Origin of the sequence: Nocardioides sp. URHA0032 (assembly GCF_000620645.1) — a bacterium.
Classification (GTDB): Bacteria; Actinomycetota; Actinomycetes; order Propionibacteriales; family Nocardioidaceae; genus Nocardioides.
In genome coordinates, this window is sequence record NZ_JIAV01000001.1 from 1 (window position 1) to 114564 (window position 114564).

At 71.9% G+C, this 114564-nt stretch carries 107 protein-coding genes (1 of these 107 only partly in view); 65 read left to right on the top strand and 42 right to left on the bottom strand.

From position 1 onward, the window contains the following. The first annotated feature begins 403 nt into the window (after positions 1-403). The 3 genes from hrpA (at position 404) to N538_RS0100020 (ending at position 5330) form a co-directional block, all read left to right on the top strand. On the top strand, positions 404-4156 hold the full coding sequence (gene hrpA / locus N538_RS0100010; RefSeq protein WP_036568956.1) for an ATP-dependent RNA helicase HrpA: 3753 nt from the start codon (positions 404-406) through the stop codon (positions 4154-4156). A 10-nt stretch (positions 4157-4166) separates the two neighbouring features. Then, on the top strand, positions 4167-4763 hold the full coding sequence (locus N538_RS0100015) for a hypothetical protein (protein ID WP_231496092.1): 597 nt from the start codon (positions 4167-4169) through the stop codon (positions 4761-4763). A 150-nt stretch (positions 4764-4913) separates the two neighbouring features. After that, positions 4914-5330 (top strand): type II toxin-antitoxin system PemK/MazF family toxin, encoded by a 417-nt coding sequence (locus N538_RS0100020; RefSeq protein WP_051548498.1) that lies wholly within the window; start codon positions 4914-4916, stop codon positions 5328-5330. 10 nt (positions 5331-5340) lie between these two features. Here N538_RS0100020 and N538_RS0100025 read toward each other — a convergent pair whose 3' ends face one another. Continuing rightward, positions 5341-6060 (bottom strand): hypothetical protein, encoded by a 720-nt coding sequence (locus N538_RS0100025; protein WP_155991882.1) that lies wholly within the window; start codon positions 6058-6060, stop codon positions 5341-5343. 86 nt (positions 6061-6146) lie between these two features. Here N538_RS0100025 and N538_RS0100030 point away from each other — a divergent pair, with 86 nt between their 5' ends. Next, positions 6147-7520: an ABC transporter substrate-binding protein gene (locus tag N538_RS0100030; RefSeq protein ID WP_028635577.1), complete on the top strand. Its 1374-nt coding sequence runs from the start codon at positions 6147-6149 to the stop codon at positions 7518-7520. A 22-nt stretch (positions 7521-7542) separates the two neighbouring features. Here N538_RS0100030 and N538_RS23120 read toward each other — a convergent pair whose 3' ends face one another. Both N538_RS23120 and N538_RS0100040 read right to left on the bottom strand, forming a co-directional pair. Beyond that, positions 7543-8862 carry an HRDC domain-containing protein gene (locus N538_RS23120; protein WP_081790183.1) on the bottom strand — a complete coding sequence of 440 codons (1320 nt, stop codon included), beginning with the start codon at positions 8860-8862 and terminating at the stop codon, positions 7543-7545. Between the two features lies 1 nt (position 8863). Then, positions 8864-9502, bottom strand: a complete 639-nt coding sequence (locus tag N538_RS0100040) for a DUF3000 domain-containing protein (protein WP_051548501.1) — start codon at positions 9500-9502, stop codon at positions 8864-8866. 70 nt (positions 9503-9572) lie between these two features. Here N538_RS0100040 and hemE point away from each other — a divergent pair, with 70 nt between their 5' ends. Beyond that, a complete protein-coding gene (gene hemE, locus N538_RS0100045; protein ID WP_231496093.1) occupies positions 9573-10589 on the top strand; it encodes a uroporphyrinogen decarboxylase in 1017 nt (338 codons plus the stop codon). Here hemE and N538_RS0100050 read toward each other — a convergent pair. Together N538_RS0100050 and N538_RS0100055 are read right to left on the bottom strand one after the other, a co-directional pair. Next, positions 10549-11520: a DUF4349 domain-containing protein gene (locus N538_RS0100050; RefSeq protein ID WP_028635580.1), complete on the bottom strand. Its 972-nt coding sequence runs from the start codon at positions 11518-11520 to the stop codon at positions 10549-10551. The genes hemE and N538_RS0100050 overlap by 41 nt on opposite strands. Continuing rightward, positions 11517-12455: a LysR family transcriptional regulator gene (locus tag N538_RS0100055; protein WP_028635581.1), complete on the bottom strand. Its 939-nt coding sequence runs from the start codon at positions 12453-12455 to the stop codon at positions 11517-11519. Before N538_RS0100055 ends, N538_RS0100050 begins: the two co-directional genes overlap by 4 nt. A gap of 148 nt (positions 12456-12603) precedes the next feature. Between N538_RS0100055 and N538_RS0100060 the strand changes: the two genes are divergently transcribed. From N538_RS0100060 to N538_RS0100070, 3 genes are all read left to right on the top strand, one after another. After that, a complete protein-coding gene (locus tag N538_RS0100060) occupies positions 12604-13143 on the top strand; it encodes an NADPH-dependent FMN reductase (protein WP_051548503.1) in 540 nt (179 codons plus the stop codon). Then, complete coding sequence (locus tag N538_RS0100065; protein ID WP_028635583.1) at positions 13140-13643, top strand: flavin reductase family protein; 504 nt, start codon at positions 13140-13142, stop codon at positions 13641-13643. The genes N538_RS0100060 and N538_RS0100065 overlap by 4 nt, the downstream gene beginning before the upstream one ends. Positions 13644-13708: 65 nt before the next feature. Beyond that, positions 13709-15022, top strand: coding sequence for a protoporphyrinogen/coproporphyrinogen oxidase (locus tag N538_RS0100070; RefSeq protein ID WP_028635584.1), 1314 nt, complete (start codon positions 13709-13711; stop codon positions 15020-15022). Here N538_RS0100070 and N538_RS0100075 read toward each other — a convergent pair. Together N538_RS0100075 and N538_RS0100080 are read right to left on the bottom strand one after the other, a co-directional pair. Continuing rightward, the gene (locus N538_RS0100075) at positions 15019-15918 is read right to left on the bottom strand and encodes an aminotransferase class IV (protein WP_028635585.1); all 900 of its coding nucleotides are present in this window, start codon (positions 15916-15918) and stop codon (positions 15019-15021) included. The genes N538_RS0100070 and N538_RS0100075 overlap by 4 nt on opposite strands. Next, the gene (locus N538_RS0100080; RefSeq protein WP_036568960.1) at positions 15918-16670 is read right to left on the bottom strand and encodes a hypothetical protein; all 753 of its coding nucleotides are present in this window, start codon (positions 16668-16670) and stop codon (positions 15918-15920) included. Before N538_RS0100080 ends, N538_RS0100075 begins: the two co-directional genes overlap by 1 nt. A gap of 97 nt (positions 16671-16767) precedes the next feature. Here N538_RS0100080 and N538_RS0100085 point away from each other — a divergent pair, with 97 nt between their 5' ends. Genes N538_RS0100085 through N538_RS0100105 form a run of 5 tightly spaced genes read left to right on the top strand, consistent with a single transcriptional unit; the run spans position 16768 to position 21587 of the window. Then, entirely contained in the window at positions 16768-17484 is a 717-nt protein-coding gene (locus tag N538_RS0100085; protein ID WP_051548505.1) for a hypothetical protein, read from the top strand. 7 nt (positions 17485-17491) lie between these two features. After that, entirely contained in the window at positions 17492-19543 is a 2052-nt protein-coding gene (locus N538_RS0100090) for a sensor histidine kinase (RefSeq protein WP_051548507.1), read from the top strand. Next, positions 19540-20196 carry a response regulator transcription factor gene (locus N538_RS0100095; protein WP_028635589.1) on the top strand — a complete coding sequence of 219 codons (657 nt, stop codon included), beginning with the start codon at positions 19540-19542 and terminating at the stop codon, positions 20194-20196. The genes N538_RS0100090 and N538_RS0100095 overlap by 4 nt, the downstream gene beginning before the upstream one ends. A 21-nt stretch (positions 20197-20217) precedes the next feature. Beyond that, positions 20218-20928: a hydrogen peroxide-dependent heme synthase gene (hemQ, locus tag N538_RS0100100; protein ID WP_028635590.1), complete on the top strand. Its 711-nt coding sequence runs from the start codon at positions 20218-20220 to the stop codon at positions 20926-20928. 50 nt (positions 20929-20978) lie between these two features. After that, positions 20979-21587 (top strand): hypothetical protein, encoded by a 609-nt coding sequence (locus tag N538_RS0100105; RefSeq protein WP_028635591.1) that lies wholly within the window; start codon positions 20979-20981, stop codon positions 21585-21587. Between the two features lie 6 nt (positions 21588-21593). On the opposite strand, the gene N538_RS0100110 is transcribed toward N538_RS0100105, so the two are convergent. Together N538_RS0100110 and msrB are read right to left on the bottom strand one after the other, a co-directional pair. Continuing rightward, complete coding sequence (locus N538_RS0100110; RefSeq protein ID WP_028635592.1) at positions 21594-22967, bottom strand: FAD-binding oxidoreductase; 1374 nt, start codon at positions 22965-22967, stop codon at positions 21594-21596. 79 nt (positions 22968-23046) lie between these two features. Continuing rightward, positions 23047-23451: a peptide-methionine (R)-S-oxide reductase MsrB gene (msrB, locus tag N538_RS0100115; RefSeq protein ID WP_028635593.1), complete on the bottom strand. Its 405-nt coding sequence runs from the start codon at positions 23449-23451 to the stop codon at positions 23047-23049. 79 nt (positions 23452-23530) lie between these two features. Between msrB and N538_RS0100120 the strand changes: the two genes are divergently transcribed. The 4 genes from N538_RS0100120 (at position 23531) to N538_RS29420 (ending at position 26534) form a co-directional block, all read left to right on the top strand. Then, positions 23531-24619, top strand: coding sequence for a ferredoxin reductase (locus N538_RS0100120; protein WP_028635594.1), 1089 nt, complete (start codon positions 23531-23533; stop codon positions 24617-24619). 52 nt (positions 24620-24671) lie between these two features. Further along, complete coding sequence (locus tag N538_RS0100125) at positions 24672-25883, top strand: fatty acid desaturase family protein (protein ID WP_028635595.1); 1212 nt, start codon at positions 24672-24674, stop codon at positions 25881-25883. Between the two features lie 11 nt (positions 25884-25894). Next, positions 25895-26164, top strand: a complete 270-nt coding sequence (locus tag N538_RS0100130; RefSeq protein WP_155991884.1) for a hypothetical protein — start codon at positions 25895-25897, stop codon at positions 26162-26164. Positions 26165-26405: 241 nt separating this feature from the next. Next, entirely contained in the window at positions 26406-26534 is a 129-nt protein-coding gene (locus N538_RS29420) for a hypothetical protein (RefSeq protein WP_269320310.1), read from the top strand. On the opposite strand, the gene N538_RS28210 is transcribed toward N538_RS29420, so the two are convergent. Together N538_RS28210 and N538_RS0100145 are read right to left on the bottom strand one after the other, a co-directional pair. After that, positions 26531-27118, bottom strand: a complete 588-nt coding sequence (locus tag N538_RS28210; protein ID WP_155991886.1) for a hypothetical protein — start codon at positions 27116-27118, stop codon at positions 26531-26533. The two genes, N538_RS29420 and N538_RS28210, sit on opposite strands and share 4 nt — an antisense overlap. 32 nt (positions 27119-27150) lie before the next feature. Further along, on the bottom strand, positions 27151-28539 hold the full coding sequence (locus tag N538_RS0100145; protein ID WP_081790184.1) for a DUF222 domain-containing protein: 1389 nt from the start codon (positions 28537-28539) through the stop codon (positions 27151-27153). 448 nt (positions 28540-28987) lie between these two features. Between N538_RS0100145 and N538_RS28215 the strand changes: the two genes are divergently transcribed. The 8 genes from N538_RS28215 (at position 28988) to rimI (ending at position 35042) form a co-directional block, all read left to right on the top strand. Next, positions 28988-29131, top strand: a complete 144-nt coding sequence (locus N538_RS28215) for a DUF1660 family phage protein (protein ID WP_155991888.1) — start codon at positions 28988-28990, stop codon at positions 29129-29131. Between the two features lie 92 nt (positions 29132-29223). Beyond that, positions 29224-29559 (top strand): ArsR/SmtB family transcription factor, encoded by a 336-nt coding sequence (locus N538_RS0100155; protein ID WP_028635600.1) that lies wholly within the window; start codon positions 29224-29226, stop codon positions 29557-29559. Beyond that, on the top strand, positions 29556-31232 hold the full coding sequence (locus N538_RS23125; RefSeq protein WP_036568963.1) for a SulP family inorganic anion transporter: 1677 nt from the start codon (positions 29556-29558) through the stop codon (positions 31230-31232). Before N538_RS0100155 ends, N538_RS23125 begins: the two co-directional genes overlap by 4 nt. Positions 31233-31339: 107 nt before the next feature. Further along, positions 31340-32419, top strand: coding sequence for a DNA polymerase domain-containing protein (locus N538_RS0100165; protein WP_028635601.1), 1080 nt, complete (start codon positions 31340-31342; stop codon positions 32417-32419). A 105-nt stretch (positions 32420-32524) separates the two neighbouring features. Continuing rightward, complete coding sequence (locus tag N538_RS23130) at positions 32525-33139, top strand: helix-turn-helix transcriptional regulator (RefSeq protein ID WP_231496094.1); 615 nt, start codon at positions 32525-32527, stop codon at positions 33137-33139. Then, on the top strand, positions 33136-33675 hold the full coding sequence (locus tag N538_RS0100175) for a mycothiol transferase (RefSeq protein WP_028635602.1): 540 nt from the start codon (positions 33136-33138) through the stop codon (positions 33673-33675). Before N538_RS23130 ends, N538_RS0100175 begins: the two co-directional genes overlap by 4 nt. A gap of 279 nt (positions 33676-33954) precedes the next feature. Continuing rightward, on the top strand, positions 33955-34590 hold the full coding sequence (gene tsaB, locus N538_RS0100180; protein WP_028635603.1) for a tRNA (adenosine(37)-N6)-threonylcarbamoyltransferase complex dimerization subunit type 1 TsaB: 636 nt from the start codon (positions 33955-33957) through the stop codon (positions 34588-34590). Further along, the gene (gene rimI / locus N538_RS0100185; protein ID WP_028635604.1) at positions 34587-35042 is read left to right on the top strand and encodes a ribosomal protein S18-alanine N-acetyltransferase; all 456 of its coding nucleotides are present in this window, start codon (positions 34587-34589) and stop codon (positions 35040-35042) included. The genes tsaB and rimI overlap by 4 nt, the downstream gene beginning before the upstream one ends. Here the strand turns inward: rimI and N538_RS0100190 are convergent. Then, on the bottom strand, positions 35039-36703 hold the full coding sequence (locus N538_RS0100190) for an HAD family acid phosphatase (RefSeq protein ID WP_036568966.1): 1665 nt from the start codon (positions 36701-36703) through the stop codon (positions 35039-35041). The genes rimI and N538_RS0100190 overlap by 4 nt on opposite strands. Before the next feature lie 109 nt (positions 36704-36812). Here N538_RS0100190 and tsaD point away from each other — a divergent pair, with 109 nt between their 5' ends. After that, positions 36813-37865 (top strand): tRNA (adenosine(37)-N6)-threonylcarbamoyltransferase complex transferase subunit TsaD, encoded by a 1053-nt coding sequence (tsaD, locus tag N538_RS0100195; protein WP_028635757.1) that lies wholly within the window; start codon positions 36813-36815, stop codon positions 37863-37865. On the opposite strand, the gene N538_RS0100200 is transcribed toward tsaD, so the two are convergent. From N538_RS0100200 to N538_RS0100210, 3 genes are read right to left on the bottom strand one after another with little or no spacing between them, the layout of a single operon-like run. Then, positions 37839-39983, bottom strand: coding sequence for an MMPL family transporter (locus tag N538_RS0100200; protein WP_028635606.1), 2145 nt, complete (start codon positions 39981-39983; stop codon positions 37839-37841). The two genes, tsaD and N538_RS0100200, sit on opposite strands and share 27 nt — an antisense overlap. 49 nt (positions 39984-40032) lie before the next feature. After that, entirely contained in the window at positions 40033-41160 is a 1128-nt protein-coding gene (locus N538_RS0100205; RefSeq protein ID WP_028635607.1) for a hypothetical protein, read from the bottom strand. Then, positions 41157-41648 (bottom strand): SigE family RNA polymerase sigma factor, encoded by a 492-nt coding sequence (locus tag N538_RS0100210; RefSeq protein WP_028635608.1) that lies wholly within the window; start codon positions 41646-41648, stop codon positions 41157-41159. Before N538_RS0100210 ends, N538_RS0100205 begins: the two co-directional genes overlap by 4 nt. Before the next feature lie 94 nt (positions 41649-41742). On the opposite strand from N538_RS0100210, the gene N538_RS0100215 reads away from it, so the two are divergent. The 3 genes from N538_RS0100215 to N538_RS0100225 all read left to right on the top strand — a co-directional run bounded on the left by N538_RS0100215 (position 41743) and on the right by N538_RS0100225 (position 44196). Continuing rightward, positions 41743-42852, top strand: coding sequence for an S-(hydroxymethyl)mycothiol dehydrogenase (locus tag N538_RS0100215; protein ID WP_028635609.1), 1110 nt, complete (start codon positions 41743-41745; stop codon positions 42850-42852). After that, complete coding sequence (locus N538_RS0100220; protein WP_028635610.1) at positions 42849-43469, top strand: MBL fold metallo-hydrolase; 621 nt, start codon at positions 42849-42851, stop codon at positions 43467-43469. The genes N538_RS0100215 and N538_RS0100220 overlap by 4 nt, the downstream gene beginning before the upstream one ends. A gap of 127 nt (positions 43470-43596) precedes the next feature. Continuing rightward, entirely contained in the window at positions 43597-44196 is a 600-nt protein-coding gene (locus N538_RS0100225) for a hypothetical protein (protein ID WP_051548509.1), read from the top strand. Between the two features lie 63 nt (positions 44197-44259). Here N538_RS0100225 and N538_RS0100230 read toward each other — a convergent pair whose 3' ends face one another. Then, the gene (locus N538_RS0100230; RefSeq protein WP_028635612.1) at positions 44260-45429 is read right to left on the bottom strand and encodes a class I SAM-dependent methyltransferase; all 1170 of its coding nucleotides are present in this window, start codon (positions 45427-45429) and stop codon (positions 44260-44262) included. Between the two features lie 195 nt (positions 45430-45624). On the opposite strand from N538_RS0100230, the gene groES reads away from it, so the two are divergent. The 5 genes from groES to N538_RS0100255 all read left to right on the top strand — a co-directional run bounded on the left by groES (position 45625) and on the right by N538_RS0100255 (position 51269). After that, a complete protein-coding gene (gene groES / locus N538_RS0100235) occupies positions 45625-45918 on the top strand; it encodes a co-chaperone GroES (protein WP_028635613.1) in 294 nt (97 codons plus the stop codon). A gap of 77 nt (positions 45919-45995) precedes the next feature. Then, positions 45996-47621, top strand: coding sequence for a chaperonin GroEL (groL, locus tag N538_RS0100240; protein WP_028635614.1), 1626 nt, complete (start codon positions 45996-45998; stop codon positions 47619-47621). 142 nt (positions 47622-47763) lie between these two features. Next, on the top strand, positions 47764-48621 hold the full coding sequence (locus N538_RS0100245) for a GNAT family N-acetyltransferase (RefSeq protein ID WP_036568968.1): 858 nt from the start codon (positions 47764-47766) through the stop codon (positions 48619-48621). Positions 48622-48641: 20 nt separating this feature from the next. Then, positions 48642-50144 carry an IMP dehydrogenase gene (gene guaB / locus N538_RS0100250; protein WP_028635616.1) on the top strand — a complete coding sequence of 501 codons (1503 nt, stop codon included), beginning with the start codon at positions 48642-48644 and terminating at the stop codon, positions 50142-50144. 18 nt (positions 50145-50162) lie between these two features. Then, on the top strand, positions 50163-51269 hold the full coding sequence (locus N538_RS0100255; RefSeq protein WP_028635617.1) for a GuaB3 family IMP dehydrogenase-related protein: 1107 nt from the start codon (positions 50163-50165) through the stop codon (positions 51267-51269). Between the two features lie 22 nt (positions 51270-51291). On the opposite strand, the gene N538_RS23135 is transcribed toward N538_RS0100255, so the two are convergent. Continuing rightward, the gene (locus N538_RS23135; protein ID WP_051548510.1) at positions 51292-52431 is read right to left on the bottom strand and encodes a CapA family protein; all 1140 of its coding nucleotides are present in this window, start codon (positions 52429-52431) and stop codon (positions 51292-51294) included. A 72-nt stretch (positions 52432-52503) separates the two neighbouring features. On the opposite strand from N538_RS23135, the gene N538_RS0100265 reads away from it, so the two are divergent. From N538_RS0100265 to N538_RS0100280, 4 genes are all read left to right on the top strand, one after another. After that, positions 52504-54243, top strand: a complete 1740-nt coding sequence (locus N538_RS0100265; RefSeq protein ID WP_028635618.1) for a glycerol-3-phosphate dehydrogenase/oxidase — start codon at positions 52504-52506, stop codon at positions 54241-54243. Between the two features lie 97 nt (positions 54244-54340). Continuing rightward, the gene (locus N538_RS0100270) at positions 54341-55468 is read left to right on the top strand and encodes a phosphotransferase family protein (protein WP_028635619.1); all 1128 of its coding nucleotides are present in this window, start codon (positions 54341-54343) and stop codon (positions 55466-55468) included. Then, positions 55465-56571, top strand: a complete 1107-nt coding sequence (locus N538_RS0100275; RefSeq protein WP_028635620.1) for a hypothetical protein — start codon at positions 55465-55467, stop codon at positions 56569-56571. The genes N538_RS0100270 and N538_RS0100275 overlap by 4 nt, the downstream gene beginning before the upstream one ends. Positions 56572-56596: 25 nt before the next feature. Beyond that, positions 56597-58036, top strand: a complete 1440-nt coding sequence (locus tag N538_RS0100280; RefSeq protein WP_028635621.1) for an aldehyde dehydrogenase — start codon at positions 56597-56599, stop codon at positions 58034-58036. Here the strand turns inward: N538_RS0100280 and N538_RS23140 are convergent. Further along, positions 58024-58800: a class I SAM-dependent methyltransferase gene (locus tag N538_RS23140; protein ID WP_036568971.1), complete on the bottom strand. Its 777-nt coding sequence runs from the start codon at positions 58798-58800 to the stop codon at positions 58024-58026. The two genes, N538_RS0100280 and N538_RS23140, sit on opposite strands and share 13 nt — an antisense overlap. 43 nt (positions 58801-58843) lie before the next feature. Between N538_RS23140 and N538_RS0100290 the strand changes: the two genes are divergently transcribed. The 4 genes from N538_RS0100290 to N538_RS0100305 all read left to right on the top strand — a co-directional run bounded on the left by N538_RS0100290 (position 58844) and on the right by N538_RS0100305 (position 64696). Next, positions 58844-60466, top strand: a complete 1623-nt coding sequence (locus N538_RS0100290) for a succinic semialdehyde dehydrogenase (RefSeq protein WP_028635622.1) — start codon at positions 58844-58846, stop codon at positions 60464-60466. Continuing rightward, positions 60463-62184, top strand: a complete 1722-nt coding sequence (locus N538_RS0100295) for a GMC oxidoreductase (RefSeq protein WP_028635623.1) — start codon at positions 60463-60465, stop codon at positions 62182-62184. The genes N538_RS0100290 and N538_RS0100295 overlap by 4 nt, the downstream gene beginning before the upstream one ends. A 348-nt stretch (positions 62185-62532) precedes the next feature. After that, positions 62533-64110: a glutamine-hydrolyzing GMP synthase gene (guaA, locus tag N538_RS0100300; protein WP_028635624.1), complete on the top strand. Its 1578-nt coding sequence runs from the start codon at positions 62533-62535 to the stop codon at positions 64108-64110. Between the two features lie 130 nt (positions 64111-64240). Then, positions 64241-64696, top strand: coding sequence for an SRPBCC family protein (locus tag N538_RS0100305; protein WP_028635625.1), 456 nt, complete (start codon positions 64241-64243; stop codon positions 64694-64696). Here the strand turns inward: N538_RS0100305 and N538_RS0100310 are convergent. Together N538_RS0100310 and N538_RS0100315 are read right to left on the bottom strand one after the other, a co-directional pair. After that, positions 64651-65610, bottom strand: a complete 960-nt coding sequence (locus tag N538_RS0100310; protein WP_028635626.1) for a TIGR03557 family F420-dependent LLM class oxidoreductase — start codon at positions 65608-65610, stop codon at positions 64651-64653. The genes N538_RS0100305 and N538_RS0100310 overlap by 46 nt on opposite strands. Positions 65611-65613: 3 nt before the next feature. Continuing rightward, on the bottom strand, positions 65614-65841 hold the full coding sequence (locus N538_RS0100315; protein WP_028635627.1) for a DUF7218 family protein: 228 nt from the start codon (positions 65839-65841) through the stop codon (positions 65614-65616). A 29-nt stretch (positions 65842-65870) separates the two neighbouring features. On the opposite strand from N538_RS0100315, the gene N538_RS0100320 reads away from it, so the two are divergent. Together N538_RS0100320 and N538_RS0100325 are read left to right on the top strand one after the other, a co-directional pair. Continuing rightward, complete coding sequence (locus N538_RS0100320; protein WP_036568972.1) at positions 65871-66377, top strand: hypothetical protein; 507 nt, start codon at positions 65871-65873, stop codon at positions 66375-66377. A gap of 10 nt (positions 66378-66387) precedes the next feature. Next, the gene (locus N538_RS0100325) at positions 66388-66867 is read left to right on the top strand and encodes a DUF421 domain-containing protein (RefSeq protein ID WP_028635629.1); all 480 of its coding nucleotides are present in this window, start codon (positions 66388-66390) and stop codon (positions 66865-66867) included. An 18-nt stretch (positions 66868-66885) separates the two neighbouring features. Here the strand turns inward: N538_RS0100325 and N538_RS0100330 are convergent, their stop codons facing one another. Then, positions 66886-67752, bottom strand: coding sequence for a TIGR03619 family F420-dependent LLM class oxidoreductase (locus N538_RS0100330; RefSeq protein ID WP_028635630.1), 867 nt, complete (start codon positions 67750-67752; stop codon positions 66886-66888). Positions 67753-67813: 61 nt separating this feature from the next. On the opposite strand from N538_RS0100330, the gene N538_RS0100335 reads away from it, so the two are divergent. Next, positions 67814-68608, top strand: a complete 795-nt coding sequence (locus N538_RS0100335) for a UdgX family uracil-DNA binding protein (protein ID WP_081790187.1) — start codon at positions 67814-67816, stop codon at positions 68606-68608. On the opposite strand, the gene N538_RS28820 is transcribed toward N538_RS0100335, so the two are convergent. Together N538_RS28820 and N538_RS0100345 are read right to left on the bottom strand one after the other, a co-directional pair. Beyond that, complete coding sequence (locus tag N538_RS28820) at positions 68609-68755, bottom strand: GPGG-motif small membrane protein (RefSeq protein WP_197025192.1); 147 nt, start codon at positions 68753-68755, stop codon at positions 68609-68611. 54 nt (positions 68756-68809) lie between these two features. Then, entirely contained in the window at positions 68810-69244 is a 435-nt protein-coding gene (locus N538_RS0100345; protein WP_028635632.1) for a DUF5709 domain-containing protein, read from the bottom strand. Positions 69245-69334: 90 nt separating this feature from the next. Here N538_RS0100345 and N538_RS0100350 point away from each other — a divergent pair, with 90 nt between their 5' ends. Genes N538_RS0100350 through N538_RS23145 form a run of 3 tightly spaced genes read left to right on the top strand, consistent with a single transcriptional unit; the run spans position 69335 to position 73767 of the window. Continuing rightward, positions 69335-71677 (top strand): phosphoketolase family protein, encoded by a 2343-nt coding sequence (locus N538_RS0100350; protein WP_028635633.1) that lies wholly within the window; start codon positions 69335-69337, stop codon positions 71675-71677. A gap of 1 nt (position 71678) precedes the next feature. Then, the gene (locus N538_RS0100355) at positions 71679-72695 is read left to right on the top strand and encodes an acetate/propionate family kinase (RefSeq protein WP_028635634.1); all 1017 of its coding nucleotides are present in this window, start codon (positions 71679-71681) and stop codon (positions 72693-72695) included. Positions 72696-72705: 10 nt separating this feature from the next. Continuing rightward, complete coding sequence (locus N538_RS23145) at positions 72706-73767, top strand: substrate-binding domain-containing protein (protein WP_051548514.1); 1062 nt, start codon at positions 72706-72708, stop codon at positions 73765-73767. Here N538_RS23145 and N538_RS0100365 read toward each other — a convergent pair. Continuing rightward, positions 73764-76301 (bottom strand): bifunctional FO biosynthesis protein CofGH, encoded by a 2538-nt coding sequence (locus N538_RS0100365; RefSeq protein WP_028635635.1) that lies wholly within the window; start codon positions 76299-76301, stop codon positions 73764-73766. The genes N538_RS23145 and N538_RS0100365 overlap by 4 nt on opposite strands. Before the next feature lie 2 nt (positions 76302-76303). Beyond that, positions 76304-78436 carry an MMPL family transporter gene (locus tag N538_RS0100370; protein ID WP_028635636.1) on the bottom strand — a complete coding sequence of 711 codons (2133 nt, stop codon included), beginning with the start codon at positions 78434-78436 and terminating at the stop codon, positions 76304-76306. Between the two features lie 186 nt (positions 78437-78622). On the opposite strand from N538_RS0100370, the gene N538_RS0100375 reads away from it, so the two are divergent. The 3 genes from N538_RS0100375 to N538_RS0100385 all read left to right on the top strand — a co-directional run bounded on the left by N538_RS0100375 (position 78623) and on the right by N538_RS0100385 (position 82493). Next, positions 78623-79186 (top strand): dihydrofolate reductase family protein, encoded by a 564-nt coding sequence (locus N538_RS0100375; protein WP_028635637.1) that lies wholly within the window; start codon positions 78623-78625, stop codon positions 79184-79186. 509 nt (positions 79187-79695) lie between these two features. After that, complete coding sequence (locus tag N538_RS0100380) at positions 79696-80859, top strand: HNH endonuclease signature motif containing protein (protein ID WP_028635638.1); 1164 nt, start codon at positions 79696-79698, stop codon at positions 80857-80859. A 125-nt stretch (positions 80860-80984) separates the two neighbouring features. Next, positions 80985-82493 (top strand): acyl-CoA synthetase, encoded by a 1509-nt coding sequence (locus N538_RS0100385; protein ID WP_028635639.1) that lies wholly within the window; start codon positions 80985-80987, stop codon positions 82491-82493. On the opposite strand, the gene N538_RS0100390 is transcribed toward N538_RS0100385, so the two are convergent. From N538_RS0100390 to N538_RS0100435, 10 genes are all read right to left on the bottom strand, one after another. Further along, the gene (locus tag N538_RS0100390) at positions 82484-84319 is read right to left on the bottom strand and encodes an AMP-dependent synthetase/ligase (RefSeq protein WP_036568974.1); all 1836 of its coding nucleotides are present in this window, start codon (positions 84317-84319) and stop codon (positions 82484-82486) included. The two genes, N538_RS0100385 and N538_RS0100390, sit on opposite strands and share 10 nt — an antisense overlap. 23 nt (positions 84320-84342) lie before the next feature. Then, complete coding sequence (locus tag N538_RS0100395; RefSeq protein ID WP_269320311.1) at positions 84343-85506, bottom strand: acyl-CoA dehydrogenase family protein; 1164 nt, start codon at positions 85504-85506, stop codon at positions 84343-84345. Continuing rightward, complete coding sequence (locus N538_RS0100400; protein ID WP_028635642.1) at positions 85506-86543, bottom strand: LLM class F420-dependent oxidoreductase; 1038 nt, start codon at positions 86541-86543, stop codon at positions 85506-85508. The genes N538_RS0100395 and N538_RS0100400 overlap by 1 nt, the downstream gene beginning before the upstream one ends. Before the next feature lie 27 nt (positions 86544-86570). Further along, a complete protein-coding gene (locus N538_RS0100405; RefSeq protein ID WP_028635643.1) occupies positions 86571-88328 on the bottom strand; it encodes an ABC transporter ATP-binding protein in 1758 nt (585 codons plus the stop codon). Further along, positions 88325-90061, bottom strand: coding sequence for an ABC transporter ATP-binding protein (locus N538_RS0100410; RefSeq protein WP_028635644.1), 1737 nt, complete (start codon positions 90059-90061; stop codon positions 88325-88327). The genes N538_RS0100405 and N538_RS0100410 overlap by 4 nt, the downstream gene beginning before the upstream one ends. Positions 90062-90132: 71 nt before the next feature. Next, the gene (locus N538_RS0100415) at positions 90133-90597 is read right to left on the bottom strand and encodes a DUF6328 family protein (RefSeq protein ID WP_028635645.1); all 465 of its coding nucleotides are present in this window, start codon (positions 90595-90597) and stop codon (positions 90133-90135) included. Next, positions 90594-91148, bottom strand: a complete 555-nt coding sequence (locus tag N538_RS0100420; RefSeq protein ID WP_028635646.1) for a YbaK/EbsC family protein — start codon at positions 91146-91148, stop codon at positions 90594-90596. Before N538_RS0100420 ends, N538_RS0100415 begins: the two co-directional genes overlap by 4 nt. Before the next feature lie 65 nt (positions 91149-91213). Then, positions 91214-91411: a PspC domain-containing protein gene (locus N538_RS0100425; RefSeq protein WP_028635647.1), complete on the bottom strand. Its 198-nt coding sequence runs from the start codon at positions 91409-91411 to the stop codon at positions 91214-91216. After that, positions 91408-91692, bottom strand: coding sequence for a hypothetical protein (locus N538_RS0100430; RefSeq protein WP_028635648.1), 285 nt, complete (start codon positions 91690-91692; stop codon positions 91408-91410). The genes N538_RS0100425 and N538_RS0100430 overlap by 4 nt, the downstream gene beginning before the upstream one ends. Next, positions 91689-92855 (bottom strand): PspC domain-containing protein, encoded by a 1167-nt coding sequence (locus tag N538_RS0100435; protein ID WP_028635649.1) that lies wholly within the window; start codon positions 92853-92855, stop codon positions 91689-91691. Before N538_RS0100435 ends, N538_RS0100430 begins: the two co-directional genes overlap by 4 nt. Positions 92856-92999: 144 nt before the next feature. Here N538_RS0100435 and N538_RS0100440 point away from each other — a divergent pair, with 144 nt between their 5' ends. The 4 genes from N538_RS0100440 to pcrA are packed head-to-tail and all read left to right on the top strand — an operon-like array spanning position 93000 to position 97798. Continuing rightward, a complete protein-coding gene (locus N538_RS0100440) occupies positions 93000-94295 on the top strand; it encodes an ATP-binding protein (RefSeq protein ID WP_028635650.1) in 1296 nt (431 codons plus the stop codon). Next, a complete protein-coding gene (locus tag N538_RS0100445) occupies positions 94288-94950 on the top strand; it encodes a LuxR C-terminal-related transcriptional regulator (protein ID WP_028635651.1) in 663 nt (220 codons plus the stop codon). Before N538_RS0100440 ends, N538_RS0100445 begins: the two co-directional genes overlap by 8 nt. Before the next feature lie 25 nt (positions 94951-94975). Beyond that, positions 94976-95320 (top strand): hypothetical protein, encoded by a 345-nt coding sequence (locus tag N538_RS0100450; protein WP_028635652.1) that lies wholly within the window; start codon positions 94976-94978, stop codon positions 95318-95320. Between the two features lie 48 nt (positions 95321-95368). After that, positions 95369-97798 carry a DNA helicase PcrA gene (gene pcrA, locus N538_RS0100455; RefSeq protein WP_036568976.1) on the top strand — a complete coding sequence of 810 codons (2430 nt, stop codon included), beginning with the start codon at positions 95369-95371 and terminating at the stop codon, positions 97796-97798. Between the two features lie 218 nt (positions 97799-98016). On the opposite strand, the gene N538_RS27020 is transcribed toward pcrA, so the two are convergent. Continuing rightward, the gene (locus tag N538_RS27020; RefSeq protein ID WP_051548516.1) at positions 98017-99006 is read right to left on the bottom strand and encodes a M23 family metallopeptidase; all 990 of its coding nucleotides are present in this window, start codon (positions 99004-99006) and stop codon (positions 98017-98019) included. A gap of 185 nt (positions 99007-99191) precedes the next feature. Here N538_RS27020 and N538_RS0100465 point away from each other — a divergent pair, with 185 nt between their 5' ends. The 3 genes from N538_RS0100465 to sucD all read left to right on the top strand — a co-directional run bounded on the left by N538_RS0100465 (position 99192) and on the right by sucD (position 101833). After that, positions 99192-99602 carry a cobalamin B12-binding domain-containing protein gene (locus tag N538_RS0100465; RefSeq protein ID WP_028635654.1) on the top strand — a complete coding sequence of 137 codons (411 nt, stop codon included), beginning with the start codon at positions 99192-99194 and terminating at the stop codon, positions 99600-99602. Between the two features lie 169 nt (positions 99603-99771). Further along, the gene (gene sucC / locus N538_RS0100470) at positions 99772-100938 is read left to right on the top strand and encodes an ADP-forming succinate--CoA ligase subunit beta (RefSeq protein ID WP_028635655.1); all 1167 of its coding nucleotides are present in this window, start codon (positions 99772-99774) and stop codon (positions 100936-100938) included. A 13-nt stretch (positions 100939-100951) separates the two neighbouring features. Continuing rightward, positions 100952-101833, top strand: a complete 882-nt coding sequence (sucD, locus tag N538_RS0100475; RefSeq protein ID WP_028635656.1) for a succinate--CoA ligase subunit alpha — start codon at positions 100952-100954, stop codon at positions 101831-101833. Positions 101834-101886: 53 nt separating this feature from the next. Here the strand turns inward: sucD and N538_RS0100480 are convergent, their stop codons facing one another. The 4 genes from N538_RS0100480 to N538_RS27025 all read right to left on the bottom strand — a co-directional run bounded on the left by N538_RS0100480 (position 101887) and on the right by N538_RS27025 (position 105634). Beyond that, complete coding sequence (locus N538_RS0100480; protein WP_036569016.1) at positions 101887-102261, bottom strand: YciI family protein; 375 nt, start codon at positions 102259-102261, stop codon at positions 101887-101889. Between the two features lie 181 nt (positions 102262-102442). Beyond that, the gene (locus N538_RS0100485) at positions 102443-103204 is read right to left on the bottom strand and encodes a hypothetical protein (RefSeq protein ID WP_028635658.1); all 762 of its coding nucleotides are present in this window, start codon (positions 103202-103204) and stop codon (positions 102443-102445) included. Next, positions 103197-103688 (bottom strand): RNA polymerase sigma factor, encoded by a 492-nt coding sequence (locus tag N538_RS0100490; protein WP_028635659.1) that lies wholly within the window; start codon positions 103686-103688, stop codon positions 103197-103199. The genes N538_RS0100485 and N538_RS0100490 overlap by 8 nt, the downstream gene beginning before the upstream one ends. Before the next feature lie 101 nt (positions 103689-103789). After that, a complete protein-coding gene (locus N538_RS27025; protein WP_155991890.1) occupies positions 103790-105634 on the bottom strand; it encodes a sigma-70 family RNA polymerase sigma factor in 1845 nt (614 codons plus the stop codon). Between the two features lie 111 nt (positions 105635-105745). Here N538_RS27025 and N538_RS0100500 point away from each other — a divergent pair, with 111 nt between their 5' ends. Genes N538_RS0100500 through N538_RS23160 form a run of 5 tightly spaced genes read left to right on the top strand, consistent with a single transcriptional unit; the run spans position 105746 to position 110366 of the window. Then, positions 105746-107008, top strand: coding sequence for a cell division protein PerM (locus N538_RS0100500; RefSeq protein ID WP_028635661.1), 1263 nt, complete (start codon positions 105746-105748; stop codon positions 107006-107008). Continuing rightward, complete coding sequence (gene purN / locus N538_RS0100505) at positions 107005-107622, top strand: phosphoribosylglycinamide formyltransferase (protein ID WP_028635662.1); 618 nt, start codon at positions 107005-107007, stop codon at positions 107620-107622. Before N538_RS0100500 ends, purN begins: the two co-directional genes overlap by 4 nt. Next, a complete protein-coding gene (purH, locus tag N538_RS0100510) occupies positions 107619-109181 on the top strand; it encodes a bifunctional phosphoribosylaminoimidazolecarboxamide formyltransferase/IMP cyclohydrolase (RefSeq protein WP_028635663.1) in 1563 nt (520 codons plus the stop codon). The genes purN and purH overlap by 4 nt, the downstream gene beginning before the upstream one ends. A 13-nt stretch (positions 109182-109194) precedes the next feature. Next, on the top strand, positions 109195-110040 hold the full coding sequence (locus N538_RS0100515; protein WP_028635664.1) for a bifunctional methylenetetrahydrofolate dehydrogenase/methenyltetrahydrofolate cyclohydrolase: 846 nt from the start codon (positions 109195-109197) through the stop codon (positions 110038-110040). Beyond that, the gene (locus N538_RS23160; RefSeq protein ID WP_051548518.1) at positions 110037-110366 is read left to right on the top strand and encodes a DUF3017 domain-containing protein; all 330 of its coding nucleotides are present in this window, start codon (positions 110037-110039) and stop codon (positions 110364-110366) included. Before N538_RS0100515 ends, N538_RS23160 begins: the two co-directional genes overlap by 4 nt. A gap of 181 nt (positions 110367-110547) precedes the next feature. Here N538_RS23160 and N538_RS0100525 read toward each other — a convergent pair whose 3' ends face one another. Next, positions 110548-111534, bottom strand: coding sequence for a malate dehydrogenase (locus N538_RS0100525; RefSeq protein WP_028635665.1), 987 nt, complete (start codon positions 111532-111534; stop codon positions 110548-110550). A gap of 78 nt (positions 111535-111612) precedes the next feature. On the opposite strand from N538_RS0100525, the gene N538_RS0100535 reads away from it, so the two are divergent. Beyond that, positions 111613-112245 carry a hypothetical protein gene (locus tag N538_RS0100535; protein WP_155991892.1) on the top strand — a complete coding sequence of 211 codons (633 nt, stop codon included), beginning with the start codon at positions 111613-111615 and terminating at the stop codon, positions 112243-112245. 12 nt (positions 112246-112257) lie between these two features. Here the strand turns inward: N538_RS0100535 and N538_RS0100540 are convergent, their stop codons facing one another. After that, entirely contained in the window at positions 112258-113256 is a 999-nt protein-coding gene (locus N538_RS0100540) for an MIP/aquaporin family protein (protein ID WP_028635667.1), read from the bottom strand. A 127-nt stretch (positions 113257-113383) separates the two neighbouring features. Between N538_RS0100540 and N538_RS0100545 the strand changes: the two genes are divergently transcribed. Next, positions 113384-114564, top strand: partial view of an NADP-dependent isocitrate dehydrogenase gene (locus N538_RS0100545; RefSeq protein ID WP_028635668.1) — the 5' portion only. It continues 1012 nt past the right edge of the window; 1181 of the gene's 2193 nt are visible here — the first part of the coding sequence; its start codon is at positions 113384-113386; its stop codon lies off the right edge, out of view.

Genomic DNA, 114564 nt, shown 5'->3' on the forward strand with positions numbered 1-114564 from the left:
GTTCGCACGCGAGAAGCAGATCCAGAACTGGGGCCGCTCCAAGCGGCTGGCCCTGATCGACCAGGACTACGCCGCGTTGCCCGCTCTCTCGAAGAAGGACTTCGGAGGGTAGGTCTCGATACGCCCGCCGCTCGTCCCTCGCGGCGGGCTACTCGACCAATGACGTGTTCGGTGGTCGAGTAGCGAGCGCCAGCGAGCGTATCGAGACCTCGGGGCGGCCGGTGGGTCTCGATACGCCCGCCGCTCGTCCCTCGCGGCGGGCTACTCGACCAACGAGGCGAGCGCCAGCGAGCGTATCGAGACCTCGGGGCGGCCGGTGGGTCTCGATACGTCCGCCGCTCGTTCCTCGCGGCGGCCTACTCGACCAACGAAGTGTGCGGTGGCCCGGCACAATGGTGGGGTCATGACCGAGCTCCAGATCGCCTACCCTCCGGAGCTGCCGGTCACCCAGCGCCGCGAGGACATCGCCGCCGCCATCCGCGACCACCAGGTCGTGATCGTGGCGGGGGAGACCGGCTCGGGCAAGACGACCCAGCTGCCGAAGATCTGCCTCGAGCTCGGCCGCGGCACGAAGGGTCTGATCGGGCACACCCAGCCGCGCCGGATCGCGGCGCGCTCGGTCGCGGAGCGGATCGCCAGCGAGCTGAGGACCGACCTCGGCGACCTGGTCGGCTACCAGGTCCGCTTCACCGACCGGACGTCGAAGCAGAGCCGCGTGAAGCTGATGACCGACGGCATCCTGCTCGCGGAGCTCCAGCGGGACCGGCAGCTGCGGAAGTACGACACGATCATCATCGACGAGGCGCACGAGCGGAGCCTCAACATCGACTTCCTGCTCGGCTACCTCAAGCGGCTGCTGCCGAAGCGCCCCGACCTGAAGCTGGTCATCACCTCCGCCACCATCGACGTCGACCGGTTCGCGCAGCACTTCGACGCGCCCGTCGTCGAGGTGTCCGGCCGCACCTACCCGGTCGAGATCCGCTACCGGCCGCTGATGGCGCTGTCCGAGGAGGACGACGAGGGAGAGGTCGTCGTGCGTGACCAGACCGAGGCGATCGTCGACGCGGTCAAGGAGCTGTCGGCGGAGGGACCGGGCGACGTGCTCGTCTTCCTGCCGGGCGAGCGCGAGATCCGCGACACCGCCGACGCGATGAAGGACCTGCCGCACACCGAGATCGTGCCGCTGTACTCGCGGCTGTCCGCCGCCGAGCAGCACAAGGTGTTCTCCTCCCACACCGGACGCCGGGTCGTGCTGGCCACCAACGTCGCGGAGACGTCCCTGACCGTGCCGGGGATCCGGTACGTCGTCGACACCGGTGTCGCGCGCGTCAGCCGCTACTCGGTGCGGACCAAGGTGCAGCGGCTGCCCATCGAGCCGATCAGCCAGGCGTCGGCCAACCAGCGGTCCGGACGTTGCGGCCGCGTCGAGGCCGGTATCGCGATCCGGCTCTACTCCGAGGAGGACTTCGAGGGCCGGTCCGAGTTCACCGACCCGGAGATCCTGCGCACCAACCTGGCCAGCGTCATCCTCCAGATGGCCTCGCTGGGGCTGGGTGACATCGCCCGGTTCCCGTTCCTGGAGCCTCCGGACCGCCGCAACGTCACCGCCGGGGTCCAGCTGCTGGAGGAGCTCGGCGCCCTCCGGGACGGGAAGCTCTCGCGGATCGGCCGCCGGCTGGCGCGGCTGCCGATCGACCCGCGGCTGGCCCGGATGATCCTCGAGGCCGAGCGGCTCGGCTGCGTGCGCGAGGTGATCGTCATCGCCGCGGCGCTGTCGCTCCAGGACCCGCGCGAGCGGCCGGCCGAGATGCAGGCGCAGGCCGACCAGCAGCACGCCCGGTTCAAGGCCGACGGCAGCGACTTCCTCACCTGGCTCAACCTGTGGCGGTACGTCAAGGACCAGCAGCGCGAGCTGTCCTCGTCGGCGTTCCGCCGGATGTGCAAGCGCGAGTTCCTCAACTACCTGCGGGTGCGCGAGTGGCAGGACTTCGAGTCCCAGCTGCGCCAGGTCTGCAAGGAGATGGGTCTCGATACGAGCCGCTCGTCCCTCGCGGCTCACTCGACCACCGACCACGGGGCGGTCGACAGCGACGGCATCCACCAGGCGCTGCTGTCCGGGCTCCTCTCCCACATCGGCCTGCTCGAGGTGCGGGAGAGGGGCGAGCGAGGCATGCGTGAGTACCTCGGCGCTCGCGGCGCGAAGTTCGCGATCTTCCCGGGCAGCGGGCTGCACCGGAAGAACCCGCAGTTCCTCATGGCCGGCGAGCTCGTCGAGACGAGCCGGCTCTGGGCGCGGCAGAATGCCGCCATCAAGCCCGAGTGGGCCGAGCGGCTCGCCGGCGAGCTGGCGAAGCGGACCTACTCCGAGCCGCACTGGAGCAAGAAGCGCGCGGCCGTGATGGCCCACGAGCGCGTCACGCTGTACGGCGTGCCGCTGGTCGCGGACCGCCTGATCTCCTACGGCAAGGTCGACCCGCCGCTGGCGCGGGAGCTCTTCATCCGGCATGCGCTCGTGTACGGCGAGTGGAACAGCCGGCACCGCTTCCTGGAGACGAACCGCCGGCTGCTGGAGGAGGCCGAGGAGCTCGAGCACCGCGCCCGGCGGCGCGACATCGTGGTCGACGAGCACACGCTCTTCGAGTTCTACGACCAGCGGATCCCGGCGGACGTCGTGAGCGGCGCGCACTTCGACAGCTGGTGGAAGCAGGAGCGGCAGCGCCACGGCGGACTGCTCACGTTCGACCCGTCGATGCTCACCCACGACACGGCCGGGGAGATCAGCGAGGGCGACTACCCGGAGCTCTGGGAGGCCGAGGGCCTGACGTTCCCGATCAGCTACCACTTCGAGCCCGGCGCCGCCGACGACGGCCTGACCATCGACGTGCCCGTCGCGACGCTGAACAGGGTCGAGGCCGACGACTTCTCGTGGAACGTCCCCGGGCTGCGGGAGGAGCTGGTCACCAGCCTGATCCGCAGCCTGCCCAAGAACCTGCGCGTGAACTTCGTGCCCGCGCCCAACAAGGCGCGCGATTTCCTGGCCGCCGTGCCTCCGGGGGAGGAGGGGCTGCTCGACGCCTTGGAGCGGTGGTGCCGCTCGACCACCGGAGTGGTCGTGCCCCGCGACGCCTGGGACTGGTCGAAGGTGCCCGAGCACCTGCGACCGACGTACCGCGTCGTCGACGACGCCGGCCGCGAGCAGGCCCGCGGCAAGGACCTGGAGGCGCTCAAGGAGCCGCTGCGGCCGAAGTTCGCCGAGGCGATCCGCGAGGTCGCCAGCGAGAGCGGGCTGGCGCGCACCGGGGAGACCACGTGGGCGTTCGGCACCGTCGACGCCTCGTTCACCCAGCACCGCGCGGGCCACGAGGTGCAGGTCTTCCCGGCACTGGTCGACGAGGGCGAGACGGTCGGGCTGCAGGTGTTCGGCTCGGCCGACGAGCAGGAGGCCCGGCACCGTCTCGGCGTCCGGCGGCTGCTGCTGATCGAGCTACCCTCGCCGGTCAAGCGGGTGCTGGACGGACTCACCAACACCGAGAAGCTCGGTCTCGCCGGCTCGCCGTACCCGACCGTCGCGGAGCTGCTCGAGGACTGCCGTGCGGCCGTCGTCGGGGCCGCGGTCGACGCCCGGCCGCCGGTGCGGGACGAGGAGGCGTACGCCGCGCTGAGAGCCGAGGCGTCCCGCGACCTCGAGGCGCACCTGCGCGCGGTGATGGCAGACGTGATGCGCGTCCTCGACGCGTGGCGAGGAGTCGAGAAGAGCCTCAGCGGGCGGGCGGACCTGGCCCTACTGCCCGCCCTGACCGACCTGCGCGCACAGCTGGCGCGGCTGGTGCACCGCGGGTTCGTGGGCGAGGCGGGGACGACCCAGCTGCGCCGCTACCCGACGTACCTCGCCGCGATGGAGCACCGCCGGGAACGGCTCGGGGTGCATGTCAGCCGGGACCGGCAGCTGATGGACCAGGTCGCCGACCTCCAGGACGCCTACCTGCACCAGGTGGACGCGCTGCCGGAGGGCCGGCCGCCCGGCGAGCCGCTGCGCCAGGTGCGGTGGATGCTGGAGGAGTACCGCGTCTCGCTGTGGGCCCAGCAGCTCGGCACGCCAGCCCCGGTCAGCGACCAGCGCATCCGACGCAGCCTCGCCCCGGAGCGCGCCCCGTAGTGTGCAGGGCGTGAGTGATCGTCAGCACCACCGGCCGATGACGCCCGGCGGACCGTTCTTCGAGTCGCTCGTCGGCGGCACCGACCCGGCGCTCGTGAGCGAGGCTGCGGACCGGGCCGCGACCCTCCTGGTGCGCGGCGCCAGGGACTCCGACGATTCGGAGGTCGCCGACCGGCTGCTGCACCTGGCCGACACCGAGGGCATCGAGACGATCGCCGAGGTGTGGTCGGGGTCGCCCGCGGACTCGCTGGCCGGCTGCCTGTGGCGGCTCTACCTGCTGCGCTCGTGGGTGTACGCCGACCCGGTCGGCGTCGCGCGCGAGTTCGAGGCCGGCCGGCGCCCGGCCCAGGTCGCGCGCGTGGTCGCGGGCGTCGCCGACCCGCCGGGGCCGGACCAGCTCAGGGCGATGGTCGACGAGGTGCTGCGCGGGATCGCGGGCAGCGACTTCGCCGACGTACTGCTGCGCGCGGCGGCGTTCGCCCGGGTGGTGGCGACCGGTCGCGCGGCGCTCGGGTCGAGCTCCACGGCCGAGGTGCAGCGGGTGCTGGTGCTCTCCGAGCAGCTCGAGTCCGCCGGACATGTGGAGATGGAACAAGGCCTGGCCTGATCCCGTTACACTCATCGCGAGTACGTCGGGCTGTGGCAGCCCCGGGTCCCACAATAAGCCGCTACGAGCGGCCACGCGCCGTGAGGCGCTCCCGGTCCGGCGTACTCCCTCATCTGCGGGCCTCCTCCGCAACCGTGCGAGTCTGGGCCCATGCGAGCCCTCCGCCGGCTGTTCCGCCGCAAGCCCGTCCAGGCCGTCTACGCGCCCAAGGCCGACGGGCGCCCCGACCCGGGCGAGGTCGTCTGGGGCTGGGTGCCCTACGAGGACGACCCGGCGCAGGGCAAGGACCGGCCGGTGCTGCTGCTGGCCCGGGACGGCAAGCGGCTGCTCGGCCTGATGCTGACCAGCAAGGACCACGACCGCGACGCCGCCCAGGAGGACCGTTGGGGCCGGCACTGGATGGACGTCGGCACCGGCGGCTGGGACCGTGAGCGGCGACCGAGCGAGGTCCGGCTGGACCGGCTGATCGTGCTGACCGCGTCCGGCGTACGCCGGGAGGGTGCCGCGCTCGACCGCTCGGTGTTCGACCGGGTCGTCACCGAGGCCCGGAAGTTCCACACGATCTAGGCCGCACTACCTAGAAGGTGCGCGCGATCCGGCGTACGGCGACCCGGGCCGGGTCCCAGTCGCGCGGGTAGCGGTCACCGTTAGCGGCGACCTCGACCATCGTCAGGTAGCTGCCGGTGCGGAGGATGCCGAGGCCGGCGGACCGGGCGCGGAAGGAGCCGCGATAGCTGTCGCCGGTGCCGGTCCGCACGGTCACGGGCTGGAGGGGGCCGACCGTCGAGCGCTGCACCCGGGACTCGCAGTCGTCGCGCCAGGCGACCAGGACCTGGTGGGCGCGCCAGGCCGACCTCGCGTCCGGGAACCGCGCGACCAGCTGGGTCGCGGTGAGCCCGTCGTCCGCGGTGAACGACCGGCTGGCGGTCGACATCGCGCCGATCGTCTCGAGCGCGGTCTTCTGGCAGGCGCCGACGGGGCCGACGGGCTGGTCGGTACCGATGGTCCAGGCGCGGCCGCCGATCGTCGGCAGCCGGTCGGCGGCGAGGAGGTGCACGTCCCCGGCCGTGCTCGTGCGAGTGCGTGGAGCGAGCGTGCCGACCTTGTGCCCGGGACGGCGGGTCGGGCCGGGTGCCGCGGTCGTCGAGGGGGTGGGCTCGGGTGTCGCGGTCGCGGTGTGGGTGGGGAGCTGCCTCGGCTCCGGCGCGGACGCGCGCTCCGGCGCACCACCGTCGCCGCAGCCGGCGAGGGCGAGGGCCGTGAGCATGGTCACGGCGGCGAGGGGAACCCGAGACACAGCTCTCATCGTAGGGAGGAACGAGGTCGGAGCCGGGTTCCGACACTCGGTAGGGTGGCCCCGGCCGACGGAACGAGGAGGGCGCAGTGCGGGGGACCCGGGTACGCCGCACGCTGGCGGGAGCACTCGCTGCCGGCGTCGTGCTGGCGGCCGTCGGTTGCACCGACGAGTCCGACCCGCCGGCATCGCGCCTCCCGACGTCCACGTCGCCGGCACCGGTCACGCACCTGACGTTCGGCGTCTACGGGCCGAGCACGCAGATCGCGGCGTACCGCTCCACGGTGGACCAGTGGAACGGCCTCACCGACGGCCCGGACGTGCGGCTCCGGGTGTGGAAGACCCGCGAGGCGTTCCGCGACGCCGTCGAGTCCGGCGCCGACCTGCCCGACGTGTTCCTGACCTCGCGCACCGACCTGCGCTGGCTGCTCGACGACAAGCTGACCCAGCCGGTCGACGAGCTGCTCGACGAGCGCGGGGTGGACTTCGGCGACGGCTACTCCCGCGACGCCCTGCAGGCGTTCAGCGTCGACGACCGCCTGCAGTGCATGCCGTACGGCGTCTCGCCGATGGTCATCTACTACAACAAGCGCCTCGTGGACTTCGCCAGGATGACCAGGCGCGGCCTGGACGCACCGGACCCGGACTCGACCAGCTGGTCGTTCGACCAGTTCAGCGCCGCGGCGTCCTTCGCGAGCCGTCCCGGCCGCGGCACCAAGGGTGTGCACATCAGCGCCACGCTGCCCGGCCTCTCGCCGTTCATCGTGTCCGGCGGCGGCTCGGTCTTCGACGACGGCTCCGACCCGAAGTCGCTGACGCTGTCCAGCAGCGACTCCAGGGTCGCCCTGGACACCACGCTGCAGCTCCTGCGCAACCCGCAGGTCACGCTCGACGAGCAGCAGCTCGACCGGGCGACGGCGCTGAAGTGGTTCGAGCGCGGCAAGCTCGGGATGATCGCGGGGTACCGCTCCCTGGTGCCCGAGCTGCGCCTGGTCCCGGACCTCGACTTCGACGTGATGGCGATGCCGTCCCTCGGCAGCGCGGCCACGGTCGGCGACGTCAGCGGCCTCTGCCTCTCCCGGAAGGCGGCCAGCCCGCCGGACGCCGCGGACTTCATGGTCCACGAGCTGTCCGTCGACTCGGTGACCCGGGTGACCCGCACCGGCTACCTCGCGCCGGCCAACCTCCAGGTCGCGCTCTCCGACACGTTCCTCCAGCCGGCCCGCGAGCCGCAGCACAGCACGGTCTTCAACACCGCCGTGCGGAGCATGGTCCAGGCCCCGCTCGTCGACACGCTCCCCGCCCTCCAGGAAGCCGTCGAGCCGGACCTCGAGCAGCTCGTCTTCGGCGTGGGCGTGCTCGACCTCGACGGCATCACGCAGCGGATCGACGACACCTCCAAGCCGATCCTCGACCCGGAGTACTCGTCCTCGCCGGGGCCGTCGGAGTCGCCCTCCGACTGACGTCGGCGACCCGGGTCGAGGTTCAGTCCTCCGCGGAGCTCTCCTCGACCGGATCGTCCTCGACAGGAGGGACCTCGGCCGGCTCCTCCACCGGCTCCTCCACCGGCTCCTCCACCGGCTCCTCGGCCTTCAGGATCGCCTCGACCAGGATCGGTCCGGCGATCTCGACCTGCCACGGACGGGCGCCGTAGCCTGCGAGCTGGTCGGCGACGGCCGCGCCCAGGCGCTCGGCGTCGCGGGTGGACGGGGGAGTCCAGAGGGTGCGGCGCAGGTAGTCCGGGGTGAGCACGTTCTCGACGGGGAGGTTGAGCTCCTCGGCGCGGGCGGTCATCGCGTCGCGGGCGAGGGCCAGGCGGCGGGCCGCGACCGGGTCCTTCTCGGCCCAGGCACGGGGCAGCGGCGGGCCGTCGCCCCGCGGCGAGCGCGTGGGCAGCTCGGACTCGGGCATCTCCGCGACCTCGCGAAGGGCGGCGACCCAGCGGCTGGCGTAGCGCTCGGCGCCCCGGCCGTGGAAGCCCTTGGTGGACAGCAGCGTGTCGCGGTCGGTCGGCAGCGCCTGCGCGGCCGCGACGATGGCGGCGTCGGGGATGATCCGGCCCGGCGTCACGTCGCGCTGCTCGGCGAGGCTGTCCCGCACCTCCCACAGGGCGCGGACGGCGCCGAGGCCGCGGCGACCGCGCACCCGGTGCACCCCGGAGGTACGCCGCCACGCCTCGAAGCGCGGCGTCGGCTCGAAGCCGCGGAGGTACTCGAACTCCTGCCGCGCCCACTCGTCCTTGCCCGCAGCGATGAGCTCGGCCTCGAGGAGCGTCCGGAGCTCGACGAGCACCTCGACGTCGAGGGCGGCGTACTCCAGCCACGGCTGGGGCAGCGGGCGCGTCGACCAGTCGACCGCCGAGTGCTCCTTGGCGAGGCGCGCACCGAGCAGGCTCTCGACGAGGGTGGCGAGCCCGACCCGGGGGTAGCCGAGCAGCCGCCCGGCGAGCTCGGTGTCGAACAACGCCGACGGGTGGAGCCCGACCTCGGCGAGGCAGGGGAGGTCCTGGGTCGCCGCGTGCAGGATCCACTCGGTGCCGTCGAGCACCTCCTGCAGGGTCGGCAGCGAGCCGAACGGGATCGGGTCGAGCAGGAAGGTGCCGGAGCCCTCGCGGCGCAGCTGGATCAGGTAGGCGCGCGAGGAGTACCGGTAGCCGGACGCCCGCTCGGCGTCGATCGCGACGGGGCCGCTGCCGGCGCCGAGCTTCTCGACCAGGTCGGCGAGGCCGGCCTCGGTGTCGACGACGGCCGTCAGGCCGTCGCGCAGGGTGAGGAGGGGCGGTTCCGGGGCTTCCTCAGAGGTCATGTCAGCGCCCCGGGCCTCGCTGCCCGCGACGGCTCGGCATCACGGCGACGCCTTCCGGCACCGGCGGCAGCCCGACGGCGGTGCACAGCAGCTCGCCCCACGCCTCGACGTGCGGGGCCAGGTCGAGCGGCGCCAGCGCGGGCGCCTCGTCGGGGATCATCGGCGTCCACGAGGCGCGGATCTCGATCTGGGCGGTGCCGCCCTCGTCGGACATCCCGCCGAAGCTCTCGGTCGAGACCCGGGTGACGGTGCCGGAGATCGCGCCGTACGACGCGCCGTGCGCGTCGAGCGCCTCGGTCAGCCAGGACCAGCCGACGGCGCCGAGCATCGGGTCGACCGCCAGCTCGAGGTCCACCTCGGCGCGGGCGTACGCGACGCAGCGGAAGGTGCCGTCCCAGGCGTCGTTGCCCGCGGGGTCGTGCAGCAGGATGATCCGGCCGGTGCCGAGATCGGTGTCGTCGACCGTCACGTCCGCGGACAGGGCCGAGGCGTACGGCGCGATCCGCTGGGGCGCGGGCATCTCCTCGCAGAGGATCTCGGGGCGCAGCCGCGCCGCGCGCATGGTCGCCACCGCGTCCCGGAACTCCGGGGGCACGGCGCCCGCACCCGTTCCCGGGTGCGTCTCCTGACCGACGACCATGAAGTCACAGTAGGTCGATCCGGCCGGTCCCGATGTGCGAACACGCCGGGTGACCTGCGAGGCTTCACCCGTGACGAGCGCCTTCCTCCTCGCCGCACGGGGCGAGCCGGTGCCGCACACGCCCGTGTGGTTCATGCGCCAGGCGGGGCGCTCGCTGCCCGAGTACCTCGAGGTCCGCAAGGGCGTCGGCATGCTCGAGTCCTGCATGGACCCCGACCTCGTGACCGAGATCACGCTCCAGCCGGTCCGCCGCTACGGCGTCGACGCGGCCATCTTCTTCTCCGACATCGTGCTGCCGCTCAAGGCGGTCGGTGTCGACCTCGACATCAAGCCCGGCATCGGCCCGGTCGTCGCGAAGCCGGTCGAGACGCTCGCCGACGTCGAGGCGATCCCGGACCTCACCGCCGAGCACGTGCCCTACATCGACCGGGCCGTCCGCAACCTGGTCTCCGAGCTGGGCGAGACGCCGCTCATCGGGTTCGCGGGCGCGCCGTTCACGGTCGCGTCGTACCTCGTCGAGGGCGGGCCGTCCAAGGAGCACGCCCGCACCAAGGCGATGATGTTCGGCGCCCCCGACGTCTGGGACGCGCTGATGCGCAAGATCGCCGGCATCGCCGCGACGTACCTCGAGGTCCAGGTCGGCGCGGGCGCCTCCGCGGTGCAGCTGTTCGACTCCTGGGCCGGCGCCCTGACCCCGGCCGACTACGAGGCCTTCGTGATGCCGCACTCCGCGCGGGTGCTGGAGCGGGCGGGCGCGCTGGGCGTGCCGCGCATCCACTTCGGCGTCGGTACGTCGAACCTGCTCGGCCTGATGGGTGCGGCCGGCGCGGACGTGGTCGGTGTCGACTGGCGGACGCCGCTCGGCGACGCGATCGACCGGGTCGGCGACCGGTGCGTCCAGGGCAACCTGGATCCCACGCTGGTGTTCGCGCCGACCGAGGTGATGACCGCCCGCGCAGCGGAGATCGTCGAGGCCGGCCGGAGGGCGAAGGGCCACATCTTCAACCTCGGCCACGGCGTGATCCCGTCGACCGACCCGGACCAGCTCAAGCGGCTGACGGAGTTCGTGCAGACCTACCCGCGCTGATCCGGCGCCGGATCGCCCGGACCAGCAGGTACGCAGGCGGCCCGAGGATCCCGAGCACCACCAGCCACGGCAGCAGCGCGCCCAGCAGGGTCGCCAGCCCGACGGCGAACGCCGCCAGCGCGTCCCAGCCGGCCGACAGCCCGGCGAAGAACCCGGACCTGTCCTCCTCGGCCTTCGGGACCACCCTGGCGGGGGTCTCGTCGATGCTCACGGTGATCGTCGACATCGAGGTCTGGCCGCGCAGGTACGCCGCCTGCCGCTCCAGCGAGTCGAGGTCGGCCTGCCGCTGCGAGAGCTCCGACTCGATCGCCATGATGTCCCGGATGCTCTGCGCCCGGTCGAACAGCACGGTGATCCGGGCGATGCTGCGCTTCTGGGCCGCGAGCCGGCTCTGGGTGTCGATCAGCTTGGTCGTGACGTCGTCCTCGCTGGAGTTCGCCGACACCAGCTCGGTGCCCTCGGTGCCCTGGAGGTCGGCCATCGCGTCGCCGAAGCTCTCGGTCGGGATCCGCAGCACCATGTTCGTGTACGCCGGCTTGCCGTCGTCGTCGGTGGTGGTCTTCTCCTCGGTGACCTCGCCGGCGTAGCGGCCGACGACGCGGCGTACGTCGAACTGCGCCTTGCCGACGTCGTCGGCGCGCAGCTCCACGTCGCCCTTGCGGATCACCGCCCGCGACATCACCTCGGGACCGGGCTCGACCCGGTTCCTGGCGCCCGCGCCGTACGACTGCGCCAGGTCGGCGTTCGCGCGCACGCCGTCGGCGGGGGCCGGTGCCTCCGCGGCCACCGGGGCCGAGCCCGCGGCGCCCGAGTCGCCGCCACCGCCGGCACCGTCGCTGCCACTGCACCCGGCCAGGGCGCCCGCGAGCAGCACGGAGAGCAGGGCGAGGCCGGGGAGGAGGGTGCGCTTCGGCGCACGGGACGGGGTCATGCGCTCTGGGACGTGACCTCCGCGAGATCGGTTCCCGACCGGTGCGCACGGGCCCGGGCGACCAGGGCGGCCTCGAGGTCCCGGACCGGCCGCGGCACGTGCTGCAGGCGGCGCTGCTGCAGCACCAGGCTGACCGAGGTGCTGTCGTTCGCGAGCGGACGGGCGGTGATCAGCCCGGCCCGCTCCAGCGGGTCGCCCGCCACGCTGTAGTCGGGGAGCACGGCGAGCCCGAGGCCCTCGGCGACCATCACCTTGCCCAGCTCCGCGCCGTGGGTCGTGTACGACGTCGAGGGCATGTCCGGGCCGAAGAGCCGGTTCGCGAACCGGTGCATCAGGTAGCCCTCGCGCATCGCCACGAACGGCTCGGCGCGCAGCTGGTCGGTCGTCACCTCGGCGTACGCCGTGAGCGGGTGGTGTGCCGGCAGCACGGCGACCGGTCGCCCGTGCACCAGGCTGGTGCCGACCACGTCGGTCGGCGGGTCGTCGCCCTCGAGCACGTTGACGAGGCCCAGGTCCAGGGCGCCGTCCAGCAGGCCCTGGTGGATGTCGGCGGGCTGGTTGCTGACCACCTCGACGGTGCAGCCGGGATCGGTGCCGCGGAGGTCGCGGACGGCCGGGACCAGCAGGGTGGCCGTCGCCGCGCTCACCGTGCCCACCCGCACGACGTGGTGCGCGGCCGCCTGGTCCCCGGCCGCGGTCCGGAGGCGGTCCACGGCCTCGAGCACCTCGGCCATGTTCTGCAGCAGCTCGCGACCGCGGCGGCTGATCCGCGCCCCGGAGCGGCGCCGGTCGAGCAGCGTCACGCCGAGCTCGCGCTCGAGCTTGGTGACCGCCTCGCTGAGTGCGGGCTGGGAGATGTGCAGCCGCTGGCTGGCCCGGCGCAGCGACCCGTGCTGGGTCACCGCGGTGACGTACTCGAGCTGTTCGATGCGCACCTGGTGGTCTCCTCTCGCGGTGGGTGAGAGGCGGTCCCTGTCACCCGATCACCGACTCCGCCCGCCGTGAGGGGCCGATCGGCTTGAACCGCCACCAAAAGTACAGCAATCTGATCGACATAAGTTAGAAAGAGCGGAGGTGGTCGGAATGTCGCAGCACGACCCAGCGGGCCGGCCCACGGCCCGGGTGTCCGTGGTCGTCGGGAACCCGAAGCCGCGCAGCCGCACGTTGGCGGCCGCGACGTACCTAGCCCGCGAGCTCGCGGGGCACCAGCCGGACCAGGTCGTCGACCTGGCCGACCTCGGGCCGCGGCTGCTCGACTGGCAGGACGCGCTGGTGGGCGAGCTGGTCACCGAGGTCGGCGCCGCCGACCTGGTGGTCGTCGCGTCGCCGACGTACAAGGGCGCCTACACCGGGCTGCTCAAGCTGTTCCTGGACCGCTTCGCCACCGACGGGCTGGGCGGCGTGGCCGTGCCCCTGATGCTCGGCGCCGGGCCCGGTCACGCGCTGGCACCGGAGCTGACGCTGCGACCGGTGCTCACCGAGATCGGCGGCATCGTGCCGGCCAGGGGCCTGTACGTCGTCGACTCGGCGTACGACGACCCCGCGGCGTACCAGCCCTGGCTCGACCTCGCCCGGCCCGTCATCGGCGCCGTCCTCGACAGCAGAACGGGAGCCACGGCATGACCGTCAGCCACCTGCCCACCAACCAGGACCTCGACCCCGGGCGGCTGCGCGAGGCGTTCGGGGTCTTCCCCAGCGGCGTGGTCGCGGTCGCCGCCGAGGTGGACGGCGAGCTGGTCGGCCTCGCGGCGAGCTCGTTCACCTCCGTGAGCCTCGAGCCGGCCCTGGTGTCGTTCTCCGTGGCGAACTCCTCCAAGACCTGGCCGACGCTGCGCCGGTCCGGCCACCTCGGCGTCACCATCCTCGCCGACCACCACGACGACGTGTGCCGGCAGCTGGCCGGCCCGGTCGCGAGCCGCTTCGACGGGCTCGCCGTCACCACGACCGACGACGGCGCGACGCTGCTGGACGAGGGCCTGGCGCGCTTCGACTGCACGATCTACCGCGAGGTGGAGGCCGGCGACCACACGATCGTGCTGCTGGAGCTGCACGCCGTGGAGCACGAGACCACGTCCTCGCCGCTGGTGTTCCACCGCAGCGGATTCGGCCGACTGGCCGGTTGATCTCCCGCGCCGCGGCCGCACGCACCCGCTGCCGCGGCGCGGGACCCCTCTGGGAGACTCGAGGGGTGAGCAGGGTGGTCGTGGTCGGCGCCGGAGTCGGCGGCCTGACCGCGGCGCATGACCTGGTCTCCGCGGGCCACGACGTCCTGGTGCTGGAGGCGGCGCCTCGCGTGGGCGGCAAGCTGCTCCGCGCCTCGGTCGGCGGCGTGACCGTCGACGTGGGCGCGGAGGCGATGCTGAACCGGCGCCCCGAGGGCGTCGAGCTGGCCCGCTCCCTCGGGCTGCCCCTCGAGCACCCGACGCTGGCGTCCTCGCGGATCTGGACGCGGGGCGCACTGCGGCCGCTGCCGCGGTCGCTGATGGGAGTGCCGCTCGAGGACCCCGGCCCGTCCGGCGTGCTGTCGCCGGAGGGCCTGGCCCGGTTCCGCGCGGCGGTCCCCGCACCCGTGGAGGGCGACGTGTCGGTCGGCGACCTGGTCGACGCGGTCTACGGGGCGGAGGTGACCGACCGGCTGGTCGAACCGCTGCTCGGTGGTGTGTACGCCGGGCACGCGCGCCGGCTGTCCACCCGGTCGACCGTGCCGCAGCTGGTCCCGCTCGTCGAGGGCGGGGCGCTCCCGGCGCCGACCTCCGACGCACCGGTGTTCGCAGGCATCCCGGGCGGCATGGGCCGGCTGCCGGAGCTGCTGGCGGCGACGCTCTCGGTGCGGACCGGTGCGACCGTGCGCGAGCTGCGGCGCACCGACTCCGGCTGGGCGCTGACCGTGGGGCCGACGACCGCCGCCGAGGAGCTCCTCGCCGACGCGGTCGTCCTCGCCGTGCCCGCCGCCCCGGCGGCGCGCCTGCTCGCCGGCGTGGCGCCGGTCGCCGCCGCCGAGCTCGGCTCGATCGACTACGCCTCGATGGTGGTGGTGACGTTCGCGTTCCAGGCGTCCGACGTCCCCGAGCTCGCGGGGACCGACTCGTCGGGCTTCCTGGTGCCGCCGGTCGACGGCCGGCGGATCAAGGCCTCGACGTTCTCGTTCGCGAAGTGGGGCTGGGTCCGCGCCGCCGGCGACGGGCTGCTGCTCCTGCGCACCTCGCTCGGCCGGCACCGCGAGGAGTCCGCCCTGCACGCCGACGACGAGGACCTGGTCGCCTGGTCGCTCGCAGACCTCCGCGAGGCGGTCGGTGGGTCCGCGGCCCCCGTGGACACCCACGTCCAGCGCTGGGGCGGCGGCCTGCCGCAGTACGCCGTCGGCCACCTCGACCGGGTCGAGCGGATCCGGGCCGCGGTGTCCGCCGTGCCCGGGCTCGCGCTGTGCGGAGCCGCCTACGACGGCGTGGGCATCCCCGCCGTCATCGCGTCGGCGCACCGGGCGGCGGCGCAGATCGACTAGGCGACCGGCGTCCCCTCGGACGCGGTCCGCTCGAGGTACGCCGCGGACAGGCGGGTGACGAACGGACCGGGCCGGCCGGCGCCGATGGTGCGGCCGTCGACGGTGAGGACCGGGGTGACACCGCCCATGGTGCCGGTCACGAACACCTCGTCGGCGGTGTGGACCTCGGTCAGCGAGAAGTCCCCGACGACCGTCGCGATCCCAGCGGTCGCACAGAGCTCGAGGATCGTCTCCCGGGTGATGCCCTCGGGGCACGCGCGGGTCGTCGAGGTGCGCACCACGCCGTCCTTCACGTGGAAGACGTGCGTGGCGTTCGTCTCGGCCACGAACCCGGCGTCGTCGAGCATCAGCGCGTCGTCCGCCCCGGCGACGTTCGCCTCGATCTTCGCGAGGATCGAGGTGAGCAGGTTGTTGTGGTGGATCTTCGGGTCGAGCGAGTCGGGACGGGTCCGCCGCACCGAGGAGGTGACCAGCGAGATCCCGCTGTCGTCGTAGACCGGCGACTTGAACTCCGCAAGCACGATCAGCGTCGGACCGGACTGGTTGAGCCGCGGGTCCATGCCGCTGGTGATCTTCACGCCGCGGGTGAGCGTGAGCCGGATGTGCACGTCGTCGGTCATCGCGTTGGCGGCGAGCACGTCGCGGATCCGCGCGGTGATCTCCGCCTCGGAAGGCACGGAGGTGAACGCCAGCGCCTGCGCCGATCGTCGCAGCCGGGCCAGGTGCTCGGTGAGCTTGAAGATCCGGCCGCCGTACAGCCGCAGCCCCTCCCACACCGCGTCGCCGCCCTGCACGACCGAGTCGAACGGGCTGATCCCGGCCTGGTCGCGGTGCACCAGCCGGTCGTCGATCCCGACGACGAGGTCGCGGTTGCGCTCGTCCCAGTGCTGTTGCATCAGCCCTCCACTCGCTCTCCAGGTTGGTCCGCGGGGCGGAGGCGGTACGGCGCGAGCGCCTCGTAGTAGGGCAGGCACCGCTCCAGCAGCGGCGCGAGCCGGTCCGCCAGCGGGTCGCCCGCCCCGGGGGAGTACGCCGCGAAGCCGGTCGACGCCTCGACGCCGGCGTACCAGTGCGGCGCCCAGACGCCGTCGGTCTCCCGCGGCCCCGCGGGCCAGGACAGCATCGCCTCGTCGAAGGCGATGCCGAGCGCCGAGCAGAGCAGGCCCAGCGTCCCGCGCGGGTCCCGCAGCACGTCGCCCGCGTCGACCACCGGCCCGCCGTACGTCTCGAAGAGCTCCAGCTGCTGCGGCAGCCCGAGGTCCTCGAGCGTGGGCTCGTCGCGGACCTTGGCGTACGACGTCAGCACCCGCTCGGGGTCTCGGACCAGGAACGCGTGCGTGAGCGATCCCAGCCCGGCGCGGTCGAAGTCCGGCAGCAGGTGGTGGGTCATGTGCTTCTGGTACTGCACGGGCGTCGGCACCGGGCCCGAGGTCAGCTCGCGCACCACGGTGGCCGGGTCGGTCGGCTGCGAGGCGATCACCTCGTCGCGGCCCGGGTGGTCGAGCCCGGTCGCGGCCAGGTACGCCGCGTACAACGGCTCGTCGACGACCGAGCAGTCGGCGCGGTTCTCGAAGCTGCGCATCAGGGCGGTCGAGAGGTTGCGCGGCCCGGACCACATCGCGATCCGCAGCGCGGGGGTGGCGTCCATCGGCAGCAGTCTGCCCGGTTGTCCCTGTCCCGTGGGACATCGGGCCCGACAACCTCGGGTCATCGGAAATACCCACCCTCACAGAAAGCGCTCCGCGATGACCACCCACGTCACCACCCACGTCACCACCCACAACCCCGTCCGCACGGACCTGGCCGGCACCCCGGTCGCCCCCCGGACCTCCCGCGCCTGGACCCTCGCCGGACTGGGCGCCGGCCTTGCCGGGATCGCGACCATCGCGACCTCCTCGATGATCGACGTCGTCTACCGGGACGAGTACGCCGGCACGACCGCCGGGGTCGCCGACGCCCTGCAGGACAAGGCCGGCGTGATGTTCGCCTTCCACTCGATCACCACGCTCGGCGCCCTGCTCATGGTCGTCTTCGCCGCCGGCCTGCACCGCCGGCTGCGGGCCGTCGCCCCCCACGGACTGGCCCCGGTCGTCGCGCTCGCCGGCCTCGCCGGCACCGCCGTCGTGAGCGTGCTCGGCGCCGGGCTCGACACCGAGTTCATGATGCCGCTGGCCCAGGGCGACGGCATCGTCGACGACAGCACGGGCGCGATGTACAACCACTGGATCGGGACCATCCCGTGGGTCTGGGTCCTCGCGGGCCTGGCCGGCCTGGCCCTCCACGTCGTGGCGCGCAGCGGTGGCGTCCCGCGGTGGATCGGCCTGGTCGGCCTGGTGCTCGGCGGCCTCACGGTCGTGCTCGGCGTCTCGCCGCTGGAGTACATGGCCGGCGTCACCGGCTCGCTCTGGCTCGTCGTGACCGCTCTCGGGTTCTCCTTCGGTGACCGCGCGTTCCGGTCATGATGTGCGCGTGAGCAACGAGCAGCGACCGGCCTCCTGGCCGGTCGCTGCTCTCCCTCCGGCCGCGACCGCGCTCTGCCTGGTCGCGATCGTCCTGCTCGACCTCGCGACGCGGGACCGCTCCGTGCTCTACGCGCTGGGCCCGGACAGCGACGTCGGCACCGGGCTCGGCACCGGGCTGGTCGGGCTGGTCCTCGGCGTGCTGTCGGCCGTCGTGCTGCGCAGCCCAGGCCACCGGGTGATCGGCTGGACGATGGCCGGCGTCGCGCTGTTCTGGAGCCTGGACGGGCTCTCGGAGGCCTACGTGCGGCTCGGGCTCGTCACCGAGGACGCGCTGCCGGGGATGACCTTCACGGTCTGGTTCCTGTTCCGCTTCACCTCGCTGCTCATCGCGACCGTCGTGGTGCTGCCGCTGCTGTTCCCCGAGGGCCGGTTCCTCCCGGGCCGGTGGGGCGTCGCGAGCTGGGCCTGCATGGGCGCGATGGTGCTCAGCGCCCTGGCCCTCGACGTCGTGCCGTACCGGTCGAAGACGACTCCCGGTCTCCTCCCTCCCGGCCTCGACCTGGACCCCACCACGATCGCGGCCACCGGGCCGATCGCGGACGCCCTGATCGGCACCCTCCAGGCCGTGACGTTCCTGGGGCTCGTCGTGCCGGTGGGCGTCGTCGTCAGCCGCTACCGGTCGTCGCGCGGCGCGGCCCGCGACCAGATGCGCTGGCTGCTCTGGGGCGCGCTCGTGACGGTGGCCGTCGTGGTCGTCTCGATCGCGCTCGACCTCGGGCCGCTGAGCGACGCCGCGTTCTTCCTGGCGATCACGCTGGTGCCGATCTCGATGACGGTCGCGATCGTCGACCCGTCGCTGGTCTCGATCGAGGACCTCCTCGGCCGGACCATCGTGGTGGCCGCGCTCGCGGTCGTGCTGGTCGGTGTCGACCTGGCCGTCGTCGCCCTCCTGACCGCAGTCCTCGGGGACTCCCTCGAGCAGCCCCAGGTGATCCTCGTGGTGCTGCTGCTGACGATCCTGCTCTACGGCCCGTTGCGGCAGCGGCTCTCGCGCTGGGTGCGCCGGCTGTTCCTCGGCGACCGTGCCAACCCCTACGACGCCGTCGCCGGCCTGGCCTCCACCCTCGAGTCCACCGACGAGGGCACCGAGCAGCTCGCGGCGGTCGCGCGCGCCGTCGCGAGCGCCTTCGGCGTCGGCTTCGTGAGCGTCGAGGTCGACCGGAGCGGCGGCGAGCGGCTCGTGGCGACGTACGGCGAGCGGCCGGCCGCGACGCGCACCCTGCCGATCGCCTACCGCGACAGCGAGGTCGGCCGGCTGGTGCTGCCCGCTCGCGGGCTGCGCAGCCGGCTCTCCCGCCGCGACGAGGAGCTGCTCGGCGACCTGGTCCGCCAGGCCGCCACCGCCGCCCGTACCAGCAGGCTGGCCGAGGAGCTCCAGGAGAGCCGGGAGCGGCTGGTCAGCGCCCGCGAGGAGGAGCGCCGGCGGATCCGCCGCGACCTGCACGACGGGCTCGGCCCCGCGCTCAGTGGCGTGGTGTTCCAGCTCGAGTCGGCGCGACTGCTGGTCGACAGGGACCCGGGCGCGGCCAAGGCCCGGATCCACGGCACCAGCCAGCACGTCCAGGAGGTCGTCGCCGACGTACGCCGCCTCGTGCACGACCTGCGGCCCCCGGCCCTGGACGACCTGGGCCTGGTCGGGGCGCTGCGCCAGCAGGCGGAGCAGCTGGACCCGCCCGCGACCGTCGAGGCCGGCGAGCTCGGCACCCTGCCGGCCGCGGTGGAGGTCGCGGCGTACCGGATCGCGGGCGAGGCGATGACCAACGTCGCCCGGCACGCCGGCGCCACCCGCGCCGCGGTCCGCCTCGACGTCGTCGACAGCGCGCTGCTCGTCGAGGTCGCCGACGACGGCGCCGGCATCCCCGCGGACGCGCAGGCCGGGATCGGCCTGGTCGGGCTGCGGGAGCGCGCCGCCGAGCTGGGTGGCCGCAGCGAGGTCACCTGCCCACCCACCGGCGGCACGGTCGTGCGCGCCTGGCTGCCCCTGAGGAGCGACCGATGACCGAGCCGTCCGACATCCGCGTGGTGGTCGTGGACGACCACCAGATCGTCCGCGAGGGGCTGGCCAGCCTGCTCGGGGCGCTGGAGGGGATCGAGGTCGTCGGGACCGCAGCCGACGGCCGGGACGCGATCCACGTCGTCGCCGAGACCGGGCCGGACGTGGTCGTCATGGACATCCAGATGCCGCAGCTGGACGGGATCGAGGCGACCCGGATGATCACCGGGCGCCAGCCCGGCGTCCGGGTCGTGATGCTGACCATGAACGAGGACGACGAGACCGTGCTCAGCGCCATGCGCGCGGGCGCGAGCGGCTACCTGCTCAAGGGGTCCGGTGCCGACGAGGTGCAGAACGCGATCCGCGCCGCGGCGTCCGGCGGCATGGTGTTCGGCGCCCGCATGGCGGCCCGCGTCGCGGCGTACCTCACCGGCGCGGTGACCCGCCAGGAGGAGCCGTTCCCGGAGCTGACCGCGCGCGAGCGCGACGTGCTCCGGCTGCTCGCCGCCGGGCGCTCGAACGACGCGATCGCCGCCGAGCTCTACGTCTCCGGCAAGACCGTCCGCAACGCGGTCTCCGGCATCTACGCCAAGCTGCACGCCGCCGGCCGGGCCGAGGCGATCATCAGGGCGAGGGAGGCCGGCTACGGCCGCGATTGAGCCCGGGGAGACAATGGAGGCATGAGCAGCAAGGCGCAGAAGGCCCGGGAGATCAACGACAGCATCCGCTACACGATGTGGTCGGTCTTCGCGCTCGCGGACCCGCTCGGCACGCCCGACATGGGGGCCGACCGCGCCGCCGAGGGCGCCGAGGTCGAGAAGCTCTTCGCCGAGCTCGCCGAGTCCGACGTCGTCGTGCGCGGTGTGTACGACGTCTCCGGCCTGCGCGCCGACGCCGACCTGATGGTCTGGTGGCACGCCGCCACCTCCGAGCAGCTGCAGGCGGCGTACAACCGGTTCCGCCGGACGGCGTTCGGCAGCCGCCTGGACCCGGTCTGGTCGCAGATGGCGCTGCACCGGCCGGCGGAGTTCAACAAGAGCCACGTGCCGGCGTTCCTCAGCGACGAGGAGCCGAAGAAGCACGTCTCGGTCTACCCCTTCGTGCGGTCCTACGACTGGTACCTGCTCGAGGACGCCGACCGCCGCCGGATGCTCGCCGACCACGGCAAGATGGCGCGCGACTACCCGGACGTGCGGGCGAACACGGTCGCGAGCTTCTCGCTCGGCGACTACGAGTGGATCCTCGCGTTCGAGGCAGACGAGCTGCACCGGATCGTCGACCTGATGCGCCACCTGCGCGGGTCCGAGGCCCGGCGCCACGTCCGCGAGGAGGTGCCGTTCTACACCGGTGCCCTCGTCGGCGTCGCCGACCTCGTCGACCGGCTGCCCTGACCCCGGGCTCTGATGCGGAACCGGTGCGGGCCCGTCGCCGTCGTACCGGCATGAAGCTCGCCCTCGCCCTGGCCGCCGTGCTCCTCGTCGCCGCGTGCGGCAGCGACAGCGGCACCACCGCGACCGACCCGGCCGGCGCGGCGAGCCCGACCGCCGTACCGGCCGCACCGGGACAGGTCCGCACCCGCGCCATCGCCACGGTCATGGAAACCGGCTCACCCGAGCTCTGCCTCGGCGCCGTGGCGGAGTCCTGGCCGCCGCAGTGCAGCGGCCCGCCTGTCGACGGCTGGGACTGGACCCGGCACGAGGGCACCTACCAGAAGTCCGACAGCACCCGGTGGGGGCAGTACGTCGTGACCGGCACCTGGGACGGCACGACGCTCACCTACGAGGACGCCGTCCCCGGGGCCGCCTACGACCCGATGGCCGAGCCGTCGCCGACGTACCCGCCTCCTTCGGTCGAGCACACACGCGCCGAGCTGCAGGACATCGCCGACGAGGTCGGGCGCGACCTACCCGGCGCGCAGGGCGCGTCCGTCGACGGCAGGCGCGTGCTCGTCGACGTGGTCTACGACGACGGCTCGCTGCAGGACCAGGTCGACGAGCAGTACGGCGAGGGCGTCGTCGTGGTCGTCCCGGCGCTCGTGGACTCCGAGTAGGCCGGGTCAGCCCACCGGGTGGTGCCCGACGAAGCGGCCGGCGGGGTCGACCGCGGCCTTGACCGCGCGCAGCCGTTCCCAGCGGTCGCCGTACATGCTCGAGACGTCGGCCACGGTCTCGGTGAAGTTGGTGACCCGGGTGCCGGTCGTCCACGGCGCGAGCGCGGCGCACGCCGCCAGGGCGTCGGCCCGGCCCTGGGCGGCGGCCGCCGGGAACGGCGCCATCGCGCAGCAGAACAGCGCGTAGCCGCCCTCGAGGTGCGAGGCCACGCCACCGTTCTCGGCCGGCCGGCCGAGTGCACCGCCGAGGTGGCGGAGCTCCGCGAACAGCAGCGACGTGTCCGAGCCGGGGCCGACCTCGGCGAGGTACGCCGCGACCGCCTCCTCGGGCAGGGCCGCGAGCACCGCGTGGTCCGCGACGGCCGGCACCGGCGCGGGCGGGTCCATGTGCACGTGGACGAGCCCTGCCGAGGGGATCCGGGCGAACGTGTCCATCTCCGGCTCGAGCGCCCGCAGCGGGGCGAGCAGCTCGGCCGCGCGGTCGTCGTCCTCGAGCACGGCGCCGTCGATCACGACGATCCGGCGCCCGCTGAGGAACGGCGGCAGGTCGGGCAGCGGCGGGAAGCTCATCACCCGCAGTGACGTGGTCACCGACTCGGGGAGGTCCGCGGTCCAGGCGGCCCACGCGCGCACGACCGCGGGTGCCCGCTCGCGGTCCCAGAGCAGCATCCCGGCGTACACCTCGGCGTACGGCAGCAGCTCGACCTCGAACGCGACGGCGACCCCGAAGTTGCCGCTGCCGCCGCGGACCGCCCAGAACAGCTCGGCGTTCTCGTCCGCGCTGGCGCGCACCAGCGCGCCGTCGGCGGTGACGAGCTCGACCGCGCGCAGGCTGTTGGTCGCGAGGCCGTGCCGGCGGCCGTAGAAGGACAGGCCGCCGCCGAGCACGTAGCCGGCGACCGCGACGTCCGGTGAGCTGCCGTGCAGGGCCGTGAGCCCGTGCGGCGCGCTGGCGTCGATGACCTCCTGCCAAAGGGTCCCGCCGAGCACCCGCGCGACGCGGGCCCCGGGATCGACCGTGACGCCGGTCAGCTCGTTGAGCCGCACCAGCACGACGTCCTCGAGGCCGCGCTCTCCGAGCGGGCCCGCGCCGTGGCCGCTGCTCTGCGGAGCGACGCGGAGGCCGGCGGCCGCGGCGGCCCGGACGACCTCGGCCACCTCCTCGGCCGAGTGCGGGACGGCGACGGCGGCCGGGCGCTGGTCGACGGCGAGGTTCCAGGGTGTCCGCGCGGCGTCGTAGCCGGGGTCGCCGGGCAGGTGCACGCGACCGCCGCAGAGGCCGCGTAGGTCGTCAGCGGGGGAGAGCGGGGTGGTGGTCATGCGCAGCACGATGCTCCGCGCCGGCGTACCTCGTGGCGAGTTCGCCGACCCGCCACCTGTTGGTCTGGTCCAGTCGCGCCTACTGCTGGTCGGCGGGCTCCAGCGTGAGGCTGATCGAGTTGATGCAGTACCGGTCGCCGGTCGGGGTCCCGTAGCCGTCGGGGAACACGTGACCGAGGTGCGAGCCGCAGTTGGCGCAGCGGACCTCGACCCGCTTCATGCCGTGCGAGGTGTCCTCGATGTACTCGATCGTGTCGGTGATCGGCTGGTAGAACGAGGGCCAGCCGCAGCCGGAGTGGAACTTGGTGTCGGACTCGAAGAGCTTGGCGTGGCACGCCTTGCACGAGTAGACGCCCTTGGTCTCGGTGTCGGTGTACTCACCGGTGAACGCCCGCTCGGTGCCGGCCTTGCGGAGGACGGCGTACTCCTCGGGCGAGAGCTGCTCACGCCACTCGGCGTCGGTCTTCTCCACGTGGTGGGCCATGGCTCCATTCTAGGGACCGGGGAAAGGTCACCCTCAGGGGCGTTGACGCATTGGGAGAACAAGTGTTCACTGAGGAGACATGGCCGCCACCGTCCCCTGGGAACGGCTCCGCACCGCCGGAGCCAAGCTGACGACTCCGCTCCACCCGGACGACTACCTCCGCCTGCTCAACCCGCTGTGGAGCGAGCGTGAGCTGCGCGGCCGGGTCGAGGAGGTCCGGCCCGAGACCGAGGACGCCGCCACCCTGGTCATCCGGCCCGGGTGGGGGTGGCGCTACGACCACCGGCCGGGGCAGTACGTCGGGATCGGCGTCCAGGTCGACGGCCGGTTCCAGTGGCGCTCGTACTCCGTGAGCTCGCCCCCGCGCCGCTCGGGCCGCTCCATCTCGATCACCGTCCGGGCGATGCCCGAGGGCAAGCTCTCGAGCCACCTCGTCAACGGGCTCGCGCCCGGGACCATCGTCCGGCTGGCGCGGCCCGAGGGCGACTTCGTGCTGCCCGAGCCGCCGCCCGCGAAGATGCTGTTCCTCGTCGGCGGCAGCGGCGTCACTCCGGTGATGGCGATGCTGCGCACCATGGACCGGCGCTCCCAGAAGAGCGGCCGAGCGATGCCCGACGTCCTCATGCACTACTCGTCGCCGACCCCGGAGCGGATGATCTTCCGCGAGGAGCTGGACCGGCTCGAGGAGAAGCACGACGGTCTGACCGTGCACCGGCTGCACACCGACACCGAGGGCATGCTCGACCTCGCCGACCTCGACCACATCTGCCCGGACTGGCGCGAGCGCGAGACCTGGGCGTGCGGGCCGGGTCCGATGCTCGACGCGATCACCGAGCACTTCGAGGCCGCCGGCCTCGAGGACCGCCTGCACCTCGAGCGGTTCTCCCTCCAGCTCGGCGGCGAGGGTGGCGAGGGCGGGACGATCACGTTCCGCACCTCCGGCAGGACCATCGACGCCGACGGTGCGACCACCGTGCTCGAGGCCGGCGAGGAGGCCGGCGTCGGCATGCCGTACGGCTGCCGGATGGGCATCTGCCACACCTGCACGCTCACCCTCGTCAGCGGCACGGTCCGGGACCTGCGCAACGGCGAGGAGTACGACCAGCCCAACGAGCAGGTGCAGACCTGCGTCACCGCAGCGGTGGGCGACTGCACCCTCGACATCTGACGCGACGAACGACTCACGAACGACTCGACGAACGACTCGACGAAGGAGAGACATGGCGATCGCGGACGTGAAGGAGTACACCCACCTCACCGAGGAGGAGGTCGACCAGCTCGGCCGTGAGCTCGACGCGATCCGCGCCGAGATCGAGGAGTCCCGCTGCGACCAGGACGCGGCGTACATCAACCGGTTGATCACCGTGCAGCGCGGCCTCGCCGCCGCCGGCCGGGTCACCTTGATGGCGGGCCTGCACTCGAGGAGGACGCGGAAGCCGGCGTGGCTCGCCGGGGCCGCCATGCTCGGCGCGGCCAAGATCCTCGAGAACATGGAGATCGGCCACAACGTCATGCACGGCCAGTGGGACTGGATGAACGACCCCGAGATCCACTCCTCCAACTGGGAGTGGGACACCGCCCAGCCGGCCGAGCAGTGGAAGCACTCGCACAACTACATCCACCACCAGTTCACGAACGTCCTCGGCCACGACAACGACATCGGGTACGGCGTGCTGCGGATGGCGCGCGAGCAGCGGTGGCACCCGGTCTACCTGGGCCAGCCGGTCTTCAACGCGCTGCTCGCCGGCCTCTTCCAATGGGGCGTCGCGCTCCACGACCTCGACCTCGAGGCGATCCGGAAGGGCAAGAAGGACCCGGTGGAGATGAAGCGCCAGCTCCGCCAGATCGCGCGCAAGGGCCGCAACCAGGTCCTCAAGGACTACGTCGTGTACCCCGCGCTGAGCGGCAAGCAGTGGAAGTCCACCCTCAAGGCGAACGCCACGGCCAACCTGGCCCGCAACCTCTGGTCCTACATGATCATCTTCTGCGGGCACTTCCCGGACGGGGCCCTGCACTTCACCGAGGAGGAGCTCGAGGACGAGACCCGCGCGGAGTGGTACCTGCGCCAGATGCTGGGCTCGGCCAACTTCGACGGCGGCAGGTTCCTGCACATCATGTCCGGCAGCCTCGGGTTCCAGATCGAGCACCACCTGTTCCCGGACCTGCCGAGCAACCGCTACCCGGAGATCGCGGTCAAGGTGCGCGCGCTGTGCGAGAAGTACGACATCCCGTACACGACCGGCCCGCTGCACCGTCAGTACGGCCAGGCGTTGCGCACGATCATGAAGCTCTCGCTGCCGAACCACATGACCAGCTCCGACCAGCCCGAGCCGCCGTCGCCGTCGATCGACCGGGGCCGGCGCACCGACGCCGAGCGCCCGAGCCGGCGTACCGAGACCGGTGGCTACTTCCGCAAGCGCGCGTCGGCATGAGCGTCGCGACGATGGACCGCAAGTGGGTCACCCAGTGCGCGCTCAGCCGGATCTGCGGCGTGTGCGCGCGCCCGCTGGGCCGCCCGATCGCGTTCCTGGGCACGCCCCGGGAGGTCGGCCGCAATGCCTTCCACCTGCCGCCGATGCACGTCGCCTGCGCCGTCGGCCTGGGCGAGCGCGAGGAGACCGAGCTGGTCACGACCGCCGGCTTCGAGTTCGTCCGGCCGACCCGCGAGGACGACGACCGCCGGCCGACCTTCCAGCCGAACTCGCTGCTGTAGCGGTTGGCCGCGCACCGCGCGCCGCGCGCCCGTCGGCCCGACCGCTCGCGGCATAGCCCGTTTCGGGTATTCCACGACGACCCCGCTCGCCAGCCGTCTGTCTCGAGGGTAGGACGGAGAGCGGTATCCGATGCGAACGACGAGGAAGCGGGGAAGTCACATGGAGGAAACGGGGAAGGTCTCGGACGCTCTCGTTCATACCGCCGCGATCTTCAAGAGCGCGGCAGAGATCCTGGGTTACGTGACGATTGCCGTCATCCTGGTGACCGTCATGGCCCTGTTCGTCTCGGGCTTCTACGGCATCGTGCACGACGGCGACGACTTCGGCGTCGACCTGGGCTCCCACCACAGCCGGGGCGCCGGGGACTAGGGCTCTTGCCGGCTGTCGTCGTTCGTGGACGCGCTGGCCGACGTCGGGCCTGCCTCCGATGAGCGCGCACCGACCTCGGCACCGCCGGCGTCGCGGGCTCGTCGTACGACCATGCCGTCGTTGAGCTCGTCGAACGTCTCGACTGCTGTCGGCGCGCTTCTCGGCCTCGCGTCCGCCGCACTGCTCCTCGCCGGATGCGATGTGCCCTGGTCGACACCGCGACCGCGAACGAGCCGGAGGTACATCCCAGCGAGCTCACCGAGGCGGATGGAAGACCCTGCCCACGGGAACTGCCCATCGGTGAGGACCCGTCCGGTCACGGCTTCGGCGCCGAGGAGGTCGCGGACGATCTCCCGACGCTCCTCGCACCCCAAGAGGCGTGGGTCTGCCAGTTCAACTCCTTCGATGTCGGCACGACGCCCGACGGGGCCGTCTACGGGTGGAGACGCGCGGGGCACGCCGAGCCCGTCGCCGCCGCTGACCTTCCGGACCTGAAGGACGCCTTGGACGAGCTTGCCCCCGCTGACCACAGCGGCGGATGCACCGCCGACCTCGGCCCGCGATGGATGGTCGTCTACAGCCATGCCGGCGACCTGACCGGAGTGGTCATCGACGACTACGGATGCCGCGACGTCCGTCTCACCGACAACCCCACCACGACGCCACCGGGAGCGGACGGCCAGGTCGGGACGGTCGGCGGCGTCCTCGACGGAGGTGCCGCGATCCTGGACGTCCTCGGCCTCGGTCGCTCGAGCTGACCGTCCGCATCTGCCGCAGGCGGGCGGCCACGCGCCGCGCCGATCGGCCGGTCTGTGGTGGAGCTTGGTCGGGCCGGTCGGTCTAGGTTCGTCGGTGGAACCTGGTGTGGTGCTTCGGGTAGAGGAGCCTGCCGTGGTCCACATCGGTGGGTCCGCCTCGGCTCAAGGGGATGTCGTGATGGGCGTGGCACATCGCCGGTGGCCAATCGCAGCCCGGCTCGGTGGCAGTGCTTGTCGCGGAGGGCGATCGCGGTCCGTTGGGACTTGGTGTGGAACCGGCGGGTGCGGCCGAGGTCGAGAACCTCAGAAGGTCCGCCGAGCACGGCGGGGATCAGGCCGGCCTCGCAGGCCAGGCGGCGGGCGGTGGCCGCGGTGATCCTCTCCCCGGTGTCCAGCAGCGCGGCCTGCTCGAGCTTCCCGAGCAGGCTGTCGAGCGTCATGGTGACCACGATGGTGGCCGAGACGCCCCCGGTCTGGGGGAGCTGGTGGGCGGGGTAGCGCTCGATGAGTTCGCAGAACGCCCGGCCCCGGCGTTCGGGTCCGGGGCGCAGCGGGACGCCCGGTTCCTGCGGGTCCTGTCGTTTGGGGGCGGCGATCGCGAGCAGCATCTTCTTCAGCGCCGCACCGTGGAAGGACGGGACGGTGAACCGGCCGTGGCACTTGCCGTGCCCGTCGTCGACCATCACCAGCTTGGTGGCCAGCAGCGCGTCGGCCTCTTCGCGTTCGAGCTGCCGCGCCTCGTAGGCGTCGGCCAGCTTGGGGGCGACCACGTCCATCAGCCGCTTGCCGAGGACCCGCAGGGTGGGGGCGGTGTGCTCGCGGCCGGCGGCGACCAGGTGCCGCTCCGCGTTCTCCACCAGAGTCGTGTCGAGGTCGCCGGGCAACTGGTTCAGCGCGGCGACGATCACCCGCGCCTGCTCGACCACCAGGTCACCGGCCGCCAGCGCGTCGCGGACATGGCCCCGGGTGACCAGCGCCTGGCCGAGCTTTACCTGGCCCAGCACCGCGGGCTTGGTCTGCCGGGTCCGGTGCGCCCACGCGTCCACGGCCTCGTCGTCGGCGTGCTCGGCTACCCGGGCCTCGAGCTCGGCGACCTTCGCCTTCAGCCGGGTGATCTCCACGAGGGTCGCGGTGGTCTCGGCGGCGTCCATGGACCACACCGACGCATCGGTCACCGAGCCGGCCAGGTCGCGCATCTGCGCGACCGCGACCGAGACCCGGTGCCGGGGTGTGGCCATCGCTGTCATGGCTCCACTCAAGCACCGGCCACCGACATCGAGAGGCCCAGAACCCGTTGCTCCACAGGGCCCTGGGTAACGAACAGGTCACGATTCCGAGCGCGCTTCCACAGCCGGCGCGGCCATCGGATCCGCAGGCCGGGAACCGGTGACGAGCACCCACCCACCCTTCCCGTAGCTGCCCTGTCGGTCGCAACCACCCACGGCCAGGAAGCCACGGACACGGGGCCATCGACCCGCGAGCCGGGCGACAGCAGCGACCACCCGCCCGCCGTTCCGTTCGCTGCCTTTCGGTCGCCACCACCTACCAACCCGCAGGACCCGGGCAGCCGCCCGCATTCGTCCCGAGCACCGCAACGCGGTCCTGGCGGGGGTCCCGAAGGATCCCGCCCTGCCGGGTCGCGCCTCGTCATCCTGGGCCATGGCGCTCCGGGCGCGACGGGAGCATGATCGGTCTGTGGCGAAGTCCCTGCTCTGCCGTCTGGGCTGGCACAAGTGGCGCACGGAGACGAACGACTCCGGCGAGCACTTCAAGACGTGCCAACGGTGCGGGAAGTTCGACAACGGCCCCGGTGTCACGCCCTGGATGGGTGGGGGCTGAGCCCGGCACGGTCGCGGCCGTACCGGGAAAGCGACACCTCATCGTGCCGACCAGCACATGAAGACTTCTTCAGTTGATGTAGGCTGCATGTCGTGACCGTGCCGCTCTACCAGGCGAAAGCCGAGTTCTTCAAGACGCTGGGGCACCCGGCGCGGATCCGGATCCTCGAGCTGCTCTCGGAGCGTGACCACGCCGTTCACGAGCTGCTCGAGGCCATCGAGATCGAGCCGAGCAACCTGTCGCAGCAGCTCGGAGTGTTGCGGCGAACGTCGTTGGTGGTCTCGCGTCGCGAGGGCGGCGAGGTCATCTACTCGGTCAGCGTGCCAGAGGTACGTGACCTGCTGCTGGCGGCCCGGCGCATCCTGACCGGGCTGGTCCACCTCGAGGAGCCGGGATCCGTCATGGCCTCGGCGCCCGGGACGCGATGACCACCGGAGCCCGACTGGCGACCCTGCTCCCGAGACCGTCGGACTGGACGCGCGCCGACCTGCGCCGGGACCCCGTGGCCGGCGTGATGGTCGGGCTGGTCGCGTTGCCGTTGGCACTCGGGTTCGGTGTCAGCTCCGGGCTCGGCGCCGAGGCCGGTCTCGTCACTGCGGTGGTCGCGGGCGCGATCGCTGCGATCTTCGGCGGGAGCCGGGTCCAGGTCAGCGGACCGACCGGTGCCATGACGGTGGTGCTGGTCCCCATCGTCGCCGCGCACGGCGCCGACGGCGTGCTGGTCGTCGGGCTCCTGGCCGGGGTCATCCTCATCGGGCTCGGGTGTGCGGGCGCCGGCCGGTTCATCCGGTACGTGCCCGTCCCCGTCGTCGAGGGCTTCACGGTCGGGATCGCCGCCATCATCGCGCTCCAGCAGCTCCCGGCCGCACTGGGCGTCAGCGTCCATGCGGACAAGGTCCTCGTCCTCGCCGCCCGGGCGGTCGCCGCCTGGGTCGCCAGCCCGGCCTGGGTCTCGCTCCTCCTCACCGGCTCCGTCATCGGCGTGATCCTGGTGGTCGCACGGCTGCGGCCCACCTGGCCCGGCGCCCTGCTCGCCGTACTGGTGGCAACCGTCGCGAACCAGTTCTTGGACCTCGGAGCGCCGACCATCGGCCACATCCCCAGCGGCCTCCCCGCACCGCACCTCCCGACCGTCCCGTTCGGCGACCTCGACGCGCTGCTGCTTCCCGCGGTCGCGGTCGCAGCGCTCGCAGCCCTCGAGAGCCTCCTGTCGGCGACCGTCGCCGACGGGATGAGCGTCGGTGAGCGCCACCAGTCCGACCGCGAGCTGACCGGCCAGGGGCTGGCGAACCTGGCTGCACCCCTCTTCGGCGGCATCCCGGCCACCGCCGCCATCGCCCGGACCGCGGTCAACGTCCGGGCCGGCGCGACCTCGCGACTGGCGGCTCTGGTCCACGCGCTGTTCCTGCTCGCGGTCGTGCTGGTCGCGGCCCGCTGGGTGGCCCAGATCCCGCTCGCCGCGCTGGCCGGCGTCCTCATCGCGACCGCCGTGCACATGGTGCGCGTCTCGAGCCTGCTGGCCCTGGCCCGGGCGACCCGGGGCGACGCGCTCGTGCTCGTGGTCACCGCGACGGCGACGCTGCTGTTCGACCTGGTCACCGCCGTCATCGTCGGCGTGCTGCTCGCCGGAGTCGTCGCGATCCGCCAGACCGCCCTCACCGCGCGGCTCCACACGACGCCGCTGGACGACGCCGTGCCAGGTGACCACCGGGTCGAGGAACGCGCGCTCCTCGACGACCACATCGTCGCCTACCGCCTGGAGGGGCCGCTCTTCTTCGCCGCCGCCCACGACTTCCTCCTCGAGCTCTCGGACGTGAGTGACGTCCGGGTCGTCATCCTGCGGATGTCGCGAGTGACCACACTCGACGCGACCGGCGCGCACGTCCTCGCCGACACGATCGGGCGCCTCGAAGGTCGTGGCGTCACCGTGCTGCTCTCGGGAGTCCGGACGGGCCACGAGCGCGTGCTGCGCGGGCTGGGAGTCCACGACCGGCTCTCCCACGAGCGGCACCTCTTCGCGACCACGCCCGAGGCCATCGACCACGCCCGTCTCCACGCCTCCAGGACCGAGCACCGGCCCGCGGACGACACCGTGGCCTGAGGTCACTCGGACCGAACGGCGATGGGCTTCCGCATCACGGGACCATATGCGCGAGGAGCCGGTGCCGGATCGGCGGGTGCGTCGGCACGACTCGCTATCGTCGCCCCATGCCGAAGACCCCCGCAGCCGAGGTCGACGCCGGCGGTCGCGCCGTCCGCGTGTCCAGCCCGGACCGGGTGATCTACGAGGCGACCGAGCACACGCCGGAGGTCACCAAGCTGATGGTCGCGGAGTACTTCGCGAGCGTCGACGACGGGATCATGCGCGCGCTGCGCGATCGCCCGACCGCGCTCGAGCGGTGGACGTCCGGCGTCCGCGAGGGCATGAAGCTCGCCACCGGCCCGCAGGACAAGGACGCCGACGCGTTCTACCAGAAGCGGGTTCCCAAGGGGGCCCCCGAGTACGTCGAGACCGTCGAGATCACCTTTCCCTCCGGGCGGACGGCCGAGGAGATCTGCCCGACGGAGGTCGCCGTGCCGGTGTGGTGCGCGCACATGGGCACGCTCGTCTTCCACCCCTGGCCGGTGCGTCGCTCGGACGTCGACCACCCCGACGAGCTGCGGATCGACCTGGACCCGCAGCCGGGCACCTCGTTCACCGATGCGGTGCGCGTCGCCGGGGTCGCGAAGGAGCTGCTCGAGGAGCTCGGCCTCCGCGGCTACCCGAAGACGTCGGGCAACCGCGGCGTCCACATCTACGTGCGCATCAAGCCGGAGTGGGAGTTCACCGACGTGCGGCACGCCGCGATCGGGTTCGGCCGCGAGCTTGCGCGGCGCGACGAGGGCGTGACGGTCGACTGGTGGAAGGAGGAGCGCGGGCAGCGGATCTTCGTCGACTTCAACCAGAACAACCGGGACCGCACGATCGCCTCGGCGTACTCCCTCCGGCCGCTGCCCGGCGCGCCGGTGTCGACGCCGATGACATGGGAGGAGCTCGCCGGCGTCACCGACCCGCGCGAGTACAACCTCTTCACCGTCCCCGATCGGGTGCGGGACGGTGACCCCTGGGCGACCATCGACGACACGGCGTACTCCCTCGAACCGCTGCTGCGACTGTGGGAGGAGCTGCCCGGCGGCGAGCTGAACTTCCCGCCGGACTACCCGAAGATGCCCGGCGAGCCGCCACGGGTGCAGCCGAGCAAGAAGGTGGCCGAGCACTGGGACGACGACGGCAACCGCGTGGAGTAGTTGGATTCACCCTTTGGGGTAAAACGTGTCGGGTTTTGACCGAATCGGCACCGGGAATGCCCTCCTCGGAGAGGTAGTCCTGGGAGGTGTCACATCATGGTCCGCGTGGGCCTGATCTCGGAGCAGTCCATCGTCCGAGCCGGCGTCCGCACCCTGCTGGCCGCGTACGCCGACCGCGTCTCGGTCGTCGACATCGGGCCGGAGGCCGACCTCGGTGAGGCCGACGTCGTCCTGTACGACGTGCTGGGGCTCCACCAGGGAGACGGCAAGGACCTGGAGACGGCGGTCAAGCAGCACCCCGGCAGGGTGCTCGCCCTGTCCCGCGATCTGCAGCCGGGACTGTCCGCCCGGGCGCTCGGGATCGGCGCGATCACCTCGATCTCGCTGGGCGTCGGGGCGGAGGAGCTGGTCGACGCGATCGAGGCGTTCGCCGCCGGCCATCTGGAGGACGGCTCGCGGGCGGACCTCGAGAACCGGGCCGACCGGCGCCGCCAGCAGGGCCGCGGCGTCAACCTCTCGCCGCGTGAGCTCGAGGTCCTCGGCCTGATCGTCCAGGGCCTCACCAACGACGAGCTGGCGGGCGAGCTCTTCCTCAGCATCAACACGGTGAAGTCAGTCATCCGGTCGGTCTACCGGAAGATCGGGGTGACCAGCCGCTCCCAGGCCGTCGCGTGGGGCGTCGAGCACGGCTTCCCGACCATGAGCACGATCGACGCGTGAGCGAGGACAACCGGGTCGCGAGTGCCGACGGCGAGCCGAGCAAGCACGGGCCGGCAGGCGCGCAGCGCTGGGCGGCGTACCTCGACTGGGTCCGGCAGGAGATCGCCGACGCCGTGCTCGGGCTGGACGAGCACGAGCGGCGCACGACCCGGCTGCCGTCGGGCTGGACGCCGATCGAGCTGCTCAGCCACGTGCTGCACATGGAGCAGCGATGGTTCGTGTGGGGGTTCCTGGGCGAGCACGTCGAGCAGCCGTGGGGCGACTGGACCGTCGACGAGCCGTGGGACGCAGAGCTCGGCGGCCGTTGGGCGGTGCCGGACGACGTCAGCGTCGAGGACCTGGTCGCCGCCCTGTGGGCGGTCGGGGAGCGGACCCGGACAATCCTGCGGGACTTCCCACCGGACGCGACCGCGTCGCCGGGCGGCCGGTTCGCGGCGGACCCGCCGTCCCTGGAGTGGATCTGCTTCCACGTGCTGGCCGAGTACGCGCGGCACGCCGGCCACCTCGACATCGCTGTGGAGCTCGCCGGCGGCTGACGCCGGCCCGAATGGAGAAGGCCCGCTCCGCCTTCTCGGGAACCGAGCGCGCGGAGCGGACCTTCCGGAACCGACCGGTGGCGCTCCCCCCGGCGCGCCCGCGGATCCCCACGTCCCGCGACGGTCGTTCCGAACCATGTTGCCGAGAACCAGGTGTCTGGCTTCCCGTGCCGGTGTTCCCCCTGACCGACAGGAGGACAGTACGACGGGCACTTCCACATCCGACCCACGGCACATCCACAGGACAGCCAGGATTCGGTGACGCGTTAGCCTCGGCGGGTGCTGCTCGCCTTCGACACCGCCACCCCGCTGGTCACCGTCGCCCTGCACGACGGGGAGGACGTCGTCCTGGAGCTGACGGCGGAGCGGCCGATGAAGCACGCCGAGCAGCTCGCGCCGCTGATCGAGCGGGCACTCACCGAGGCCGGGCTGGTCCGCCAGGACCTGACCGCGATCGCCGTCGGCGTCGGGCCCGGCCCGTTCACCGGCCTGCGGGTCGGTCTGGTCACCGCACGCACGCTGGCGTTCGCGCTGGAGATCCCGGTGTACGGCGTCTGCTCGCTCGACGTGCTGGCCGTCGAGGCCGCCGCGGCCGGGATGCCCGGCGAGTTCGTGGTCGCCACCGACGCGCGACGCAAGGAGGTCTACCTGGCGTCGTACGACGAGCAGGGCGCTCGCCTGGACGGACCGGTCGTCGGCAGGCCGGCCGACCTCGCGACCGACGCCCCGGTGGTGGGACCCGGGGGGGACCTGTACCCCGAGGCGTTCCCGCACCGGACCGGGCCCGCGGCGCCCAGCGCCGGCTGGCTGGCCCGCGCGGTGGCCGAGGAGCGCGCGGAGCTGCTCGACCCGGAGCCGCTCTACCTGAGACGCCCCGACGTGGAGACCCCGCACGCGCCGAAGCGCGTGTCGTGACGGTCCGGCCGGCGCGCACCGACGACGTCGCCGCCATCGCGGCGCTCGAGCGCGACAGCCTCGGGGACGACGCCTGGTCGGAGGGGCTGGTCGCCGAAGGGGTCGCCGGCAACCTGCCGACGATCGGCTACCTGGTGGCGGACGTGGGCGGCGAGGTCGTCGGGCACGCCGTCGCCAGCGTCGTCGGCGACATCGCGGAGCTCCAGCGGATCGCGGTCGACCCGGCGCACCGGCGTACCGGTCTGGCGACGCTGCTGCTGGACGCAGTGATCGGCGCCGCCCGGGAGGGCGACGCCGATCGGTTGCTGCTGGAGGTGCGGGAGGACAACGCCGGGGCGCTGGCCTTCTATGCGGCCCGTGGCTTCGCGGAGGTCGACCGGCGCCGCCGCTACTACCGCGACGGCGCCACCGCGATCGTCCTCCGCCTGGGCCTCGGCCCCACCTGCGGCTAGGGCAGGTAGTACGTCGGGTTGGGCAGCTTGACGACCCGGTCGGACGAGCCGCCGATCAGGTCGCTGAACTGGTCACCGAAGTTGGCCACGATGTGCAGGCCGAGCTTGTCCTGCACGTACTTCCGGGTCGACGCCTTGTAGTCGATCGTCGAGCAGGACGCGGTGTTGCCGTCCAGCCCGCAGTCGACGTACGCCGGCGGGGTGTCGGTGCTCGTCCACTTCGTGAAGTAGAACGCCGACTTGAACAGCGGGTTGCCGTCGCTGTCGTGGTAGTACCGCGCCAGGTTGTCGAGGGTCGCGATCCGCTGGGCGTTGTTGCGACCGGTCAGGCCCACGATCTTGCAGCCCGCCTTGGCGGCCGCCCGCACGACGCCGGGCATCCGCGGGGTCGCCGGGAAGCGACCCTCCTGCACCCACGTGTTCTGGAGGGTCGGGTCGAAGTTGAAGTGCATCGCCCCGTCCTCCATGTCGTAGGTCATCAGCGTGGTGTCGTCCGCGTCGAAGACCACGGCGGGGTGCTGCTTCTTCTTCACGCCTCGGTTGCAGGCGTTCGTGAGCTTCTGCTTCCAGCGCTTGGCGATGTTGGTCATCTGGGTGATGTACGGCGAGGTGTCCTTGTTCGCGATCCCGTTGGTCGCCGCGTAGTACGCCCGGATCTCGGCCTTGACGTTGTCGATGTTCGGGATCTGGTCACCCGGCGTCGTCAGGCCGCTGGACCCGTCGGCCGCCATGTCGAACTCGGTCGGCAGCGCGAGGCTCGCGTCGGAGGCCGGAGCGCCCTGGACGTCCGGGCTCGGCAGGTAGTACGTCGGGTTCGGGAGCTTCACGTTCTTCAGCGCGTGCCCGCCCTGCAGGTCGGAGTACTGGTCGCCGATGTTGAGCACGATCGTCTCGCCGGTCGACTCGATGTACTTCCGGGTCCCGGACTTGTACTCGACCGTGGTGCACTTGGCCGGGTCGTCGTTGGGGTCGACGCTGGTGTGGCAGTCGAGGTAGTCCGGCTTCGGGGACGTGGAGTCGAACTTCGTGAAGAAGTTGTCCGCGTCGAACGCGTCGTAGCCGACCTTCGTGAGGTTGTCGAGGGTGGCCTGCTCCTGGCTCGCGCCGCGGCCGGTGATCCCGTAGACGTCGTACCCGCGGTCCTGGACCTCCTGGACGAAGTCGACCATGCCCGGGGTGGCCGGGAACTTGCCCGGGACCACCCAGTCGTCGTTCTGGATCTTGGGGTCGAAGTTGAAGTGCATCGCCCCGTCCTCCATGTCGTAGGTCCAGAGCGTCGTGTCGTCGGCGTCGAAGACGACGGCGAGGTGCTGCCCGGGGGCGGCGTCCGGCAGGTGGGCCAGCACGTCCTGCTCGATGCCCTCCATCTCGGTGATGTAGGGCGAGGAGGTCTTGTCCGCGATGCCGGCGCTGCTGGCGTTGTAGTACTTCCGGATCGTCGACTTCACCGAGTCGATGTTCGGGATCTTCTCACCGTTGGCCGGCGGGGCAGGGGTGCTGCCGTCCGGGTTGAGCGGCTGCACGACGAAGTGGGTGTGCGGCGTGAGCGTGGAGTCGTCGACGGTGCGGGCGGTGGCCAGCCCCGGCGACGAGATCACGAGCGCGGCGGCCGCCGTGGCGGCCAGGGCGACGCCCGTCCGAGATGTTCCCGGGATGTGCATGTGGTGGCTCCGAATCTTTCCGAGTGGCTGAAGCCCGGACAACGTACGTCCGGACGCGGCTCTTGGGTAGGGGGCGCACCGGGACCCAGCACCGGGACACAATGGTGCGGTGACGGAACCCCTGGTGCTGGGCATCGAGACCTCCTGCGACGAGACCGGAGTCGGGATCGTGCGCGGCCACACCCTGCTCGCGGACGCGGTGGCGAGCAGCGTCGACGAGCACGCGCGCTTCGGCGGCGTCGTGCCCGAGGTCGCCAGCCGGGCGCACCTCGAGGCGATGGTGCCGACCATCGAGCGGGCGTGCGACACCGCCGGGATCCGGCTCTCGGACGTGGACGCCATCGCGGTGACCAGCGGCCCGGGCCTGGCCGGCGCGCTGATGGTCGGGGTGGCGGCGGCCAAGGCGCTGGCCATCGGCGTGGGCAAGCCGATCTACGGAGTGAACCACCTCGCCGCGCACGTCGCGGTCGACCAGCTCGAGCACGGCCCGCTGCCGGAACCGTGCCTCGCGATGCTGGTCTCGGGCGGTCACTCCTCGCTGCTCCGCGTCACCGACGTGACCGGGCAGGACGGCGGCGTGGACCCGCTCGGCGCGACCATCGACGACGCGGCGGGTGAGGCCTTCGACAAGGTCGCCCGGCTGCTCGGGCTGCCGTTCCCGGGCGGACCCCACATCGACCGCGCCGCCCGCGAGGGCGACAGGGTGTACGTCGACTTCCCGCGCGGGCTCACCTCCCGGCGTGACCTCGAGAGGCACCGCTTCGACTTCTCGTTCTCCGGGCTCAAGACCGCGGTCGCGCGCTGGGTCGAGGCGCGGGAGCGGTCGGGTGAGCCGGTGCCGGTGAACGACGTCGCCGCGTCGTTCCAGGAGGCGGTCTGCGACGTGCTCACGCGCAAGGCCGTCGACGCGGCCGTGTCCGAGGGGATCGAGGACATCCTGATCGGCGGCGGGGTCGCCGCGAACTCCCGGCTGCGCGCGATGGCCGAGGAGCGGGCGGCCGCGAAGGGCATCCGCGTCCGGATCCCGCGCCCCGGCCTCTGCACGGACAACGGTGCGATGGTCGCTGCGCTGGGGGCGGAGATGGTCAGCCGCGGACGGACCCCGTCCGCGCTCGACCTGCCCGCCGACTCGTCGCTACCGGTGACTGAGGTGCTCGTCTGACGGCTGCTCCGAGAGCTCCTTCGGAGCCTTCTCGTCCTCGTGGCCGGGCCACCAGGCGGCGTGCCCGAGCAGCGCCGTGATCGAGGGGGTGAAGAACATCGCCATCACGAACGCCGCGATGAAGATGCCGAAGCTGATCGCGAAGCCCATCTGGGTCAGCAGCGAGTTGCCGGCGAGCATGAGCGATGCGAACGTGCCGGCGAGGATCAGGCCGGCGGCCGCCACCGTCGGCCCGGCGTGCCGCACGGCCTGCGCCGCTGCCTCGCGTGGGGACTTGCCCTCGCGCGCCTCCTCGCGCAGCCGCGCGATCATCAAGATGTTGTAGTCGGTGCCGAGGGCGACGACGAACAGGTAGATGTAGATCGGCAGCAGGAACACCATGCCCTCGTGGCCGGCGATGTGCTGGAAGACGATCACCGAGGCGCCGAGCGTCGCACCGAAGCCGAGGCCCACGGAGAGCATGAGGTACCACGGCGCGACGAGCGAGCGCAGCAGCAGCGCCAGGATCAGCATGATGATGAGCGCGGCGACCGGGAAGACGACCGAGTAGTCACGATTCATCGCCGACTGGAAGTCGACGAAGACCGACGTGATGCCGCCGACGTACGCCGTCGTGCCGTCGGGGGCGAGGTCATGGACAGCGGGCCGGACCGTGTCCCGGACGGCGACCAGCGCTGTGTCGGACGTCGGGTCGTCGTCGAGGACGGTCATCACGATCGCCGTCGAGGAGTCACTGGGGGACACCTGGGCGCCGATCACCTGGGCGATCCCGTCGACCCCCTTCAGATCGGCAGCGAACTGGTCGACCTGCTCCTGGGTGAGGTCGCCGGAGGAGTGCAGCACGACCGGCGTCGGCTGGGTGGCGCCGGCCGAGAAGCCGCCGTCCTCCAGCGTCCTGGTGGCCTTCGCGGACTCGACGGTGCTGGACGAGGACGACGAGCCGAGGTCGAAGGTGGGGTTGAAGCCGAGCGCGAAGACGGTGAGCACGGTCAGCGCACCACCGGCCGCCACGGCGTACCGGACCGGGTGCCGGCCGAGCGAGCCGCCGATCCGCGCGAAGCGGTCGCCGGTCGGGGCCTGCTTCCACTTCTTGGACGGCCAGAACAGGGCGCGGCCGAGCACGGACACCAGCGCCGGGAACAGCGTCAGCGCGGCGACCAGCGTGACCGCCACGGCGATGGCCAGCGACGGGCCGATCGAGCGGAAGATGCCCAGCGAGGACAGCACGAGGGTCATGAACGCGACGAAGACCGCGGCGCCCGCGGAGGCGATCGCCTCGCCCGCGCGCTCCAGCGCGTGGGCGACCGCGGCCCGGTGCTCCTCGCCCTCCCGCATCCGCTCCCGGTAGCGGAACAGGAAGAACAGGATGTAGTCGGTGCCGATGCCGAAGAGGACGACGATGAGGATGACCGTCGTCGAGTCGTCCTTCTGGAGGTCGAAGAGCTTCGCTGCGATGTTGATCAGCGCCGACGAGACCGGCGACAGGATGAACCCGACCGCGAGGATCGGCATCAGTGCGATCAGCACACTGCGGAAGATCACGCCGAGCAGCACGAGGATCAGGACGACGGTCGCGATCGCGACGATCGCCTCGGCGCTGCTGCCCGACTGGGCCTGGTCGTAGGTCTGCGGCAGGTTGCCGGTGGTCTGGGCGCGCAGGTCGGTGCCCTTCGTCGCGGCGGCGAGACCGTCGCGGAGGTCCTCGACCTGGTTGTACTCGTCGGGGTCCTGGCCGGTCGCGTCCGGGTCGAGCGTCAGGTTGACGATCGCGACCTGCTCGGTAGGGGATACCTGGATGTCCTCGGCTCCCGTGAAGACCGGCGGCAGGTCCAGGTCGTCGACGACCTTCTGGGCGGCGGCGACGTCGTCGTCGCCGAGCGGCTCGCCGTCTGTGCGCTCGAAGACGATCGTCGCGCCCGCGTCCTGCTGCTGCGGGAACGCGTCGGTCACGAGGTTCGTGGCCTTGATCGACTCGTACTTGTCGGGCAGGAAATCCGCCTGGTCGGTCGTCGAGTCGACCTTCGGGGCGAACATCACGAGGAGGATCGTGACGACGACCCAGGTGGCGATGATCCACCACGGACGACGGGCAGCGAGGCGACCAAGAGCGGCGAACACGTTGAGCAACCCTAGCGACGGCGGGTGTCCGGAGTCCCCCGACTTTCGGCTACTCCGAAAGGATGTACTCCGCGACCCGCTCGGGGTTGCTCCCGGTCGCGGGGCCCTCGAGGACGTCGGGATCGGCGCCGTCCAGCCCGACGCGCTCGAGCGTCCAGGTGCTGCTCTGCCAGTCCGTCACGCTCGCGAGCACGTGATCGGCGTCCGCCCACGCCACGCGGCTGACAGCGCTGGTGCGGCCGGCGGGCTCGACGGTGGCGACCGGTCGCAGGTCGAGGTCGAGGACCTTCACGCCGCCCACCATGTTGTTCTCGTAGTACCCGCTCACCAGGTGCTGGCCGTCCGGAGCGAACGCCAGCGTGTAGGCCGAGCAGCTCTGCGCGGTGATCTCGCGGGTCTCGGGGTCGTAGAGCCCGGCGCAGCCGCCGTCCTCGTGGGCCGCGTCCGGGAGGAACGACACCGCCCAGAGCGTGCCGACCGGGCTGACGTCGAGCACCCGGAACTTGTCGTGACCCGCGAGATCCGTGGCGCCGGCCGGGGTCAGCTCGCCGCTCGTGGTCGTGCCGTCACCGACCAGGAGGTGCTCCGCATCGAGCACGGCGTCGATGGTGCCGTAGGCCTCGCCGGGCATCGGGATCCCGGGAAGGACGGCCGGGTCCGCCACCCCGGTCGACAGCACCCGGACCGTGTGGTCCGGGTCGACCCACGCCACCGCGTCGTCGCGGGCGCTCATCGTGATCGCGTTGGACGCGACGGGGAACTCCTGCTGGAGCGTGCCGTCGGGCTGGTAGACCCGCACGACGTACGGCTTCTGCATCGCCACCACGATCCGGCCGTCGGTGAGCACGCCGAGCTGGGCGACGTGGGCGTTGTCGACCGGCAGGTCGACGGTGGTCCCGTCGGGCATCTCGACCTTCCGGTCGTGCAGGACTGCCGTGTGGCCCGGGACCGGGGGCGCCGGCTCCGGCGCCCGGGAGTCCTTGCCGTGGCCGCCGGTCAGCACGGACGGCACGATCACCACGAGGGCCACCGCGGCTGCGACCGTGCCGGCGACCGCCGCCCGGCGGCGGCGCTGGATCGAGCGGGCCCGGCCGCGCACGTCCTGGAAGGAGAGCGGCGCCGCGTGCACGTCGTCCGCCCGGCGAGCGAGCTCGCGCTCGAACGTCTCCTGGCTCATCGTGCCTCCTCCCCGATCCGCTCCCGCAACGTGGCGAGCGCCCGGCTCGTCTGGGACTTCACGGTCCCGACCGAGATGTCGAGTGCCTCGGCGGTCTCCGCCTCGGACAGCTGTTCGTAGTACCGCAGCACGACCACGGCGCGCGCCCGGCGCGGCAGGGTCTGGACGACCGCCCACACCGCGGCGCCGGTGCCCTCGTCGTACTGGTCGTGGAAGGGCGTGGCCTCCGGAACCGTGTCGGTCGTCAGCTCCCGGCGGCGCCATGCGCGCCGCCAGAGCGAGTTGTTCTCGTTGACCATGATCCGCCGGACGTAGGCGTCGACGGCGCCGCGGTCACGCACCTTGTCCCACGCCAGGTACAGCTTCGCCAGCGAGATCTGCAGCAGGTCCTCGGCCTGGTGCTGGTCGCCGGTGAGCAGGTACGCCGTGCGCAGCAGCCTCGCCTGGCGTGCCTCGAGGTACGCCGTGAAGTCGGTGTCCCGATCCACCGCAGTCGCTCCCGTCCGTTCCGTCAACACACCACCCTGACGCGATCGCCCGCGGGATGGTTGCAATTCTCGCGCGATCCGCTTGGCTTGGCGCATGCATCAGGTGAAGGGCGTCGTCGCCCGTGGCAAGGGACAGCCGGTCGAGCTGACGATGATCAACGTGCCGGACCCGGGTCCGGGTGAGGCGCTGGTGAAGGTGCAGGCGTGCGGGGTGTGCCACACCGACCTGCACTACCGGGAGGGCGGCATCAACGACGACTTCCCGTTCCTCTTGGGCCACGAGGCCGCGGGCGTGGTCGAGGCGGTCGGCCCGGATGTCACCACGGTGGCGCCGGGTGACTTCGTGGTCCTGAACTGGCGCGCGGTGTGCGGTGACTGCCGGGCCTGCAACCGCGGCGAGCCGTGGTACTGCTTCAACACCCACAACGCGACCCAGAAGATGACGCTGGCGGAGGGTCCGGATGCGGGCACCCAGCTGTCCCCGGCGCTCGGGATCGGTGCGTTCGCCGAGAAGACCCTGGTCGCTGCGGGCCAGTGCACCAAGGTCGACCCGTCCGCGCGACCGGCAGCCGTCGGTCTGCTCGGGTGCGGCGTGATGGCGGGCATCGGCGCGGCGATCAACACCGGCGCGGTCACCCGCGGGAAGTCGGTCGCGGTCATCGGCTGCGGTGGGGTCGGCGTCGCAGCGATCGCGGGCTCTGCGCTGGCCGGCGCCAGCCCGATCATCGCGGTCGACGTCGACGCCGGGAAGCTCGAGGCCGCGAAGCGGATGGGCGCGACCGACACGATCGACTCCTCGAAGACCGACCCCGTCGCGGCGATCCAGGAGCTCACCGGCGGCAACGGCGCGGACGTCGTGATCGAGGCGGTCGGCCGGCCCGAGACCTGGCAGCAGGCGTTCTACGCCCGGGACCTCGCCGGCACCGTGGTGCTGGTCGGCGTACCGACCCCGGACATGAAGGTGCCCGACCTCCCGCTGATCGACGTGTTCGGCCGCGGTGGGTCGCTGAAGTCCAGCTGGTACGGCGACTGCCTGCCCAGCCGGGACTTCCCGATGCTGGTGGACCTCTACCTGCAGGGCCGGCTCGACCTGGACGCGTTCGTGTCCGAGGAGATCGGGATCGGTGACGTCGAGGCGGCGTTCGAGAAGATGCACCACGCCCCTGAGGGGCAGAGCGTCCTGCGGTCCGTGGTGATCCTGTGACTGCCCCTGGATCCACACGGGTCGACCACGGGACCACCAGCGGCACGTTCAGCCTCGACGGGCAGACCTTCGACGTCGAGAACAACGTCTGGGTCGTCGGCGACGACACCGAGTGCGTCGTGATCGACGCCCCGCACGACGTGGACGGCATCCTCGCCGTGGTGGGCGACCGGAGGGTGAAGGCGATCGTGTGCACGCACGCGCACGACGACCACGTCCGCGTCGCACCCGCGCTGCGCGAGCGGGTCGTCGCGCCGATCATGCTGCACCCCGACGACCGGCCGCTCTGGGAGCTCACGCACGCCGACCACCTGTGGGACCTCGACCTGGCGGACGGCGTCCGGATCGAGGTCGGCGGTACGACGCTCGACGTGCTGCACACCCCGGGGCACGCCCCGGGCGCGGTGTGCCTCTACGCACCCGACCTCGGTTGTGTGTTCACCGGCGACACCCTCTTCAACGGCGGACCCGGCGCGACCGGCCGCTCCTACTCCGACGCCGACCAGATCGTGGCCTCGATCCGAGCCAGGCTCTTCGTCCTCCCGCCCGACACCGTCGTGCACACCGGCCACGGCGACGACACCACCATCGGCGCCGAGAGGTCGGCGCTCGGCTGATCCAGCGGGGGACCTAGGTCCCACCGCCTCCCACCTTCGGGCCCTGCTCCCAGTGCGCCGCCTTTCCTAACGTGATGGGTGAAGCGAGGACGACAAGGGAATCCCCGCCAGCAGAGGGAGGCGCATCATGCGCTCGGCATTCGACAAGTTCATCTCGTGGACGGGCCTGGCCATGGCCGCCGTCCTGATCCTGGCCGGCGGGCTGTTGTGGTGGGCCAACTCGTTCATCGGCGACCAGGTGCACGACCAGCTCGCCATGCAGTCCATCACGATGCCCTCCGGCGACGCGCTGTCCGGCCTGCCCAAGTCCGACGCCGACGCCCTGAAGCAGTACGCCGGGAGCCCGCTCGACACCGGGCCCGAGGCCAAGGCCTTCGCCAACCACTACATCCTCGTCCACATGAACGAGGCCAGTGGCGGCCAGACCTACGAAGAGGTCTCCGGCCAGTTCATGCAGATGTCGGCCGACAAGACCGCGAACCCCGACGACGTCGCGGCGCTCGGTCAGCTCCGGCAGACGCTGTTCATGGGCGACACCCTGCGCGGCCTGCTCCTCTACGGCTACGCGTTCGCGACCATCGGCACCATCGCCGGGATCGCCGCCATCGTGTCCTTCGCCGGCGCGGCCCTGCTGCTGGTGCTCTTCGGCCTCGGCATCTGGCACGCACGCCGGGCCGAGCAGACCGAGAAGGGCGAGGTCGTCGGCGCCGTTCCCCAGGCTGTCTGACCGACCTGCAGTCACCACACCGACACTCCCGGGAGTCCACCAGGGCTCCCGGGAGAGTCGCGTTCAGAACGGCGCGACGAGCAGCGCCGTACCCGATCCGGCGACCCGCGTCAGCACGAGCGTGGCCTCCTGCTCGCCGTGCAGGTCGAGCCGCTGGCGCAGCTGCTCGGGTACGACGTCGACGCCGCGCTTCTTGATCGTCAGCCGTCCGACGCCGCGCTCACGGAGCGCGGCGCGCAGCTGCTTCTCGCGGTAGGGGAGCTCGTCGAGCACCCGGTAGCCGCGTGCGAACGGGGTGCGGAACGACTCGTCGGACGTCACGTAGGCGATGTGCTCGTCGACCAGGCCGCCGTTCACGCCGGCCGCGACGGCAGTCACGAGTCCGGCCCGGATCACGGCGCCGTCCGGCTCGTAGAAGTACTGACCGATGCTCCGCACCGGCGCGCCGGGGTCGTCCTCGTCGGTGAGGGTGGCCAGCCCGCTTACGCCGATCACGGTCGCGCGGCGGGCGGTGGTCGAGAGCCGGCCGGACCAGAGCGCGGCCTCCTTCACCTCGCCGTGGTCGCTGACCCACTCCGCCTCCACGCCCGCCGGGACGAGCGCGTGCGGGATGCCGGGCGCGACCTTCACGCACGCATCCCGGGACAGCAGTGCCGCCACGAACGACCACGGGGGAGTCCAGTCGTCGACGTCGAAGGTCCGCCCGCGGGCGGACCGCCGGGCCGGGTCGGCGAACGCGACGTCGAACGGCGAGGTGTCGACCGTGGTCGCGTCCGCGACCATGACCGCGCCGGGCAGGCCGAGGGCGGCCAGGTTCGCCTCGGCCACTGCGACGCGCACCGGGTCCAGGTCGACACCGGCGGCCGTGATGCCCGCGCGGGCGTTCGCGAGGAGGTCGCCGCCGATGCCGCAGCCGAGATCGACCACGGTTCGGGTCGAGGCGGCGACCAGGCGGGCCGCGCGGTGCTCCGCGACCCGCTGCCGGGTGGCCTGCTCGAGCCCGTCGGGGGTGAAGTACATCCGGTCGGCGTCCGCACCGAACTTCTCGCGTGCCCGGCGCCGGAGGGTGGCTTGGGTGACGGCGGCGGCAGCGTGCTCCGGCGCAGCGGTGCGCCGCAGCCGGGTCTGCGCGGCGAGCGGGTCGTCCCCGGCGTTCTCCAGCTCGCGGGTCGCCGCGGCCAGGAGCTGCTGGCCGTCCTCGGTGAGCAGCCAGCCGAACGCCTCGAGGTCCATCCCCGGATCCTGCCGCACGGGGGTCGCTCTGGCACTCAGTTGGTGAGAGTGCTAGTTTCTGGTCTGGCACTCTCCCCGTGAGTGTGCCAGCGCTTGCGACACGGTGCGACCCCCGCGACGGCGTACCCGAAACGCAGGCACCAGACGTGCACCCACCTCACCTACGAAGTGCCAGAAAGTGGAGGTTGATCAGTAGTGTCGGTCAACATCAAGCCCCTCGAGGACCGGATCGTCGTCAAGCCGCTCGACGCCGAGCAGACCACGGCCTCGGGCCTGGTCATCCCGGACACCGCCAAGGAGAAGCCCCAGGAGGGCGAGGTCCTGGCGATCGGTCCCGGCCGGATCGACGACAACGGCAACCGTGTCCCGCTCGACGTGAACGTCGGCGACAAGGTCATCTACAGCAAGTACGGCGGCACCGAGGTCAAGTACGCCGGCGAGGAGTACCTCATCCTCTCGGCTCGCGACGTCCTCGCAGTCGTTTCCTGATTTCACCGGGTCGTCCGCCTCTCGGCTGCCTCTGGCCAGCCCTGAGGCGGACGACCCGAACTCGTTAGAGGAGAGTCATGCCCAAGATCCTGGAGTTCGACGAGAACGCCCGCCGCGCGCTCGAGCGCGGCGTCGACGCCCTCGCCAACGCCGTCAAGGTGACGCTCGGCCCCAAGGGCCGCTACGTCGTCCTGGACAAGAAGTGGGGCGCCCCGACCATCACCAACGACGGTGTGACCGTCGCGCGTGAGATCGAGCTGGACGACCCGTTCGAGAACCTCGGTGCGCAGCTCACCAAGGAGGTCGCGACCAAGACCAACGACGTCGCGGGCGACGGCACGACCACCGCGACCGTGCTGGCCCAGGCGATGGTCCACGAGGGCCTGCGTGCCGTGGCCGCCGGTGCGAACCCGATGGGCCTCAAGCGCGGCATGGACGCCGCCGCCGAGGCCGTCGGCGACGCGCTCAAGGAGGCCGCCCGCGAGGTGGAGTCCGTGGAGGACATGGCGTCCGTCGCCACGATCTCCAGCCGCGACGCCGTGATCGGCGAGCTGCTGTCGCAGGCCTTCGACAAGGTCGGCAAGGACGGTGTCATCACCGTCGAGGAGTCCAACTCGATGGGCACCGAGCTCGAGTTCACCGAGGGCATGCAGTTCGACAAGGGCTACATCAGCCAGTACTTCGTCAGCGACCCCGAGCGGATGGAGGCCGTCCTCGACGACCCGTACATCCTGCTGCACCAGGGCAAGATCTCGGCCGTGGCCGACCTGCTCCCGCTGCTGGAGAAGGTCATCCAGTCCGGCAAGCCGCTGTTCATCCTCGCCGAGGACGTCGAGGGCGAGGCGCTCTCGACGCTGGTCGTCAACAAGATCCGCGGCACGTTCAACGCTGTCGCGGTGAAGAGCCCGGCGTTCGGTGACCGCCGCAAGGCGATGATGCAGGACATCGCGACCCTGACCGGCGGCCAGGTCGTCGCTCCCGAGGTCGGCCTCAAGCTCGACCAGGTCGGTCTCGAGGTGCTGGGCCAGGCCCGTCGCGTCGTGATCACCAAGGACAACACCACGATCGTCGACGGCGCCGGTGACGCCGCCGAGGTCGCCGGCCGCGTGAACCAGATCAAGGCCGAGATCGAGTCCACCGACTCCGACTGGGACCGCGAGAAGCTCCAGGAGCGCCTCGCGAAGCTGGCCGGCGGCGTGTGCGTGATCAAGGTCGGCGCCGCCACCGAGGTGGAGCTGAAGGAGAAGAAGCACCGCATCGAGGACGCCGTCTCCGCGACGCGTGCCGCGATCGAGGAGGGCATCGTCCCCGGCGGTGGCTCGGCCCTGATCCACGCCGTGTCGGTCCTCTCCGACGACCTCGGCCTGACCGGTGACGAGGCGGTCGGCGTACGCATCGTGCGCAAGTCCGCCGACGAGCCGCTGCGCTGGATCGCCGAGAACGGCGGCGAGAACGGCTACGTCGTCACCACCAAGGTCCGCGAGCTCGGGGTCGGCAACGGCTACAACGCCGCCACCGGCGAGTACGGCGACCTGGTCGCCCAGGGCGTCCTGGACCCGGTGAAGGTGACCCGCTCCGCGCTGGTCAACGCCACCTCGATCGCGGGCATGCTGCTCACGACCGAGACGCTCATCGTGGAGAAGCCCGAGGACGAGGAGCCCGAGGCGGCCGGTCACGGCCACGGGCACGGTCACGGCCACTGATCCACCCCGAGTCGGCGCAGTCTCAGCTGAGACTGCGCCGACTCGGCATTTGGGGGGCTGAGACTGCGCCGACTCGGCGTTCGTAGCACGGGGGAAACACGGAGGACGCCGAGGTGTGATCCGGCCGGTGCACCCTGATCCCATGTTGTGGAGAGTGCGGACGACGCTGCCCGACCGGCCCGGTGCCCTGGCCGCGCTGGCGGCGGCCTGCGGCGATGCGGGCGTGAACATCCTGGGCCTACAGATCTTCCCCGGCGTGGAGGCGGTGACCGACGAGCTGGTGCTGCGCACGCCGGAGGACTGGGGGGCGCCGGAGATCGCCGACCTGCTCGCTCGCGCGGGCGGGCACTCGGTCAGCACGGCACCGTGCACCGAGGCGGCGCTGACCGACCAGCCCACCCGCTACGTGCAGGCGGCCCGGTCGATCCTGGCGCGCCCGGCGTCGTTCCCGGAGGTGGTCGCGCGGCTGTTCGACGCCGAGGCCGGCCCCGGTGCGCAGGACGTCATGGACCTGGTGGTCGGCGACGTGCAGGTGCAGGTCAGCCGGTCCGCGCCGTTCACGGCGACCGAGCACGCCCGCGGCGCGGCCATGGCCGACCTGGTGTCCGCCGTGCTCGAGCGCGGCCACGCCGTACCCCGGCCCGCCGCCGGACGCGTCGGCACCGGCGCGACGCCGGAGTACGTCGCGGACGGGGACTCGGTCGCGGCCACGGTCGACGGCGTCCCGGTCGGGCTGGCGACCGTCGGCGTGGACGGGGAGGTGACGCTGCGCGTCGACCCGGCCTGGCAGCGACGCGGCATCGGGACGCGGCTGCTCGTGGACGCCGCGAGGCTCGCGAACGGGCTGGGCGTCGACGAGATCCTGCTGGCCACCCGGTCCGACAACCAGGCGGTGCTGCCGATGGTGATGGCGACCGGGCTGCGCGGCCGGATCCGGATGGCCGGGGACACGCTGACGGTGCGCATCGCCGTACGTGACCTGAAGCCGCTGCGCGCGTAGCCGGTCGGTAGGCTGGGGGAGTGGAGGTTCCCGAGAAGTTCGCCACCCTGGGCCTGACCTACGACGACGTCCTCCTGCTGCCCGGTCATTCCGACCTGGCGCCGGCCGACATCGACCTGACCACCCGGCTGACCCGCGAGCTCACGCTGAACGTGCCGCTGGTGAGTGCGGCGATGGACACCGTGACCGAGTCGCGGATGGCGATCGCGATGGCCCGCCAGGGCGGCCTCGGCGTGCTGCACCGCAACCTCTCGATCGAGGACCAGGCCTACCAGGTCGACCTGGTGAAGCGGACCCAGACCGGCATCATCCCGAACCCGGTCACGATCGGGCCGGACGCGACCCTGGAGCAGCTCGACCAGCTGGCCGGCGAGTACCGCATCTCCGGCTTCCCGGTCGTCGACAGCGACAGCCGGCTGCTCGGCATCATCACCAACCGCGACCTGCGCTTCACCCCCGTCGCGGAGTGGGCGACCACGAAGGTCGACGAGGTGATGACGCCGATGCCGCTGATCACGGCGCCGTCCGACATCAGCCGCGAGGACGCGACCCTCCTGCTGCGCAAGCACAAGCGGGAGCGGCTGCCGCTCGTCGACCCCGACGGCCGGCTCACCGGCCTGATCACCGTCAAGGACTTCGTCAAGGGTGAGCAGTTCCCGCTCGCGTCGTACGACGGGTCTGGCCGGCTGCTCGTGGGTGCCGCGATCGGCTACTTCGGCGACGCCTGGCAGCGCGCGACCACGCTCGTGGACGCCGGCGTCGACGTGCTCGTCGCCGACACCGCCCACGGCGACGTGCGGATGCTGCTGGACATGGTCCAGCGGCTCAAGTCCGACCCCGCCACCCGGCACGTCCAGGTCGTCGGCGGCAACGTCGCGACCAAGGAGGGCGCCCAGGCCTTCGTCGACGCGGGCTCGGACGCCGTGAAGGTCGGGGTCGGCCCCGGCTCGATCTGCACGACCCGGGTCGTCACCGGCGTCGGCGTACCCCAGGTCACCGCGGTGTACGAGGCGGCACTGGCCTGCAAGGCGGCCGGCGTGCCGGTCATCGCGGACGGTGGCCTCAAGCACTCCGGCGAGATCGCCAAGGCCATCGTGGCCGGGGCGGACACCGTGATGATCGGCTCGCTGCTCGCCGGCTGCGAGGAGTCGCCGGGAGAGCTGGTGTTCGTGAACGGCAAGCAGTTCAAGTCCTACCGCGGCATGGGCTCCCTGGCCGCGATGTCGAGCCGTGGCAAGAAGTCGTACTCCAAGGACCGCTACTTCCAGGCCGAGGTCGACAGCGACGACAAGATCGTCCCCGAGGGGATCGAGGGCCAGGTCGCCTACCGCGGCCCGCTCGCGGCCGTGGCGCACCAGCTCATCGGCGGCCTCAACCAGTCGATGTTCTACATCGGCGCGCGGACCGTCCCGGAGCTGCAGGAGAAGGGCCGCTTCGTGCGGATCACCCAGGCCTCGCTCCAGGAGAGCCACCCCCACGGCGTGCAGATGACCGTCGAGGCGCCGAACTACTCGGGCCGGTGACCTCGATAGTCTGAGCCGGTGACGGACATCGAGATCGGCCGCGCCAAGCGGGCCCGCCGCGCCTACTCCTTCGACGACATCGCGATCGTGCCCTCGCGGCGCACGCGCGACCCGGAGGAGGTCAGCACCGCCTGGCAGATCGACGCGTACCGCTTCGAGCTGCCGGTGCTCGCGGCGCCGATGGACTCCGTGATGTCCCCGGCGACCGCGATCGCGCTCGGGCAGTACGGCGGCCTCGGGGTGCTCAACCTCGAGGGCCTGTGGACCCGCTACGAGGACCCGGACCCGCTGCTCGAGGAGGTCGCCGGTCTCCAGGGCGCCGACGCGACCAGGCGGCTCCAGGAGATCTACACCGAGACGATCAAGCCCGAGCTGATCACCGAGCGGCTGCGGGAGATGCGCGAGTCCGGCGTGACGGTGGCGGGGTCGCTGTCGCCGCAGCGGACCAAGGAGTTCGCGAAGGCCGTCGTCGACGGCGGCGTCGACATGTTCGTGATCCGCGGGACGACCGTCTCAGCGGAGCACGTCTCGTCGCAGGCCGAGCCGCTCAACCTCAAGGAGTTCATCTACGAGCTCGACGTCCCGGTGATCGTCGGCGGCTGCGCCACCCACCAGGCCGCCCTGCACCTGATGCGCACCGGCGCGGCCGGCGTGCTGGTCGGCTTCGGTGGCGGGGCGGCGCACACGACCCGGACGGTGCTCGGCGTCGCCGTCCCCATGGCGTCAGCGGTGGCGGACGTGGCCGCTGCGCGCCGTGACTACCTCGACGAGTCCGGCGGCCGCTACGTGCACGTGATCGCGGACGGCTCCATCGGCAAGTCCGGTGACATCGCCAAGGCGATCGCCTGCGGGGCGGACGCCGTGATGGTCGGCTCGCCGTTCGCGCGGGCGTCGGACGCGCCGGGCCGCGGGTTCCACTGGGGCACGGAGGCCCACCACCACGACCTGCCGCGCGGCCAGCGGGTGCAGTTCGAGACCGTCGGCACGATCGAGGAGATCCTGTTCGGGCCCTCCCGGGTCGCCGACGGCACCATGAACCTGATGGGCGCACTGCGCCGCTCGATGGCCACCACCGGCTACACCGAGCTCAAGGAGTTCCAGCGGGTGGAGGTCGTCGTCGAGTGAGGGCCCCGGCCTCGCTGTCCGCCTAGTCCTCCTGGAGCCCGGGGTTGCCGCCGACGCCGCCGACTGCTGCGCGCACCGAGGCCAGGTGGCTGCCGGTCGCGTGCCGGATCCGGATCGGGTCGCCGCCGCTGTAGTGGTTCCACTGGGTCGGCAGGTACGACGCGCGCGTGACCAGCCAGCTGCCGTCCGGCTGCTCGGTGAGGTCGAAGTGCACCGTGATGCCCTCGTAGGCCGACGGCCGCTCGAGCTCGCTCTGCGCGACCATGTTGCCGAGGCCGTAGACGACCCACTTCCCGTTCACCTTCGTGACCGGCTGGACGACGTGCGCGTGCTCGCCGAGCACGAGGTCGATGTCCGGCGACGCGGTCAGCCCCCGGGCGAGCGCGACCTGGGTGGCGTCCGGGAGGTGGTCGTACTCGGTGCCCCAGTGCACGTGGGCGACCACGATGTCCGCGCCGGCCTCGCGGGCGCGGCGGGCCTGCGCGAGCAGGCCGTCGGCGTCGCCGAGCTGGGAGACGGCGTACTCGTGACCGGTGGGGAGCACGAACCCGTTGAGGCCGTACGTCGCCGCGACGATCCCGACGCGGACGCCGTTCGCGGTCGTGAGGATGACCGGCGCCCGGCGCTCGACGGGCGATCGGAAGGTGCCGACGTGGGCCACCCCGGCCGCCTCCAGCAGGTCCGCCGTCTCGTCGACGCCCTCGACCCCGTCGTCCAGGCTGTGGTTCGACGCGGTCGTGCACGCGTCCCATCCCATCGACCCGATCCATCCGGCGATCTGGTGCGGCGCCCGGAACACCGGGTAGCTGCTGAGCCGCTCGCCCGGTGACGCGAACGGCACCTCCTCGTGGCAGATCGCGAGGTCCGCGGACTCGATGACCGGCTTCAGCCACGCGAACATGGGGTCGAAGTCGTAGCGGTCGCCCACGCCGGTGCGCCGGTGGTCCTCGGCGGCACTCGCCCAGACCGTGTTGTGCCAGAGGAGGTCGCCGCCCATCACCAGCGAGACCGTGCGCGGTGCCGGCGCCTGGCTGGTGGGCGGGGGAGGGGCCAGCGTGGGGACCGAGTCGACGGCGACCGGCTGCACGGGCGCCGGGGTCTCCTGGCAGCCCGTCGCCACCAGGGCGGCGACGAGTGCCAGGGCGGCCCCCGTCATCCGCATCCGGCCATTGAATCGGTTCCGGGTGGCGTGCGTGCGCACATCGGGAAGACGGCCGTTTGCGAGACTGGACACATGAGTGTGCCCAGGAGTGAGCCCAGCGCCCTCAGCCCGCAGGCTCGCGACGACGCCCTCGCGACGATGCAGGGGCTCGGCGGGCAGGCCGAGCTCGACGTGCTGGTCGTGGGTGGGGGAGTCGTGGGTGCCGGCGTGACGCTCGACGCGGTGACCCGCGGGCTCTCCACCGGGCTGCTCGAGCAGCGCGACCTCGCCAGCGGCACCTCCAGCCGGAGCAGCAAGCTGGTCCACGGCGGCCTGCGCTACCTGGAGATGCTGGACTTCGGGCTGGTCCGGGAGGCGCTCGGGGAGCGCGGCCTCCTGCTGACCCGGCTCGCCCCACACCTGGTCCGCCCGGTGCCGTTCCTCTACCCGTTGACCCACCGGGGATGGGAGCGGCCGTACGTCGCCGCCGGCCTCACGATGTACGACGGCATGGCGCGGCTGGGCGACGCCCCCGCCGGTCTGCCGCGGCACCGGCACCTCTCGCGCAGGAGCGTCGAGCGGATCGCGCCCGACTTCGACCCGGGCTCGCTGGTCGGCGCGATCAAGTACTGGGACTGCCAGGTCGACGACGCCCGCCTGGTGCTGACGATCGCGCGCTCCGCCGCCGCCCAGGGTGCCCAGGTGGCCACCCGGGTCAAGGTGACCGGGTTCCTGCGCGAGGGGGAGCGGGTCGTCGGCGTACGCGCGCGGGACCTGGAGCACGGTCGCGACCTCGAGGTCCGCGCAAGGGTCGTGATCAACGCGGCGGGGGTGTGGACCGACGAGATCCAGGAGCTGGTCGGCGGTCGGGGCGCCCTGCACGTGCAGGCCTCGAAGGGCATCCACCTGGTCGTGCCGCGGGACCGGATCCGGTCCGAGGCGGGGTTCATCGTGCGCACCGAGAAGTCCGTGCTGTTCGTGATCCCCTGGGGCCGGCACTGGATCATCGGCACCACCGACACGCCGTGGGACCTCGACAAGGCGCATCCGGCGGCGTCCCGGGCCGACATCGACTACGTCCTCGGCCACGTCAACGCCATCCTGCGCGAGCCGCTCGACCACTCCGACGTCGAAGGGGTGTACGCCGGGCTCCGGCCGCTGCTGTCCGGGGAGTCCGAGCCCACCTCGCGGATCTCCCGCGAGCACACGGTGGTCACGCCGGTCCCGGGCCTGGTGATGATCGCCGGCGGCAAGCTCACGACGTACCGCATCATGGGCCGCGACGCCGTCGACGCCGCGGCGCACTCCCTCTCCTCCACGCTCGGGCTCACGATCCGCTCCTCCATCACCGACCGGGTGCCGCTGGTCGGCGCCGCTGACTGGGAGACGCGCTCGAACCAGAGAGTGTTGCTGGCCCGGCGCTCCGGGTTGCACGTCGCCCGCATCGACCACCTGCTCGGGCGGTACGGCGGGCTCGTCGACGACCTGCTCGCGCTGGTCGCGTCGCGGCGACCGCTCGGGCTGCCGCTCGAGGGCGCCGAGGACTACCTCGCCGCCGAGATCGTGTACGCCGTCACCCACGAGGGTGCTCGGCACCTCGACGACGTCCTCACCCGGCGGACCCGGATCTCGATCGAGACCTTCGACCGCGGCGTCTCGGCCGCCCCCGTCGCCGCGGCCCTGATGGCCGCCGAGCTCGGCTGGGACGACGCCCGCACCGCCGAGGAGGTCGACCACTACCTGCGCCGGGTCGAGGCGGAGCGGCAGTCCCAGCTGATGCCCACCGACCAGGAGGCCGACGAGGCGCGGGTGTCGGTGCGCGACATCGTGTAGCGACTCCCCGCTGAGTGGGTGGGCCGGCCCCGTTGACAACTAGAACACGTTCCACCGATGCTGAGACCCACGTCACAGCGTCACCTCAGGAGGGAACGTGACCCAGGCGCCCCCGCCGGCCGACATGAAGATGCAGCGCTCGAGCAGGGATCCGAGCACGTTGCCGACCCGGCTGGCCGACTGGCTGGCCACGCTCCTCCCGGACGGCGCCGACCCGGTGGTCACGCTGCACAGCGGCGTCGACGCCAACGGCATGTCCTCGGAGACGATCATCCTCGACGCGGACTGGACCGAGGGCGGCGTGCCCAGGCACGGGGAGTACGTCGCCCGCGTGGCGCCCGCCGCCGAGGACCTGCCGGTCTTCCCGAACTACGCGCTCCAGGACCAGTACGACGCCATCCGGCTGGTCGGCGAGCTGACCGGCGTGCCGGTGCCGGCGGTCCGCTGGATGGAGCCGACCGGTGAGGTGCTGGGCACGCCGTTCTTCCTGATGGACCGCATCGAGGGCGTCGTGCCGCAGGACGTGCTGCCGTACAACTTCGGCGACAACTGGCTCCACGACGCGAGCCCGGAGGACCAGAAGCGGCTGCAGGACAACAGCGTCGCCGTCCTCGCGGAGCTGCACGGCATCCCGGACGCCCAGCAGACCTTCGGGTTCCTCGCGCCGCACCACGACGGCGCGACCATGCTCGCGCGCAACGTCGCGCGCACCCGCGCCTGGTACGACTTCGCCGTCCCCGACATCGGCCGCAGCCCGACGGTCGAGCGCGCGCTGGCCTGGCTGGAGGCGAACCTCCCGGCCACCGACGAGGCCGTGCTGTGCTGGGGCGACTCGCGGATCGGCAACGTCATGTACCGCGACTTCGAGCCGGTCGCGGTGCTCGACTGGGAGATGGCCGCCATCGGGCCGCGCGAGCTCGACGTGTCGTGGATCGTCTTCGCCCACCAGGTGTTCGAGGCGATCACCGGGATGCTGGAGATGCCGGGCATGGCGCACTTCCTCCGCGAGGAGGACGTGAAGGCGGAGTACGAGCGGGTCGCGGGAGTCGAGCTCGGGGACCTGCACTGGTACCACGTCTACAACGGCGTGCAGTGGGCGATCGTCTTCATGCGCACCGGCGCCCGGCAGATCCACTTCGGCGAGGTCGAGCGGCCCGACGACATCGAGAGCCTGTTCCACCACAAGCCGCTGCTGGACCGACTGCTCGCGGAGGCCGGCGCATGAGCGACATCATCCCGCTCGACGAGTTCCCCCTGCACCAGGCGCCGCTGCCGCTGGCGTACGCCGACAGCAGCGACCGGAACTTCTACGACCGCTGGTACTTCAACGCCCACGACCGCACCGGCGACATCATGCTGATCACCGGCATGGGCTACTACCCCAACCTCGGCACCAAGGACGCGTTCGTCCTCGTGGCCCGCAACGGCAAGCAGACCGCCGTCCACCTCTCGGACCTGATGGACCAGGACCGGATGAACCCGCGGGTCGGCAACTACCGGATCGAGGTGCCCGACCCGCTGCGCCAGGTCCGCGTCGTCCTCGAGGAGACCGACGGCCTGGCGCTCGACCTCACCTGGGAGGGCACCTGCGAGGTGGTGCAGGAGCAGCCGCACGTGATGCGCAGCGGCAGCCGGGTGACCCTCGACGCCCAGCGCTTCGCGCAGCTCGGCGCGTGGAGCGGCACGATCGTCCTCGACGGCGAGGAGATCGCCGTCGACCCGGACGTCTGGCTCGGCAGCCGCGACCGCTCCTGGGGCATCCGCCCGGTCGGCGAGCCCGAGCCGCCGGGCGCGCCCGCGGACCCGCCGTTCGAGGGCATGTGGTGGCTCTACGTCCCGGTCCAGTTCGAGGAGTACGCCGTCGTCGTGATCATCCAGGAGGGCCCGGACGGCTACCGGACGCTCAACGACTGCACGCGGGTCTGGAACGACGGGCGCGTCGAGCAGCTCGGCTGGCCGGTCATCGACGTCCACTATCGGTCCGGCACCCGGACCCCGACCGGCGCGACCATCCGGTGCGCGACACCGGAGGGCAAGCCGGTCGTGATGGAGGTCGAGTCACGGCTCGCCGTACCCCTGCACGTCGGCGGCGGGTACGGCGGCGACCCGGACTGGATCCACGGCACCTGGAAGGGCGAGCGCTTCGCGGAACGGGTCACCTACGACATGGCCGACGACGCCGTCCAGGGCCGCTTCATGTTCGGCTGCGTCGACCACGTCGGCCGGGCCACGATCGACGGCCAGGAGGGCTTCGGCCTCTTCGAGCACTTCTGCATCGGCCGGCACGACCCGTCCGGCTTCACCGACTTCTTCACGCTCGCCCCGTAAACCCAGTCAGCAAACAGGAGACACCATGACCCTCGACCGCGACGCCTTCTTCATCGACGGCGACTGGGCGGCCCCCGTCACCGGCGACCTCATCGAGGTCGTCTCGCCCCACACCGAGCAGGTCGTCGCGACGGTCCCGGAGGGCAGCGCCGCCGACATCGACGCCGCGGTCGCCGCCGCCCGCCGTGCCTTCGACTCCGGCCCGTGGCCGCGGATGAGCCCCGAGGAGCGGATCGAGGTCGTCCAGGCCTTCTCGAACCTGTACGCCGGCCGGATGGGTGAGATGGCCGAGCTGATCTCCACCGAGATGGGCGCGCCGCTGTCCTTCTCCAACCTCGCGCAGGCGCCGGCCCCGTGGATGCAGATCGAGGCGTTCCTCAGCATCGCCCGCGCGTACCCGTGGGAGGAGACCCGGGCGGGGTCGCTCGGCGAGGTCATCGTCCGGCGCGAGCCGGTCGGCGTGGTCGCGGCGATCCCGCCGTGGAACGTCCCGCAGTTCACGATCATGTCCAAGCTGGTCCCGGCGCTGCTCGCCGGTTGCACGATCGTGGTCAAGCCGGCGCCGGAGACCCCGCTCGACACCTACCTGATGGCCGAGCTGCTCCAGGAGGCCGGCGTGCCGGCCGGCGTCGTCAACATCGTGGCCGCGGGCCGCGAGGTCGGCGAGCACCTGGTCTCGCACCCGGGCGTCGACAAGGTCGCGTTCACCGGCTCCACCGCCGCCGGCCGCAAGATCGCCGCGGTCTGCGGCCAGCAGCTCAAGCGGGTCTCGCTCGAGCTGGGCGGCAAGTCCGCCGCGATCGTGCTCGACGACGCCGACCTGGCCGCCACCATGGAGGGCCTGAAGTTCACCGCGCTGATGAACTCCGGCCAGGCCTGCGTGGCGCAGACGCGCATCCTCGCGTCCCGCTCGAACTACTCGACGGTCGTGGACGCGCTGGCCGAGGCCGTCTCCGGCATGCAGGTCGGAGACCCGCTCGACCCGGCCACCGAGATCGGCCCGATGGTCGCGCAGCGGCAGCAGGAGCGCGTCGAGAAGTACATCGCGCTGGGCCAGGAGGAGGGCGCCCGCGTGGTCATCGGCGGCAACGGCATGCCCGAGGGCCTCTCGTCCGGCTGGTACGTCCGGCCGACGATCTTCGCGGACGTCGACAACGGCATGCGGATCGCGCAGGAGGAGATCTTCGGGCCGGTCCTCTCGGTCATCCCCTTCGACGACGTGGACGACGCGATCCGGATCGCCAACGACTCGGAGTACGGCCTGGCCGGCACCGTGTGGACCGGCGACGTCGAGAGCGGCCTGGACGTGGCCCGGCGGGTCCGCACCGGCACGTACGGCGTGAACACCTACACGATGGACTTCGCCGCGCCCTTCGGCGGCTTCAAGAACTCCGGCATCGGCCGCGAGTTCGGCCCCGAGGGCCTCAGCCACTACACCGAGGTGAAGTCGATCTACAAGCCGTAGACCCGTTCGTAGACCCTTTCGTAGACGAGGTGGGTCAGTGCTGCCACCTGCCGGTACGGGTCCACCCCGCTGACCGCCAGCTCGGCGGCGACCCGCTCGTCGATGTCGTCGCCGGGCGGCGCGTCGCCGGGCAGGTGGTCGCTGAAGACCCGCACGCCCCACCAGTGGGTACGCCGGAGGCCGCGTGCCCCGCATGCCTCGTCGAGCTGCTGCGGGGTGTGCGCCCGGGCCGGCAGCCCGAGCCGGTTGGTGTAGCCGGAGGCCGACAGCGCCGGTCCGACCGCGGCCCAGTCGCCGAGGAGGCCGGGCCGCATCGCGAGCGCCAGGCCGTTGCGCACCAGCAGGCTGAGCCGGCCGCCGGGCGCCAGCGCCCCCACCAGCGCGTCCAGCATCGCGTCGTCGTCGTCGAGGTACATCAGGACTCCGTGGCAGAGCACCACGTCGAACTCGCCCAGCGAGGCCGCCGTCTCACCGGCGCCCTCGACGAGCGTCACGCGCCGTCGTACCTCGTCGGGCTCGTCCTGCAGCGCGCCGCGGAACCGGTCGAGCAGCTCGGGGGAGAGGTCCAGGCCCGTCACGGTGTGCCCGAGCCGGGCCAGCCGGAGCGCCTGGGTGCCCTGGCCGCAGCCGACGTCGAGCACGGCGGACGGCGGCCTCACGACCGTGTCGAGCTGGGTCGCGACCAGCGCCTGGCGCACGGCGTCGCGCAGCCGTCCGAGCTGGCGTGCCCACTGGTCCGTGCCCGCCTCGAACCTGTTCTCCACGAGACCCTCCCTCAGCAAACCTACCCGGAGGTAGCCTGACCCCATGAGCGCCCAGAACCCCGCCTCGCCCGGTGGCCCGGTGGTCGAAGGTCCGCACGACCCCGAGCACGACCCGCGAGCGTCGTACGCGCTCGAGCCCGAGTACACCGCAGCGCTGACCCGGCGCCTGGTCGCCACGTCGGGAACGACGGCGGAGGTTCGGTCGCCGCTCGACGACGCGCCGCTGGCGCACGTCCCGCAGAGCACCGAGGGCGACGTCGCCGACGCGTTCGCGCGGGCCCGGAAGGCGCAGCTCGCCTGGTCGCGCACCCGGCTCGACGAGCGGGCCGCCGCGCTGCTGCGGCTGCACGACCTGATCCTGGAGCGCCAGGAGGAGATCATCGACCTGATCGTGCTGGAGTCCGGCAAGGCGCGGAAGCACGCCTTCGACGAGCCCCTCCACGTCGCGCTGACCGCGCGCTACTACGGCCGGACGGCGCACCAGCACCTCGACAGCGAGCGCAAGAGCGGCGTCGTGCCCGGGCTGACCCGGGTCGAGGTCAACCGGGTCCCCAAGGGCGTCGTCGGCATCATCTCGCCCTGGAACTACCCGTTCACGATGGCGCTCTGCGACGGCCTCCCAGCACTGCTCGCCGGCAACGCCGTGGTCGCCAAGCCCGATGCCCAGACCATGCTGTCCGCGCTGCTCGCGGCCGAGCTGCTCGAGCAGGCCGGCTTCCCGAAGGACCTCTGGCAGGTCGTGGCGGGTCCCGGTCCGGAGATCGGCGGTGCCATCGTCGCGCGAGCCGACTACGTCTGCTTCACCGGCTCCACGGCGACCGGCCGGCTCATCGCGAAGGGCTGCGCCGAGCGGCTGATCGGCTGCTCGCTCGAGCTCGGCGGCAAGAACCCGCTCCTCGTGCTCCGCGACGCCGACCTCGAGAAGGCCGCCGAGGGCGCGGTGCGCGCGTCGTTCTCCAACTCCGGCCAGCTCTGCGTCTCGATGGAGCGGATCTTCGTCGCCGACCAGGTGTACGACCGGTTCGTCGAGAGGTTCGTGGCCCGCACCCAGGCGATGACGCTCGGGGCGACCATGGACTGGGGCAACGACATGGGCCCGCTGATCTCCCAGCAGCAGCTCGACACCGTCACCGCGCACGTGGAGGACGCGGTCGCCAAGGGCGCCCGGGTGCTCACCGGCGGCAAGGCCCGCCCCGACCTCGGCCCGTACTTCTTCGAGCCGACCATCCTCGAGGGCGTCACGCCGGACATGACCTGCTTCGGCAAGGAGACGTTCGGGCCGGTCGTGTCGCTCTACCGGTTCCAGGACGAGGCGGACGCGGTCGCCCGTGCGAACGACGGGCAGTACGGCCTCAACGCCTCGATCTACAGCCAGGACGGCGACCGGGCCCGCGCGATCGCCCGCTTCATCAAGTGCGGGACCGTGAACATCAACGAGGCCTTCGCGGCCACGTTCGCCAGCCTCGACGCGCCGATGGGCGGCATGCGCGAGTCCGGCATGGGCCGCCGGCAGGGCAGCGAGGGCATCCTGCGCTACACCGAGACCCAGTCGGTCGCGACCCAGCGGCTGATCCGCTTCTCGCCGCAGTTCGGCATGTCCGACGAGACGTACGCCAAGGTGATGACCGCCAACCTCCGCCTGATGAAGAAGCTGGGCCGGGCGTGACGGCTGGGCGGTTCGACTACGACGTCCTGGTCGTCGGGTCGGGCTTCGGGGGCTCGGTCACGGCCCTGCGACTCACCGAGAAGGGCTACCGGGTCGGCGTACTGGAGGCCGGGGCGCGGTTCGAGGACGACGACCTCCCCGAGACGTCGTTCGAGGTCACCAAGTACCTCTTCAGGCCCGAGGTCGGCTGCTACGGCGTCCAGCGGATCGACGCGCTCAGGGACTGCCTGATCGTCTCCGGCGCCGGGGTCGGCGGCGGGTCGCTGGTCTACGCGAACACGCTCTACGAGCCGCTGCCCGCGTTCTACGCCGACCCGCAGTGGAGCCACATCACCGACTGGCGCGACGAGCTGGCGCCGTACTACGACCAGGCCAAGCGGATGCTCGGCGTGGTGGAGAACCCGCTCCGCACCCCCTCCGACGACGTGATGGAGAAGGTCGCGACCGAGATGGGGGTCGGCGACACGTTCCACCCGACCCCGGTCGGGGTCTTCTTCGGCGGCCCGGGCGCCGGCATGGGCCAGGAGGTCGACGACCCGTTCTTCGGCGGCGCCGGCCCCGCTCGGCGTACCTGCACCGCCTGCGGCTCGTGCATGACCGGCTGCCGCCACAACGCCAAGAACACCCTGGTCAAGAACTACCTCTACCTCGCCGAGCAGAACGGCGCCCGGATCCTGCCGCTGACCACGGTCACCCGGGTGCGCCCGCGCTCGGGCGGCGGGTACGACGTGCACGTGCGGTACACGAAGGCGAAGGTCGACCGCAGGATCGGGCGGCGGGTCCTCACGGCCGAGCAGGTCGTCTTCGCGGCGTCCGCGCTCGGCACCCAGCGGCTGCTGCACCGGATGCGCGACGAGGGCCACCTGCCCCGGATCTCGCAGCGGCTCGGCTTCCTGTCACGCACCAACTCCGAGTCGATCGGCGGCTCGATCGCGCCGGACCTCAGCATCGACTACAGCCAGGGCATCGCGATCACCTCGAGCTTCCACCCCGACGCCAACACCCACGTGGAGCCGGTGCGGTACGGCCCCGGCAGCAACCTGATGTCGCTGCTCCAGTCGGTGCTGACCGACGGGGACGGCGACCAGCCGCGGTGGCGGACCTGGCTCCGGGAGATGTGGCGGCAGCGCCGCGAGGTCGCGAACCTCTACGACATGAAGCACTGGTCCGAGCGGACCGTGATCGCGCTGGTGATGCAGAGCCTCGACAACTCGATCACCACCTACACGAAGCGGATCCCGGGCACCCGCAGGCGCTACCTGACCTCCAAGCAGGGCCACGGCGTCCCCAACCCGACCTGGATCCCCGCCGGCAACGAGGCGATCCGGACCATGGCCGAGATCATGGGCGGCTTCCCGGGCAGCGCCGTCGGCGACGCGTTCAACAAGCCGCTGACCGCGCACTTCCTGGGTGGCTGCGCCATCGGCGACTCGCCCGAGACCGGTGTGGTGGACCCCTACCAGCGCGTGTACGGCCACCCCGGCCTGCACGTCGCCGACGGCTCGGCGGTGACCGCCAACCTGGGCGTGAACCCGTCGCTCACGATCACCGCCCAGGCGGAGCGGGCGATGTCGTTCTGGCCGAACAAGGGGCACACCGACCTCCGCCCCGACCTGGGCGCGCCGTACCGCCGGATCTCCCCGGTCAGCCCGCTCGCCCCGGTGGTGCCCGAGGACGCTCCGGGCGCCCTCCGGCTGCCCATCGTCGGCGTCAGCTGAGGTTCCGTCGGAAACCGTCGAAAAAACTCTTCGAAGAGGGTGTCCGACCCCGTAACCGCCGTCTGGACGCGTCGTTGAGAGGTCGGACCCGGTCAATACGCTCCCTCCCACCGCCGGGTCCCATGTCCAGGCTCTGTCCAGCAGATGCGTGGACGATCAGGGCCCGGCCATCCCTCCCTCCCCGGCCGGGCCCTGATGCGTTTCGCCAGTCGGGCGCGCGGAGCGCGTCCGGCGTCGGCGAAACGGGTCGAGTGGGCGCGATCCCCTGAGCGAAGCGACGGGATCGACCGCCGTATCGAGACACCAGTCGATGGCGAGAGCGAGCGGCGACCTCGCTAGGCTCAGCGCATGACGCAGGCGGCGGAGCACGATCTGGTCCTGGTGGTCGACTTCGGGGCCCAGTACGCCCAGCTGATCGCCCGGCGCGTCCGCGAGGCGCGGGTGTACTCCGAGATCGTCCCGCACACCACGCCGGTGGCCGAGATGCTGGCCCGCAGGCCGAAGGCGATCGTGCTCTCCGGCGGCCCGTCGTCGGTCTACGAGGAGGGCGCGCCCGCCATCGACCAGGCGTTGTTCACGTCCGGTACGCCCGTGTTCGGCATGTGCTACGGCTTCCAGCTGATGGCCCGCGGCCTCGGCGGCGAGGTCGCCCACACCGGCGCCCGCGAGTACGGCCGCACCTCGGTCAGCGTGTCCAGCGAGGGCACCCTGCTCGCCGACGTACCCGCCGAGCACACCGTGTGGATGTCGCACGGCGACTCCGTGGTCGCGGCACCGGCCGGCTTCGACGTGCTCGCGTCGACCGACAAGACCCCGGTGGCGGCGTTCGAGGACGTCGGTCGCGGGCTCGCCGGGGTGCAGTGGCACCCCGAGGTGCTGCACACCGAGCACGGCCAGAAGGTGCTGGAGCACTTCCTGGTCCAGATCGCGCACTGCCGCCAGACCTGGACCATGGTCAACATCGTCGAGGAGCAGATCGAGAAGATCCGCGAGCAGATCGGCGAGCGCGGCCAGGCCATCTGCGGCCTCTCCGGCGGGGTCGACTCCGCGGTCGCCGCGGCCATCGTCCAGCGCGCGATCGGCGACCGGCTGACCTGCGTGTACGTCGACCACGGCCTGATGCGCCAGGGCGAGTCGGAGCAGGTCGAGCGGGACTTCGTGGCCGCGACCGGCGCCGACCTCAAGGTCGTGGACGCGGAGAAGCAGTTCCTCGACGCGCTCGCCGGCGTCTCCGACCCCGAGGAGAAGCGCAAGATCATCGGTCGCGAGTTCATCCGGGTCTTCGAGGCCGCCGAGGCCGAGGTGCTGGGCGAGGCCGCGGCGGCCGGGGACAAGGTCGCGTTCCTCGTGCAGGGCACGCTCTACCCCGACGTCGTCGAGTCCGGCGGGGGAGCCGGCACCTCGAACATCAAGTCGCACCACAACGTGGGTGGCCTGCCTGACGACCTCGAGTTCGAGCTCGTCGAGCCGCTGCGCACGCTGTTCAAGGACGAGGTCCGCCTGGTCGGCGAGCAGCTCGGCCTGCCCCCCGAGATCGTGTGGCGCCAGCCGTTCCCCGGGCCCGGCCTCGGGATCCGGATCATCGGCGAGGTCACCCGCGAGCGCCTCGACATCCTCCGCGAGGCCGACGCGATCGCCCGCGAGGAGCTGACCCGCGCCGGCCTGGACCGCGACATCTGGCAGTTCCCGGTCGTGCTGCTCGCCGACGTCCGCAGCGTCGGCGTCCAGGGCGACCACCGCACCTACGGACACCCCGTCGTGCTCCGCCCGGTCACCTCCGAGGACGCGATGACCGCCGACTGGGCGCGGCTGTCGTACGACGTCCTGGAGCGGATCTCGACCCGGATCACCAACGAGGTGCGCGAGATCAACCGGGTCACCGTGGACATCACCTCGAAGCCGCCTGGCACCATCGAGTGGGAGTGACGCAGGTCTCTTCGGGAAATTGCGCGAAAAGCGGGACTTCACCCGTTCGGGTGGTTACAGTGGTACTCGAACCGCTGGGGACCCGAGACCCCGGCGGTTCTTCTATTTCCGGGATGGGTACTGCGCGGGCATGTCGACCAACACCCGCCTCATCCATGCCACGCCCGAGCAGGTGTGGGACGTCCTCTCCGATGGCTGGCTCTACCCGCTCTGGGTGGTGGGAGCCACGCGGATGCGCGACGTCGACGACCGCTGGCCCGAGGTCGGCTCGCGGCTGCACCACTCGGTCGGGACCTGGCCGCTGGTGATCGACGACTCCACCGAGGTGGTCGAGTCGGTCCCCGGACTGCGGCTCGTGATCCACGCGAAGGCCTGGCCGACCGGGACCGCCGGGGTCACGATCCGCCTCGAGGCGGTCGGCACGGAGACCGAGGTGACGATCGAGGAGGACGCCGCGCGCGGCCCGGTGCGGCTGATTCCCAAGCCGCTGCGCGACCTCCCCCTGAAGTGGCGGAACACCGAGTCGCTGCGCCGGCTCGCCTACATCGCGGAGCGGCGCAGCGCGGGCAGCACCTCGCTGGCGTAGAACTCGAAGAACGGCTCCTGGTCGGGACCGATCTGGCCGACGTAGAGCTCGTCGAACCCGGCCTCGGCGTACGCGCGTAGCTTCTCCACGTGCTCGTCGGGGTCCGGGCCGCACGGGACGGTCCCGCCGATCATCTCCGGCGTGACGAGTTCCGCCGCCTGCTCGAAGTGCGCCGGGCTGGGGAGCACCTGGGCCAGCTCGCCCGGGATCCCCGTGTTCGGCCAGAGGTGGTGGGCGAGCGCCTGCGCCTTCTCCCGGTCGGGGCCGAAGCAGGCCTTGGCGCCGGCCATCGCGGGCCCCCGGCCGCCCTGGTCCCGGTACGACGCCAGTCCCTCGGCGTCCGGCTGCGCGGTGACGAACCCGTCGCCGATCCGCGCCGCCAGCTCGATCGCGGCCGGGCCGAAGGCGGACACCGGGATCTCGACCGGTCGGTCGGGCAGCGTGTAGATCCGCGCGTCCTCGACGGTGTAGTGCCGCCCGTGGTGGGTGACCCGCTCGCCGGTGAGCAGCCGGCGGATCACCTCCACCGCCTCCCCCAGCATCTCGAGGCGCACGTCGGCGGTCGGCCACCGCGAGCCGGTCACGTGCTCGTTGAGCGCCTCGCCGGAGCCGACGCCGAGCCGGAATCCGCCTGCGCACATCCGGGCGCTGGTCGCGGCGGCTTGGGCGATCACCGCGGGGTGGATCCGCACGGTAGGGCACGTGACGGCCGTCGTCACCGGCAGGTCGCAGACCTGGGCGACGGCCCCGATCACGCTCCAGACGAACGGGCTCTGCCCCTGCTGGGTGTTCCACGGGTGGTAGTGGTCGGAGATCCACAGGCCCTCGAAGCCCGCGTCGGCGGCCAGCCTCGCCTGCCGGACCAGCTCCTCGGGCGGATGCTCCTCGCAGGAGAGGAAGTAGCCGATCCTCACCGGTCAGCTCTTCTTCTTCGCCGCCGCCTTGCCGCCCTTGCGGCCGGCCTCCTTCTTCTGGGCGGTAGTGCCGCCCTGGCTGCTGTCGCCGCCCTTCCCGGACTGCTGGCCCCCGTGCTTGGAGGAGTCCTTCGCGTTCGCGATCTTCGCCGCGCGCTGCTTGGACATGCCCTTGTCCTTGAGGGCCTCGTACTGCTTCTCGTTCTTGATGTTGCTGGACTTGTTCGGCATGCCACTGGGTACCCGTGTCCCGAGCGACCATGCAGACCATCGAGAACCTGGAGACCCGCGCCCAGGGCGCGGCCGCGATCTGGAGCAGGCGGGGATTCCTCGTGCTGCTCCTCGTCTTCGTGCTCGCCGGCGCGGCCGGGCTGCTCGGCGTGCGCACCGCCACGGACTCGGCCGCGGGCGACGGCTGGACCCTGGAGCTCGACCACGCGACGACGGCCCGCGCCGGGCTCGACGTTCCGTGGCAGGTCACCGTCACGCACCCGGGCGGGTTCGGCAAGGACCTGACCCTGGCGGTCACCGGCGACTACTTCGACATCTTCGAGACCCAGGGGTTCCACCCCGACCCGTCGGACTCGACCCGGGACGGGGACACGCTGTACCTGACGTTCGCCGCGCCGCCGGGCGACACGTTCGTGGTCGCGTACGACGCCTACATCCAGCCCGCCAGCCAGGTCGGCCGCGGCGGCTCGGTGAGCGTGATGACCGACGGACGGCGGGTCGCCACCGTGGACTTCGAGACGACGTTGCTGCCATGAGGGGACCGGCATGGAGATCGTGATCCGGGCTCTGGTGATCTTCCTGTTCCTGTGGCTGGTGACCCGGGCGGTCGGCCGCTCCACCCTCGGCGAGCTGAGCACCTTCGAGCTGCTCCTCTACGTCACGATGGGCGACCTCGTGCAGCAGGCCGTCACCCAGCAGGACTACTCGGTGACCGGCGGGATGCTGGCGGTGAGCACGTTCGCGTTGCTGACCGTCGGGCTGTCCTGGCTGCAGTGGCGCTTCCCGCGGTTCCGTCCGGTGCTCACCGGGCGGCCGGTCCTGGTCTTCGCCGACGGGCGACCGCTGGAGGACGGGATGCGCCGCGAACGGCTCTCGATGGCCGACCTGCTGGTCGCGGCCCGCGAGCAGGGCATCCGTAGCACCTCGGAGATCGAGTACGCCGTCCTGGAGGCGGACGGCCGGATCTCGTTCTTCACCCACGACGCCGACCAGGAGGGCGCTCCGGAGCGTCCCCCTGCTGGATGAGCGGACGAGCGGGGCAGGCTAGGAGCCGAGGGGCACGAGCACGTCCGCCGCGAACCGCGCCAGCCCGTCGAGCTTCTGCTCCAGCGTGCAGTCCAGCCCGTGGTACATCGCCCACGGCATCGTCCAGCAGTCGGTGACGCCGCCGGCCGTCGCGCGCGCGAAGTGCTCGGGGAGGAACGCGTCGCTGAGCGCGGCGACCACCGAGAAGTCGCCCTCGGCGCCGATCTGGCGGCGTACCTCCGCCAGCCGCGCGGCGTGCGCGATGGCCTCGTCGGTCGTGTAGATGTCGCCGACCCAGCCGTCGTGACGCGCCGCCCGGCGGAACGCGACCTCGGACAGCCCGCCGACGAGGACCGGGATCCGCTCGGTGGGCGTGGGCTCCATGACCAGCCGGGGTGCCGAGTAGAACTCGCCCTCGAACTCGGTCCACCCCGGCTCCCAGAGCTCGGCCATCAGCGCGAGCGCCTCGTCGGTGCGCTTCCCGCGGGTCGAGAAGTCCTGGCCGAGCAGCTCGAACTCCTCGCGGCACCAGCCGATCCCGACGCCGAGGCCGACCCGGTTGCCGGACAGCACCGCGGCGGTCCCGACGCTCTTCGCGACCTGGAAGGGGTTGCGGATCGCGGGTACGTACACGGAGGTGAAGAACCGCAGCCGGGTGGTGACCGCGGCCAGTGCGCCGACCAGGACCCATGGGTCGGGCCAGGCCGCGTCGTGGCCCCACCGGCGGCCGCCGTCGGCGGTGTAGGGGTACGGCGTCTCGAGCTCCTCGAGGTCGACGACGTGGTCCGGCACCGCCATCGAGTGGTAGCCCAGCTCGTCCGCCGCACGGGCCAGGGCGGGCAGGTGGTCGACCGGCTGGAACGCCGTGCTGATCGAGAAGCGCACGGACCCAGCCTAGCCGGAGAACTAGAACGTGTTCTATGAAAAATCACCCGAAAGGATAAGGATGGCAGTGCCCCCGGGGGGTACCTTCACGAGTGCGACGGGACCGCGCGGCTCACGCAGGCGTGCGGGTCCCGTCGCCCATGCCGGGCGAGGGCGAGGGCAGGAGCGGGTCCGGGTCATGGTCCGCCGGGCACCCGGGTACCCCGCCGTCATGTCCGAGGAACGACCTGGCGCAGCCGAGTGGGTGCCGGAGCGGCTGAGCCTGACGGCGCTGCGCGAGGCGGTCCAGGACTGCCGCGGCTGCGAGCTGTACCGGGACGCGACCCAGGGCGTGATGGGCGCCGGACGGCGTACCGCCCGCCTGATGGTGCTCGGGGAGCAGCCCGGGGACCACGAGGACCAGGAGGGCGAGCCGTTCGTGGGGCCCGCGGGGAAGGTGCTGGACCGGGCGCTCGCCGACGCCGGCATCGATCCCGACGACGTGTTCCGGACCAACGTCGTGAAGCACTTCCGCTGGTCGGGCACGCGCGGCAAGCAGCGGCTGCACAAGTCGCCCAGCAGGGCGCAGGTGGCCGCGTGCGCGCCCTGGCTGGCGGCCGAGCTGCAGCTGATCCGCCCGACCGGCGTCGTGCTGCTCGGGGGTACCGCCGGGAAGGCGGTCTACGGGTCGTCGTTCACGGTCGGCGACACCCGCGGCCGGCTGGCGACGTGGCCGGACGACTTCGTGGTGGGCCGGCCTCCGGCCTGGGTGCTGGCGACCACGCACCCCTCGGCGGTGCTCCGCGCAGACGACCGCCAGGCGGCGTACGAGGATCTCGTGGCCGACCTGGCGGTCGCTGCGCGTGAGTTGGGCTAGCTACTTGTGGAAGATGCTGTAGCCGCCGGGACCGACGGCGAAGCCGACGATGATCAGCACGATGCCCCACAGCCAGGCGCCCTTGAACAGCTGGACGATGCCGGCGATCACGAGGATCACGGCGATGATCCACAGCAGGAATGCCATGTGTTGGTACCTCCCTCTCGGATTCGGAGGAGAGTTACCCGTTCGGGTGGGGTTCTACTCGTCGGGGAAGTCCTCGACGATGTGCACGGCGGCCTCCTCGGCGGACGCGCCCGCGCCGTCGATGCCGACGTCGTCGCCCACCAGGTCCTTCTCGGTGTCCTCGCCGAGGCCCTCGTCGGAGTCGACCAGCCGCCCGGCGCGGCGGTCACCGACCTCACCGTCGTCCACGAAGTCGTCGTCGACCTCGGCGTACGGGTCCACGTCGGGCTCCTCCTGCGCGACCCGCTGGTCGATCCCCTCGCGGTGCTCCTCCTCCCAGGGCGTGTTGCCGTAGCCCTGGCCGGCGGAGTACTTCTCCGGTGGGGAGTAGCCGCGGTCGAGCTCGTCCTCGACGTCCCCGTCCGGGATGTCCTCCAGGTTCGAGGGCTGGTCCTCGTCGTCGACGCTGTAGTCGCCGTAGATCTCCTGGTCGCCGTCTCCGTGACTCATGGGGACACGCTAGCGCTCGGGACCAACGTCGCGTCGCCTCGCCCGAAACGACCCATTGCGCCGAGCGCCGCAGCACGGAACCGTGGGGTCATGGATCCGGAGTTCGTGACCCTCGACCGCTGGTGGCGCGCCGCCAACTACCTCTCCGTCGGCCAGATCTACCTGATGGCCAACCCACTGCTGCGCGAGCCGCTGGTCGCCGAGCACGTGAAGCCCCGGCTGCTGGGCCACTGGGGGACCACTCCCGGGCTCAACTTCGTGTACGCGCACCTGAACCGCGCGATCATGGCGCGCGACCAGCAGATGATCTTCATCACCGGCCCCGGCCACGGCGGACCGGGCGTGGTCGCGTCGTCGTACCTCGAGGGCACGTACTCCGAGATCTACCCGGAGGTCGGTCTCGACGAGCGCGGCCTGGGCCGGCTGTTCACGCAGTTCTCGTTCCCGGGCGGCATCCCCAGCCACGCGGCGCCCGAGACGCCCGGGTCCATCCACGAGGGCGGTGAGCTCGGCTACGCCCTCTCGCACGCGTACGGCGCCGCGTTCGACAACCCCGACCTCGTGGTGGCCGCCGTGGTCGGCGACGGCGAGGCCGAGACCGGGCCGCTGGCGACCAGCTGGCACTCCACCAAGTTCGTCGACCCGCGCCGCGACGGCGCCGTGCTGCCGATCCTGCACCTCAACGGCTACAAGATCGCCAACCCGACGGTCCTCGCCCGGATCCCCGAGGAGGAGCTGGTCTCGCTGCTGCGCGGGTACGGCCACACGCCGTACGTCGTCTCCGGATCGGACCCGGCCCAGATGCACGCGGACTTCGCCGGCACCCTGGACCGCTGCCTCGACGAGATCGCGGACATCCAGGGACAGGCCCGGTCCGCGTCGGCCGCCGTACCTCGACGGCCCTGGCCGATGATCGTGCTCCGCTCGCCCAAGGGCTGGACAGGCCCCAAGGAGGTGGACGGCAAGAAGGTGGAGGGCTACTGGCGCTCGCACCAGGTGCCGTTCGCGAACGCCCGCTCCGACGACGCGCACCGCGAGGTGCTCGAGGAGTGGATGCGCAGCTACGACCCGGAGTCGCTGTTCGACGAGGCCGGGGCACCCGCGCCCGACATCGCCGCCCTGCACCCCGAGGGCGACCTGCGGATGAGCGCGTCGCCGCACGCGAACGGCGGCCTGCTGCTGAAGCCGCTGCGGATGCCGGACTTCCGCGACTACGCCGTCGAGGTGGCCCGGCCCGGCACCGGCGCCGTGGAGTCGACCCGCGTGATGGGCACGTTCCTGCGCGACGTGATGGCGCGCAACATGGACAACTTCCGGATGTTCGCGCCGGACGAGAACTCCTCGAACCGGCTCCAGGACGTCATGGACGTCACCGACCGGACCTGGAACGCCGAGATCCTCGACTACGACGACCACCTGTCCCCGGACGGACGGATCATGGAGATCCTCTCCGAGCACACCTGCCAGGGCTGGCTGGAGGGCTACCTGCTCACCGGACGGCACGGGCTGTTCTCGTGCTACGAGGCGTTCATCCACCTCGTCGACTCGATGTTCAACCAGCACGCGAAGTGGCTCGAGAGCACCCGGCGGATCGAGTGGCGGCGGCCGGTGGCGTCCCTCAACTACCTGCTCACGTCCCACGTCTGGCGCCAGGACCACAACGGCTTCTCCCACCAGGACCCCGGCTTCATCGACCACGTCGTGAACAAGAAGGCCAACGTCGTCCGCGTCTACCTCCCGCCGGACGCGAACACGCTGCTCTCGGTCACCGACCACTGCCTGCGCAGCAAGCAGTACGTGAACGTCGTGGTCGCGGGCAAGCAGCCGGCGCTGCAGTACCTCTCGATGGACGACGCGATCGTCCACTGCACCAAGGGCGTCGGCATCTGGGAGTGGGCGTCGAACGACAGCGACACCGGTCCGGACGTCGTGATGGCGTGCGCCGGCGACGTGCCCACCATGGAGACGCTGGCCGCGGTGTCGCTGCTCCGGGAGCACGTGCCGGACCTGCGGGTCCGGGTCGTGAACGTCGTCGACCTGATGCGGCTGCAGCCCGCCAGCGAGCACCCGCACGGGCTGTCCGACGCGGACTTCGACGCGCTGTTCACGGCGGACCGCCCGGTGATCTTCGCCTACCACGGCTACCCGTGGCTGATCCACCGGCTGACCTACCGCCGCACCAACCACGAGAACATCCACGTGCGCGGCTACGTCGAGGAGGGGACCACCACCACGCCGTTCGACATGGCCGTGATGAACGGGATCGACCGCTTCGACCTGGCCATCGACGTGATCGACCGGGTGCCGCGGCTGGCCGCGACGTCGGGTGCGGCGCGCGAGATGCTCAAGGACTCGCTGATCCGGCACCGGCAGTACGTCCGCACCTACGGCGAGGACCTGGCCGAGGTCCGGGACTGGGAGTGGACCTCCTGACGTGCGCGTCCTGGTCGTGAACCCCGGGTCGAGCAGCCTGAAGACCTCGCTCCTCGACGACGGGCAGCTGGTCGAGCACGCGGAGGGTCCGTACGACGCGATCGGCGTCCGGTTCGTGCACGGCGGCCCGGACCACACCGCGCCGGTGCTCGTCGACGAGGGCGTGCTGGACGCGCTCGAGGAGGTCTCGGACCTGGCGCCGCTGCACAACCCGCCGGCGCTGCGGGCGGCTCGCGACCTGCTCGCCCAGCACGCCGGCGTGCCGGTCGTCGCCTGCTTCGACACGACCTTCCACGCGACGATCCCGGCCGCGGCCTCGACGTACGCCCTGCCCCGGGAGTGGAACGAGCGCTGGCGGCTGCGCCGGTACGGCTTCCACGGCCTCTCCCACGCGTGGGCGTCGCGGCGCGCCGCGGAGCTCGTCGGGCGGCGGCCCGAGGACCTGCGGATGGTGACCTGCCACCTCGGGGGCGGCGCGTCGCTCTGCGCGGTGCGCGCGGGGCGGTCGGTCGACACGACGATGGGGTTCACGCCGCTCGAGGGCCTCGTGATGCAGACCCGGAGCGGCTCGGTGGACCCCGGGCTGATGCTGCACCTGATGCGACGCGAGGGCGTCTCGGCCGACGAGCTCTACGACGTGCTCGACCGGGAGTCCGGGCTCAAGGGCCTGTCGGGCACCTCCGGCGACTTCCAGGAGGTACGTCGGGCCCGCGAGGCGGGTGACCCCGCGGCGGAGCTGGCGTTCGAGGTGTACGTGCACCGGCTGGTCCGCGAGGCGGGCGGGATGGCCGCGGCCGCCGGCGGGCTGGACGTGCTGGTGTTCACCGGCGGGATCGGCGAGCACGCACCCGAGCTGCGGTCGGCGGTCGCGGGCGGGCTCGCCCACCTCGGCGTCCGCATCGACGAGGAGCGCAACCGCGCGGCCGAGGGCGACGCGCTGCTGGGTGAGGGCGTCGCCGTGGTCGAGGCCCGAGAGGATCTGGAGATCGAGCGGCAGGTGCGGTCCTTCCTGGCCTAGCCTGCTCCTCGTGCTCCCACGCCTGGCCGTCGCCGCCGCGCTCGTGCTCGGACTGGCCGGCTGCAGCGGCGACGGGCCTGCCGAGCCCGCTCCCACGCCCACCTCGGCGACGCCGGCCACCGCCGAGCCGAGCGGCACGATCGCGCTCCTGATGCCGGGCCCGCCCGCGATGCGCAGCGAGGCGTTCGACAGGCGCAGCTTCTCCGAGGCAGTGGCGGAGCGGTGCCCCGACTGCCGGGTCGTCTCCTACGACGCCCGGGGCGACGCGGCCCGGCAGTCCGAGCAGCTGGCCGGCGCGACCGACGCGGGCGCGCGGGTGCTCGTGATCGACGCGGTCGAGCCGCTCACCGTGGTCAACCAGCTCAGCGCGGCACAGGAGCTCGGCGTGAAGGTCGTCGGCTACGACACCCTGCTCGAGGACCTCGACTACTACGTCGCCTACGACCGCGAGCAGGCCGGCGAGCAGCAGGCGCACGCACTGCTGAAGGCGGCGGGCGGCTCGGGCGACCTGGTGATGCTCAACGGCTCGCCGGCCGACGCCGGTGCGGTCCAGGTCAAGGGCGCGGCGCACCAGGTCCTCGACGCGAGCCGAGCGACGGTGGTGGGCGAGTACGACGCCCTGCCGGACCGGCCGAAGGCCACGCACACCTGGCTCTCGACGATCCTGACCTTCTTCCCGCCCAGCACGCTCGCGGGCCTGTACGCCGCCGACGACGCGCTCGCCGGTACCGCGATCCACGCGCTCGGCGGGGCCGACCTGCCGGTGACCGGTGCGGGCGCGACGCTCGCGGGCGTGCGGCGGCTGGTGAGCGGGCGCCAGCTGATGACGGTGTACCGCCCGGTCGACCCCGCGGCCACCACCACCGCGAGGATCGCGGTGGCGGCGCTGACGGGCGGCGACCCGGGCCAGCCCACGAGGACGCTCGACGGCGTGCCGACGTACCTCCTGGACCCCGTACCCGTGACGCTCGAGAACCTCGCCGACACCGTGGTCGCGGACGGCTACTGGACCGTCGAGGAGATCTGCACCAGGCGGCTGCGGGCCGCGTGCGACGACGCGGGACTGCGCTAGCGGCGAGCGTAGGTCGTGGTGCGCTCGACCACCGGCCGGCCGATGCCGGCCCCGATGTCGACGAGCTCCTCGACGGTCTTGGCGGACCCGTGCTCGGAGCCGGCCATCCGCGAGATGGTCTCCTCCATCAGGGTGCCGCCGACGTCGTTGGCCCCGGCCCGCAGCATCGCGCGGGTGCCGTCGACGCCGAGCTTCACCCAGGACGTCTGGATGTTCGGGATCCGGCCGTGCAGCAGGATGCGGGCCATCGCGTGCACCGCGAGGTTGTCGCGGAGCGTCGGCCCGGGGCGGGCGACGCCGGCGAGGTAGATCGGCGCGCTGGTGTGCACGAACGGCAGCGGCACGAACTCCGTGAAGCCGTGGGTCTCGTCCTGGATCCGGCTCAGGACCCGGAGGTGGTTGACCCAGTGGCGCGGGTTGTCGACGTGGCCGTACATCATCGTGGAGGTCGTCGGGATGCCGACCCGGTGAGCGGTGGAGACGACCTCGATCCAGGTCCGGGTGGGGAGCTTGCCCTTGGTGAGCACCCAGCGGACCTCGTCGTCGAGGATCTCCGCGGCGGTGCCGGGCAGCGAGCCGAGTCCGGCTTCGCGCGCCTTGATCAGGAAGTCCTCGATCGAGAGGCCGGTGCGCGCCGTACCGTTCACGACCTCCATCGGGCTGAACGCGTGCACGTGCATGCCCGGGACCCGCTGCTTCACCGCGGTGACCAGGTCGAAGTACGCCGAGGCCGGCAGCTCCGGGTCGATCCCGCCCTGCATGCACACCTCGGTCGCGCCGAGGTCCCAGGCCTCCTGGGCGCGGTCCGCGACCTCGTCCATCGAGAGCGAGTAGGCGTCCGCGTCGCTGCGCCGCTGCGCGAACGCGCAGAACCGGCAGCCGACGTAGCAGACGTTGGTGAAGTTGATGTTCCGGTTGACGACGTAGGTCACCTCGTCGCCGACGGTCTCGCGGCGGAGGTCGTCGGCGAGTCGGCAGACCTGCTCCAGCAGCGCACCTTCCGCGGTCATCAGCGTCAGCGCGTGCTCGTCGGAGAGGTTGCCCGGGTCACGCTCCGCCGCCCGGAGGGCGTCCATCCCGACGGTCTCGGTGCGTCCACCGACTCCACTCTCGATGGTCGAGTAGCGAGCGTCAGCGAGCGTATCGAGACCCTCGGCCGCCTCCTTGACCGAGTCCCAGTCGCCGTACACGTTCGCGAAGTCAGAGCGGCGGTCCTCGGTGCGGCCCTCGGTGTCGACGGCCGCGAACAGGTCGGTGCGCCCGATGCTCGCGAACCCGCCGTCCGGCTCCTGCCAGGGCAGCCCGCTCGGACGTACGCCGGGCTTCGCCAGCCCCTCGTCGGTGGCGAGCGCGGCGACGTGGGCGGAGATGCGCGGGTCCAGCCAGGGCTCGCCGGCGCGGACGTACTCGGGGTGGACCGTGAGCCGCGCCTGGAGGTCGAAGCCGCACTGCGCGGTGATGTCCCGGAGGCGGTCCAGCGACGGCCACGGGCGCTCGGGGTTCACGTGGTCGGGGGTGAGCGGCGAGACGCCGCCCCAGTCGTCCACCCCGGCCTCCAGCAGGGCCCGGCACTCGGCGAGGTCGACGAGGTTCGGGGGCGCCTGCACGCGTGCCTTCGGTCCGAGGACGAGCCGGGTGACCGCGATCGCTGCGCGGTACTCGTCCAGGCCCAGGTCGTCGGCGTGCCGCATCGCGGTGTCGGGCTTGGCCCGGAAGTTCTGGACGATGACCTCCTGCACCGCGCCGTACGCCTTCATGGTCGCGCGGAGCGCGAAGATCGTCTCCGCGCGCTCGGTGAGGGTCTCGCCGATGCCGACCAGCAGGCCGGTGGTGAACGGGATGGACAGCCGGCCGGCGTCCTCCAGGACCCGGAGCCGGACGCCAGGGTCCTTGTCGGGTGAGCCGTGGTGCGCCTCGCCCTTGGTCTCGAACAGCCGCCGCGAGGTGGTCTCCAGCATCATGCCCATCGAGGGGGTGACCGGCTTGAGCCGGTTCATCTCCTCCCACGACATGACACCGGGGTTGAGGTGCGGCAGCAGCCCGGTCTCCTCGAGCACCCGCACCGCCATCGCGCGGACGTAGGCCAGCGTCGAGTCGTAGCCCTGCTCGTCGAGCCATGCCTGTGCCTCGGGCCAGCGATCCTCGGGCCGGTCGCCGAGGGTGAACAGCGCCTCCAGGCAGCCGAGCTCCGCTCCCTCGGCCGCGATCGCGAGGATCTCGTCGGGGGAGAGGTACGGCGCCCGCCCGTCGCGGACCGCCTGGCCGGGTGTCTCGACGAACGTGCAGTAGTGGCACCGGTCGCGGCACAGCTTCGTGACCGGGATGAAGACCTTCGGCGAGTACGTCACGACGCCCGGCCGGCCGGCGGCGTCCAGTCCGGCGTCGCGCACCCGGGCCGCGACCACGGTGAGCCGGTCCAGGTCGTTCCCGGACGCCGCGAGCAGGGCGGCCGCCTCGACGACGTCGAGGGCGGCGCCCCGCTCGGCCCGGGCCAGCGCCCGGCGTACCTGCTGAGGGGTGGGCTGGTCGCTCACCCCTAGAGGCTAACCGGGACCGGCTCCTCCTCGTCGGTGGGCTCCGACGGCTGGACCGGTGGCTTGCGGTCGAGCGCGCTCGGCCACCAGATCTTGCCGCCCAGGTCGAGGTTGATCGCCGTGACCAGCACCGACCGGACGATGATCGTGTCCAGGATGACCCCGAAGGCGACGGCCGTGCCGAGCTCCGACAGGAACACCAGCGGCAGCGACCCGAGCACGGCGAACGTCGCCGCGAGGACCAGGCCGGCCGAGGTGATCACGCCGCCGGTGGCGCGGAGTCCGACCAGGCTGCCCTGCCGGGTGCCGTGGGTCTGGGTCTCCTCGCGGACCCGGGTCATCAGGAAGATGTTGTAGTCGATGCCGAGCGCCACGAGGAACGTGAACACGAAGAGCGGGAACGACGCATCCGTGTGCAGGAACCCGTTGCCCTCCGTGAACAGGTGCGAGTACACGCCCCGGAAGATCAGCGTCGAGATGCCCAGCGCGGCCCCGAAGGACAGGATCACGGTGAGGATCAGGATCACCGGGGACGCGACAGCCCGCAGCAGGAGCATCAGGATCAGCATCACGACGATGAGGACGACGGGGATGATCACCCAGTTGTCCCGGTGCGAGGCGTCCTGGATGTCCAGGTACAACGCGGACGTGCCACCCACCTCGGCGTCGGCGCCGGGCACCGCGTGCACGGCGTCGCGGACCTCCTTGACGATGTCGAAGGCCGCCTGGTCCGCGACGTCGCCCGCGACCGGGACGGTGATCAGCGCCGTGCCGTCCTGCGGCGGGATGTCGGTGCTGGGCTCGGCGGCCCCGTCGACCGTCCGGACCGCGTCGGCGACGGCCTGGGTCTGGTCGGCGTTCGCGACGATCATGATCGGGCTCGAGGTGTCGACCATGCCGTGCTGCTCGAGCAGCCGCTGGCCCTTCACGGACTCGAACGTCTTGGTGTACTGGTCGGTCGAGCTCAGCCCGCCGGTGTCGAGCTTGAAGATGCCGAGGCACGCGACCATCAGGATCACGGCGGTGGTCACCCACACCGTGCGCGGCCGCGGCGCGATGGAGCGGCCGACCCTGGACCAGAGGCCCGAGGCGGTCGGCTCGGCGGAGCCGAACGCCGGGCGCTTGGGCCAGAAGATCCAGCGGCCGAAGATCACGAGCCACGCCGGCAGCACGGTGATCATGACCAGCAGCGTGACGCCCACGCCGATGGCGAGGACCGGGCCGAGACCCGCCGTGGAGTTCATCTCGGCGAGCGTGAGGCAGAGCATGCCGACGGCGACCGTGGACGCGCTCGCGATGATGGCCGGCGCGGCACGGTGGAGTGCGAACGCCATCGCCTCGTGCCGGTCCTCGTGACGACGGAGCTCTTCTCGATATCGCGCCACCAGGAGCAGTGCGTAGTCGGTGCCCGCGCCCACCACCAGCACGGTCAGGATGCCCTGGCTCTGGCCGTTGACCGTCAGGTCGGCGTACTTGGCGAGCAGGTAGACCAGGCCCTGGGAGATCTCCAGGGCGCAGACCGCCGAGAGGATCGGGACGACCCAGAGGATGGGGCTGCGGTAGGTGAACAGCAGGATCAGGATCACGACCCCGAGGGTCGCGAAGAGCAGCGTGCCGTCGATGCCGGCGAACGCCTCCGCGGAGTCGGCCGCCTGGCCGCCCTGGCCGGCGATGTTGACATCCACGCCGTCGATCGCGGCGATGTCACGCAGCTCGTCCGCGGTGTCCGGCAGGTCGTTCCAGCCGTTCTTGCCGAAGTTGTAGGTGACGATGGTCTGGGCGACCTCACCGTCCTCGGACACGACCGGCCCCTTGGCCTCGCCGACCACGCCGTCCATCCCGGAGATGTCGGGCAGCTGTCCCTTGATCGCCGCCAGGTCGTCCGGCGTCAGCCCGCCGTCGCGGTGGTAGACGACGATCGTGGGGATGTCGTTCTGGTCCTGGAACGGCGCCAGCCGGTCCAGCGCCTTCGTCGACTCCGCGCTCGACGGGAGCCACGACGAGGCCTCGTTGTTCTGGACGTCGGTGAGCTTGGCGCCGAGGGCGGCCATCGGGAAGAAGACGAGGAGCGCGATCACGGCGACGACCCACTTGGTCACGCGGCTGGTCAGGCTTCCGGCGATCTGACGGTGCATGGGGGCAACTCTTTCAGGGAGCGGGGACAGTCGGCATCGGGGTTTTCCCCTAGTTCGACCTCCGCAGCGTGGCGGACTCATCGGACACCCTTAAGTCGAACGGCGCCAGCCGTTCTCGACATGGTCCGTGCGGGTGATCTCGGGGACGAGGTTGCCGCCGAGCTGCCGTCGGGGGACGCTGGCACGATGGCCGACCTGCTCGTGGACTTCATCACCTCCCTCGACGGGTACGCCGCGGCCGACGGTTGGCCCGGCTTCTGGGGACTCGAGGGGCCCGAGTACCTCGGCTGGCTCGAGGAGTCGGCGGAGCGGGACTGGACGGTGCTGATGGGCGCCACGACGTACCGGCTGATGTCGGGGTTCGCCGACGCCGGCGCCGGGATGGCGGCGCTCGAGGCGGTCCCGAAGGTCGTCTTCTCCTCGACGCTCGCGGAGCCGCTCTCGTGGGCGAACAGCCGGCTCGTCACCGGTGACCCGGTCGCGGCCGTACGGGCGCTCAAGGACGCGGACCTGCGGGGGCTGCGGACGGTCGGCAGCGTGACGCTGTGCCGCTCGCTCCTCGCCGCCGGCCTGGTCGACCGCTTCCGGGTGGTCGTCTTCCCGGTCATCACCGGCGCCACCGGCGCCGAGCGGATCTACGACGCGTACCCGGACGTCGCCCTCGAGATGGTCGACCACCGCACCTTCGACGGCCGGATCCAGCTGCTCGAGTACGTCCCGACGGTGCTCGAGGATCCGCCCGCGGGCTGATGGGGCCTTCGGGCTTGCGCGTCCTTCGATCGGCTGCGGGTCCGCGCCTGGTCGCGTGCAGCTGTGCGTCGGCTGCGGGTCCGCCCGGGATTACGACCGAAAGGCGGCGAGGCGGGTACCGCGGGCGGGTGGCTGCGGTTGCTTGCCGGCTTGCGGGTCCGCTGCTGGGCGCGTGGGCTGCGGGTCCGCCTCGGGCTGCGACCGACGGGCAGCGAAGCGGGGACGGCGGGCGGGTGGTTGCGATGGCTTCCCGGCTTCAGCGTCCGCGGCTGGTGGCGTGGAGCTGAGCGGTGGGCTGCGGGCCAGCTCGGAGTTGCGGCCGAAAGGCAGCGAAGGGAAACCGCGGGCGGATGGTTGCGGCTGCTTCCCGGCTTGCCGGTGGTCGAGGAGGGCGCCTTCGAGAGAACTACTCGCCGCAGCTCAAAAAATAGTTTGAAAATTCTCAGAACCCCTGTGGAACAAGGGGTTCTGAGCCTCTCAGTGTCGGTGGCCAGTGCTTGAGTGGAGTCATGAACCAGCCCGGCACCCTGACTCCCGAGTCGGTGCTGGATGCTGCCCGCGCGACCCGCGCCGGCATCACCGATCTCGAGATCGCCCAGCTGCAGCAGGCCGTTGAGTGGGTGCTGCTCCATCCCGGTGACGAGGTCGACGAGAGTGTGGACTGGTCGATGCGGGAGATGGAGATCGCCGGCGAGGGCGCGCCCACGATCGACGAAGGAGCGATCGCCGAGTTCGCGCTCGCGATCGGTGTGTCGACGGACTCGGGCCGGTTGTACCTGGGTGGCGCGGTCGAGCTGAGGTACCGACTCCCTCGGATCTGGCGCAAGGTCCGGGCCGGTGTGGTGCCGGTGTGGAAGGCGAGGAAGGTCGCGCAGGCCACCCATTCCCTTCCCATGGCGGGTGCGGCGGCGGTGGACCGGGCGTTGTACTTCGTGCTCCACAAGTGCTCGTACGCCGAGATCGACCGGCAGGTCAACAGGGCACGGGCCGAGCACGACCCGGTCGAGGCCGGGCGCCGGTACGTGGACTCGCTCGAGAAGCGACACCTCCACGTCCACCTGAAATACATGACGAGCGATGGCCTGGTCCCGGTCTCCGGGATGCTCGACGTGGCCGACGTGGCCGACGCGGTCGCGTTGGACGCCAGCCTCGCCGCGAAGGCATCAGGGCTAGACCCCCGCCTCAGCCTGGACGTGCGGCGATCGATGGCCGCCGGGATGCTCGGCACGGGTGAGACCCACCGCGAGGTGGTTGTCTACACCCACACCCGTCCGGGCCAGGCCATGGTCGAGGTCGAGAACACCCGCTCCGTCATCACCCCCGGACACCTGAAGGAGTGGTGCCAGCAGTTCGGCACCAAGGTCACGGTCCGGCCGGTGATCGACCTCAACGAGGAGCTCTCCACCGACTGCTACGAGCCGACCGAGCTGATGAAGGAGCAGGTCCGGCTCCGCCGCCCGCAGTGCGTGTTCCCCCTGTGCCACCGCCCCGCCCGGCCCGGCGACGCCGACCACATCGTCGAATGGCCTCTCGGGAGGACGACCACCTCGAACCTGGCCCCGCTGTGCCGCGGCCACCACCGGCTCAAGACCCACACCGCCTGGACCTACTCCTGGGTGCCCGGGATCGGGTTCGTGTGGACCAGCCCACTGGGCCACCGACATACCGGCTGACCCGGACCCCGCCGACCATGGTCGGCGGGGCCATTCGCACGCGCTGCATCGGCGACGGTCGAGGCCATCGGGACTTCACGGCTCCATCCAACCCGCCGCCAACGGACGAGGACTAGGTTCGCGGGATGTATCCCGGGACATGGGCGGCGAAGAGCCCCGAGAAGCCGGCGCTGGTGATGGCCGGGTCGGGGCGGACCCTGACGTACGGCGAGCTCGACGACCGCAGCCTCCGGCTGGCGCACGTGCTGCGCGACGCCGGGCTGGGCGTCGGGGACGTGGTGGCCCTGCTGTCGGACAACCGGCCGGAGGCCTACGAGGTCTACTGGGCCGCGCTGAGGTCGGGGCTGTACGTGACGGCGGTGAACCACAACCTCTCGGCCGAGGAGGCGTCGTACATCGTCCGCGACTGCGGGGCGAAGGCGCTGGTCGTGTCCCCGGCCAAGGCGGACCTCGCGGAGCACCTGGACGTCGACGTGCCGACGAGGCTGACGTTCGAGGGCGACTACGAGGACGCGCTGGCCGGCGCCAGCACCGAGCCGCTGGCGGAGCAGCCGCACGGCGAGGACCTGCTCTACTCCTCCGGGACGACGGGCCGGCCGAAGGGCATCAAGCCGCCGCTGCCGCCGATCCGGGTCGACGAGCCCGGCTACGTGTACGTGCGCGTGTTCGGTGCGTTGTACGGGTTCGACGAGGACACGGTGTACCTCTCGCCGGCGCCGGTCTACCACGCCGCGCCGCTGCGGTTCGGGGGCGTGATCCACGCGCTCGGCGGGACGCTGGTGATGATGGAGAGGTTCGACGCCGAGGACGCGCTGCGGGCGATCCAGGAGCACCGGGTGACCCACACGCAGATGGTGCCGACGATGTTCGTGCGGATGCTCAAGCTGCCCGACGACGTACGCCTCGCGTACGACGTGAGCTCGCTGCAGGCGGTCGTGCACGCGGCGGCGCCGTGCCCGGTGGAGGTGAAGCGCCGGATGATCGAGTGGCTCGGCCCGATCGTGCACGAGTACTACGCGTCGACCGAGGCGAACGGCGCCACCTTCATCGACAGCCAGGCCTGGCTGTCGCACCCCGGCTCGGTCGGCACGGCACTGATGGGCGTGCTGCACGTCTGTGACGACGACGGCCGCGAGCTCGCGGCAGGCGAGGTCGGGACGGTCTACTTCGAGCGCGAGCAGCGGACCTTCAGCTACCACAACGACGAGGAGCGGACCCGCAGCACCGAGCACCCGCAGCACGACAGCTGGACCACGGTCGGAGACCTCGGGTACGTCGACGACGAGGGCTTCCTCTACCTCACCGACCGCAAGGCCTTCATGGTCATCAGTGGCGGGGTGAACATCTACCCGCAGGAGGTCGAGGACCTCTTCAGCCTCCACCCGGCGGTCACCGACATCGCGGTGATCGGGGTGCCGGACGACGAGATGGGGGAGCGCGTGGTCGCGTTCGTCCAGCCCGCGCCCGGTACGACGCCCGGCGACGAGCTCGCGCGGGAGCTGACGGCGTACGCCCGCGACCGGATCGCACACTTCAAGGTGCCGGCGGAGTTCCACTTCCGCAGCGAGCTGCCCCGCACCCCCACGGGCAAGATGGTCAAGCGCCGGCTGCGGGACGAGTACGTTCAGCCGTAGAGCCGGTCGACCACGTCGGCGTACTTCTGGTGGACGACCCGGCGCTTCAGCTTCAGCGTCGGGGTGAGCTCCTCGGACTCGGCGGTCCACTCGACCGGCAGCAGCTCGAAGGACTTGATCTGCTCGGGCCGGGAGAGCCGCTCGTTCGCGGAGTCGACGGCCGCCTGGGCCATCGCCACGATCTGCGGGTGCTGGGCCAGCTCGGCGAGGCCGGTGGCCTCGATGCCGAGCTGCTGGGCGACCAGCGGCGCGATCTCGCCGTCGAGCGTGAGCACGGCGACGACGTACGGACGGCTGTCGCCGATCGCCATCGCGTGCCCGATGATCGGCGACTCCTTGAGGTAGTTCTCGATGTTCGACGGCGCGATGTTCTTGCCCGCCGAGGTGATGATCAGCTCCTTCTTGCGGTCGACGACCGAGAAGAAGCCGTCGTCGTCGAGGGTGCCGATGTCACCGGTGTGGATCCAGCCGTCCTCGTCGATCAGCGCGCGGGTGGCCTCCTCCTGGAGGTGGTAGCCGGGCGTGTTCACCGGGCCGCGGACCAGGATCTCGCCGTCCTCGCCGAGCACCACCTCCATGCCCGGGTTGGCGGCGCCGACGGTGCCGAGCTTGAAGCCGGAGGGCCCGTTGGCGGTCACGGCGCCACAGGTCTCGGTCATCCCGTAGACGTCGTACACCGTGAGCCCGAGACCGGCCATGAACTTCGCGACGTCGAGCGGCATCGGGGCCGCCGCCGAGCCCGCCCAGGTGACCTGGTCGAGGCCGAGCAGGAGCTTGAGGAAGCCGAGGATCTGCTCGTCCGCCCGGCGGTACGCCGCCTCGACCTCCGGGGTCATGGTGCCGCCGACCTCCTGGGCCTCGACCCACGCCAGCCCGGCGGCCATCGCCTTCTCGACCATCTCCCGGTTCGCCGGGTCCGGGTCGGCGGCGAGCTTCGCGGAGATCCCGGTCTTGATCTTCTCCCAGACCCGGGGGACGCCGAAGAACGCCGTCGGGTGCACCTCCCCGAGCGCGCCGAGGAGCTCGGCGGGGTCGCCGATCGCGTACATGTGGCTGCCGGTGATCTGCGGGCCGTACAGGCCGAGCACCCGCTCGGCGATGTGGGCGAGCGGCAGGTAGCTCACCGAGCGCTGCGGGTCCATCAGCCCGGCCTGCTCCTGCGTGGAGATCGCCTCGTAGAGCACGTTGTGGTGGGTCAGGACGACGCCCTTGGGGTTCCCCGTGGTGCCGGAGGTGTAGAGGATGGTCGCCGGGTCCTCAGGGGTGAGCTGGGCGGCGCGCGCCTCGACGGCACCGAGGTTCGCGGAGCGGCGGGCCGAGCCCGCGGCCACCAGCGCATCCCAGTCCTCGTCCAGCATCACGACGGTGCGGATGCTGTCGACCTCGTCGAGCGCCTTCGCCCAGCGCGCCCGGTGGTCGGCGCTCTCGAGGAACACCACGACCGGCCGTGCGTGCGCGGCGACGTACGCCACCTGCTCGGGGGAGAGCGTGTTGTAGATCGACATCGGTGTGGCGGCGGCGTGCACCGCGCCCATGTCGGCGAGGAAGTGCTCGATCCGGTTCGTCGCCATGATCGCGACGGTGTCGCCGGGCGCGACGCCGAGCTCCAGCAGCCCGGCCGCGACGTCGAGGGCGCGCTCCCGGGTCTCGGCCCACGTCAGCGTGCGCCAGGACTCGCCCTCCGGCGCGTGGTGCCGGTCGGAGTACGCCGGCTTCCCGCCGTGCTCCCGGACGGTGTCAGCCAGCGCGTGCACGAGGGTGCGTCCCTCGACCTGCTCCTGGATGCGCGCTCGCTCGCGGGCGATGTCCGGGGCCACGTGTGTCATGGCTCACAGGTTAGGACCCGTGTCTAGATCCCCAGGCTGCGGCCGATGATCTCCTTCTGGATCTCGGTCGTGCCGCCGTAGATCGTCTGGATCCGGCTGTCCGTGAAGGCCTTCGCGATCGGGTACTCCAGCATGTAGCCGTACCCGCCGTGCAGCTGGACGCCCGCATCGACGACCTGCTTCTGCAGCTCGGTGGTCCACCACTTCGCCATCGCCGCGAGCGTGGTGTCGACCTCACCCGCGTTCAGCTTGAGGATGCAGTCGTTGACGAACACCCGGGCCACGTGCGCGTTCGTCGCCATCTCCGCGAGCACGAAGCGGTTGTGCTGGAAGGAGCCGATCGGCCTGCCGAACGCCTGCCGCTCCTTGGCGTAGGCCAGCGACAGGTCCAGGACCTGCTCGATGGCGGCGACCGCCATCGCGGCGATCGAGATGCGCTCCTGGGGGAGGTTCATCATCAGCGAGATGAAGCCCGAGCCCTCCTCGCCGAGGAGGTTCTCCTTCGGCACCTCGACGTCGTCGAAGAAGAGCTCGGCGGTGTCCTGGGCCTTCATGCCGACCTTCTCCAGGTTGCGGCCCCGCTCGAAGCCCTTCATGCCGCGCTCGACGACCAGCAGCGAGATGCCCTTGTGGCCCGCGTCCGGGTCGGTCCGGCAGACCACGATCACCACGTCGGAGAGGATGCCGTTGCTGATGAACGTCTTGGAGCCGTTCAGCACGTAGCAGTCCCTGCCGGGCTCGAAGACGGCCGAGGTGCGGATGCCCTGGAGGTCGCTGCCGGCGCCGGGCTCGGTCATCGCGATCGCCGAGATGAGCTCGCCGCTGACCAGGCCGGGCAGCCAGCGACGCTTCTGCTCGGGCGTCCCCAGCGAGGAGATGTAGGGGACGATGATGTCGCTGTGCACGGGGAAGCCGGGGCCGCTCGCGCCGACCCGGGCCATCTCCTCGGCGACGACGGTGTTGTAGCGGAAGTCCCTGACCCCCGCGCCGCCGTACTCCTCGTCGACGTCGAAGCACAGGAGCCCGGCCGCGCCGGCCCGTTGCCAGACCTCACGGCTGACCTGGCCGTCCTTCTCCCACTGGTGGTGGTGCGGCACGACCTCCTTCTCGAGGAAGGTCCGCACGCTCTGCCGGAAGTCCTCGTGCTCCTGCTCGTAGATCGACGGGCGCTGGATCGACGCCGTCATCAGGACACCCACTCCTTGACCTGCGCGACGGTCGCGGCCGGGTCCTCGGTGACCGGGCTGATCTGGAGGTTGGTCACGCCGGCCTCCCGGAAGGCCGCGATCCGCTCCCGGACGTAGGACGCCGGTCCGACCAGGTTGCCCGCCTCGAGCCACTCGGTCGGCACGAGCGCCTCGGCGTCGCGCTTGTTGCCGTCGAGGTAGAGGTCCTGGATCTGCTTCGCCTCCTTCTCGTAGCCGTAGTGGCACGCGAGCTCGTTGTAGAAGTTCTTGCCGCGGGCGCCCATGCCGCCGACGTACAGCGCGTACAGCGGCCGCATCAGGTCGAGCAGCTTCTTGGTGTCCTCGCCCTCTCCGATCGCGACCATGCCACCGGCGGAGACCTCGAGCGGCGCCAGGTCGGCGGAGCGCTTCGCCGCGCCCTTGGCGAGGGCCTCGCCCCAGACCTGGTGGGCCTTCTCGGGCAGGAACAGGAACGGCAGCCAGCCGTCGGCGAGCTCGGCGGTCATCGCGACGTTGGCGTCCCCGAGCGCGGCGACCCAGATCGGCACGACGTTGCGCTCGACCTTGGTGAGGATCTTCAGCGGCTTGCCGAGGCCCAGGCCCTGGTCGGCGGGCAGGGGGAGGGTGAAGATCTTGCCGTCGTGGACGAGGGTCTCGCGGCGCAGCCCCTGCCGGAGGATCGAGATGACCTCGCGGGTGCGGCCCAGCGGCCTGTCGTACGGCAGGCCGTGGAAGCCCTCGATGACCTGCGGACCGGAGGCGCCCAGGCCGATCACGGCGCGGCCGCCGGAGACGTTGTCGAGGCCCGCGGCGGTCTGCAGCAGCGCGCTCGGGGTCCGGGAGAAGACGTTGAGGATGCCGGCGCCGATCTCGATGGTCTCGGTCTTGGCGGCGAGGTAGCCCATCAGCGTGGGGGAGTCGAACCCGTAGGCCTCGGCCACCCAGACGGTGTCGAGGCCGGCCTTCTCGAGGCCCACGACCTGGTCGGCGGCCTCGCGGGGGTTGCCGGAGTACAACAGCGGCGTCGAGAGCTTCATGTTGACAGCATAACTGTCACAATCGGCCTAGTCGCCAGCCCCTCGTCCGTGCCAGCTGTCCCAGAGCGCCGCGTAGGAGCCGCCGGCGGCGACCAGCTCGTCGTGGGACCCGAGCTCGGCGATCTTCCCGTCCTCGACCACCGCGACCCGGTCCGCGTCGTGCGCCGAGAAGAGCCGGTGCGCGATCGCGATCACGGTCCGGCCCTCCAGCACGGCCGCCAGCGACCGCTCGAGGTGGCGGGCGGCCCGCGGGTCGATGAGCGAGGTCGCCTCGTCGAGCACCAGCGTGTGGGGGTCGGCCAGCACGAGGCGGGCGAGCGCGACCTGCTGTGCCTGCGCGGCGGTCACCGCACGGCCGCCCGACCCGACGACGGTGTCCAGGCCGTCCTCGAGCGCGTCGACCCAGTCCAGCGCGTCCACGGCGTCGAGCGCGTCGCGGATGTCGGCGTCGGAGGCGCCCGGCCGGGCGAGCGCGAGGTTCTCCCGGATCGTGCCGACGAAGACGTGGTGCTCCTGGGTGACGAGCGCGACGTGGCCGCGCAGGTCGTCCAGCGGCAGCTCGGTCAGCCCGACGCCGCCGACGGTGACCGAGCCGGTGCGTGGTGGGTGGATGCCCGCGAGCAGCCGCCCGAGCGTGGACTTGCCGGCCCCGGACGGGCCGACCATCGCGATCCGCTCGCCCACGCCCACCGCCAGGTCGACGCCGTGCAGCACGTCCCGGCCCTCGACGTAGGAGAAGCGGACGTCCTCGGCGTCCAGCTTCTCGCCCTCCGGCTCGCGGCCGCTGACCTCGCGGTCGTCCGGCACCTGGGCGACGCCGAGCAGTCGCGCGAGCGACGCGGCGCCGAGCTGCAGCTCGTCGAGGATCGAGACGATCCGGTCGACCGGGTCGATGAGCATCTGCACGTACAGCGTCGCGGTGGTGACGGCGCCCAGCGAGACCTCGCCCTGGGTGTAGAGGTACCCGCCGAACATCAGCGTCGCGACGGTCGGGACCAGGTAGGCGATCTCCATGTTGGGGAAGAACACGGTGCGCAGGTAGAGCGTGTAGCGCTCCGCGCGGAACGATCCCGCGATGTCCTCGTCGATCGCGCGGAGCCGCTCGTCACCGAGGCCGAGCGCCTCGACCGTGCGCGCGCCCTCGACCGTCTCGGTGAGGGTCGCGTTGATCTGGGAGTACGTCGCGCTCTCGCGCAGGTAGCCGTCCTTGGCGCGCCTGAGGTACCACCGCAGCCCGATCACCAGCGGGGGCACGCCGAGCACGCAGGGGATCGACACCCACCAGCCGACGCTCAGCGCGGCGACGAACGTGACCACCGCGGTGACCACGGCGATGGTCCACTCCGGCAGCGCCATCCGCACCGACCAGCCGAGCTGGTCGACGTCGCGGCTGGTCCGGGTGAGCAGGTCACCGGAGCCGGCGGCCTCGACGACGCCGACCGGGAGCGCCAGCGTGTTGTCGACGAAGTCCTCGCGCAGCTCGGCGAGCACCTGCTCGCCCAGCACCTGGGACAGGTAGCGGGCGAAGCGGGTCAGCACCGTCTGCAGCACGAGGAAGCCGGCCAGGAGGGCGACGATCCGGTCGACGTGGCCGACAGTGGTGCCGTCCTCGACGGCCTGGACCAGGTCACCCATCAGCCGCGGCGCGGCCAGCGCGGCGAGCGCGGCGAGCACGTGGAGCGACAGTGCGCCCCACAGCATCCTCGGGTGCCGGCGGGCCAGCGCGGCGGCGTACCGCCGCACGCCGCGGCTGTCGGCCACCGGCAGGTGGGTCGTGGCGCTCATCGCGGGGCCACCTCGCTCACGGCCAGCTCGGCCTCGGTCTCGCGGGTGACCACCCGGCGGTACTCGGCGTTCGAGCCGAGCAGCTCGCCGTGGGTGCCGGTCGCGACCACGCGGCCGCCCCGGAGGAACGCCACCACGTCGGCGCGGTCGAGCATCAGCGGGCTGGAGGTGGTCACCACCGTCGTGCGCCCCGCCCGGTGGCGGTGCAGCCGGTCCGCGACCCGGGCCTCGGTGTGGGCGTCGACCGCGGAGGTCGGCTCGACCAGCACCAGGATCTCCGGGTCGACGGCGAGCGCGCGGGCGAGCACCAGCCGCTGGCGCTGGCCGCCGGAGAAGCTGCGGCCGCGCTCGGCGACCACGGTGTCGAGGCCGTCGGGCAGGGCGTCCAGGATGTCGGCGGCGGACGCGGTGTCGAGGGCGCGTTCGACGTCGCCGCGACCGGTGACGTCCAGGCGGTCGCCGAGGCGGCCGGAGAAGAACAGTGCGCCGGTGTCGGAGACGACGATCCGGCGGCGGACCTCGGCGGAGGACAGCGCCGTCAGCGGCACGCCGCCCAGCGTCACCTCGTCGTCGACGGGCGCGTGCGTCATGCCGAGCCGGTCGGCCAGCTCGGCCGACTCGTCCGGCTGCTCGCTCACGACCGCCGTCAGCAGACCGTGGCGGACCAGGAGCCCGGTGCGGTCGTCGCGGAGCTCGGCCCCCGGTGCGGGCGAGCCCGCGGGGTGGGCCGGCTCACCGACCTCGGGCTCGAGCGCGAGCACCCGCACCACGCGGGCGGCGGCGACCCGGGCGCGGATGATCTTGTTGGCGTACTCGGTGGCCGTGCGCAGCGGGATCATCAGGAACGCCGAGTAGCCGTAGAAGGCGACCAGCTCGCCGGGCGTGATCGTGCCCTCCACGGCGTACCGGGCACCGATCCAGACGACGATCACCACGAACAGCCCGGGCAGGAACACCTGGAGCGCGTCGAGCACCGACTGCAACCGGGCGACCTGGACGCCCGCCTGCCGGGTGGTCTGCGACTCGCGGACGTAGCGCTCGTGGAAGACCTGCTCGCCGCCGATGCCGCGCAGCACCCGCAGGCCGCCGACGATGTCGCTGGCGGTGTTCGAGAGCGCGCCCATCAGGTGCCGCTGGTGGGCGCTCCGGCGCTGCAGCGGGCCGAGGATCGGGGCGACGCCGAGCATCAGCAGCGGGACGCCGACCAGCACCACGAGGCCGAGCGTGACCGAGGTCTGCAGCAGGATCACCGCGACCAGGACGAACGAGACGCAGGCGCCGGCGAAGCGGGCCGAGACGTCCATCAGCTGGCCGAGGTGGGAGAGGTCGTTGGTGCCGATCGCGACGACCTCGCCGGTCGACACCTTGCGGGGGAGGGTGCCGCCGAGCCGCACCGTCTGCCGACTCACCAGCTGGACGGTCCGGTACGCCGCGATCAGCCAGTTGGTCACCGCGAACCGGTGCCGCATGATGCCGCTGGCCGCCTGGACCAGGCCGATCGCGAACAGGATCGCCGCCCACTTGGCCAGCTCGGACGTGTCCTTGTCGGCGACGCCGCGGTCGATCGCGAGTCCGATGACGGCCGGCATGACCGCCTGCGCGCTCATCCAGACGATGCCGAAGCACATCCCGCCGACGAGGGTCGGCCACTGCTGCCGGGCCATCCACCACAGGAAGCGCCCGGGGCTGCGGTGGTCCGGGACTCCGGGGTGGTCGTGGGGCAGGTGGTGCACGCTCCCACGCTACGGAGAAGAGTGTTTCGGGAGCGAATCATTTACGCGGTGAGCGTCGTCACGCCCGGAGGCTAGTCGTCGCTCCGCACCAGGGACAGCGGTAGCACCGCGAGCAGCAGCACGAGCACCAGGAAGATCGACCCCGACGCGACGACGGCGTAGGTGCGGTCCACCACGACGTCGAAGATCAGCATCACCATGCCGGACACGAGGAACGTCAGGCACGTGAGGACGCCGTACACGAGCCGGTGCGCGGTGTTGACGAGCCGCTCCTTGATGTGGCGACCGGAGAGCCGGCGGTGGATCGCGACCGGCGCCAGCACCAGCGCGGTCGTCAGCGCGGCCAGCACCACCAGCGTGAGGTAGAGGCCGGTCGCGAAGTCGTCCAGGTCCTGGAACGTCGACTGGAAGGGCAGGGTCAGCAGGAAGCCGGCGGTCAGCTGCGCGCCGGTCTGCATGACCCGCAGCTCCTGGAGGAGGTCGTTCCACTTGCGGTCGAGCCGCTCCTCCTCGGTCTCGTTCCGCCCGTCGTTCACGACGCCAACCCTGGCACGACCTCGGCTCCCGGCAGCTCACCCGCGAGGGCGCCCGGGATCAGCAGCTTGGACCTGCGGACGCCGGAGCCGATCACGGCGACCTCGATGTCGAGGACGCGCGGGTCGACGAGCAGTCGCCACTCCTCGGGGATGCCGACCGGGGTGATGCCGCCGTACTCCATGCCGGACTCCTCCACGGCGCGGTCCATCGCGAGGAACGACGCCTTGCGGACGTCCAGGGTGCGCTTGACCAGGTTGTTGACGTCCGCGCGGGTGTCGGCCCGGACCAGGCAGGCCGCGACCCGCTCGACGCCGTCCCGGCGTCCGGCCACGACGACGCAGTTCGCGCCGGTGTCCATGCCGAGCGCGTAGGCGTCCGCCAGCGCGGCCGTGTCGGCGAGGCCGGGATCGATCTCGACCACCCCGACGCGGTCGGCGTGCGACCAGGAGGTCAGTGCGGCGAGGACCGGCGCGGCCAGCAGGTCGGGGCGGTCCAGAGCGGGGACGGTCTCGATGCGTCCCAGGCTGGGCCCGAGGCGGGGACTGGTCATGGCCGTCATCCTGTCATCCGGGTTCACGTCCTTCCCGCCGTCAGCACGCTCGAGGCGTGCCGGCTTCAGACCTCCGGCATCAGGATCCACGCCGCGACGTAGGCGACGAGGGCGGCGCCGAAGCTGAACACCAGCCCCACGACGGCCGCGACCCGGACGAGCGTCACGTCCACGCCGAGGTGGTCGGCCACCCCGGCGCACACCCCGGCGACCATCCGGTCGTCGCGTCGGCGTACCAGGTTCTTCATGCGCAGGTCGTTCATCGGAGCTCCTCGGTGTCGTTGGTGTCGTCGGTGTCGGCTGTGGCGTCGTTGGTGACCCAGCCGGTCTGTCGGGTCGTCCACTTGCGGCTGCTGGACAGCCCGATGGCGAGCAGGCCGCCGAGGCCCGCGAGGACCCACGGGACCGGCAGCAGCCAGCGGACGTCGCCGTTCCCGACGGCGTCGGCCTGGACCAGGGCCCAGACACCGACCATCCCGAGGAAGGCGATGCCCATCACCAGGTGGCCGACGTTGACGGGGTGGCGTGCGGACTCGCGGTTCATCGGGTCACCTCGATCGTGCCGACGCTGAGCTCGAGGTCCAGCGTGACGGTGGGGTCGCCGGGGGCGCCGGCGGTGCGCTGCTGCTCGATGTCGATGCCGCCGTGCTCGTCCCCGAACAGCTTGATGTCGCCGGGTCCGTGGACGCGGGCGTCGACCAGCACGCGCACGCCCTCGGGCAGGGTCACGTCGATGGAACCGAGGTCACCGTCGACGTGGATGGTGCGCCCGTCGAGGCTGTCGAGGTCGGCGACCCGGGTGAGGTCGACGTGCTGCTCACCGACGTCGAGGGAGTACGTCGAGTCGACGGCTGCGGCCGTCGTGGGCGCGACCGACACCGAGTCGGTGTCGATCTTGTCGGCTGCGGTGGAAGCGGCCAGCGCGACCGCGGCGACCAGGCCGAGGAGGATGATGCCGCCGGCGCGACCGAAGAACGCGCCGAGGACCAGCATCGCGCCACAGATGGCGACGGCGAGGGCCGGGTACGCCGGGCCGGCGACGTTCGCCCCGGCCAGGTCGATGATCCCGAGCAGGCCCTCGCCGAAGGCGATCAGCGCCAGCGTGAACCAGAACAGGATCGGGCCGCGCTTGCGCGGGTTCGGCGGCCGCGTGTAGGTCACCGGCGGCACGTAGGGCTGGTAGGTCTGGTAGGTCTGGGGGGCGGCGGGGTACGCCGGGGGCACCGGGCCGGAGGCGGCGGGCGGCGGCGGCGCCGCCGCAGGCGCGGCGGGGGACTGCGGATTGTTGCGCGTCAGCAGCCACAGGGCGATCAGCGCGACGACGGCGACCGGCCAGGGGAACCAGAAGGCGCCCCACGAGTCGCCGATGAGCGCCGCCGCGGCGACCACGCCGACGATCAGCAGCGCGACCGAGCGGCTGCGGTCGTCGAGGTGGATGGCCGCCCGCTCGGCGCCGTCGTCGGGGACCAACAGCCAGCAGGCGCCGTACAGGATCAGGCCGGCGCCGCCGAAGAACACCAGCACCACGAACGCGACACGCAGGATCAGCGGGTCGACGTCGAGGTGGCGGGCGAGGCCCCCGGCGACCCCCGCGACCTTGCGGTCGGCGCGGGAGCGGCGGAGGCGGCCCAGGTCGCGGACCTGGTCGCCGGTGACCCGGGGGCCGGTCGGCCCGCCGGACGGTGCTTCGGGTGGGGTGGTGGTCATGGCACCAAGGTTGTCGCTCCGCACGCCTCGGGACCATCGGGGACGCCCCTGATCCTGGGCCGGGGGAGGCCGTCCGCGGTCAGGGTCGGGCCGGGGTCCACCCTCATGGTGGGGGGCATCCCGCTGTGTGACGATTGAGCCACGATGAGCAGTCCCCACACCACCGCCGACGCGACGGTCCCGCTCGGCGGCCGGCGCGCCGCCCGCGACACGCAGGAGCCGATCTTCGGCGGCGTCGCCTCCGGGCTCGCCCGGCACCTCGGCGTCCCCGTCCTGTGGGTGCGTGCGGGCTTCGTGCTGGGGGCGTTCCTCGGTGGCATGGGCGTCGCGCTGTACGCCGGCCTGTGGTGGATGCTGCCGTCGGACTCGCACTTCGAGACCGGCGCGCCCGGCATCGAGAGCGCGACCCGCGGCGGTCGTCGCCCGGGCCGGATGCGCCGGCTGGGCGACATCGGTCCCGTGATCGCGCTGGCCGCGCTCGGTCTCGGCGCGATCCTGCTGCTCGACGCGGTGCTCGGCCGGGGCGCGGTCTTCTGGCCCCTGCTGATCGGCATCGTCGGCATCGGCCTGCTCTGGCGGCAGGCCGACGAGGCACAGCGTGAGCGGTGGCTGGACAGCTCCGGACGGATCGACCCGGTGCGAGTGGTGTTCGGCCGCGGCGGCTGGGCGTCGTACGCCCGGGTCGCGGTCGGCGTGCTGCTGATCCTGCTGGCCCTGGTGCTCTACTCGGCGCACGGCGGCTCGGTCTCGATGGCCCGCGACGTGGCGGTCGCCGCGATCCTCACGGTCGTGGGCCTCGGCATCGTGATCGGTCCGTGGATCTACCGGCTCGCCGCCGACCTCACCGACGAGCGCGCCGAGCGCGTGCGGACCCAGGAGCGCGCCGACGTCGCCGCGCACCTGCACGACTCCGTGCTGCAGACGCTCGCGCTGATCCAGAAGAACTCCGACGACGGCGCGACGGTCGCGCGGCTGGCCCGCGCCCAGGAGCGCGACCTGCGGGCCTGGCTGTACGCCGGGGAGTCGACCGACGAGCGCACCGTCGCCAGCGCGCTGCGCGGCGTCGCGGCCCGGGTGGAGGACGAGTACGCCGTCTCGGTGGACGTCGTCTCGGTCGGCGACTGCGACCTCGACGAGCAGCTCGGACCGCTCGTGAAGGCCGCGGGCGAGGCGGTCACCAACGCCGCGAAGCACGCCGGGACCGGCCGGGTCGACGTGTACGCCGAGGTCACGCCGGCCGCGGTCGACGTGTTCGTCCGGGACCGCGGCACGGGCTTCGACCCGGCCGGCGTGCCGTCGGACCGGTACGGCGTCCGCCACAGCATCGTGGACCGCATGCAGCGCCACGGCGGGACGGCCGAGGTCCGGTCCGCTCCCGGCGAGGGCACCGAGGTCCGGCTGCACCTCGCCCGTCAGTCCCAGGAGGAGAGCCATGAGTGACCCGGTCAGCGTCGTCATCGTCGACGACCACGCGATGTTCCGGCGCGGGGTCCGCGCGGAGCTCGAGAGCGCCGGCCACGGCCTCGTGGACGTGCTCGCCGAGGCGGCCGACGTCGACGAGGCGGTCGCGGCCGTGTCGGCGTACCGCCCCTCCGTCGTGCTGCTCGACGTGCACCTGCCCGGCGGCGGTGGGGTCGAGGTGATGCGCAAGGTCACGGCCACCGGCGCCTCTCCCGAGACCCGCTACCTCGCGCTGTCGGTGAGCGATGCCGCCGAGGACGTGATCGGCACCATCCGCGGGGGTGCGCGCGGCTACGTCACCAAGACCATCACCGGGCCCGAGCTGGTGCAGGCGATCCAGCGGGTGTCCGAGGGCGATGCGGTGTTCTCGCCGCGGCTGGCCGGCTTCGTGCTGGACGCGTTCAGCGGCACGATCGAGGTGTCCGCGGTCGACGAGGACCTGGACCGGCTCACCGAGCGCGAGCGGGAGGTGATGCGGCTGATCGCCCGCGGCTACGCCTACAAGGAGGTGGCCAAGGAGCTGTTCATCTCGATCAAGACCGTCGAGACCCACATGTCGAGCGTGCTCCGCAAGCTCCAGCTCTCCTCCCGGCACGAGCTCACCCGCTGGGCGTCGGACCGCCGTCTGCTCTGACCGGGAGCCTCACTAGGATCCCCGCATGGAGTTCCTGCGGCACCTTCTCCTCGTGATCCACATCCTCGGTTTCGCCGCCCTCCTGGGCGGTCTGCTCGTCCAGGCACGCAGCCCGGAGAAGTCGGTCAACGCGCTCATGCGGGACGGCATCGGGACGGCGTTCGTCGCGGGCCTCGCGCTGGTCGGCGTGCTCGAGGCCGACGACCAGGACGTGAACCACGCCAAGATCGCGGTGAAGGGCGTCGTCGCGCTGCTGATCCTGGTCCTGGTGATGGCCAACCTGCGCAAGCCGAGCATCTCGAAGGGCCTGTGGGCGCTGCTCCTGCTGCTGACCGTCGGCAACATCTGCGTCGCCGTCTTCTGGGTGTGAACAGGCCCCGGTGACGCGTCGGTGCCCCGCCGTAGGCTGGGCACCGAGATGAGCAGCCCGATACCGCTTCCCGGACTCGAGTCCGTCGCGCCCGACGAACCCCGCACCACCAGGAGCGGTCCCACCGCCGAGGAGCTCCTCGAGGGGCTCAACGAGCCGCAGCGCGCGGCCGTCGTCCACGAGGGCGCGCCGCTGCTCGTCGTGGCCGGCGCCGGCTCCGGCAAGACCCGGGTGCTGACCCGCCGGATCGCGTGGCTGATCCAGGAGCGGAAGGCCCACCCGGGCTCGATCCTGGCGATCACCTTCACCAACAAGGCGGCCGCCGAGATGAAGGAGCGGGTCGAGGAGCTGGTCGGCAAGCGCGCCCGGATCATGTGGGTCTCGACGTTCCACTCGGCCTGCGTGCGGATCCTCCGCAAGGAGGTCACTGCGTTCGACAAGGTGGGGCTGGGCTACAAGTCCAACTTCTCCATCTACGACGCGGCCGACCAGAAGCGGTTGATGACGCTGGTCTGCAACGACCTCGACCTCGACCCGCGCCGCTACCAGCCCGGAGCGCTGCTGCACTGGGTCTCGAACCAGAAGAACGAGCTGCGCGACGCCGAGGACGCCACCAAGGACGCGCGCAACCACCTCGAGGAGACGTACGCCGCGGCGTACACGACCTACCAGCGGCGCCTCCGCGAGGCGAACGCCCTCGACTTCGACGACCTGATCATGCTCACCGTGCACCTCTTCCAGCAGTTCCCGGAGGTCCGCGAGACCTACCGGCGGCGGTTCCGGCACGTGCTGGTCGACGAGTACCAGGACACCAACCACGCGCAGTACGCCTTCATCCACGAGCTGTGCGCGGACCCGCTGGAGGAGAAGGGGCTGACCGAGCCCGAGCGGGTCGAGCCTGCCGAGCTGATGGTGGTCGGTGACGCGGACCAGTCGATCTACGCCTTCCGTGGCGCGAACATCCGCAACATCCTCGACTTCGAGCAGGACTTCCCGAACGCCACCTCGATCCTGCTGGAGCAGAACTACCGCTCCACGCAGACCATCCTGACCGCCGCCAACTCCGTGATCGGGCACAACAAGGGGCGCAAGGACAAGCGGCTCTGGTCGGACGCGGGCGACGGTGAGCGGATCGTGGGGTACGTCGCGGACGACGAGCACGACGAGGCGCGGTTCGTCAGCGAGGAGATCGACAAGCTCACCGACGCGAAGGCCTACCGGCCCGGCGACGTGGCCGTCTTCTACCGGACCAACGCGCAGTCTCGGGTGTTCGAGGAGGTCTTCATCCGCCTCGGCATGCCGTACAAGGTCGTCGGCGGCGTGCGGTTCTACGAGCGGCGTGAGGTCCGCGACGCGCTGGCGTACCTGCGGATGCTGGTCAACCCCGCCGACCAGGTGTCGCTGCGGCGGATCCTGAACACCCCCAAGCGCGGCATCGGCGACCGCGCGGTGGCCTGCGTGAACGCGCTCGCCGAGCGCGACCGGATCACGTTCTGGGAGGCGCTGCGCAGGGCGGAGGACGCCCCCGGCCTCGCGACCCGGTCCCTGACCCAGATCCAGGGGTTCGTGGCGATGGTCGAGGAGCTCCAGTCGATGGTGGACGGGGGTGAGCGCCCCGACGTCGTCCTGGAGGCCACCCTCGCGCGGTCGGGCTACCTCACCTCCCTCGAGGAGAGCGACGACCCGCAGGACGAGACCCGGCTGGAGAACCTGGCCGAGCTCGTCGCGGTCGCCCGCGAGTTCGCCGACGACCCCCAGGCCGGCCCGTCCGCCGACCCCGCCGACGTCGAGGCGGGCACGGTCGCGCCGGGGCTCGGCGACTTCCTGGAGCGGGTCGCACTGGTCGCGGACGCCGACCAGATCCCCGACGACGACCCGGACCAGTCCGGCGTGGTCACGCTGATGACCCTGCACACCGCGAAGGGGCTGGAGTTCCCGGTGGTGTTCCTGACCGGGCTCGAGGACGGCGTGTTCCCGCACGCCCGCGCCCTCGGCGACCAGCCCGAGCTCGAGGAGGAGCGCCGGCTGGCGTACGTCGGGGTCACCCGCGCCCGCGAGCGCCTCTACCTCTCGCGTGCCGTCGTGCGGTCCGCCTGGGGCGCGCCGTCGCACAACCCCGGCTCCCGGTTCCTCGACGAGCTCCCCGTCGACCTCGTGGACTGGCGGCGCACCGAGGCCGCGCAGACCCGGTGGGGCCGGCCGGACCTCTCCGGCGGCCAGCGCTTCGGCGAGCCGACCGCGGCGGGCCGACGGAACTTCTCCGCGGCGGCCGTGCGCGCCGACGCCGCCGCACGGGCGAAGCCGGCCCGCGAGATCCCGAGCCTGGAGCCCGGCGACCGGGTGCTGCACGACTCCTTCGGCATGGGCACCGTGGTCGCGCTCGAGGGCGCCGCCGACAAGACCGTCGCGTCGATCGACTTCGGGTCCGAGGGCGTGAAGCGGCTGCTGCTGCGCTACGCGCCCGTGGAGAAGCTCTGACCCTCCTCGTTGGCGGATCGGGACCCGGTGAGGTGGGCCGCTCGTTGGTCGAGTAGCCGTCGTGAGGAACGAGCGACGGCGTATCGAGACCCGATGAGGTGCCGGGCCGAGGACGAGCCGCTCAACCCGACGGGTCTCGATACGCCCGCCGCGACTTCGTCCCGCAGTCGCGCCGAGCTACTCGACCACCATCGATCTGACCGGCTCCGCCGCTCAGATCAAGGGTGCAGCCCGTGGACCACCAGGGCCTCGTACGGGTCGACCGGGTCGCCGGCGCCGGGCCGGACCTCGAGGTGGAGGTGCGGACCGGTGGTGTTGCCGGTGGAGCCGACGTAGCCGATCAGGTCGCCGGCGTGGACCTCCTGGCCGACGTCCACGGCGTAGGAGTTCTGGTGGCAGAACCAGAGCTCGGTGCCGTCGTCCAGGGTGATCACGGTCTTGTTGCCGTACGCGCCGTCGTACCCGACGGAGGTGACGACACCGTTCGCGACCGCGTGGATCGGGGTGCCGGTGGGCGCCGCGAAGTCCAGGCCGGTGTGGAAGTGCGACCAGAGGCCGGAGTACTCACCGAAGCCGGCGGTCAGGTGGTAGGCGCCCGGGTCGACCGGCAGCACCCACTGGTTGAGCTTGAGCTTGGCCGCCTGCTGCTCGGCCTGCTGCGCGAACTTCGCCAGCGCGGCGTCGCGCTGCTTGAGCTGGCTCTCGGCCTGGTCGACGAGCTGGGCGTCGGCAGCGTCCGCGAGGGCGTCGCGGCGCGAGTCGCGCGAGACCGTCTGGCGGTCGAGCAGGCTGACGCTGGAGACGTCGCTGGCGCCGCTGAGGGCGCTGGCCTGGCTGAACTTCGCGGCGTCGTCGCCCAGGCCGCCGCCCGCCGCCGTGAGCGCGCCGCCCGCGGAGATCGCGAGGGCCGCGACGCCGAGCAGGATCGGAGGGGAGGGCAGGCCGCGGAAGAGAGGGCCGCGCGTCGAGGAGTGGCGGCTGGCGACGCGCTTGCCGGCGGGGGTGCCGTGGGACTTCTGGCTCGGACGGGGCTGCTCGTTCTCGGTCGTGGGTGCGGCGGTGATCGCTGCGGCACGTTCGATGCGGTCGGCCTTCGCGGGCTTGTCGGCCCTGCGCTTCCCGACCGCGGTGGTCGCGGCGGCGACCGGGGTCGGGAGGTCCGAGGGACGGCGGCTGGGGCCGCGACGATCCGCTCGGTGGTTACCCATGAATATTCTCTCCGCTGCTCGGGGGTTCAGACGGCGAGGCCCGACTGTAACGGACTGATCACGGTCGTGGGGAATCGATGCGGCGCTCAGTGGGTAATTCTGGAGGTCGACCTCCGGTCGACCGACACCGCCCCCCGCCCCGGGCCGAGGCGTGACCCTCCTCACGCGTCGGCTAGCCTGCGCTCATGACGAGCACCGCCCCCACGCGACGGATCCGGATCGTGGTCGGCAAGCCCGGCCTCGACGGGCATGACCGGGGCGCGAAGATCGTCGCTCGCGCGCTGCGGGACGCCGGCCACGAGGTGGTCTACACCGGCCTGCACCAGACGCCGGAGCAGATCGTCGAGACCGCGATCCAGGAGGACGCCGACCTGATCGGTCTCTCCGTGCTCTCGGGCGCGCACATGACGCTGTTCAAGAAGCTCGTCGAGCTGCTCCGCGAGCGCGACGCGTCGGACATCGTGGTGTTCGGAGGCGGGATCATCCCGGAGGAGGACATCCCGCTGCTCGAGGAGATCGGCGTCGCCAAGGTGTTCACGCCGGGCGCCCCGACCACCGAGATCACCGGCTGGGTGGCCGAGCACTTCGCCGAGTGACCGCGGGCCGAGACCTCACCGAGGGGTGCCCCACGTCACGTCGGCCCGCCCTCGTCGTACGCCCGAGGCCGGGACTAAGGTGCGAAGGACACCCCTGAGCACGTCGCGGGCGCCCTGTGGAATGCCATGGGCAGCGCCCGCCCGCTCCGACTAGAGACTTGGTGGATCAGTGGATCTGATGGAGTACCAGGCGAAGGAGCTCTTCGCCAAGCACGGTGTGGTGACGACGCTCGGCGTCGTCGTCGAGACCGCCGAGGCCGCGAAGGCGGCCGCCGAGGAGATCGGCGGTGTGACCGTCGTCAAGGCGCAGGTCAAGGCCGGCGGCCGCGGCAAGGCGGGCGGCGTGAAGCTCGCCAAGACCGCCGACGAGGCGTTCGAGCACGCGTCGAACATCCTGGGCATGGAGATCAAGGGCCTCCGGGTCAACCGGGTCCTGGTCACGCCGGCGACCCCGCCGGAGGAGGAGTACTACTTCTCCTTCCTGCTCGACCGCGCGAACCGCCGGTACCTGTGCATCGCCTCCGTCGAGGGCGGCGTCGAGATCGAGGAGGTCGCCAAGACCAACCCGGACGCCGTGAAGCAGATCCCGATCGACCCCGGCGCCGGCGTCGACGAGGCGAAGGCCCGGGCGATCGCCACCGAGGCGAAGTTCCCCGAGCCCGTCTTCGAGCAGGCCGTGGCGATGATCCAGTCGCTGTACCGGGTCTTCGTCGAGGAGGACGCCACGCTGGTCGAGGTCAACCCGCTCGCGCGGCTGGCCGACGACAAGCTCGAGGCGCTGGACGGCAAGGTGTCGCTGGACGACAACGCCTCCGAGGTCCGGCACCCGGACCACGAGCAGTTCGAGATCCGCGAGGAGGCCGACCCGCTCGAGGCGAAGGCCAAGGACAAGGGCCTCAACTACGTCAAGCTCGACGGCCAGGTCGGCATCATCGGCAACGGCGCCGGGCTGGTCATGTCCACGCTCGACGTCGTCGCGTACGCCGGTGAGAAGCACGGCGGCGTGAAGCCGGCGAACTTCCTCGACATCGGCGGCGGCGCGAACGCACAGGTGATGGCCGACGGCCTCGACGTGATCCTGCACGACCCGCAGGTCAAGAGCGTGTTCGTGAACGTCTTCGGCGGCATCACGGCGTGCGACGAGGTCGCGAACGGCATCAAGGGCGCGCTGGAGATCCTCGGTGACGAGGAGAACAAGCCCCTCGTCGTACGCCTCGACGGCAATAACGTGGCGGAGGGACGCCGGATCCTCCAGGAGCTGGACCACCCGCTGGTGACCCTGGTCGACACGATGGACGGTGCGGCCGACAAGGCCGCCGAGCTCGCGAACGCGTAAGGACGAGAAGCAGATGTCTATCTACCTCAACAAGGACTCCAAGATCATCGTCCAGGGCATGACGGGCGGGATGGGCTCCAAGCACACCACCCTGATGCTCGACGCCGGCTCGAACATCGTCGGCGGCGTGAACGCGCGCAAGGCGGGCACCTCCGTCGAGCTCGGCGGCCAGGAGCTGCCGGTGTTCGGCACCGTCAAGGAGGCGATGGCCGAGACCGGCGCCGACGTGTCGGTGGTCTTCGTGCCGCCGGCGTTCACCAAGGACGCCTGCATCGAGGCCATCGACGCCGGCATCGGCCTGCTGGTGGTCATCACCGAGGGGGTGCCCGTCCAGGACACCGCCGAGGTGTGGTCCTACCTGCAGGGCAAGCAGACCCGGATGATCGGCCCGAACTGCCCCGGCATCATCACGCCCGGCGAGTCGCTGGCCGGGATCACCCCGCACACGATCGCGGGCACGGGCCCGGTCGGCCTGGTCTCGAAGTCCGGCACGCTGACCTACCAGATGATGTTCGAGCTGCGGGACCACGGCTTCTCGACCGCCATCGGCATCGGCGGCGACCCGGTCATCGGCACCACCCACATCGACGCGCTCGAGGCGTTCGAGGCGGACCCCGACACCAAGGCGATCGTGATGATCGGCGAGATCGGCGGCGACGCCGAGGAGCGTGCGGCGGCGTACATCAAGGACCACGTCACCAAGCCGGTCGTCGGCTACGTCGCCGGCTTCACCGCGCCCGAGGGCAAGACGATGGGCCACGCCGGCGCCATCGTGTCCGGCTCGTCCGGCACCGCCCAGGCGAAGAAGGAGGCCCTCGAGGCCGTCGGCGTCAAGGTCGGCAAGACGCCGTCCGAGACCGCCGAGCTGATGCGGGAGATCCTCAAGAGCCTCTGAGCTCGACACGCGAACGGCCCCGGACGGTCTCGTCCGGGGCCGTTCGCCGTCCGTCACTCGCCGGGGGCGTCCGGGCCTTCGGAGACCTGGCGCAGGGTCGCGACCATGCTGACCTCGGGCCAGTGCTTCGCGTGCAGCGCCGCGAACTCCTCCTGGTCGGCCACGGCCTCCTCCAGGGAGTCGTACTGCATCAGCGCCCAGCCGCCGACGACCTCCTTGGCCTCGGCGTACGGCCCGTCGACGCGGCTGACCTCGCCCTGACGGACCACGAAGTTCACGGCGTCCTCGGTGCCGAACAGGCCGCCCCCGTCGAGGAACACGCCCGAGGCGGCGCGTTCGCCGATGTGGGCGTCCATCGCGTCGAACAGCGCCTGCGGGGGCGTCCCGACGCCCTCTTCCATCCGCACGAATCCCATGAAACGCGGCATCTCGATCACTCCTCGTGGTTGCTGGTTCTGCTTCTCGCACGTACGTCGAACGGTCGCCGGGTTCTTCGACACCGATCTCCGGAATCTCATGCCGCCGCGGTCTGCCGCTACCGGGACATCGAGGCCGATCCTAGGACGGGCCGGGGTCTCGTTCGCCCCCAACCGCAGCCCGCGCGTGTCATCAGCAATCGCCGGGACCGAACTCGCACATCGCGGCGACGACGTCGGTCGAGCGCTCCTCGAGAAGGTCAGCGGTCTGCTGGACCACCTGCGGGTCGCCACCGCCCATGGCGTAGGTCGTGTCGACGAGGAGTGCGTTGCCGACGCGGACGACCTGGTGGACGAACATGTCGCCGGCGTCGGACATGTGGTCGGCGTACACGATCGACCCGTCGCCGATCTCCGACGGCACCACCTCTGCCGAGCGGTTCTTGCCGGTGGTCTGCGCCGCACACCCCTCGACGTTCGCGTCGAGGGCCTGGAGGGCGGCGTCGGCGTCGCGCTCGCTCGGGTAGAGCGCCAGCGTCCGGTCGGCCCCGCCCTCGATCTCCCCGGTGTAGATGGCCTGGCGGATGTCGGTCGTGGTCCCGTCCGGGTTCCACGCCTCGCTCTCGCAGACGTCGACGGCCTGCTGCTCGTAGTCGTCCCGGGTCTTCGTGGAGGCCGGCATGCCCTCGGTGAGCGGGAAGCTCGCCGGGATCTCGTGCACCCACCTGACCGAGGGTGACGGGGACGGCGCGACCGGCGGCTCCGAGGACGTGCGGTCGTTCGCCATCACCGCGAACGGCGTGGCGATGGCCGCGATGACGGCGAGGCCGCCGACGGCGGCGATGGCGTTGTTGCGCCGGCGGATCCGGTCGCCGCGACGGCGCACCTCTCCGGGAGGCAGCGGGGTGGTGTGGGGCATGGTGAAGCCTTCGAGCTCATCGATGGGGTCAGGCATGACTCGCTCCTTCGGTTCCGAGCAGTGCGGCGAGCGCGGTGCGGCCGCGGCTGAGCCGGGCCTTGACGGTTCCTTCGGGGACGCCCATCTCGCGGGCGACCTCCTGCACGGGCAGGTCGGCGATGTGGTGCAGCACCAGCGTCTGCCGCTGCGCCTCGGGGAGCCGCTTGAGCGCGGCGACCAGCGCCACGTGCGCCTCGCTGGGAGCGGCGGTCTCGGTGGGCAGCCCGACCGCCCGATCCACCGGGCGGCGGCTGCGGACGGTACGCCGCCAGCGGCTGACGGCCAGCCGGTACGCCGTGGTGCGCACCCAGGCCTCGGGGTGCTCCGCCCGGTCCAGCTTCCTGCGGTGTGCCCAGGCCCTGGCGAACGCCTCCTGGACGCACTCCTGCGCCTCGTCGCGGTTGCCGATCATGGCGTACACCTGTGCCGTGACCCGCTGGAACGACGCGGAGTAGAAGTCGTCGAACTCGCGTTCGTCCATCGACCCGTCCCGTCTCGTGTGCGACTCAGCGGGGCGCTGAGTCGGGAGGGATACGCCTCACCCGCGCACACGGTTGCACGGCAACCGGGGGAATTTCCGGACTAACCCTTCGGCGGCGGCATCGCGTCGAGCCGCGCCAGCGCGCGATCCACGATGGCGACGAACGCGCCGGGGGCGAAGCCGACCTTGGGGGCGGGGACGAAGCCGACCTGGGCGATCGAGGTGCCGTCCCGGGCGACGCCCATCAGGTACTCGACGGTCTGGTGGTCGCTGATCTCGGTGCTCACGTGCCAGACGGAGACGTCGCGACCCTTCTCCTCGACCTTCCTGACCGGGGTGACCTCGGTGCCCATCTGCTTGTCCGAGCACTTCGCGAGGTCGGCGCGGATGGCGTCGACGAACGCCGCAGCCTTCTTGGCCGGCAGCGATCCGACGGTCTCGGTGAGCCCGAACTGGTCGGGGAGGTCTGCGCCCGGCACCAGGAACGTGCGGGTGACGTTGTTGGACGTCCCGCTGAAGTCTGTCTGGTCGCACCCGGTGGAGGCGGCGTTCGACCTCGCCTGCCGCGGCTCGGTGCCGACCCACGGGCGGTCGACACCGGTCACCGGCGGCAGGTCGACCTCGGCGAGCATCGCCGGCACCGGCGCTGCGGGCACGGGCGCGGCGTCGTGGACGACCGGGTCGAAGGCACAGGAGCCGGCGTCCTGGAGGTTGCAGAGGCCCGACACCGCGTCCGCCAGCAGCCGGGCGGAGTGCTGGAGCGACGGCTGCTCGCCGACCGGCGTCCGGGTGAGGGTGGTCGTGGTGAGCTCGCCGGTGCGGGCGACGCCCGCGACCAGGCTCGACCCGGCCCCGTCCCAGGTTCGGAGCACGAGCAGCATCGCGTCGTCGCCGACCCCGCCGACGGTGTGCGTGCCGACCAGCTGGGCCCGGTCGTCGTGGCAGCCGGCGAACCAGCCGAGCGCGGTGGCGTACCCGCGGTTCGCCGCCTTCTCGGACGCCGAGGCCTGGACGGTCTGCACGGCGGTCGGGGCGGGCGCCGCCTTCGGCGCCTTCATCGGGTCGAAGGTCCGGACCAGGGCGGCCGTGCCGCGCGGGTCGGCGTACCGCTGGCCCTGGCACGGCATCACGATGCCGCTGCCGGCGCTGTTGTCGTCGGTCCTCGTCAGTGTCCAGGTCCTGCCCGGCGTCGCCTTGGAGACCTGCTCGGGGACGAGGAGCGCCTCCTCCGGCAGGTCCGCCGGCTCCGGCGTCGGCTGGGCCGCCTTGCTGTGCGGCTGGCCGGCCTCGACCCGCTCTCCGGTCAGCGTCGGCCGGACGCCGGCGGCGTCGCTCACGAGGGTTCCGGTGACGACCAGGGCCGCCACCGTGGCCACGGTGCCGATCACGGTGTGCGTACGACGACGGGTGGCGCCCGCGCGGCGGATGATCGTGGCGCGCGGCCAGCGGCCGGCGCCGACCACGTGGGCGCGGACCGGCTCGAACACCGACCGCAGCCCGGTCGTGGGGACGTCACGGGCGAGGGCGAACTGCGAGGCCGCCGTCTGCAGCGCGCGCTCCGCGTCGGTGCGGGGGAGGCCCGCCTCGCGTGCGATCTCGGCCATCGAGGCGGTGGACAGCTCGGTGAGCAGCAGCACCCGACGCTGGGCCAGGGGGAGCTTCCCGAGCGCGTCCAGGGTGGCCTTCACCTCGGGGTCGAGGCCCTTCTCGCGGTGCCAGAGCTTGGCGGTGTGCCGGCGCTGTGCGTGGGCGCACGCCCGCACCCGGGTCCACGCCTCGGGGTCCTCGAGCTTCGAGACCTTGCGCCAGTGGTGCCACGCGACGACGAAGGCGTCCCGCACGGCGGCGCGCGAGGACGGGAGGTCGCCGGTCAGGCAGTACGTCAGCACGAGCAGGCGGTCGCGGACGTCCTGGTAGAACTGGTCGAACTCGTCGGGGTCCTTCATGGCGCCGTCCACGGTAACCGAGCGTCGACGCTCCGCCCGAAATGACGGTCGGGGGCCGAAACGGCGTGGGAGCCCCGATCGCCGCCTGGCGGCGGTGAAGATGACAGGGTCATGACTTCGCTGCTCCCGGGATCCGCCTCCGCCGTCGCGGAGGACCGGTACGACGCGCGCCACCGCCGTCCGCTCGTGCCCGTCGCCGTGCTCGGCGGCGGCGCGGCGGCGCTGGCGACGCTCCTGGTCTGCCTGGCGCTCGGGGTCGTGGGCTGGTTCCTGGCCGATGCCGGCGCACACGGGACTCCGCGCGACGGGCTCCGCGTGGGGGCGCTCGGCTGGCTGCTGGCCCACGGCTCCGGCATCCGCGTGAACGGCGTCGCGGTGACCGTGGTCCCCCTCGGGCTCACCGCGCTGGCGGCCTGGTCGGTCTGGCGCCTCGGCCACCGGGTCGGGGACTCGGTCTCCGGGCACGGCCCCGACGCCCAGCGGATCGCGGACGGCGAGCGCGACTGGACCGTCCCCGCCGCGACGCTGGCGTTCACCGCCGGGTACGTCGCCGTGGCGTTGGTCACGCTCCGGCTGGCCGCCACGCCCGAGACCGCGCCGTCCCTGTCACGGGTCCTGCTGTGGTCGCTGCTGCTCTGCCTCACCTTCGGGCTCGCCGCCATCGCGGTCGGCTCCGGACGCGCCGCCATCTGGGCCGCCCTGCTCCCGCCGTCGGCGCGGGCGGCGGGGGCCACCTGCCTGCGGGTGCTCGGCGGCTACCTCGCGGTCGCTGCGATCGCGTTCGTCGCGGCCCTGGTCGTCGACTTCGGTACGGCCGTGAACGTGATGTCCAGGCTCCACACCGACGCCGGCGACGCGACCGTCTACACCGCGTTGAGCGCGACGGTCCTGCCGAACTCCGCGCTGTTCTCCGCGAGCTACCTGCTCGGGCCGGGCTTCGCTGTCGGCGCCGGCACGCTGGTCTCGCCGACGCTGGTGCAGGTCGGCGCGCTGCCGATGTTCCCGCTGCTGGCCGCGCTGCCCGACAACGGGCCCACGCCGGCCTGGACGGCGTACCTCATCGGGCTCGCTCCGCTCGTGGCCGCACTCGCAGCGGCCCGGTCGCAGCGGCGCAACCCGACGCTGCGCTGGGACGAGGGCGCGCTGCGCGGTTGTGCGGGCGGTGTCCTGGCCGGACTGCTGCTCGGCCTCCTGGCGGCGGTGTCCGGGGGTGCTGTCGGCCCGGGCCGGATGCGCGTGGTGGGACCGGAGGCCTTCGACGTGCTGGTGCACGCGATCACGGCGTTCGGGATCGGCGGCCTGGCCGGTGGCATGCTCATGACGTGGTGGCAGCGACGCGCCGCCAGGAGGGCATCTCTAGACTCCCTCGCGTGACCCCCCTCCCCGCCCGTCTCGTCGTGTTGGTGTCGGGCTCGGGGACCAACCTCCAGGCGCTGCTCGACGCGTGCGAGGACGCGTCGTACGGCGCCCGCGTGGTCGCCGTCGGGGCGGACCGGGACGGCATCGAGGGCCTGGCCCGGGCGGAGCGGGCCGGCGTCCCGACGTTCGTCAAGCAGGTCGGGCAGTTCACCAGCCGTGAGCACTGGGACCGGGCGCTCGCCGACACGGTCGCCGGCTTCGAGCCCGACCTCGTGGTGCTCGCCGGATTCATGAGGCTCGTGGGGCAGGAGTTCCTCACCCGGTTCGACGGCCGGGTCGTCAACACCCACCCGGCGCTGTCGCCGTCGTTTCCCGGCATGCGCGGCCCCGCCGACGCGCTCGCCTACGGGGTCAAGGTGACCGGCTGCACCCTCTTCGTCGTCGACGCCGGGGTCGACACCGGCCCGATCGTCGCGCAGCAGGCGGTCGCCGTCGAGGACGACGACACCGTCGAGACGCTGCACGAGCGGATCAAGGTCGCCGAGCGCGGGATGCTCGTCGACGCGGTGGGCCGGATGGCCCGCGACGGATTCACCATCAACCACAGGAAGGTCCGGTTCGGACGATGACCACTCTCGACCAGGTCCCGATCAAGCGCGCGCTCGTCTCCGTCTACGACAAGTCCGGGCTCGAGGAGCTGGTCCGGGGGCTGCACGAGGCGGGGGTCGCGCTGGTCTCGACCGGGGGCTCGGCGGCGCTGATCGAGGGCCTCGGCGTCCCCGTCACGAAGGTCGAGGACCTGACCGGCTTCCCCGAGTGCCTCGACGGCCGGGTGAAGACCCTGCACCCGAAGGTCCACGCCGGAATCCTCGCCGACCGCCGCCTCGACTCCCACGTGGAGCAGCTCGCCGACCTGGGCGTCGAGCCGTTCGACCTCGTGGTCTCGAACCTCTACCCGTTCGTCCAGACCGTGAACTCCGGTGCCACCCCCGACGAGTGCGTCGAGCAGATCGACATCGGCGGTCCCTCGATGGTCCGCGCGGCCGCCAAGAACCACCCCTCGGTCGCGATCGTCACCTCCCCGGCGCGGTACGCCGAGGTCCTGGAGGCGGTCGGCGCCGGTGGCTTCACCCTGGCGCAGCGGCAGCGGCTGGCCGCGGAGGCGTTCACGCACACCGCGTCGTACGACGTGGCCGTGGCGTCGTGGATGGGCAACGTCCTCACCGACACCGGCGACGGCACCGGCTTCCCGGCGTGGACCGGTGCCACCTGGGAGAGGGCCGCGGTGCTGCGGTACGGCGAGAACCCGCACCAGCCGGCCGCGCTCTACCGGCACTGGCGCGGCGGGCTGGCCGCCGCCGAGCAGCTGCACGGCAAGGAGATGTCCTACAACAACTTCGTCGACACCGACGCCGCGCGCCGGGCCGCGAACGACTTCGCCGAGCCCGCCGTCGCGATCATCAAGCACGCCAACCCGTGCGGCATCGCCATCGGCGCGGACGTCGCCGAGGCGCACCGGCGGGCGCACGCGTGCGACCCGGTGTCGGCGTTCGGCGGCGTGATCGCCGTGAACCGCCCGGTGTCGGTGGCGATGGCACAGCAGGTGGCCGAGGTCTTCACCGAGGTGATCGTCGCCCCGGCGTACGACGAGGGCGCGGTCGAGGTCCTCCAGGGCAAGAAGAACATCCGGATCCTGGTCTGCCCGGTCGACGAGCACCCGGATCCCGTGGAGTTCCGGGGGATCAGCGGAGGGGTGCTGATGCAGCGCGTCGACCACGTCGACGCCGAGGGCGACGACCCGTCCACCTGGACGCTGGCGAGCGGCGAAGCCGCCTCGCCCGAGCTGCTCGCCGACCTCGCGTTCGCGTGGAGGGCCTGCCGCTATGTGAAGTCGAACGCGATCCTGCTCGCGAAGGACGGCGCCTCGGTCGGCGTCGGCATGGGCCAGGTGAACCGCGTCGACTCGTGCCGGCTCGCCGTCGAGCGGGCGGGGCAGCGGGCCGCGGGCTCGGTCGCCGCGTCGGACGCGTTCTTCCCCTTCGAGGACGGCCCGCAGGTGCTCATCGAAGGTGGCGTGGCCGCGATCGTGCAGCCCGGCGGCTCCGTGCGCGACGAGCTGACCATCGAGGCCTGCAAGGCCGCCGGCGTCACGATGTACTTCACCGGCACCCGGCACTTCGCGCACTGAGAGGATCGGCATCGTGACTGCACAGAAGCTGGACGGCACCGCCACGCTGAAGGCGATCAAGGCGGACCTGACCGAGCGGGTGGCGAAGCTGCGCGAGCAGGGCGTCGTGCCCGGGCTGGGCACCGTGCTGGTCGGCGACGACCCGGGGTCGCAGTGGTACGTCGCCGCCAAGCACCGCGACTGCGCCGAGATCGGCATCGCCTCGATCCGCGTCGACCTGCCGGCGACGGCCACCCAGGCCGAGGTGGAGTCGGAGATCGACCGGCTGAACGCCGACCCCGCCTGCACCGGCTTCATCGTGCAGCAGCCGACCGGGCTCGACGAGTTCCGGCTGCTGTCCCGCGTCGACCCCGACAAGGACGTCGACGGCCTGCACCCGACCAACCTCGGCAAGCTGGTGCTCGGCGAGTCCGGCCCGTTGCCCTGCACGCCGATCGGCTGCATCGAGCTGCTGCGCCGGTACGGGGTCGAGCTGAACGGCGCGGAGGTGGTGGTGATCGGCCGCGGCATCACCGTCGGCCGGCCGATGGGCCTGCTGCTCACCCGGCGCAGCGAGAACTCCACCGTCACGCTCTGCCACACCGGCACCCGCGACCTCGCCGCGCACACCCGCGCCGCCGACGTCATCGTCGCCGCCGCGGGAGTGCCGGGCATCGTCCGGGGCGACATGGTCAAGCCGGGCGCCGCCGTACTGGACGTGGGCGTGTCCCGCGTGGACGGCAAGATCGCCGGCGACGTGGCCGCGGACGTCTGGGACGTCGCGGCCTGGGTGTCGCCGAACCCCGGCGGCGTCGGTCCGATGACCCGGGCGATGCTGCTCTCGAACATCGTCTCCGCGGCCGAGCAGTCCGTGGCGTGACCGAGGAGGAGCCGGAGCCGATCCCGGACGGACCGGTCGAGGAGGAGGGGCGTCGCTACCCGTCGACGATCGGGGGCGCGTTCTACCTCGTCGTGCTCGCCGTCGTGGCCATCTCGATCGGGATCGTCACCACCGGCGACTGGCGTCTCGGCGTGCGCTGGTTCGGCGGCGCGCTGATCTTCGCCGCCCTGGTGCGTGCGGTGCTGCCGGCCAAGGACGCCGGCATGCTCGCCGTCCGCCGGAGATGGTGGGACTGCCTGCTGCTGGCCGGGACCGGCGTGGCGCTGATCCTGCTCGCCGGCTCGATCCCCGACCAGCCCCTGTAGGGCGACGTATCAGCCGTTCGTCGGTCGAGTAGCCGCCGCGAGGTACGAGCGGCGGTGTATCGAGACCTCTCGGCCGCTGTGGTCTCGATACGCCGGTCGCGAGCTCGTTCCTCGCTCGCGCTGCTACTCGACCTGGCTGCTGGCCTTCGTCGCCCGAGCAAGCTCGGGCGACGAAGGCAGCTCAGATCAGGCCGAGCTCGGTGACGGCCTCGCGCTCCTCGGCGAGCTCCGCGGTCGAGGCGTCGATGCGAGCGCGGGAGAAGTCGTCGATCTCGAGACCCTGGACGATCGCCCAGCTGCCGTCCCTGGTGGTGACCGGGAACGACGAGATCAGGCCCTCGGGCACGCCGTAGGACCCGTCGGACGCGACCGCCATCGACACCCAGTCGCCCTCGGGGCTGCCGAGCAGCCAGTCGCGGGCGGCGTCGACGGTCGCCGACGCGGCGGAGGCGGCCGAGGAGGAGCCGCGCGCCTCGATGATGGCGGCGCCGCGCTTGGCGACGGTCGGGATGAAGGTGTTCTCGATCCAGTCCTGGTCGCCCACGACCTCGGCGGCGTTCTTGCCGCCGACCTCGGCGTGGAAGATGTCGGGGTACTGGGTGGCCGAGTGGTTGCCCCAGATCGTCATCCTCTTGATGTCGGTGACGGCGGCGCCGGTCTTCGCGGCGAGCTGCGAGATCGCGCGGTTGTGGTCGAGGCGGGTCAGCGCCGAGAACCGCTCGCGAGGGATGTCGGGGGCGTTGGTCATCGCGATCAGGGCGTTGGTGTTCGCCGGGTTGCCGGTCACGCCGACCCGGACGTCGTCGGCGGCGACGGCGTTGAGGGCCTTGCCCTGAGCGGTGAAGATCGCGCCGTTCGCCGAGAGGAGGTCGCCGCGCTCCATCCCGGCGGTGCGCGGTCGGGCGCCGACCAGGAGAGCGAGGTTCACGCCGTCGAAGATCTTCTCGGCGTCGTCGCCGATCTCGACGCCGGCGAGGTTCGGGAACGCGCAGTCGTCGAGCTCCATCACGACACCCTCGAGCGCCTTGAGCGCCGGGGTGATCTCGAGCAGCCGCAGCTCGATCGGGCGGTCACCCAGCAGCGACCCGCTCGCGAGGCGGAACAGCAGGCTGTAGCCGATCTGGCCGGCGGCGCCGGTGACGGCGACCTTCAACGGGGTTGAGCTCACGACGACTCCTCGATCACGGTCCGGTCCTGTCGGCTCCCGACGCTAGCAGCGGTTACGTACCCTGCGATGCTGGGGTCCATGACGGCGCGAGCGGTGGTGCTGCTCACCCTGCTCGCGTTCCTCGCCGGGTGCGGCACGGCGTCCGTCCCGAGCCCGCCCGCCGGCGTCGACGAGCTGGTCATCCCCACTCCGCGCCCGGATCCGGCCGACTTCGTGGGCACGGTCGACAACCCGTGGTTCACGCTCACGCCCGGCAGCCGGGAGGTGTACGACGTGGCGGACGCGGCCGGCGACCACCCGATGGTCGTCACCGTGGAGAAGGGGCCGGCCGTCGCCGGCGTACCGACCACGGCGCGGGTGCAGACCGAGTCCGGGAAGCGGACCGTCGACTGGTACGCCCAGGACGACCGCGGCAACGTCTGGTGGTTCGGCCGAAAGGGGGAGTGGGCGGCCGGCACCGACGGCGCCGAGGCCGGGCTCGCGATGGCCGCGACGCCGCGGGTCGGCGACGGCTACCGCACGGCGTACGCCGAGGGCGTGGTCGAGGACCACGCCACCGTCGAGTCGGTGGCCGACGACCTGGTCACCGTCGTCGTCCGGTCGGCGCTCCGCCCGGGCACGAGCGCCGAGCAGACCTACCTCCGCGGCACCGGGCTGGAGTCCGAGCGGGTGGTCGCCGGCGCCTACCGCGTCGTGAGGCTGCGGCAGTAACGCCTCGGTCGGCTACTGGGGCGGCCGGATCTGGGTCTGGTCGCCCGGGTCCTCGGCGCCCGCGCGCTGCTCGGCCGCGGCCTGCTGCGCCCGCCACTGCTCGGGCGTCTGCCCGACCGGGTGCCACTGCTGGCCGGCCGGGTCCCACTGCCATCCGTCCTGGATGATCGGCTGCTGCGCGGTGTAGCCGGTGGTGGTCTCCTGGTTCCACTGCTGCTGGTACTGGTCGGGTCCGACGACGACGGCCTGCGCCCGCGCCCGCGCCAAGGTGAGGCCGGAGCCCGGCACCACGTCACCGCCGCGACCGAACAGCGCCGGGTAGCCGAAGCCGGCGGCGGCAGCGCCGACCAGCGGCGCCAGGATGAAGAGCCACAGCTGGATGATGTGGTCGCCGCCGGCGAACAGCGCCGGGCCGATCGACCGAGCCGGGTTCACCGACGTACCGGTCGCCGGGATCATCACGAAGTGGATGGCGGCCAGGGTGAAGCCGATCGTCAGCGGCGCCAGCGCGGGGTGCTCGAAACGCTCGTCGGTGACCGCGAGGATCACGACGACGAACACGGCGGTCATCAGCGCCTCCATGAGGAACGCCGCCCACCACGCGTAGTCCGACCCGCCCTGGTCGCCGAAGAAGTTCTGTCCCATGTTGTTCCGGGCGCTGTACCCGTCGAAGCCGTGCATGAGGACGAAGAGCGCCGCCGCGCCGAGGATCGCCCCGAGCACCTGCGCGAGCGCGTAGAAGCCGGCGTCCCGCCACGAGATCCGGCCGCCGATCGCCGCACCCACCGAGACGGCGGGGTTGAAGTGCCCACCCGAGACCCGCCCGAAGGCGTAGGCCATGACCATCACCGCGATGCCGAACGTGAGGCCCACCGTGGTGATGGTGGAAGGCGCCCTCGTGTTGCTCGCGTAGACGACGCTGCCGCAGCCGAAGAAGACGAGGACGAACGTCCCGATCACCTCGGCGGTCAGCTTCTGCTGGACGCCCGGAAGGGCGGTCGACTCTGCCATGGCCCGACTCTAGTCACGTTTCGGGTCACGTTGCCCGGTCGCGAGTCGGATGCGAGTCTGGAACGTCGGACCTCATCAGGTATCTTGACGTCAAGGTAATTCCCCCAAGCCCCAGGAGTCGCGGAGCATGGCCACGATCATCTACACCCACACCGACGAGGCGCCGCTGCTCGCGACGTACTCGTTCCTGCCGATCGTCCAGGCGTACGCCGCGCAGGCCGGTGTGGACGTGGAGACCCGCGACATCTCGCTGGCGGGTCGGATCCTGGCGCAGTTCGGGCTGGCCGACGACGCGCTCGGCGAGCTCGGCGCGCTGGCCCGGACGCCCGAGGCGAACATCATCAAGCTGCCGAACATCTCGGCGTCCGTGCCGCAGCTGAAGGCTGCCGTCAAGGAGCTCCAGAGCCAGGGCTTCGACGTCCCGGACTACCCGGAGAGCCCCTCGACCGACGAGGAGCGCGAGATCCGGGCGACGTACGACAAGGTCAAGGGCTCGGCCGTGAACCCGGTCCTGCGCCAGGGCAACTCCGACCGCCGCGCGCCCGCCTCGGTGAAGAGCTACGCGAAGGCACACCCGCACCGGATGGGTGCCTGGACGTCGGACTCGAGGACCAACGTCGCCACCATGGGCCAGCACGACTTCTTCTCGAACGAGAAGTCGGTGGTCATCGGGGCGGACGACACCCTGACCATCAAGCACCTCGCCGCCGACGGCACCGAGACCGTCCTCAAGGACGGGATCAAGGTCCTCGCGGGCGAGGTCGTCGACGGCACGTTCATGGACGTCGCCGCGCTCCGCCGCTTCCTCACCGAGCAGATCGCCCGCGCCAAGGCCGAGGACGTGCTGTTCTCCGTGCACCTCAAGGCCACGATGATGAAGGTCTCGGACCCGATCATCTTCGGCCACGTCGTGCAGGCGTTCTTCCCGACGCTGTTCGAGCAGTACGGCGAGCAGCTGGCCGCCGCCGGCATCTCCCCGAACGACGGCCTGGGCGGACTGCTCGGCGCCGCCGCCGCGCTGCCGGAGGGCGAGGCGATCAAGGCCGCGGTCGACACCGGCCTGGCCGAGGGCCCGCGGATGGCGATGGTCGACTCGGACAAGGGCATCACCAACCTGCACGTGCCGTCCGACGTGATCATCGACGCCTCGATGCCGGCGATGATCCGCACCAGCGGACACATGTGGGGCCCCGACGGCAACGAGGAGGACACCCTCGCGGTGATCCCGGACTCCTCCTACGCGGGCGTCTACCAGACCGTCATCGACGACTGCCGCGCCCACGGCGCCTTCGACCCGGCCACCATGGG

Coding starts and splice junctions, on each gene's coding strand:
- N538_RS0100105 (WP_028635591.1), top strand. CDS start 20,979: ATGAAGCTCGCCCTCGCCCTGGCCGCCGTGCTCCTCGTCGCCGCGTGC.
- N538_RS0100215 (WP_028635609.1), top strand. CDS start 41,743: ATGCATCAGGTGAAGGGCGTCGTCGCCCGTGGCAAGGGACAGCCGGTC.
- N538_RS0100540 (WP_028635667.1), bottom strand. CDS start 113,256: ATGGCAGAGTCGACCGCCCTTCCGGGCGTCCAGCAGAAGCTGACCGCC.
- sucD (WP_028635656.1), top strand. CDS start 100,952: ATGTCTATCTACCTCAACAAGGACTCCAAGATCATCGTCCAGGGCATG.
- N538_RS0100500 (WP_028635661.1), top strand. CDS start 105,746: ATGACTTCGCTGCTCCCGGGATCCGCCTCCGCCGTCGCGGAGGACCGG.
- N538_RS0100245 (WP_036568968.1), top strand. CDS start 47,764: ATGTTGTGGAGAGTGCGGACGACGCTGCCCGACCGGCCCGGTGCCCTG.
- N538_RS0100075 (WP_028635585.1), bottom strand. CDS start 15,918: ATGCAACAGCACTGGGACGAGCGCAACCGCGACCTCGTCGTCGGGATC.
- N538_RS28210 (WP_155991886.1), bottom strand. CDS start 27,118: ATGGCTGTAGACGACCATCCATCGCGGGCCGAGGTCGGCGGTGCATCC.
- N538_RS0100085 (WP_051548505.1), top strand. CDS start 16,768: ATGACCACCCACGTCACCACCCACGTCACCACCCACAACCCCGTCCGC.
- N538_RS28820 (WP_197025192.1), bottom strand. CDS start 68,755: ATGGCATTCCTGCTGTGGATCATCGCCGTGATCCTCGTGATCGCCGGC.
- N538_RS0100265 (WP_028635618.1), top strand. CDS start 52,504: ATGAGTGTGCCCAGGAGTGAGCCCAGCGCCCTCAGCCCGCAGGCTCGC.
- N538_RS0100190 (WP_036568966.1), bottom strand. CDS start 36,703: ATGCACATCCCGGGAACATCTCGGACGGGCGTCGCCCTGGCCGCCACG.
- purH (WP_028635663.1), top strand. CDS start 107,619: ATGACCACTCTCGACCAGGTCCCGATCAAGCGCGCGCTCGTCTCCGTC.
- hrpA (WP_036568956.1), top strand. CDS start 404: ATGACCGAGCTCCAGATCGCCTACCCTCCGGAGCTGCCGGTCACCCAG.
- N538_RS0100440 (WP_028635650.1), top strand. CDS start 93,000: ATGAGCAGTCCCCACACCACCGCCGACGCGACGGTCCCGCTCGGCGGC.
- N538_RS23125 (WP_036568963.1), top strand. CDS start 29,556: ATGACCACCGGAGCCCGACTGGCGACCCTGCTCCCGAGACCGTCGGAC.
- N538_RS0100480 (WP_036569016.1), bottom strand. CDS start 102,261: ATGCCGCGTTTCATGGGATTCGTGCGGATGGAAGAGGGCGTCGGGACG.
- N538_RS0100275 (WP_028635620.1), top strand. CDS start 55,465: ATGAGCGACATCATCCCGCTCGACGAGTTCCCCCTGCACCAGGCGCCG.
- N538_RS0100350 (WP_028635633.1), top strand. CDS start 69,335: ATGGATCCGGAGTTCGTGACCCTCGACCGCTGGTGGCGCGCCGCCAAC.
- N538_RS0100145 (WP_081790184.1), bottom strand. CDS start 28,539: ATGACAGCGATGGCCACACCCCGGCACCGGGTCTCGGTCGCGGTCGCG.
- N538_RS0100435 (WP_028635649.1), bottom strand. CDS start 92,855: ATGACCACCACCCCACCCGAAGCACCGTCCGGCGGGCCGACCGGCCCC.
- N538_RS0100290 (WP_028635622.1), top strand. CDS start 58,844: ATGAGCGCCCAGAACCCCGCCTCGCCCGGTGGCCCGGTGGTCGAAGGT.
- N538_RS0100280 (WP_028635621.1), top strand. CDS start 56,597: ATGACCCTCGACCGCGACGCCTTCTTCATCGACGGCGACTGGGCGGCC.
- msrB (WP_028635593.1), bottom strand. CDS start 23,451: ATGGCCCACCACGTGGAGAAGACCGACGCCGAGTGGCGTGAGCAGCTC.
- N538_RS0100080 (WP_036568960.1), bottom strand. CDS start 16,670: ATGGACGCCACCCCCGCGCTGCGGATCGCGATGTGGTCCGGGCCGCGC.
- N538_RS0100065 (WP_028635583.1), top strand. CDS start 13,140: ATGACCGTCAGCCACCTGCCCACCAACCAGGACCTCGACCCCGGGCGG.
- pcrA (WP_036568976.1), top strand. CDS start 95,369: ATGAGCAGCCCGATACCGCTTCCCGGACTCGAGTCCGTCGCGCCCGAC.
- N538_RS0100110 (WP_028635592.1), bottom strand. CDS start 22,967: ATGACCACCACCCCGCTCTCCCCCGCTGACGACCTACGCGGCCTCTGC.
- N538_RS0100335 (WP_081790187.1), top strand. CDS start 67,814: ATGGCAGTGCCCCCGGGGGGTACCTTCACGAGTGCGACGGGACCGCGC.
- N538_RS0100385 (WP_028635639.1), top strand. CDS start 80,985: ATGTATCCCGGGACATGGGCGGCGAAGAGCCCCGAGAAGCCGGCGCTG.
- N538_RS0100120 (WP_028635594.1), top strand. CDS start 23,531: ATGGCCGCCACCGTCCCCTGGGAACGGCTCCGCACCGCCGGAGCCAAG.
- N538_RS0100380 (WP_028635638.1), top strand. CDS start 79,696: ATGAACCAGCCCGGCACCCTGACTCCCGAGTCGGTGCTGGATGCTGCC.
- N538_RS0100405 (WP_028635643.1), bottom strand. CDS start 88,328: ATGAGCGCCACGACCCACCTGCCGGTGGCCGACAGCCGCGGCGTGCGG.
- N538_RS0100305 (WP_028635625.1), top strand. CDS start 64,241: ATGTCGACCAACACCCGCCTCATCCATGCCACGCCCGAGCAGGTGTGG.
- N538_RS0100060 (WP_051548503.1), top strand. CDS start 12,604: ATGTCGCAGCACGACCCAGCGGGCCGGCCCACGGCCCGGGTGTCCGTG.
- N538_RS27025 (WP_155991890.1), bottom strand. CDS start 105,634: ATGAAGGACCCCGACGAGTTCGACCAGTTCTACCAGGACGTCCGCGAC.
- N538_RS23120 (WP_081790183.1), bottom strand. CDS start 8,862: ATGACCTCTGAGGAAGCCCCGGAACCGCCCCTCCTCACCCTGCGCGAC.
- N538_RS0100130 (WP_155991884.1), top strand. CDS start 25,895: ATGGACCGCAAGTGGGTCACCCAGTGCGCGCTCAGCCGGATCTGCGGC.
- N538_RS0100445 (WP_028635651.1), top strand. CDS start 94,288: ATGAGTGACCCGGTCAGCGTCGTCATCGTCGACGACCACGCGATGTTC.
- N538_RS0100400 (WP_028635642.1), bottom strand. CDS start 86,543: ATGAAGCTCTCGACGCCGCTGTTGTACTCCGGCAACCCCCGCGAGGCC.
- N538_RS0100485 (WP_028635658.1), bottom strand. CDS start 103,204: ATGCCTGACCCCATCGATGAGCTCGAAGGCTTCACCATGCCCCACACC.
- N538_RS0100420 (WP_028635646.1), bottom strand. CDS start 91,148: ATGACCAGTCCCCGCCTCGGGCCCAGCCTGGGACGCATCGAGACCGTC.
- N538_RS0100230 (WP_028635612.1), bottom strand. CDS start 45,429: ATGGACCTCGAGGCGTTCGGCTGGCTGCTCACCGAGGACGGCCAGCAG.
- N538_RS0100165 (WP_028635601.1), top strand. CDS start 31,340: ATGCCGAAGACCCCCGCAGCCGAGGTCGACGCCGGCGGTCGCGCCGTC.
- guaA (WP_028635624.1), top strand. CDS start 62,533: ATGACGCAGGCGGCGGAGCACGATCTGGTCCTGGTGGTCGACTTCGGG.
- groL (WP_028635614.1), top strand. CDS start 45,996: ATGCCCAAGATCCTGGAGTTCGACGAGAACGCCCGCCGCGCGCTCGAG.
- hemQ (WP_028635590.1), top strand. CDS start 20,218: ATGAGCAGCAAGGCGCAGAAGGCCCGGGAGATCAACGACAGCATCCGC.
- N538_RS0100425 (WP_028635647.1), bottom strand. CDS start 91,411: ATGAACGACCTGCGCATGAAGAACCTGGTACGCCGACGCGACGACCGG.
- N538_RS0100390 (WP_036568974.1), bottom strand. CDS start 84,319: ATGACACACGTGGCCCCGGACATCGCCCGCGAGCGAGCGCGCATCCAG.
- N538_RS0100320 (WP_036568972.1), top strand. CDS start 65,871: ATGCAGACCATCGAGAACCTGGAGACCCGCGCCCAGGGCGCGGCCGCG.
- N538_RS0100535 (WP_155991892.1), top strand. CDS start 111,613: ATGACGGCGCGAGCGGTGGTGCTGCTCACCCTGCTCGCGTTCCTCGCC.
- N538_RS0100225 (WP_051548509.1), top strand. CDS start 43,597: ATGCGCTCGGCATTCGACAAGTTCATCTCGTGGACGGGCCTGGCCATG.
- N538_RS0100345 (WP_028635632.1), bottom strand. CDS start 69,244: ATGAGTCACGGAGACGGCGACCAGGAGATCTACGGCGACTACAGCGTC.
- N538_RS0100430 (WP_028635648.1), bottom strand. CDS start 91,692: ATGAACCGCGAGTCCGCACGCCACCCCGTCAACGTCGGCCACCTGGTG.
- N538_RS0100205 (WP_028635607.1), bottom strand. CDS start 41,160: ATGAGCCAGGAGACGTTCGAGCGCGAGCTCGCTCGCCGGGCGGACGAC.
- N538_RS0100040 (WP_051548501.1), bottom strand. CDS start 9,502: ATGGTCGTCGGTCAGGAGACGCACCCGGGAACGGGTGCGGGCGCCGTG.
- N538_RS0100095 (WP_028635589.1), top strand. CDS start 19,540: ATGACCGAGCCGTCCGACATCCGCGTGGTGGTCGTGGACGACCACCAG.
- N538_RS0100490 (WP_028635659.1), bottom strand. CDS start 103,688: ATGGACGAACGCGAGTTCGACGACTTCTACTCCGCGTCGTTCCAGCGG.
- N538_RS23135 (WP_051548510.1), bottom strand. CDS start 52,431: ATGCGGATGACGGGGGCCGCCCTGGCACTCGTCGCCGCCCTGGTGGCG.
- N538_RS0100450 (WP_028635652.1), top strand. CDS start 94,976: ATGGAGTTCCTGCGGCACCTTCTCCTCGTGATCCACATCCTCGGTTTC.
- N538_RS0100465 (WP_028635654.1), top strand. CDS start 99,192: ATGACGAGCACCGCCCCCACGCGACGGATCCGGATCGTGGTCGGCAAG.
- N538_RS0100395 (WP_269320311.1), bottom strand. CDS start 85,506: ATGACGGCGTCGATCCAGCGCCCGTCGATCTACGAGCAGGAGCACGAG.
- N538_RS0100375 (WP_028635637.1), top strand. CDS start 78,623: ATGGCCGACCTGCTCGTGGACTTCATCACCTCCCTCGACGGGTACGCC.
- N538_RS0100050 (WP_028635580.1), bottom strand. CDS start 11,520: ATGACCCCGTCCCGTGCGCCGAAGCGCACCCTCCTCCCCGGCCTCGCC.
- N538_RS0100315 (WP_028635627.1), bottom strand. CDS start 65,841: ATGCCGAACAAGTCCAGCAACATCAAGAACGAGAAGCAGTACGAGGCC.
- N538_RS0100020 (WP_051548498.1), top strand. CDS start 4,914: ATGCGAGCCCTCCGCCGGCTGTTCCGCCGCAAGCCCGTCCAGGCCGTC.
- N538_RS0100125 (WP_028635595.1), top strand. CDS start 24,672: ATGGCGATCGCGGACGTGAAGGAGTACACCCACCTCACCGAGGAGGAG.
- N538_RS0100370 (WP_028635636.1), bottom strand. CDS start 78,436: ATGCACCGTCAGATCGCCGGAAGCCTGACCAGCCGCGTGACCAAGTGG.
- N538_RS27020 (WP_051548516.1), bottom strand. CDS start 99,006: ATGGGTAACCACCGAGCGGATCGTCGCGGCCCCAGCCGCCGTCCCTCG.
- N538_RS0100325 (WP_028635629.1), top strand. CDS start 66,388: ATGGAGATCGTGATCCGGGCTCTGGTGATCTTCCTGTTCCTGTGGCTG.